We start from the raw sequence: 113,342 nt of genomic DNA on the forward strand, positions 1-113,342 counted from the left end.
CCAAGGAGCTGGCGCTCGCGCTCGACATGGCCTCCTTCGAGCCGGAGACGGCGTCGTTGGTCAACCGGCTCCGGCACACCCCGACGCCTCCCGCGTCCTAGGAATAGGAATAGGAATACGTACTAGGACCAGGACACGACAGAGCCCGGTGGGGGCGGCTCGGGCCGCCCCCACCGGGCTCTGTGCGAACGTGCGAGCTACACGCCGGGTCAGGCCGCGGCGGTCGCGGCGGCCTCGCCCTCGGTGCCGTCCGTGCCCGCGGTGTCGGCCGACTCCAGGAACTCCTGGACCAGCTCGGCCAGTTCGGCGGGCTTCTCGAAGACCGCGAAGTGACCCGCCTCCAGCTCGGCGTACCGGCTGCCCTTGATCGCCGCGTGCAGCGCGCGGGAGTGCTCGACCGGAATCATGTTGTCGTGCGTGGCACCGATCACCAGGGTCGGCGCGGTGATCCTGGGCAGGTACTCGGTGATGTCGAGCTCCAGGTTGAGCGCGATCTGCCGGCCGATGCCCGCGGGGACGCCACCCGACACCATCTCCTCGACGCCCGCGACGCCGAAGGAGTTCACCTGCTGCGTGGTCCAGCCGTTCAGCTGCAGGAACCGGCCGAAGGTCTCGTGGTCGAGCTGGTCGAGGCGGTGCCACAGGTCGAAGTAGAGCTGCTGGCGCGCGTCGTTCTTGATCCACCCCGTGAGCAGCACCAGACGCCGCACCTTCTCCGGGTGCACGGCGGCGTAGGCGGCGACGGCCAGCGCGCCCTGCGACCAGCCGAGCAGGTCCACCGGGCCCTCGGCGCTGCTGTCCTCGATCGCGGCGTCGATCTGGGCGATGAGCAGCTCCAGGGTCAGCGGGCCGCCCTCGTCCTCGGTGGCGCCGCTGCCCGAGTAGTTGGGGACGACGACGGTGCGGCGGTCACTGAAGGTGTCGCGCAGCTGGTCGTACGTTCCCGCGTCGCCGCCGGTGCCGTGCACCAGGACGAGGCCGGGGCCGGTGCCGGTCTCGAAGTACTCCACCTTGGAACCGTGCGTGGAAGCGAAAGGCATCGCTTTCTCCTTGCTGTCGTGTCGCTGTCGTGCGGGAGGGGAGGCCGCGCCGGTGACCCCGGCGCGGCACCGCGGCCCGGTGAGGGACCGCGGAAGTCAGGGGGGCGGTCAGCCCGCGGAGGGCTCGACGGACTGGGCGTGGCGCAGGATGCCGCGCGGGTCCCAGTCGGCCTTCACCCGTTGCAGGCGGGGGTAGTTGCCCTTGTAGTAGAGGGAGTGCCAGGGCGTCTTCGAGGTGTTGTGCGCCGGGTCGCCGAGGTCGACGTCGGCGTAGTTGACGAAGCAGCCGTCGTTCACCCGGCCCGGCACCGGAACTCCGCCGGAGGCTCCGTAGACGTCCCGGTAGAACTCGCGCACCCACGTCAGGTGGCGCTCGTCCTCCGCGGCGTCCTGCCAGAACGCGAGGTACTGCAGCTTCATCACCGAGTCCCGCTGGGCCACGGCGGTCGCGTCCGGCGCGACGGCGTTGACGCGGCCGCCGTACCCCGCGATCAGCAGCAGCGCCGCCGGGTTGCTGTAGTCGGTGCGGGTCAGGTGGTGGTACGCGGCCGAGAGCTGGTCGTCGGGGAAGCCCGCCCGCATGTACGCGGACTTGTCCTCGAAGCGCAGCGTGGGGTCACCGCCCGCGAACCCCGGCCACTTGGTGGCGTGCAGGAACGGCAGCCGCTGGGTGCTGACCCGCGGGGTGCCCGGCACCCCGGCGCCGACCGCGGCGACGAACGCGTCCAGGTCGGCCTCGGCCCCGGAGCGGGTGGCGTCGAGCTGCGTCACCATCGTGATCGCGCCCGCCGACCGGTGGGCCGCCTTGAGCTGGCTGAACAGGTCGAGGTGTGCGGCGTCGGGCCCGCCGTGGGCGACGAACCAGTCGCCGTAGTTCTTCACCAGACGCTTGAAGCCCGTCTGCGTCAGGCCGTCCCAGGACCAGGTGGCGGTGCTGGTCAGCAGCTCCGCCGGCGGGCGGGGGAGGAGCCCGGCCGGGTCGGAGCCGGTGGCGCCCGGCGTGCGCAGCAGGTACTTGGTGACGATGCCGAAGTTGCCGCCGCCGCCTCCGGTGTGCGCCCACCACAGGTCGCGCAGGCGGGCGTCGGCGGCGTCGCGGGTCGCGACGACCTTGCGCACGGTCCCGTCCTTGTCCACCGTCACGACCTCGACGCCGTACAAGTGGTCGACGGTGAGCCCGAACAGCCGGGACAGCGCGCCGTAGCCGCCGCCGACGATGTGGCCGCCGGCCGCCACCGACGGGCACGAGCCGCCGGGCAGGGTGACCCCCCAGCGCTTGAACAGGGTGCTGTAGACGTCGGAGAGCCAGGCGCCGGGCTCCACCACGAAGACCCGCCGGTCGGCGTCGTAGTCCACCGTCGTCAGCTGCGACAGGTCGATGAGGACCTTGATGTCGGAGCTGGTGGTGAAGTTCTCGTAGCAGTGACCGCCGCTGCGCACCGCCACGCGCTTGCCCGCGGCGACGGCCTCCTTGACGGCGTCGACCACCTGGTCGGCGGAGGAGACGAGACGTACGTACTCGGGCTTGCCGACCCAGCGCTGGTTGGTGCCGCGGATCAGCTCCGGGTAACGGGCGTCGTCGGGGCGCACGGTGACCGCCGAGGCCGCGGCGGACGCGGTGCGCGCGGCCGTGACCCGGACGGGCGCGGCCTGCGCGGGACCCGTGACGGGCAGTGTCGCGCCCAGGGCCGCGCCGCCTGCCACGGCGGACCGCCGCAGGACCTTGCGCCGGGTGAGCTCACTCATCAGTGCTACTCCAGAAGAAGTCGGGTGCCGCAGCTGGTTGCTGCAGCGGGGATGGCCGGGTCGGTCGGCCTCAGTCGGTCGAGGCGTCGGCCGCGGCGGGAACGCGGGAAGTCGGAACGGGGGCCGGGGCGGCCGGGGCGGGCGCGGCGGCACCGCGCGCGGCGCGCCGGTCCTTCCTGAGCTCGCCGACCGCGACGGCCGTCGCGAGCCAGGAAAGGAGGGCCGAGGCGGCGATGACCACGCGCAGCCCGAGGTCCAGGCCGAGGAGTTGGCCGCCGAACCAGGCGCCGAAGGCGATGCCGATGTTGAAGGCGCCGATGTTGATGGCGATGGCGAGCGTGGGCGCCCCGTCCCCGGCCCCGGTCAGGATGCGTGCCTGCAGCCCCGGCATGACGGCGAAGTAGGCGGCGCCGAAGACGACGAGCAGGACGAGCAGGAGCCAGGGCACACTGCCGCCGAGCGCCATCAGGGCGAGGTCGGCGCCGAGCACCGCGAGGACGCCGACGAGGGAGGGCATCAGCGCCCGGTCGGCCAGCTTGCCGCCGATGAGGTTGCCGACGAGGGAGCCGCAGCCGACGAGCAGCAGCAGCCAGCTGACGGTCGAGTCGGCGAACCCGCCCATCGAGGTGAGGATGGGGTTCACGAAGGTGTACGCGGTGAAGACGCCCGCCATCGCCAGCGCGGTGAGCAGGATGGCCGTCTGGACCGTGCGGCTGCGCAGCACCCGCAGTTCGGCACCGACGCCACCGGACCCGCCGGCGACCGGCACGGGCGCGGCGGGCGGCCGCCAGGCGACCAGGGCGAGGGCGAACAGGCTCAGCCCGGCGATGCTCCAGAACGCCGACCGCCAGCCGAAGTGCTCCTCGAGGAGGACGCCGAGCGGCACACCGAGCACGGTGGCGAGGTTGAGGCCGACGGCGACCCGCGACACGGCCGAGGCCTCCTTGCCCTTCTCCGCCAGCGATCCCGCGACGACGATGCAGACCGCGAACAGCGTGCAGTGGGTGATCGCCGAGAGGACGCGGGCGGTCATCAGGACCGCATAGGTGGAGGCCAGGGCGGCGAGCACGTTGCTCGCCGTGAACAGGCCCATCAGGCCGAGCAGCAGGGGAGTGCGGGGCACCCGGCTGGTGGCGAGGGTGACGAGCGGGCCGAGGACCACGACGCCGAGCGCGTACGCCGTCACGAGCAGGCCCGCGTCGGACAGGGAGACGTCCAGGTCACCGGCGATGGCGGGCAGCACACCGGCGACGACCAGCTCCGCGCTGCCGACGCTGAAGACGCAGAGCATCAAGGGGAAGAGGGCAAACGGCATGGCTGTTCCAAGTCACGGGGTCGGGGTCGGGATCAGGTCACGTCACGACAGGCGCCTGGCTCGGAGCCGGGGCCCTGGCACGGGCGCTCAGTCCCAGGGCGAGATCAGCAGCTTGCCGCGGGAGCCGCCCGCCGCCAGGCGCCGGTGCGCCTCGCCCACCTCCGCCAGCGGGAACGTCGCGGCCACCCGCAGGGTGAGCACGCCCTCGTCCACCAGGGCGGAGAGCTCTTCGAGGCGCCGGCCGTCCTGCTCCACGAACGACATGCGTACGTCGATGCCGCGTTCCGCGACGGGCGGGGCCGTCGGCACGATCGAGACGGCGCGGCCGCCGTCGCGCACCCCGGCGATGGAGGCGGGCAGTCCCGCGGTCTCCAGGAGGGCGTCGGCGGCGCCGGGCGGCACGGGGTGCTCGTCGGAGTACGTCTCGTGGGCGCCCAGCGCGCGCAGCCGGTCGGTGTCGTCGGGACGTCCGAAGGCGAGCACCTTCAGGCCGCGGGAGACGGCCAGTTGGACGGCGAAACCGCCGACGGCCCCGGTCGCGCCGGTGACGAGCACGGTGCCGCCCGCGGGCGGGGCGAGGGCTTCGAGCGCCTGGTGGGCGGTGAGCCCGGCGAGCGGCAGCGCGGCCGCGTGCGGGAGTTCGGCGGTGCTCGGGGCGGGCGCGGCGAGTGCGGCGTCGAGCGCGACGTACTGCGCGTGGGTGCCCACCCCGGTGGCCATTTGGGCCGACATGGCGACGACCCGGTCGCCCGCGGTGAAGCGGTCCACCTCGGGGCCGCACTCCTCCACGACGCCGGAGAGGTCCCAGCCGAGGATCATCGGGAAGCCGTGGCGGATGTTGTCGGCCGCTGCCCCCGAACGCACTTCGAGGTCGACCGGGTTCACCGCCGACGCCGCGACGCGGACCAGGATCTGTCCCGGCGCGGGCGTGGGGCGGGGCAGCTCGGCCACGGTCAGCAGTTCGGGGCCCCCGTAGCGGGGAAGGGAGCTGGCACGCACGTGTGTCCTCCTGCAGATATGTGATTACGGGAGAACGTAGCAGTCGTTCTGTTCTTCTCTCGCGCCCTGGCGGGCCATGCGTTGCTACTTCGCCAAGTCCAGGAAATGGCCGATCGGCCTTGCGAGTGATTGCTTGAGAATGCATAGATTAAGTCGCTCTCCAGCACCGAGAGCCTCTCTTCGCATCGCTTACCGCACCGCTTACCGAACCACTCTCCGAACCAGTTGAGGTGATCCGTGTCCGGCAACATTTCGGCGCTTCTGGGCCGACCCAGCGAGCGCGCCAACGCCACCGAGTACGGGGCGGCCGGCTCCGCCGGTGACGCAGTCGTCGCGGCGCAGCCCGGCGCGGGGCTGTACGCCTACAGCGAGCGCATCGACGCGTGGGTGGTCCGCACCGCCAAGCCGGTCAGCTACGAAGTGCGCGTCGCCGACGGCCTGTTCGACTTCGAGCGCACGGACCTGCTCGAACCGGCGGCCGCTCCCGGCAAGCGCCTGCGCCGGTTCGTGGTGCTCGACTCCGACGTCGACCTGCTGCACGGCAACCGTATCCGCGCCTACTTCGACTACCACGACGTAGAGCACGTCATCTGTGTCGTCCCCGCCGACGAGACCGTCAAGAGCTTCGAGACCGCGGCCCGCATCGTCGAGGAGCTCGACGCCTTCGGCGTGGACCGGCGCAGGGAGCCCCTCATCGTCATCGGCGGCGGCGTCCTCATGGACATCGTCGGCCTGGCGAGCAGCCTCTACCGCCGCGGCACCCCCTTCATCCGCGTCCCCACCACCCTGATCGGCCTGGTGGACGCGGGCGTGGGCGCCAAGACCGGGGTCAACTTCAACGGGCACAAGAACCGGCTCGGCACCTACTTCCCTGCCGACCTCACCCTCCTGGACCGCACCTTCCTCGCCACGCTCGACCGCCGCCACATCGGCAACGGCCTCGCCGAGATCCTCAAGATCGCCCTGATCAAGGACGCGCGGCTCTTCGACGTCCTGGAGCGCTACGGCCCGCTGCTGCTGAACGAGAAGTTCCAGGGCGAGAGCGAAGCGGGCGAGGACGCCGCGCGCGAGGTCGTGCGCCGCGCCATCCAGGGCATGCTCGAAGAGCTGCAGCCCAACCTGTGGGAAGCCAAGCTGGAGCGCTCGGTCGACTACGGGCACACCTTCAGCCCGACCGTCGAGATGCGCGCCCTGCCCGCGCTGCTGCACGGCGAGGCCGTCTGCGTCGACATGGCCCTCACCACGGCCCTCGCCCGGCGGCGCGGCCTGATCGACGACGTGGACGCACAGCGCGTCTACGACGTGATGCACGCACTCGAACTGCCCGCCTGGGACGACCTCCTCGACCAGCCGGAGCTCCTCACCGCCGCGCTGCGCGACACCGTCCGCCACCGCGACGGCCGGCAGCGCCTCCCGCTCCCGGTGGGCATCGGCGACGTCACCTTCGTCAACGACCTCACCGAACAGGAACTGCTGGACGGGGTTGCGGAACTGCGCACAGTGGGCCGCCGCGTGGGAGGTCCGCAGCATGTCTGAGACCGCCTACGCGCCGGCCCCGGTTCGGGGAGTGACCTCCGGTGCCGCGAGAGCGATCTCCGGTGCCGCAGTGATCGTCGGCGATGTCAGCGGCCCCGCCGAGATCCATGGCGTGCACGGCACCTCGGGGGTGACCCGCTGGAAGGCCCTCGCGTCCGGAGCGGATCTGCGCGGGGGCTGGGAAGCCGTCGAATGGGCGTGCGTCCCGCCGGGCGGGGTCAGCGGTGAGCACCTGCACACCCGGACCGAGGAGGTCTACTTCATCCTCTCCGGGACCGGCGAGATCTACCTCAACGGCACCGCCCACCCCATCGCCCCCGGCTCGCTGATCCTCACCGGCCTCGGCACCGTCCACGGCCTGCGCAACACGGGCGACAGCGATCTGGCCTGGCTGGTCATCGAGATGCGTTCGCCCCGCTTCAGCGCGGCACTCGGCGCCGACGGCCCGGACACGCCCGCCGCCCCCACCTCTGTCTCTGTCCCCGCCCCCGCCAAGGAGGAGCGCCCGGTGCGCACCGCACGCCTTCACGACCTGCGAGCCGAGCGCTCCGTCTCCCCGTCCGACGTCTTCACCGGCCCCATGCGGTCCGTCGCCCTGGAGACGGTCGACGCCTCGGGCACCGTCGAGCTGACCGCGGACGGGCGCGAGCACATGGTGTTCGTGGTCTCCGGCACGGGCTGGGTCGAGAACGGCAGCGGCACCGCCGAACTCCACCCGGGCACGGCTGTGACGCTCCCGCAGGGCACGCGGGCCCGCATCGGCGCGGACCGCGAGGGCGGCCTCGAGCTGTTCCACGCCGAGGTCGCCGTCGCGTCGTCGGAGGCCGCCCGGTGATCGTCAGCACACCCGCCCCACCCTCCTTCCGCCTGCGCCCGGCCGCCCCGGACTCCGGTGGCACGGGCGGCACCTGGCGCTGCCTCGCCCGCCGGGGCATGTTGCACAGCGAGTGCGAGGCCTTCGAACAGCTGTGGCTGGCCCCCGGCGCCACCTGGACGCACGAGCCGGCCCACGGCACCGAGGCCGCCCTCTACGCGGTCGCCGGATCGGCGTCGGTGCACACCGAGGCCGGGACCGGGCCCGAGGCCGACGGCGGTCGTGCGGGGGAGGAGCACACGCTCGACGCCGGTGGCGCGCTGCTCGTCGGAGCCCGTGCCGCGGTGCGGGTCACCGCGGGAGCCGAGGGGCTCGACCTCCTCGCCGTACGCGTGCTGCCGGCCGACGTCGTCTCGCGACTGCCGGCCAGGGTGCCGGAGTTGCCGGCGCGTGAGCAGACCCCGATTTTCCGCCCGCCGATCGACGGCGGGCACTGACCGAGGAGCGGATACGTTGGCTGAACACCACGAAAAGGTGCTGCCTCCCACGGACGACCTGCTGTGCGGGCGCTGGCCGCACGGTTCCATGAGCGCTGCCGCGATCATGGATGCCAACAAGGTCGGCCAGGTGGAGGTGGAGATACCGGGCCCCGAGCTCGGGTACGTCCTGGTGGCTCCCACGACGGTCGGCATCTGCGGCACCGACCTCGAACTCCTGCACGGCACGGCCAGTTATGTGCGGGACGGCCGGGCCACGATGCCCCACGTGTTCGGCCACGAGTGGGTCGGACGTGTGGTGGCGATCGCCGGGAACTGCCAGTACTCACGGCAGCTGGAGATCGGCGACCGGGTCGTCGGGCAGACCATGCTCTCCTGCGGGGGCTGCCGCGCCTGCCAGCGGGGCCACCGCAACGAGTGCTCGCAACTGAAGGAAGTCGGCCTCTACGGACAGCAGGGCGCGGCGGCGGAGTTCATCCGGCTCCCCGCCCAGTCCCTGACGAAGGTCCCGCCGGGCGTCGACGACTTCGCGGCGGCGCTCGCGGAGCCGGCGGTCACGGTGCTCGCGGCGCTGGACAAGGTCGGGGTCTTCCCCGGCGAGCGCGTCCTCGTCTTCGGCACCGGCACCATGGGCCTGCTCGCCGTCCAGATGGCCCGCCGCGTGGCCGGCACGGTGGACGTGGTCGGCATCGACGACGCGGGCATCGGCGCGGCGCTGCGGATGGGGGCGGAACACGCCTTCCTGCCCGGTGAGGCGCGCGACGGCGAGTACGACGTCGTCATCGAGGCGTCCGGCGCGGTGCCTGCCCTCCTGGAGGCGCTGCGGGTGGCGGACGTCGGAGGCCGCATCGCGGCGGTCGGCGTGCCCAACGACCCGCTGCCGGCCGTCGACGCCTCCGAGCTGGTGCTGCGCGGCGTCACCATGACCGGCGTGCGGCACGGCCTCGACTACTACGAGCGCGCGCTGCGGCTCTTCGCCGAGGGCGTCCTCTCGGCGAAGGGCATGATCGCCGACGTCTTCGAACTCGCCGACGTCGACAAGGCGTTCGAACTTCTGGAGAGGGGGCGTCGGGCCGCACCCAAGGTGGCCCTCTCGCTGACGCCCCGCCCCTGAAGGGGCATGGCCGGCGACCGCCCCTGACGCACCTCCCCCGGCGGCGTCAGGGGCTCCCCGGCCCACCCCCTCCACCTCACCCCACTTCACCCCACCCACCTCACCGGAAAGGGCACCCCATGAATCGCCCCATCGCCGTCGTCACCGGCGCCAGTTCGGGTATCGGCGCGGCCGTCGCCGAGGCGCTCGCCGCGGCCGGCTTCGACCTCGTCATCGGTTACGGGCGGCAGGCGGCCGCGGCCAAGGAGATCGCCGACGGGCTCGCCGTGCGGCACGGCGTACGGGCCGAGACCCTCGGGCTCGACCTCACCGACCCGGCAGCGGCGGGGGAGACCCTGCGGGCCTGCGTCGACGCGCTCGGCGGCATCGACGTACTGGTGAACAACGCGGGCCTGAACCGACGCGCGACCGTCGTCGAGGAGACCCTCGAGGACTGGCAGCGCATCCTCGACGTCAATCTGACCAGCCCGTTCCGGCTGAGTCAGGTGGCGGCCGCGCGCATGATCGAGCAGGGCCGCGGCGGGCGCATCATCAACATCACCAGCATCCACGAGCACATCCCGATCGGGGAGGGCAGCACCTACTGCGCCGCCAAGGGCGGCCTGGGCGCGCTGACCAAGGCGATGGCGCTGGACCTGGCCGAGCACGGCATCACCGTGAACGCCGTGGCGCCGGGCGAGACCGCCACCCCGATGAACAACGTCCCGGCCGGCATGGACGCCGCCGAGATCGCCCGTCCTGCCATCCCCGCGGGCCGCCCCGGCCGCCCGGACGAGGTCGCCGCCCTCGTCGCCTACCTGGCGTCGCCCGCGGCCGCCTACACCACGGGCACGTCGACCCTGATCGACGGCGGCATGGCGCTCTCCGCGGCGGTCGCCAACGCGGCCCACGCCGGCACCGTCTGACCCCCGCCGCCCCTCCCCGCGTGCACCCCGGGTGCACCACGCAACCCTGGAGCAGAGTCATGTCACCCACCGCCCCGACGGCGCCCACCATGGAGACCACGGACACCCCGGCCGCCACGTCCATCCCCACCGCCCGCAACGTCGACCACTACGCCTACACCGTCGCGGACCTGGACGCGGCCGTGGAGTTCTGCACCACGGTGCTCGGCGCCGACGTCCTCTACCGGCTCGGCCCGGTCGAGGAGCCGGACAGCGACTGGATGGCGCGCCAGCTCGGCGTCCACCCGCGCGCGAGCGCGCACATCGCGATGCTGCGCCTCGGACCGGACAGCAACCTGGAGCTGTTCGAGTACACCGCGCCCGGACAGCGGCGCTCGGCACCGGAGTTCACCGACGTGGGCGGGCACCACATCGGTATCCACGTGAGCGACCTGGACGAGGCGCTCGCCGCGGCCACGCGGTCCCCCCAGGTCCAGGCCGTCGGCGAGCCCTGGACGGACGAGAGCGGCCCGACGGCCGGCAACCGCCGCGTCCACCTGCTCACCGACTGGGGCATGCGCATCGAACTGCGCCAAACGGCGGCCGTGCTGCCGTACGAGCGGGAGACCGAGGCGCGTGTGTACCGGCCCGCGGGCGACTGGACGGGTGGGCTGCCCGGCGCCCTCGGCATCGGCCACGTCGGCTACTCGGTGGCCGACCTCGACGAGGCCGTCGCCTTCTTCACCGGCCCGATGGGCGGCGAACTCGTCCACCGCAGCGCCGAGTCGGTGGACGCCGACACGGCGCGGCGCCGGTACGCCGTGGCCGGGCCGTTCCGCAAGGACACCGCGGCGATCCGGCTCGGCCCGGTCACCACCGTCGAGCTCAGCGGCTTCGAGGCCGAGGGCCGCCGCACCGAGCGGCCACGCAACAGCGACGTGGGCGGCCACCACCTCGCGTTCTTCGTCGACGACGTCGAGCGCGCCGCCGCGTGGCTCGCCCGGACGGACGGCGCCGAGGTGCTCGGTGACCCCCAGCTGATCGAGGACGGCGGCCCGATCCACGGTGACCGCTGGGTCTACTTCCGCGGTGTGGGCGGATTCCAGCTGGAGGTGCTCAACATGCCGCCCGGCATGCCGTACGAGCGCCACACGCAGGCACGCAGGTTCGGCCCGAGCCCGCGGTGGAGCAACCGCTGAGCCGCACGGGCCGAGGACGAGGACCGGATCAGGAAGGGGTGGGCGAGTGCGCTGGGACGACATCTATGTGGAGGGCGCGGCCGCCGAGTTCGGGGAGCTGCAGACCGGCCGTGAGGCGGTGGCCGCCGGCCTGCTGCCCGCAGAGGAGATCGAGCGGAGCGCACAGCGTTCCGTGTCGGTGAGCGTCGGGCGGAGCGGGCCCGAGCTCGCCGTCGCCGCGGGCCGCGCGGCGCTCGCCCGCAGCGGCCGGGACGCGCAGGACGTGGGGCTGCTGATCCACGCGGACTGCTGGTACCAGGGCCTGGAGTTCTGGAACACGGCTGCGTACATCCAGGACCGGGTGCTCGGCCACGGCGACTGCGTGGCGTACGAGCTGCGCCAGATGTCCAACGGAGGAATGAGCGCGCTGGAGAACGCGGCGGCGCGCCTCACGGCGGTCCCCGCCACACGGGCGGCCCTGGTCACCACGGGCGACCGGTTCGCCGACCCGGCCTTCCCCCGCTGGAGCACCGACCGGGGCCTCGCGTTCGGTGACGCGGGGACGGGCGTCGTCCTCTCCCGCACGCCGGGGACGCTGCGCCTGGTCGCCACGTCGTCGTACTCACAGCCGATGCTGGAAGGGCTGCACCGCGGTGACGAGCCGTTCCTGCCGAGCGGAAGCCAGGCGGGGCCGCTCGACCTGGTCGCGCGCAAGAAGGGGTTCCTGCGCGGGCGTTCCCAGGAAGAGGTCACGACGCGCAACGAGACGGGCATGATGTCCGCCGTCAAGAACTGCCTCGCGGAGGCCGGCGCCGACATCCACGAGATGGCGGCCGTGGTCGTCCCCTTCTTCGGCGCCCGGCTCTCCCAGCTGCAGTGCCTGGCTCCGCTCGGCATACAGCCCGAGGTGACGCTCCAGGAATACGGCCTGACAGTGGGCCACTTGGGCGCCGGGGACCAGGCGGCCGGTCTGGCGAAGCTCCTGGCGGACGACGCGCTGGCCAGCGGCGACAGGGTGCTGCTCGTGGGAGTGGGCGCGGGCTTCAGCTGGACTTGCGCGGTCCTGGAAAAGAGCTGACGAAACGTCAAGGCCCGGCGGTTGCACGGGCATCGACGTGACCGGATTCGACGTGGGGAATACGAGGAGAGGGACGGGGCGATGAATCACGCCTGGAAGCGGTTGAGGGCCGAGGGTGTCGACGTATGGATCGACGTGTCGGCCACCACCGAGGGCGCGGCGCGCGAGGTCCGCCGCGCGCTCGCACAGGGTGACGTGGCGGGGGCCCGCATGGGCGCCCCACAAGCCGGTTCCGCGGCCGGGGCCGACCCCGCCGACGAGATCAGGAGGGCCTGCGACCACCTGCTGCCGCGGCACCGGGCGAGCGGCGGAGCCAGGGGCCTGGTCTCCGTCCCCCTGCCCGCACAGCCGGCGGCCGGAGCCTCGGCCTGGGTCGCGCGGGCCCGTGCCGTGCGCGACGAGATCGGCCGCCCCAATGTGGTCGTCCGCCTCCCCGCCGAGGCGGCCGACACGGCGACCCTGAGGGCGCTGTGCGCGCTGGGCATCGCCGTGGAGGTGTCAGGGGTGCGCTCGCCGCGCCAGTACGGGCGGGCGGCCGCCGCCCTGTTGGCCGCACTGGACGCGTCGACGCGCACGCCCTCCTTCATCTCCTTCGACGTGACCGGCGTCGACGCGGACATCGACGCCCGCCTGGACCTCATCGGCTCCGACGAGGCCAAGGCGCTCAGGGGCCGGGCGGGCCTGGCGTGCGCCCGCCTCGCGCACCGTACGCACGAGATGACGTTCTCCTCGGCGCGCTGGGGAGCGCTGGCAGCCGCCGGCACCCCCGAGCCGAAGCCGATGTGGGTGACCGGCACGGCTTCGCCGTCCCGCGCGGCCCACGCCGTGCAGGAACTGGTGACGAGGCGGACGGCCGCGGCGATGACCCCGGCCGCGGCGCACACCCTCGCGGAGTCCGGCACGGTGAGCGGCGACCGGGTGTGGCGGCACTACGCCGACGCCGAGCGGACGCTGGCGTACCTGAACTGGTTCGGCGTCTCGGTGGAGTCCTTGGCCACGAAGGCCCCTCAGGTCCCTGAGGCCTCTGAGGCCCCTGAGGCCACGAAGGCCACGAAGGCCACGGAAGTCCGGGCGGCCCGCGGCGTCGGCGCACTCCTCCCGACCGCCCCGGCCCACCGGGCGACACCCGCGGGTGCCACGACGTTCCGCTCCGAGGCACACCGGTCGCTGACACCGGCCTGACAGGAGGTGCGGGGCGACGGTCGATAGCCTGCTGGGGGAGGCCTGCCCCCGGGCGTCCAACTCCCGTCCCGACACCAAGAATCAGCGAGGCAAGAGGCCCTGTGTTCACGACCCGACCGACCCTCCAGGGCACCTTCGGCATGGTGTCGTCCACCCACTGGCTCGCCTCCCAGTCCGCGATGGCCGTACTGGAGGACGGCGGCAATGCCTTCGATGCCGCCGTCGCCGCGGGGTTCGTGCTGCACGTGGTCGAACCGCACCTGAACGGTCCCGCGGGCGAGGTCCCGATCATCCTCGCGCCCGCCGGGGGTGAGGTGCGGGTGCTCTGCGGGCAGGGCTGCGCGCCCGCGGGCGCCACCGTGGCCCACTACCGCTCCCTCGGGCTCGACCTGGTGCCCGGCACCGGACCCCTCGCCGCGGCCGTGCCCGGCGCCTTCGACGCGTGGATGCTGCTCCTGCGGGACCACGGCACGAAATCGCTCGCGGACGTCCTCAAGTACGCCATCGGGTACGCGGAGGACGGGCACGCGCCCGTGGAGCGGGTCGGCGAGACCGTGGCGACGGTACGGGAGCTCTTCGAGCGCGAGTGGCCCACGTCGGCCGAGGTCTACCTCCCTGGCGGCAAGCCCCCGCGCCCCGGCGAGCTGTTCCGTAACCCCGCGCTCGCCGCGACCTGGCGGCGGCTGCTGGCCGAGGCGGAGGCCTCGGCCGGTGCGGCCGGCGGATCGCGGGTGGCGCAGATCGAGGCCGCGCGTGAGGTGTGGCGCGGTGGGTTCATCGCCGAGGCGCTCGTGCGGCAGGCCGGGCGGCCCACCATGGACACGAGTGGTGAGCGGCACGTGGGGACGCTCTCGGCGGAGGACCTGCGGGGGTGGAGCGCCTCCTACGAGGAGCCCGTCACCTACGACTGGAACGGCTGGACCCTGTGCAAGGCCGGCGGCTGGAGCCAAGGGCCCGCGTTCCTGCAGCAGTTCGCGCTGCTGCCCCGGGCCGTCGACGAGCTTCCGGCGTACGGCTCCGCCGCGTACGTCCATCTCCTCGTCGAGGGCTGCAAACTGGCCATGGCGGACCGGGAGGCCTGGTACGGGGACGCGGGGGAAGAGAGCGTGCCGGTGGGGGAGTTGCTCTCCGCCGAGTACAACGCGGTGCGGCGGCGGCTCATCGAGGACAAGGCGTCGTACCGGTTGCGGCCCGGAGCGCCGGGCGGGCGCGAGCCGCGGCTCTCCGCGCACGCGTACGCGGTGGCATCGGGAGAGGCGGCGGACCTCGAGAGATGGGGCGGTACCGCGGCCGCCGGGGCGGGGGAGCCGACGGTGGCCGGCGACGGGGGTACGCGCGGCGACACCTGTCATGTCGACATCGTCGACCGCTGGGGGAACATGCTGTCCGCCACGCCCAGCGGAGGATGGCTCCAGTCCAACCCCGTCGTGCCCGAGCTGGGGTTTCCGCTGGGGACGCGATTGCAGATGGCGTGGCTGGAGGAGGGGCTGCCCAACTCCCTCACGCCCGGGAGGCGCCCTCGGACGACTCTCTCGCCGTCGCTGGCGCTGAAGGAGGGAGTGCCGGTCCTCGCCTTCGGCACGCCGGGCGGCGATCAGCAGGACCAGTGGCAGGTGCACTTCTTCCTGGGGGTCGTGCTGCGGGACGCCGTGCGGGGCGGACTCGACCTCCAGGGCGCGATCGACGCGCCCAACTGGCACACGGAGTCGTTCCCCGGGTCCTTCCATCCGCGGGGCATGCGGCCCGGCAGCCTCACGGTCGAATCACGCACGGCTCCGGAAGTGGTGGAGGAACTGCGGCGGAGGGGGCATGACGTGACGGTGGGCGGTCCGTGGTCGGAAGGGCGGCTGTGCGCGGTGGCGCGGGACGCGGGGAGCGGGGTGTTGTACGGGGCGGCCAACGCGCGGGGGATGCAGGGGTACGCGGTGGGGCGCTAGCCGGGGGTTCCAGGAGCGGTTCTAGGAGCGGGTGGCGGTCGCGCAGTCGTTGTCCGCGGGTGTCGATTCGATCGGCTTGCTGCGGTCGTACGGGTCGATCCGGCGGGACTCGTCGGCCGCTCGCCCGTCGGCCTTGTCGAAGGGCGGCTCGAAGTAGCCGGTCGGGGCGGAGCAGCCGCCGTTGGTCATGTCGAGCGTGTACGAGACGAGGGACATGGTGCCCGGTTCGGTGATCACCTCGGCCGGGTCGTCCCAGCTCATCACCACCTCGCGCCGCACGATCGTACGGATGACCTCGGGGCCCTCGCCCGCCGGCGTGACCGGGTACACGAAGGTGACGTCCGCCGTCACCTCGACCGCACCCCGCTTCCCTTCCCGGTACGTGAGCCCGCCACGTGTCTTCACCACGTCACCGACCAGGCGGGTCTCCTCGGGCCGGAAGCGGCTGAACAGGAGGAGAGGGTTGTTCTTGGACGTGGGGGCCTTCGCTGTCAGGGCGGTGCGGAGGTACTTCTGGACGTCCTTCTGGTGCGGGTTCAGGAGCGCGATCGCCTTCTTGGGCCGCTCGCCGCGGAGTACGCGGGGGTCGAGCCCCGCGTCGACCATGAAATCCCGGCTCCGCTGAAGCGCTCGATCCACCTCGGCGGCGTCCATCCAGCCGGTCGCCTTCGCCCGCGGCACCGTGATGCCGGCCGCTCCGTCGGCCCAGCGGGCGGCGGGTGAGCCCCGGAAGGGGGCGGTGCGGGTGGGCAGGTCCGCGTCGGCGGCCGACGTCGTCCTGTCGTGGCCGTCGGCGTCGCTGTCGCCGTCGAACCAGCCGAGGATCTGCCGGGGGAAGAGCGCCGCGACCAGCAGGGCCACGGCCACCAGGAGTCCCGTCACATACCGGCCCGTTCTACGCCGGGGCCGGGCCGGTGAGTAGGTGCGCCAGCCCTCCGGCCGCTCGGAGCGCAGCCGGCGCTCCACCTCACGGGCGCGTGCCGACGGCTCCACCGGAGCCCCGGCCCCGCCCGCCTCCGATTCCCGGAGGAACCGCTCCCACTCCTCGTCGGACACGGACGACCCGTCCTGCCCCCCGGCTCCGCTCACGCCGCACTCCCCATCTCGCGTGCCCCCTGGTCGGTCGAACGCATGATCCCATGGGCCGCCGGGGTGGGGCGCCAGGGGTTCACGCGGGGTTAAGGGCGCGTTTGCCGGAGGCGTACGGGATGTCAGTGGGGCGTGCTCTCATGGGGGCATGATCGAAGAGTTCTTGGCGCACGGGGTGCGCGACGTGGAAGAGGCGCTCCGCAAGGCCGCCGCAGCGGAGGTCACCCCTCGTTTCCGGCAGCTCGCCGCGGGTGATGTCGTGGAGAAGAGCGGCCCGCACGACATGGTGACGGTCGCCGACCGCCGCGCGGAGGAGCAGCTGACCGTCGACCTCGCCGCGCTTCTGCCGGGGTCGGTCGTCGTGGGCGAGGAAGCGGTGCACGCCGACCCGTCGACGTACGAGGCGATACGCGGAGACGCGCCCGTGTGGATCGTCGACCCGGTCGACGGGACGCGCCAGTTCGTCAACGGCGACCCGGGTTTCTGCATGCTCGTCGCCCTCGCGGTGCGCGGTGAGGTGTATGCCTCGTGGACGTACGCGCCCATGCTCGACCAGTTCGCCGTGGCGGTCCGCGGCCAAGGCGCCTGGCTGAACGGGCAGCGGCTGACGGCCGGCTCGCCGGAGGCGGGAGCGGACGTGCAGGTCGCCACATCCCACCCGGACTACACCACGGAGGAGCAGAAGCGGGCCCTGCTGGGGCTGGGGGTCGACGGCGTGCGGCCGCGGCCGTGCGGCTCGGCCGGGCTGGAGTATCTCGCCATAGCCAAGGGGGAGCTGGACGCCATCGCGTTCTCGTGGGAGCTGGACTGGGACCACGCCGCGGGGCTGCTGTTGGTGTCCGAGGCGGGCGGCACCGACCTGACGCTGACGGGGGAGCCGTTCCGTATCGGCGGGGGCAATGCCCTGCCCTTCACCGCGGCCCGTGACGCCGCCACGGCCCGCCGGGTCGCCGGCCTCCTCGCGGGCGCCGCCTGACCTGGCAGGGCCCCGGGAAGTGGGGCGGGTGCCCCGTCCTATCCTGGGCGGCACAGGCCATCGGCTGACGAAGGAGTCCGAAGGTGCCGTCGATGCTTGACGCCGTCATCGTGGGAGCGGGACCGAACGGGCTGACCGCTGCCGTCGAGCTGGCCCGCCGCGGCTTCTCCGTCGCCGTCTTCGAGGCGAAGAGCACGGTGGGAGGCGGTGCGCGGACGCAGGAGCTGACGCTGCCCGGCTTCCGCCACGACCCCTGTTCCGCCGCACATCCGCTGGGCGTCAACTCCCCGGCGTTCCGCGCCATGCCCCTCGACCGGTACGGCCTCGAGTGGCTCCAGCCCCCGCTGCCCATGGCGCACCCCTTCCCGGACGGCACGGCCGCCGTCCTGTCCCGTTCCGTCGCCGAGACCGCCGCCTCCTTCGGGCCGCGCGACGCGGGGGCGTACCGAAGGCTGGTGGAGCCCTTCCTGCCCCACTGGGACGTGCTGCTGCGGGACTTCATGTCCCTGCCGATGAGCTCGCTGCCGCGGGACCCGGTGACCCTCGCCCGGTTCGGCCTCGCCGGGCTGCCGCCGTCGACGTGGCTGATGCGCCGCTTCCGCGACGACCGGGCGCGCGCCCTGTTCGCGGGCCTCGTCGCGCACGTCATCGCGCCGCTCGACGGCATCGTCACCGGCGGCGTGGGCCTGGTCTTCGCGCTCGCCGCGCACGCCCGCGGCTGGCCCGTCGCCCGTGGCGGCTCGCAGTCCATCTCCGACGCCCTCACCGCGTATCTGAAGGACCTCGGCGGCTCCGTCCACACGGACTACGAGGTCAAGCGGCTCGACGACCTGCCGCCCGCCCGCGCCTACGTCTTCGACACCTCGCCGACCGCGCTCGCGAGGATCGCCGGGCTCGGCCGGGCCTATGAGGGATACCGGTACGGAGCGAGCGTCTTCAAGATCGACTACGCGCTCGACGGCCCCGTCCCCTGGACCGCCGAGGAGCCGCGGACCGCCGGAACGGTGCAGATCGGCCCGGGCAGCAAGGACATCAGCGCCGCCCTGCACGCCGCCTCGCGCACGCGGCGGGCGCCGGAGACCCCCTTCCTGATCACCGTGCAGCCCAGCGTCGTCGACCCCTCCCGGGCCCCGGAGGGCAAACACGTCTTCTGGACGTACGGCCACGTCCCGAACGGCTGGGACGGCGACCTCACCGACGCGATCGAGCGCCAGCTGGAGCGCTTCGCCCCCGGCTTCCGCGACCGCGTCCTCGCCCGCGCCACCGCAGGCCCACGCGAACTCGCCGCGCACAACCCCAATTACGTCGGCGGCGACATCGCCTGCGGCGCCGCGAGCGGACTGCAACTGCTGCTGCGGCCCAAGCTCTCCCTCTTCCCGTACACCACCCGCCACCCCGCCGTCTTCCTCTGCTCGTCCGCGACACCGCCGGGCCCCGGCGTGCACGGCATGTCCGGGCACAACGCCGCGAAGGCCGTGTGGAAGACGCTCAGGAGACAGCAGTGACCGTCCGGATCACCCTCGTCCAGGGGGACATCACCCAGCAGAGCGCCGACGCCATCGTGAACGCCGCCAACTCCTCGCTGCTCGGCGGCGGAGGCGTCGACGGCGCCATCCACCGGCGCGGCGGTCCCGACATCCTCGCCGACTGCCGACGCCTGCGCGCCGCCCACCTCGGCAAGGGACTGCCCACCGGCCACGCCGTCGCCACCACCGCGGGACGGCTCGACGCCGACCATGTCATCCACACCGTCGGCCCGGTCTGGTCCGCCACCGAGGACCGCTCCGAGCTGCTCGCCTCCTGCCACCGCGAGTCCCTGCGCGTCGCCGCCGAGCTCGGCGCGCGTACGGTCGCCTTCCCCGCCATCTCCACCGGCGTCTACCGCTGGCCGCTCGACGACGCGGCCCGCACCGCGGTCCGGACGGTCCGGGAGACCGCCGACCCCGCGCTCTTCGACGAGGTGCGGTTCGTGCTCTTCGACCGGGCCGCCCACGACGCGTTCGCAGCGGCGCTCGCGGAGGCGGAGCGGGGGTAGGCGGGGAGCGGAGACGCCCCTGGCAGTGCGACGTCGATGTCGGATTCTCGCCAGCCACACGGGCCGGGACCCGGGATCCTTGACGGCATGCACACCGACACAGAGCGCTGTGTACGCGCCGTTCAGTCGAAGGACGCCCGCTTCGACGGCTGGTTCTTCACGGCTGTCGTCACCACCCGGATCTACTGCCGCCCCAGCTGCCCCGTCGTACCGCCCAAGGCCGAGAACATGACGTTCTACCCGAGCGCCGCCGCCTGCCAGCAGGCCGGCTTCCGGGCCTGCAAGCGGTGCCGCCCGGACAGCAGCCCCGGCTCTCCTGAGTGGAACCAGCGGGCCGACCTCGTGGCCCGCGCCATGCGTCTCATCGGTGACGGAGTCGTCGACCGCGACGGCGTCCCCGGCCTCGCCGCCCGCCTCGGCTACAGCACCCGGCAGGTCGAACGGCAGCTGCTCGCCGAACTGGGCGCCGGACCGCTCGCGCTCGCCCGCGCCCAGCGCGCGCAGACCGCCCGGCTGCTCATCGAGACCACCGAACTGCCCATGGCGGAGATCGCCTTCGCCGCCGGCTTCTCCTCCATCCGCACCTTCAACGACACGGTCCGCGAGGTCTTCGCTCTCGCCCCCGGCGAGCTCCGCGCCCGCGCGCCCAAGCGGACCGGCGCCGCACCGGCCGGGACGCCGGGCGGGGTCCTCTCGCTGCGGCTGCCGTTCCGCGCGCCCCTCAACCCCGACAACCTCTTCGGGCACCTCGTCGCCACCGCCGTGCCCGGCGTCGAGGAGTGGCGGAACGGGGCCTACCGCAGGACCCTGAACCTCCCCTACGGACACGGCGTCGTCGCCCTCACCCCGCACCCCGAGCACATCGGCTGCCGGCTGAGCCTCACCGACCCGCGCGACCTGACCATCGCCATCAGCCGCTGCCGCCGCATGCTCGACCTGGACGCCGACCCGGCCGCCGTCGACGGCCGGCTGCGGACCGACCCGCTGCTCGCGCCGCTCGTCGACAAGGCGCCGGGGCGGCGCGTGCCGCGCACCGTCGACGAGGCCGAGTTCGCCGTGCGCGCCGTCCTCGGCCAGCAGGTCTCCACGGCCGCCGCCCGCACCCACGCCGCCCGCCTCGTCGCCGCGCACGGCCGTCCTGTCGAGGACCCCGAGGGCGGCCTCACCCACCTCTTCCCCACCCCGGACGACCTCGCCGCACTGGACCCCGACACCCTCGCCCTGCCCCGCAGCCGCCGCTCCACCCTGACGACGCTGGTACGCCACCTCGCCGACGGCAGCATCGGCCTCGGCGTGGCGAGCGACTGGGACGAGGCCCGCGCCCGGCTCACCGAGCTCCCCGGCTTCGGCCCCTGGACGGTCGAGGTCATCGCGATGCGGGCGCTCGGCGACCCCGACGCGTTCCTCCCCTCCGACCTCGGCATCCGCCGTGCGGCGAAGGAGCTCGGCCTGCCGCACACTCCTGCCGCGCTCACCGCACGCGCCGCCGCCTGGCGGCCCTGGCGGGCGTACGCGGTCCAGTACCTGTGGGCCACCGACGACCACCCGATCAACTCGATCCCCGCGTAAGGGACTTCACGCATGGAACGAAGGGAATGCACGGAGCGCATGGAACGTCTGCACACTCTCATCGACAGCCCCTACGGGCCGCTCACCCTCGTCGCCACCGACGGCGTGCTCAGCGGCCTCTACATGACCGAGCAGCGCCACCGCCCGCCCGAGGAGACCTTCGGCGACCGGGACCCGGCACCGTTCGGTGCGGCGATCAGCCAGCTGGAGGCCTACTTCGCCGGGGAACTGACGGAGTTCGACGTGCCGCTGCGGCTCGACGGCACGCCGTTCCAGCGCACGGTCTGGCGCGAGCTCCAGCGGATCCCCTACGGCGAGACCCGTACGTACGGCGAACTCGCCGAAGCCCTCGGCAAGCCCAACGCCTCACGCGCGGTCGGCCTCGCCAACGGGAAGAATCCGATCGGCGTCATCGTGCCCTGCCACCGCGTCATCGGCGCCAACGGCAGCCTGACGGGGTACGGCGGCGGGCTCGACCGCAAGCAGCGGCTGCTCGCCTTCGAGGGGGGATCGGCGAGGGTCTCCGAGGACGCGCTGTTCTGACGGTGCCGATGGCCCACCGCGCGCGCGTGCGTGGGTGCCGGGTCAGCGGCCGACCCGGTGCCCGTCCTCCAGCTCCGCCGGGCCCTCGCCCCGCGCGAGCACGTCGAGCGCGACGGCGACCCGGCGCCCGAGTTCGCCGGGCAGGTGCGCCGCGAGGTCCTCGGGGGCCACCAGCCGCCAGGAGAGCAGCTCCTCCTCCTGCAGGCGGATCGACTTCAGCTGCTCGGTGCCGAGCACGCCACCGTCGTACAGGTAGGCGATCAGCGGCGGCCGCGGCCGCAGGGGGCCCGGCGGCACCCAGTCGACCACGAGCAGCGGCCCCGGCTCCACATCGAGCCCTATCTCCTCGAGGGTCTCCCGGCGCGCCCCCTGCCGCGGCGTCTCCCCGTCGTCCGACTCGACGGTCCCGCCGGGCAGCGCCCAGCCCTCGCGGTAGTTGGGCTCGACGAGCAGGACCCGGCCCTCCGCGTCCCGGAAGAGCGCGGCGGCTCCCACGAGGACGCGGGGGAGTCCTGCGATGTACGTGGCGTAGTCCTGCGCGTCATGAATGGTCATCGGGAAAGGGTAGCCAGCGCGGGGCCTGGGCTGATCGATCATTTTCCTGCTTGTGGCGCGCTGCTATGGGAGGAAATCAGGTGATTTTTCGCCGTGGAGCGTCGTCTCGCGTCCCGGTCGGCCATGGGCAGCGGGCCCTGTCTGCGGTTATGGTCGCAGCGGCGCGACTGCCTTGACGCGAGCAAGGCCCGGAAAGCAAGGGGAATGCAAGGTGGCGGACGCTGCAGGAACGACGGGACACGGGCAGCGTGTCCTCATCGCCGCGGACAAGTTCAAGGGTTCGCTCACGGCCGTGCAGGTCGCCGAGCGGGTGACGGCCGGGCTCCGCCGCGTCGCCCCCGGCACGGAGGTCGAGGCCCTGCCCGTCGCCGACGGCGGCGACGGCACGGTCGCCGCGGCCGTCGCGGGCGGTTTCGAGCGCCGCGAGGTGCGCGTCACGGGACCGCTCGGCAACGCGGTGACGGCGGCGTACGCCCTCAAGGACGGCACCGCCGTGGTGGAGATGGCCGAGGCCTCGGGCCTCCAGCTGCTCCCCGACGGCGTCTTCGCGCCGCTCACGGCCACCACGTACGGCTCCGGGGAGCTGATCCGCGCCGCGCTCGACGCCGGGGCGCGCACCATCGTCTTCGGCGTCGGCGGCAGCGCCACGACCGATGGCGGCGCGGGCATGCTGGCCGCGCTCGGCGCGCGCTTCCTGGACGCGGAGGGTGCGCCCGTCGCGCCGGGCGGCGGTCCGCTGAAGGACCTGGCCACCGCGGATCTGACGGGCCTCGACCCGCGGCTCAAGGATGTCGAGATCGTGCTCGCCAGCGATGTGGACAACCCGCTGACCGGGCCGAAGGGCGCGCCCGCGGTGTACGGGCCGCAGAAGGGTGCCTGCCCGGAGGACGTCGCCGCGCTGGACGCCGCGCTCGCCCACTTCGCCACGGTTCTGGAGAAGTCCATCGGCCCCAAGGCCGCCGAGTGCGCCCAGTCGCCGGGCGCCGGCGCCGCGGGCGGCATCGGGTACGGCGCGCTGGTCGGGCTCGGGGCGGGCTTCCGGCCCGGCATCGAGGTCATGCTCGACGTGCTCGGCTTCGCGCCCGCGCTGGAGCGGGCCACGCTCGTCATCACCGGTGAGGGCTCCCTCGACGAGCAGACCCTGCACGGCAAGGCCCCCGCCGGGGTGGCCGCCGCCGCGCGGGCCGCCGGGGTCGAGGTCGTCGCGGTCTGCGGCCGCCTCGCGCTCGCCCCGGAGGTGCTCGGCAAGGCGGGGATCCGCCGTGCGTACGCCCTGACCGACGTCGAGCCGGACGTGGCGCGGTGCATTGCCGAAGCGGGGCCGATCCTGGAGACGCTCGCGGAGCGGCTGGGCCGGGACTACTTGGTGTAGGCCGCTGTGCCGGCACTACTTGGCGTAGGCCTGGGCGGGTTCCGGGGGCGTCTGCCTGGTTCGGGGTCTTTGCCGGGGTGCGGGTGGTGTGGGGTTGCTCGCGCAGTTCCCCGCGCCCCTTGAGGGGCGCTCGTCCTGCCTGGTTCGGGGGCTTTGCCGGGTGCGGGTTGTGGGGGTTGCTCGCGCAGTTCCCCGCGCCCCTGAGCCCGCCCCCGCGGCCTGCACCCCTAGGCCCGCCCCCGTGGCCTGCGCCCCTGACCCGCACCCCCTGGGCCTGCGCCCCTAGGCCCGGGCTCCTTGGCCTGCGCCCCTGACCCGCACCCCCTGACCCGCGCCGCTAGCCCCGCGTCCCCTGGGCCTGCGCCGCTAGGCCCGCGCCCCCCTGGACCGCGCCCCTAGGCCCGCACCCCCTGGGCCGCGCCCCTAGGCCCGCGCCCCTTGAGGGGGGCGCAGTTCCCCGCGCCCCACTCAAGGGGCGCCCGTCCCGCCCGGGGACAGGCGGTGGGCCTCTATTGCCAGTGCCACCTCCACCAGGTCGCGGGGGCGGGCCAGGGAGCGGGTGGTCAGTTGTTCCAGGCGGCGGAGGCGGTTGAACACCGTGTTGCGGTGGCAGTAGAGACGGCCGGCCGCCCGGCCGGCCGAACCCTCGCAGGCCAGCCACGCGTCCAGCGTCTCCAACAGCACCGCCCGGTCCGCCGGTTCGAGGGCGAGGACCTCGCCGAGCACGTCCTTCACCAGGCGCCCCGCCAGCTCGGGCTGGTTCACCACCAGGGCCGTCGGCATCCGCCGGTCCAGGCGCACGATGTCCGTCGCGCCGGGTGGGCAGGTGCGCAGCGCGAGCTCCGCGAGCCGCCGGGCGTGGCCCAGCTCCGCGAGCCCGCCGACCACGGGGCTGATCCCGCCGGGCCCCGGACAGCGTCCGTCGAGGAGCCGGGCGAGCCCGTCCAGACCGCTCTCCTCACCGTCACCGGCCGCCGCGCCGAGCGCCACCACGCCGACCTCGCAGTCCGTCCGCATCCGCCAGATGAAGCGGAACCCCGTCCGCTGGATCTGCCGGTGGAACGCCTCGCGGCCGTCGCGCCGGTCCACGCGGAGCACCACCACCGCGTACGGGCCGTGCTCGGGCAGGTCGAGCCCGGCCGCCGCGCGCGCCGCGAGCCCCGGCGCCGAACGGCCCTCCAGGAGCGCGTCGAGCAGCGCCTGCAACTGCTCGTCCGTGCGCCGCCGCAGCTCAAGCTCCGTCGCACGGTACGCGTCGGACGCAACCGCGGCCTGCGCGTCCACCGCCGACCACACCATCGTCGCCGAGCGCATCAGGACCGCCAGCTTCTCCGGGTCCTTGCCCGCCGTCCCCTCCAGGAGCGAGTCCCACACCAGATAGCCCGCGTTGCGGTACGAGTGCACCACCAGGTCGAGCGGCAGGCCCTGCTGGGCCCGGCGCCGCCCGGCCTCCTCCGCGTACTCCAGGTCGCGGCGCGGCGAGGCCCGCGGGGCGGAGATCGCCTCGATGCCTATCCGCATGGCCTCCTCGGCCTCCCGCCACTGCACGTCGTACGGCAGCACGCGCCCGTACACCGGCGAGTGCTCGCCGAGCTGCCGCAGATGTTCGTCGACCAGCTCGGGCAGGCGCGGCAGGAGAGCCGTGCACGCCTCCTTGAGGAGTTTCCAGTCGTGTCCGGTCCGAGGCCTGCGTCCGCTCTTTGTGGGTCCGGTCATCGTTCCCCCGTCGCCGCGCTCCAAGACGTCGTCGTCCGGAGGATGCCACTCGCCGGGCCACTCCGGCAGGCCCCTGACACGCGGTGTTGTGCGCGTGCACAACCGGGGGACGCCGCCACTGGTCCCCCGCAGCGTTTCGCCCGCTGCCCGTGGACGGGCCGCTCCCGCGGTGCTGGGGTGAGCGCCACGCGACGGCGGACGGCCGGGCGGGACGAGAGGGCGATACGTGGCTGGATCCGATGTGAAGGGCGCCGGGAAGGCCGGGCCCGGCGCCCGCGGCGGGGGGCTCGTCGTGCGGGACGTGTCGGTGGGGTACGGGCCCGTGCGGGCCCTGCGCCGCGTCTCGCTCGACCTGCCCGACGGCGCCGTCGTCGCCGTGCTCGGCGGCAACGGCGCGGGCAAGTCGACGCTGCTGCGCGCGATCTCGCGCACCCTCTCCTTCCAGGGCGGGACGCTGACCTCGGGCGACATCCACTTCGACGGGCGGCGCGTCGACGGCCTCGCGCCGGACCGGGTGGTGGCCGCCGGGATCTCCCACGTGCCCGAGGGACGCCAGGTGTTCGCCAGGATGTCCGTCACCGACAACCTGCGGGCCGGGGCGCTCGGCTCCACCGGTTCGCGCGCCGCCAAGGCGGCCGCCCTGCGGCGCGTCCACGACCTCTTCCCCGTCCTCGCCGAGCGCGGCGCCCAGCGCGCCGGTCTCCTCTCCGGCGGCGAGCAGCAGATGCTCGCCGTGGGCAGGGCGCTGATGGCGTCCCCGCGCCTGCTCCTCCTGGACGAACCGTCCCTCGGCCTCGCGCCGCTGATGGCCGCCCGCATCGCCGACACCGTCCAGGAGATCAACGCACAGGGCATCTCGGTGCTCCTCGTCGAGCAGAACGCCGCCCTCGCGCTGCGGCTCGCCTCCACGGCGTACGTCCTCGACGTCGGCGAGGTCGCCCTCGCGGGACCCGCGGACGAGCTCGCCGCCTCCGACGAGGTGCGCCGCCGCTATCTGGGCGTGGTCGACGAGGACGCGGCGGCCGACGCCACCCGCGGTCTCGGCGCGCTGCCGACGCTGCCGCGCTGGGAGGACGCACGGTGACCGGGACGACCGTACCGCCCCTGGAAGTTCGGGACCTGACGGTCCGCTTCGCCGGGCTCACCGCCCTCGACGCCGTCAGCTTCACCGTCCGCCCCGGCACCGTGCACGCCGTCATCGGACCGAACGGCGCGGGCAAGTCGACCTGCTTCAACGTCCTGTCCGGCGTCTACCGCGCGAGCGGCGGCAGTGTCCGCTTCGGAGAGCACGAGCTCACCGGCATGCGGCCGCACCAGATCGCCGGGCTCGGCGTCGCCCGGATCTTCCAGAACCTCGCCCTGCCGCCGCGCGCCACCGTCGCCGACAGCCTGCTCCTCGGCCGCCACCGCCTGACCCGCACCGGCTTCGTGGCCGCCGGGCTCCGGCTGCCGTCGGCCGCCCGCGAGGAACGCAGGCACCGGGAACGCGTCCGCGAGATCGCCGCGTTCGTCGGCCTGGAACATCAACTCGACCTGCCCGCGGGCGCCTTGCCCTACGGACAGCAGAAACTCGCCGAGCTGGCCCGCGCCCTGTGCATGGAGCCGCGCCTGCTGCTCCTCGACGAGCCCGTCGCCGGCATGACCGCCGACGAACGGCGCCGCACCGCGGCCGTCATCGCGGGCGTCCGCGACAGCCTCGGCATCTCGATCGTCCTGGTGGAACACGACATGGGGGTGGTGATGCGGCTCGCGGACGCGGTGACCGTACTCGACTTCGGGCGCCGGATCGCCGACGGCGCTCCCGGCGACGTACAGAACGATCCGGCGGTCGTACGCGCCTATCTGGGCGAGGGCGGCCGGACCGGTGAAGGGGAGGAGCGACCGTGACCACCTTCACCGAACTCCTCCTCAACGGGGTCTCGATGGGCTCCGTCTACGCCCTCATCGCCCTCGGCTTCGTCGTCATCTTCCGCGCCACCGAGGTGGTCAACTTCGCCCACGCCTCGCTGCTCCTCGCGGGCGGCTACGTCACCGCCTCGCTCCACGACGACCTCGGCTTCTGGGCGGCGCTGCTCGTCGGCATCGCGGGCGCCGCGGTCGTCGGGGCGGCCGTCGAGTTCCTCGTCATGCGCCGCTACCGCGGCTCCGACCACAGCGTCCTCGCCATCGTCACCATCGGCGTCGACATCCTGCTCACCACCGAACTGACCCGCCGCCTCGGCACCGACGTCCTGCCGCTCGGCGACCCGTGGGGCGACGACGTGCTGACCGTCGGCCAGATCTCCCTCGCGCACACCCGCATCGCGGCGTTCGTCGCGGCGGCGCTGCTCATCACCGTCTTCCTCCTCGCCTTCCGCTACACCTCGTGGGGCGTGGCGATGCGGGCCGCCGCCGAGAGCCCGGAGACCGCCGCGCTGATGGGCGTACGGCTCGGCAGGGTGTCGCTCGGGGCGTGGGCGGTGGCGGGCGCGCTCGCCGCCGTGGCCGCGCTGTTCCTCACCGTCTTCCCGACGCCCGGACTCGAACGCGCCACGTCCCTCGCGGCGCTGAAGGCGTTCCCCGCCGCGATCCTCGGCGGCCTCGACTCCACGACGGGCGCCCTGGTCGGCGGCCTCGTCGTGGGCGTCACGGAGTCCCTCGCCACCGGCTACCAGAGCGAGCTCAGCTTCCTCGGCCGCGGGCTCGGCGACCTGGCGCCCTACCTCGTCATGACCGTCATCCTGCTGCTGCGACCCGCCGGGCTGTTCGGCACGAAGGAGCTCTCCCGTGTCTGAGGTCTCCGAGGCCCCCGCCACCCGCCCGGCTCGCCCCGCCCCCACCGCGGCCCGTACGCGGCTCGGCCGCCCCCGCGCCTTTGTGTGGGCCGTCGCCGCGGTCCTCCTGCTCGCCGTGCCGTTCTACCTGGACCGCTTCTGGCTCCAGGCGGGCCTCTTCGCGATGGCCGCCGCGATCGGCGCGATCGGCCTGAACCTCCTCACCGGCGCGACGGGCCAGCTCTCCATGGGCCACGCCTTCTTCCTCGCCATCGGGGCGTACGGCTACTGCGTCCTCGCAGGCGACGGCGGCGAAGGCCTGACGGGGCTCGGCCTGCCCACCTGGCTCGCCGCGACCCTCGCGGTGGCCGTCGCCGGGCTCGCGGGCGGCCTCTTCAGCCCCATCGCGGGCCGCCTGAGCGGCGCCTACCTCGGCATCGCGACCCTCGCGCTGATCTTCATCGGGCAGCACGTGCTCTTCAACGCCCACGACCTGACGGGCGGCTCCAACGGACGTGACGTACCGCCCCTGAACCTCTTCGGCATCACGTTCGACGAGAGCGAGGTCGTGATCGCGGCCGTGCCGTTCGGCGCCGCCGAGAAGCTCTGGTACGTCGGACTCGTCCTGCTCCTCGGCTGCGGCCTCTTCGCCCGCGGCGTGCTGCGCGGCCGCCCGGGGCGCGCCATGAACGCGATCCGCGACCACCGGGTCGCCGCGGGCGTGATCGGCGTCCCGGTGGCCCGCTACCGCGCCGGCGTCTTCGTCCTGTCGTCGATGTACGCGGGCCTCGCCGGGGTCCTGCTCGCCCTGGTCTTCCAGCGCACCGTGCCGGACTACTTCGGCATGACGCTCTCCCTGGAGTACCTCGCGATGATCGTCATCGGCGGCCTCGGCTCGGTCGCCGGCGCGGTCGCGGGCGCCGCACTCGTCTCGCTGCTGCCGCAGTTGCTCACCCGGTACAGCGACGCGCTGCCCCTCGTCTCGGCGCCCGGCACCGGCGGGATCTCACCGGGTGAGGCGTCCCGGTATCTGTACGGCGCCGCCGTCGTGGCGGTGGTGCTCTTCCTGCCCGGCGGCCTGGCGAGGATCGCCGCCCGGCGCAGCAAGCCAAGACCAGGCACTCCAGGGGAGGAAGCATGAGAACACCGAGAATCGCGCTGACGAGGGCCACGGCGGCCGCCACAGCGGTCGCCGCGCTGCTCGCGCTCACCGCGTGCAGTTCCAAGGCGAAGGACGACGACAAGGGCGACGAGGGCGCGGGAGGGGTGAAGTCCGGCGACGGCGTGACGAGCGAGACCATCGAGCTCGGCGTGCTCACCGACATGACCGGTGTCTACGCCACCCTCGGCAAGAGCGTCACCCAGGCCCAGCAGCTCTACGTCGACCAGACCAACGCGGACGGCGGCATCTGCGGCCGCAAGCTGAAGCTGACCGTCCGCGACCACGGCTACGACCCGCAGAAGGCCGTCGCCGCCTACACCGAGCTGGAGCCGAAGGTCCTCGGCTTCGCGCAGTTCATCGGCTCCCCGTTCGTCGCCGCCGTGAAGCAGCGCATCGACGGCGACAAGGCCCTCGTCCTGCCGCAGGCCTGGTCGGCGAACCTGCTGGGCAGCCCGTACGTGCGCGTGATCGGCTCCACGTACGACCTGGAGACGATCAACGCGATCGACTTCCTGATGAAGGAGAAGGGCCTAAAGAAGGGCGACAAGCTCGGCCACGTCTACTTCGAGGGCGACTACGGAGAGAGCGCCCTCAAGGGCTCGAAGCACATGGCGGAGGAGGCGGGCCTCACCGTCGTCGAACAGAAGATCAAGCCCACGGACAACGACATGACCGCCCAGGTCTCCGCTCTGAAGAAGGCCGGCGTCAAGGCCGTCGTCGTCAGCGCGGGCCCCCGCCAGGCCGCGTCCCTGGTCGGTGTCGCGGCGGCGGGCCGCTTCGACGTCCCCGTCATCGGCAACAACTCGGCGTTCGCCCCGCAGCTCCTTGCCACGCAGTCCGGCCCGGCCCTCATGAAGAACTACTACGTGGCCTCGCCCACCCTGCCCATCGGCGCGGACACGACGGCGGCGAAGAAGCTCGTCGCCGACTACAAGAAGGCCCACCCCAAGGACTCCTTGGACAACGGCGTCGTGGCGGGCTGGACGGCCGCGTCGGTCTTCGGCCAGGCCCTGAAGAAGGCGTGCGAGGACAAGGACCTCACACGCGAGGGCGTGGACAAGGCCCTCCTCACGCTGGACGACTTCGACTCCGGCTTCGGCGTCACCCAGGACTTCACCGACCCGAAGGCACCCTCCTCCAAGGAGAGCGTGATCCTCCAGCCGGACAAGAAGGCGACGGGCGGCATGAAGGTGGTCCGCCAGCCGGCAGCGGCGGACGCGGCGCAGGATTTCAGCCCGTCCGGCGATTGAGGACGAGCCCGAAGGGCGATCAACGGCAAGCAAAGGGGGCCTGAACCATACGGTTCAGGCCCCCTTTGCTACGTACGAAAAGCTACGGCAACTGCGCCGCCCGCGCTTCCCTGCGGTTGCCCCGGAAGTTGTTCACCCTCCGAGCCGTGGCGAAGAGGGGAATCACCGCTCCGAGGACGAGCTGCAGAGCACACCCGGTCTGCAGGAGCAGCTGGCCGCCCGGCGCGTCGAACGCCCAGGCCGCGAGGAGCCCCATGGCCGCGACGATCCACGAGAGCATGGCCACCGCGAGGGGGCCCCGCGGCTTCGGGTACTCGACGCGGCTGACCATGAGCCAGGCCGTGCCGATGATCGCGAGGAGCGTCGCCACGAAGGGCAGCTCCAGGAGCACGATCGAGACGACCGTGAGCGCCCCGAAGGGGGACGGCATGCCCTGGAAGGTGCCGTCCTTCACGGTCACGCACGAGAACCGCGCAAGCCGCAGCACCACCGCCAACAACACGACGATCGCGCCGACCGCCGCCACCCGCTGGTGGGCGTCGTCGGCGACCATGCCGTAGACGAGGACGAAGTACGCCGGCGCCAGACCGAAGCTGATCAGGTCCGACAGGTTGTCCAGCTCCGCGCCCATCGGCGAGGACCGCAGCTTCCGGGCCACGAGCCCGTCGAACAGGTCGAAGACGGCCGCGCAGAGCATCAGGATCACGGCGGTCGCGGCGGAGTGCCGTGCCATGCCGCTCTCGGTGCTGCCCTGCACGTACGGGATGAGGATGCCCGTGGTGGTGAAGTACACCGCCATGAAGCCGCACGTGGCGTTGCCGAGGGTGAGGGTGTCCGCTATCGACAGGCGCAGTGAGAGAGGCATCTCCTCGTCGGCCTCGTCCTGCACCGCCTCGGGCACCCAGCCCGCTTGTGTCTCGGGATCAACCACGGTCAATGCGAGTCACCCCAGCCACGGTCTTCTGACCGACCTCGACGTCCACCTCGACACCCTCGGGGAGGTAGATGTCGACGCGCGAGCCGAAGCGGATCAGGCCGATCCGCTCGCCCTGCTCCACCTTCGACCCCTGCGGCACGTACGGCACGATGCGCCGGGCGACCGCGCCCGCGATCTGGATCATCTCGATGTCGCCGAGCTCGGTGTCGAAGTGCCAGACAACGCGCTCGTTGTTCTCGCTCTCCTTGTTGAACGCCGGGACGAACCCGCCGGGGATGTGCTCCACGGACGTCACCGTGCCCGCCAGGGGCGCGCGGTTGACGTGGACGTTCAGGGGGCTCATGAAGATGGCGACGCGGGTACGCCCGTCCTTCCACGGCATGATGCTCTGCACCACGCCGTCGGCGGGGGAGATGACCCGGCCCTGAGCGATCTCGCGCTCGGGGTCGCGGAAGAACCACAGCATGCCCGCCGCGAGAGCGGTGGCGGGTACGGCCACGGCCGCGGCGCTCTTGGAGCGGCGCGCGCGGGCGAGGCTGAGTGCGGCGGTGGCGACGGTCGGCAGGAGCCACGGCGATGCTCCGCGAGCAAGGCGTCCCTGAAGAATGCCGTCGCGTGGTGCAGAGGTTTGGCTGTGGGGCATGGATGACCTTCGTAGCGGATGATGCCGCGCAGTGAACGGGGGACGGCGGCTTTTTCCGGATGTTATCGGTTGCGAGCCACAACTGGGCAAGCCAGGAAGCCGAGTCAGCGGCCGAAGAGTGTTGACAGGGTGTGATCTTCTTCTCGGCGAAAGTGGCCCAAACCGGGCATCTAGCCCTGGAATCGATACTCTTCGAGTAGCCGTCGGCCAATGATCATTTTCTGGATCTCGGCGGTACCTTCACCGATCAGCAGCATGGGAGCCTCCCGGTAGAGACGCTCGATCTCGTACTCCTTCGAGAAGCCGTAGCCGCCGTGAATCCGGAACGCGTCCTCCACGACTTCCTTGCAGTACTCGGAGGCGAGGTACTTCGCCATCCCTGCTTCGAGGTCGTTTCGCTCCCCTGAGTCCTTTTTGCGTGCTGCATTCACCATCATCGCATGGGCGGCCTCGACCTTGGTAGCCATCTCGGCCAGCTTGAACTGAATCGCCTGGTGCTGGGCGATGGCCTTGCCGAAAGTGTGACGTTGCTGGGCATACGAGACGCCGAGCTCGAACGCACGCTGAGCGACGCCGCAGCCACGCGCCGCGACATTGACGCGGCCGACCTCGACACCGTCCATCATTTGGTAAAACCCTCGGCCGGTGACCCCACCGAGCACGCGATTGGCCGGAATTCGCAGGCCATCCATGATGAGTTCGGTGGTGTCGACACCCTTATAGCCCATTTTGTCGATCTTGCCCGGGATGGTGAGCCCGGGGCGGACCTCGCCGAAACCGGGCTCCTTCTCCACGAGGAACGTCGTCATGGACTTGTGGGGTGCCGTCCCCTCGGGGTGTCCTTCGTCACTCCGGCACAGCACGGCCACCAGAGTGGACGTGCCGCCGTTGGTCAGCCACATCTTCTGACCGTTGAGAACGTACTCGTCGCCCTCCTTCACGCCCTTCGACGTGATGGCCGACACATCGGAGCCGAGCCCCGGCTCCGACATGGAGAACGCGCCCCGCACCTCGCCGGCCGCCATGCGCGGCAGGAAGGTGTCCTTCTGCTCCTGCGTGCCGTGCTGCTTGAGCATGTAGGCGACGATGAAGTGGGTGTTGATGATGCCGGAGACCGACATCCAGCCGCGCGCGATCTCCTCGACGCACAGCGCGTACGTGAGCAGCGACTCGCCCAGGCCGCCGTACTCCTCCGGGATCATGAGGCCGAAGAGCCCCAACTCCTTGAGGCCGTCGACGATCTGCTGCGGGTACTCGTCGCGGTGCTCCAGTTCGGTCGCGACAGGAATGATCTCTTTGTCGACGAAGTCCCTGACGGTGGACAGGATCTCCCGCTGGATGTCGGTGAGACCGGCGGTCTGCGCGAGTCGGCTCATGGGTTCACTTCTCCTGGGACTTGAGCTCCGGGCGGCCGGGCTGCTCGCCGCCGCGCTCCTTGATGTACGTCTCGGTGGGCACCATCACCTTGCGGCGGAACACGCAGACGAGCGTGCCGTCCTGCTTGTAGCCCTTGGTCTCCACGTAGACGATCCCGCGGTCCGACTTGGACTTCGATGGCGTCTTGTCGAGGACGGTCGTCTCGCCGTAGATCGTGTCGCCGTGGAAGGTCGGCGCCACGTGCTTGAGCGACTCGACCTCCAGGTTGGCGATCGCCTTGCCGGAGACGTCCGGCACGGACATGCCGAGGAGCAGCGAGTAGATGTAGTTGCCCACGACGACGTTCTTCCCGAAGTCCGTCGTCTTCTCCGCATAGTTCGCGTCCATGTGGAGGGGGTGGTGGTTCATGGTGAGCAGACAGAAGAGGTGGTCGTCGTACTCGGTGACCGTCTTTCCGGGCCAGTGCTTGTACACGGCGCCGACTTCGAACTCTTCGTAGGTGCGGCCGAACTGCATGATGTCCTACGCCTCCGGGGCCTCGAACTTGGACGTGCGCCGCATCCCGGCCGCACGTCCCTTCCCGGAGATGACCAGCGCCATCTTCCGGCTGGCCTCGTCGATCATCTCGTCGCCGAGCATCGCCGAGCCCTTCTTGCCGCCCGCCTCGGACGTGTAGTACTCGTACGCGTCCAGGATCAGCTCGGCGTGGTCGAAGTCCTCCTGGGAGGGCGAGAAGACCTCGTTGGCGGCCTCCACCTGGCCGGGGTGCAGCACCCACTTGCCGTCGAAGCCGAGCGCGGCGGCGCGGTTCGCGACCTCGCGGTAGCCGTCCACGTTCTTGATCTGGAGGTAGGGGCCGTCGATCGCCTGGAGGTTGTTGGCGCGGGCGGCCATCAGGATCTTCATCAGGATGAAGTGGTAGGCGTCCGCCGGGTAGCCGGGCGGCTGCTCGCCGACGACCAGGGACTTCATGTTGATCGACGCCATGAAGTCGGCCGGGCCGAAGATGATCGTCTCGACGCGCGGGGAGGCCTCGGCGATCGCGTTGACGTTGTTCAGGCCGCGCGCGTTCTCGATCTGCGCCTCGATGCCGATCTTGCCGACCTCGAAGCCCATGGTCTTCTCGATCTGGGTGAGGAGCAGGTCGAGCGCGACGATCTGGTCGGCCGTCTGGACCTTCGGCAGCATGATGCAGTCGAGGTTCTGGCCCGCGCCCTCGACGACCGTGACGACGTCGCGGTACGTCCACTCGGTCGTCCAGTCGTTGACGCGCACGACCCGCGTCTTGCCCGTCCAGTCGCCCTCGTTGAGGAACTTCACGATGGTGTGTCGGGCCTCCGGCTTGGCGAGTGGCGCGCAGGCGTCCTCCAGGTCGAGGAAGACCTGGTCGGCGGGGAGGCCCTGGGCCTTCTCCAGGAAGCGCGGGTTCGAACCCGGTACCGCCAGACAGGAGCGGCGCGGGCGGAGCCGGTTCACGGGCTGGGTCATGCGGGGACCTCCAGAGGGTCGAGGTGGTTCGCTTTCCGGATCTCGTCGACGATACGGCCGATGATCTCGGTGATGCCGAAGTCCTTGGGGGTGAAGACGGCGGCCACACCCGCCGCCTTCAGGTCCTCGGCGTCGCTGTTGGGGATGATGCCGCCGGCGATGACGGGGATGTCGGTGGCGCCGGCCTCGCGGAGCCGGACGAGCACGTCCGGCACGAGCTCCGCGTGGGAGCCGGAGAGGATCGAGAGGCCGACCGCGTGCACGTCCTCGGCGAGCGCCGCGTCGACGATCTGCTCGGGCGTGAGGCGGATGCCCTGGTAGACCACTTCGAAGCCGGCGTCCCGCGCGCGCACCGCGATCTGCTCGGCGCCGTTGGAGTGCCCGTCGAGGCCGGGCTTGCCGACGAGGAAGCGGAGCCGGCCGCCACCGAGGTCCTCGGCCGTCCGTGCGACCTTCTCGCGGACGAGGGCGAGCGGCGTGCCCTCTTCCGCGGTGACCGCCACAGGAGCGCTGGAGACGCCCGTGGGGGCCCGGAACTCCCCGAAGACCTCCCGCAGGGCCCCCGCCCACTCCCCGGTCGTCACACCGGCGCGTGCGCACTCCAGGGTGGCCTCCATGAGGTTGCCCGTCCCGGCGGCCACCTCCTTGAGCCGCTGCAGGGCCTTGCAGGGGCGCGGGTGGTTGAACGGCGGCTGGTAGCGGGTGTCGCGCCAGTGCTTGAGCGCGCTGACGACACGCGCCTCGACCGCCGGGTCGACCGTCATGATCGCCGCGTCCAGGTCCGAGGTGAGGGGGCTCGGCTCCGTGGACTCGTACGAGTTCACGCCGACGATCTTCTCCTGGCCCGACTCGATGCGGGCCCTGCGCTCCGCGTGCGAGGAGACGAGCTGCGACTTCAGGTAGCCGGACTCGACGGCGGCCATCGCGCCGCCCATCTTCTCGATGCGGTCCATCTCGGCGAGGGACTCGTCGACGAGCGAGGCCACCTTCGCCTCGACGACGTGCGAGCCGTCGAAGATGTCCTCGTACTCCAGGAGGTCGCTCTCGTGCGCGAGGACCTGCTGGATGCGCAGCGACCACTGCTGGTCCCAGGGCCGGGGGAGCCCGAGCGCCTCGTTCCAGGCGGGCAGCTGCACGGCACGCGCGCGTGCGTCCTTCGAGAGCGTCACGGCCAGCATCTCGAGGACGATGCGCTGGACGTTGTTCTCCGGCTGGGCCTCGGTCAGGCCCAGGGAGTTGACCTGCACGCCGTAGCGGAACCGGCGGTGTTTCGGGTTCTCGATGCCGTACCGCTCGCGCGTGACCTGATCCCAGATCCGCCCGAACGCCCGCATCTTGCACATCTCCTCGATGAAGCGGACACCCGCGTTCACGAAGAAGGAGATGCGGGCCACGACGTCCCCGAACTTCTCCTCGGGGACCTGCCCCGAGTCGCGTACGGCATCGAGAACCGCGATGGCGGTGGACATCGCGTACGCGATCTCCTGGACCGGTGTGGCCCCCGCCTCCTGGAGGTGGTAGCTGCAGATGTTGATCGGGTTCCACTTGGGGATGTGCGCCACCGTGTACGTGATCATGTCGGTGGTCAGCCGCAGGGAGGGCCCCGGCGGGAAGACGTGCGTCCCGCGCGAGAGGTACTCCTTGACGATGTCGTTCTGCGTCGTCCCCTGGAGCTTGGTGATGTCGGCACCCTGCTCCTCGGCGACCACCTGGTAGAGCGCCAGGAGCCACATGGCGGTGGCGTTGATCGTCATCGAGGTGTTCATCTGCTCCAGGGGGATGTCCTGGAACAGCCGTCGCATGTCGCCGAGGTGCGAGACCGGCACGCCGACCCGGCCGACCTCGCCGCGGGCGAGGATGTGGTCGGGGTCGTAGCCGGTCTGCGTGGGCAGGTCGAAGGCGACCGAGAGACCCGTCTGCCCCTTGGCGAGGTTGCGGCGGTACAACTCGTTGGACGCCTCCGCCGTGGAGTGACCGGCGTAGGTCCGCATCAGCCACGGCCGGTCCTTCTGACGCTCTGTCATGTTCCGCTGCTCCTCAGTGCGTTCAGATCAGTGCGTTCAGACGTTGCGGAAACGGTTGATCGCGTCGATGTGCTGAGCCCGCTTCTCCGGGTCGCGCACGCCCAGGCCCTCCTCGGGCGCGAGGGCGAGGACGCCGACCTTGCCCTGGTGGAGGTTGCGGTGGACGTCGTAGGCGGCCTGGCCGGTGTCCTCCAGGCGGTACGTCTTGGAGAGCGTCGGGTGGATCTTGCCCTTGGCGATCAGGCGGTTGGCCTCCCACGCCTCGCGGTAGTTGGCGAAGTGCGAGCCGATGATGCGCTTCAGGGACATCCACAGGTAGCGGTTGTCGTACTCGTGCATGTAGCCCGAGGTCGAGGCGCAGGTGGTGATGGTGCCGCCCTTGCGCGTGACGTAGACCGAGGCGCCGAAGGTCTCGCGGCCGGGGTGCTCGAAGACGATGTCGATGTCCTCGCCGCCGGTGAGCTCGCGGATCCGCTTGCCGAAGCGCTTCCACTCCTTGGGGTCCTGGGTCTGCTCGTCCTTCCAGAACTTGTAGCCCTCGGCGTTGCGGTCGATGATCGCCTCGGCGCCCATCGCGCGGCAGATCTCCGCCTTCTGGGGGCTGGAGACGACACAGATGGGGTTGGCGCCGCCGGCGAGCGCGAACTGCGTGGCGTACGACCCGAGTCCGCCGCTCGCGCCCCAGATCAGGACGTTGTCGCCCTGCTTCATGCCGGCGCCGTTGCGGGACACCAGCTGGCGGTACGCGGTGGAGTTCACCAGGCCGGGCGAGGCGGCCTCCTCCCAGCTCAGGTGGTCCGGCTTGGGCATGAGCTGGTTGGACTTGACGAGCGCGATCTCGGCGAGGCCGCCGAAGTTGGTCTCGAAGCCCCAGATGCGCTGCTCGGGGTCGAGCATCGTGTCGTTGTGGCCGTCGGAGGACTCCAGCTCGACGCTGAGGCAGTGCGCGACGACCTCGTCGCCCGGGTTCCAGGCGTTCACGCCGGGTCCGGTGCGCAGCACGACGCCCGCCAGGTCGGAGCCGATGATGTGGTACGGCAGGTCGTGGCGCTTGCTCAGCTCGCTGAGCCGGCCGTACCGCTCCAGGAAGCTGAAGGTGGAGACGGGCTCGAAGATCGAGGTCCACACGGAGTTGTAGTTGACCGAGGAGGCCATGACGGCCACCAGGGCCTCACCGGGGCCGAGTTCGGGGATCGGCACGTCGTCCAGGTGGAGCGACTTGCGGGGGTCCTTGTCACGGGATTCGAGGCCCGCGAACATCTCCGTCTCGTCCTTGTGCACGGTGATCGCGCGGTACGAGTCGGGCAGGGGGAGAGCGGCGAAGTCGGCGGACGTGACCGCGGCGGTGCCGCTCGCGGTCGCGGTCTGGGCCTGAATCGCGTCCAGGATTTCCTTCACGGTTTTGCCTCCGGCGAAGAAGCGTCTGAGGGGAACGCTCTTGAGGGTTGCGTCGGGTGCTGAAGTTGCGGTGGAGGTGTGCCGTCGGTTCGGCGAAGGGTGCTGCTCGGCGACGCCCTGGTGGGGCGTGGGAGGTGCCTGTGACGCAGGCGTCCGGGCGCACAGACCGAGGCCTGAGGGGACAGCCGACGTACGGATGATCTCTGCACGCCGGCCGCCCGGACAACATCAACGTATGGCACCGCGTGCCAGTCGGCAAGACACTGGGTGCCAGAAGTTTTTGACCGATGATCGATCAGTGCAGGTCAGAGGGGGTGGCGGCATGACTGAGGGGGCGCTACCGACCGGTAGCGCCCCCTCAAAACCCAAGGACGAAATAGCTCAAACGGTGCCTATGAACGCTCGCGCAGCGCCTTCTCGATGGTGCGCATGACCTCGTCCAGCGGCGCGTCCGTGCGGGCCACCGTGACGAGGACCTCACCCTGTGCGGACACCGTCGCCGGGCCCGCGGCGGGCAGGGTGTCGCGGCCCGCGCCGATCCCCGTGCCGAAGGTGCGGCGGACGATCGCGAAGGCGTGGTCCAGCTGGGTCTCCACGTCGCCCTGACCGCCGGCCCGCAGCCAGCGCCGGAGGACGTGGTTGTGGGCGGTGACCACCGCGGAGGCGGCGACCTCGGCGAGCAGCGGGTCGTCGTTGCCGTCGTGGTGCGCGTGCTCGTCGAAGTGGCCGAGGAGATAGCGCGTGAACAGCCGTTCGTAACGGGCCACCGAGGCGATCTCGCGCTCCCGGAGCGTGGGGACCTCACGGGTGAGGCGGTAGCGCTCCACGGAGACCGCGGGCGACGCCGCGTACATCTTCATGACTTCCTTGATGCCCCGGCACACCGTGTCCAGCGGGTGCTCATGCGGCGGTGCCGCGTTGAGCACGGCCTCCGCGCGGATCAGGGTGTCGTCGTGGTCCGGGAAGATCGCCTCTTCCTTGGAGCGGAAGTGCCGGAAGAACGTCCGGCGGGCGACGCCCGCGGCGGCGGCGATCTCGTCGACCGTCGTCGCCTCGTACCCCTTGGACGCGAAGAGCTCCATGGCCGCGGCCGCCAGCTCCCTGCGCATCTTGAGCCGCTGGGCGGCGGCACGGTTGCCCGCGGCGCTCTCGGGGGCGTCGGGGCTGGTGTTGCGTGAGGACTTGGCGGCCTTGGACATGCCACGAACGTACTGCATATGCGCGCCGCGGTGCTCCTGAGGGACGGGGCTGTGCTTCTGGGGGAGAGGGCTGCCCGAGGGTTCGAGCAGCCCGCCCCAGTCCGTCCGTTCGCCCGGACGACCCTCCGCCGGCTCAGCGCCGGGCATGTTCGCGGAAGCCACGGCCCGTCTTGCGGCCGAGGCAGCCCGCGGCCACCAGGTGTTCGAGCAGCGGCGCCGGGGCCAGGCCCGGGTCGCGGAATTCACGGTGCAGGACCTTCTCGATGGCCAGCGAGACGTCCAGGCCGACGACGTCCAGGAGCTCGAAGGGGCCCATGGGGTAGCCGCCGCCGAGCTTCATCGCCGCGTCGATGTCGTCCAGCGAGGCGTAGTGCTGCTCGACCATCTTGATCGCGTTGTTGAGGTACGGGAACAGCAGCGCGTTCACGATGAAACCGGCGCGGTCGCCGCAGTCCACCGGGTGCTTGCGGATCTTCGTGCAGACCTCGCGGACCGTGGCGTGCACGTCGTCCGCGGTCACCACCGTGCGGACCACCTCGACCAGCTTCATCGCCGGCGCCGGGTTGAAGAAGTGCATGCCGATCACGTCGCGCGGCCGCGACGTGGCACGGGCGCAGGCGACGACCGGCAGCGACGACGTCGTGGTGGCCAGGATCGCGCCCGGCTTGCACACCTTGTCGAGCGTCGCGAAGAGCTGCCGCTTGATGTCCAGGTCCTCGGCGACGGCCTCCAGCGCCAGATCGACGTCGGCGAACGCCTCGTACGACCCGGCGGGCGTGATCCGCTCCAGCGCCTGCGCGGCGGCCTCGGCCGTCATCCTGCCCTTGTCGACGGAGCGCGAGAGGGACTTGCCGATCCGGGCCTTGGCGGTCTCGGCCTTCTCGTCCGTGCGCGCGGCGAGCACCACGTCGAAGCCGGCCTTGGCGAAGACCTCCGCGATACCGGACGCCATCGTCCCCGAGCCGGCGACACCGACCGAGCGGACCGTGCGTCCCCGCGCGATCTCCTCGCCCGCCGCCGGGGTCAGCGCGTCGTCCACCACCTCGTCGCTGCCGGGCTCGGCGTACGTGTAGAAGCCGCGGCCCGCCTTGCGCCCGGTCAGCCCCGCCTCGCTGAGCTGCTTCAGGATCGGCGCGGGGGCGTGCAGCCGGTCCTGCGACTCGGCGTACATGGCGTCGAGGACCGTGCGGGCGGTGTCCACGCCGATCAGGTCGAGCAGCGCGAGCGGACCCATCGGCAGGCCGCAGCCGAGCCGCATCGCGGCGTCGATGTCCTCGCGGGAGGCGTACTTCGCCTCGTACATCGCGGCGGCCTGGTTGAGGTAGCCGAAGAGCAGCCCGTCGGCGACGAACCCGGGCCGGTCGCCGACCGCGACGGGCTCCTTGCCGAGGGCGTGCGCAAGATCGGTGACCGCGGTGACGGCGGCGGGCGAGGTCAGCACGGACGAGACGACCTCGACCAGCTTCATCGCGGGCGCCGGGTTGAAGAAGTGCAGGCCCAACACCCGCTCGGGACGCGCCGATTCGGCGGCGAGACGGGTCACGGACAGCGCGTTCGTGCCGGTCGCGACGATCGTCTCGGGACGCACGACGGCGTCCAGCTCGCGGAAGACCTGCTGCTTGATCTCGTACGACTCCGGGACGACCTCGATGACCAGGTCGGCGTCGGCGGCGGCCCGCAGGTCGGTGAAGGTGCGGAAGCGGGTGAGGACGCCGCGACGCTCCTCCTCGGTGAGGCGTCCCCGGTGCACGGCGCGCGCGGTCGAGGCCTGCAGCGACTCGACGGCCCGGGTGGCCGCCGCCTGGCTGATGTCGATGCCGATGACCTCGCGGCCCGCCCGGGCCAGGACCTCGGTGATGCCGGTGCCCATCGTGCCGAGACCGATGACGGCGACGGTGTTCAAGGGAGCGTCCATGCGTGGACTCCAGGAAGAGAGTGACGACTGAGGGGCGCGCGGGTGCGGCGAGCGCACGGCGAGCGGGGAGTGGTGCGTGGCGTGTCCGGGCGGCGCGCGAAGGGCACGCCCGGTGAGAGAAGCCGACCGGCTCTGTCCCGGAGCCGCGTCGTACTGAGGTACGTGAAGTACCGAACCGACTTGCACTCGCCTTGGCTGCGTCACCAGGCCACGGCGAGGAAAGGAACTGCTACGAGGAGTGTGCCCCGCTCACATGAGACTAACCGGCGAGTAACGAGCGCGCCAGCCCGCGATGTTCTCCGATGTCTGTGATCTACATCGCGACCGCTGGGTAAGGCTTAGGCTCGCGACCATGGATGAGGAGTTGCGGACAGTGACGGAACGCTTACGGGCCGAGGCGGGTGGTTCGAAGGAGTACGAGAGGCTGGTCGCCACGGACGACCTCGACGAACTCGCCGAGGCACTCGTCGCCCCGGGGCAGCCCCTGTGGGCCAGGGAGTTGGTGGCGGTCAGGCTCGGCGTCGCCGGGGACCGCAGGGCCTTCGAGTCGCTCGTCCTCCTCCTCAACCACCGGGACCCGCCGCGGTGCGCCGCCGCGGCCCACGCCCTGGCCCGCCTCGGCGACCCGCGCACGGCACGCGCGGCGGCCGCCCTCGCGACCAACGAACTCCGCGTCGCGTACGCCCTGTACCCCGTACGCCTCCTCACGGAGCTGCGCGCCCCGGAGTCGGCGCCCGCGCTGATCACCACGCTGCAGCGCAGACTCGCGCCGCACGATCCGTACGGCAAGATCGCCCTCGCGTGCGTGGAAGGACTCGGGGCGCTCGGCGACGCGCGGGCCAGACCGGTCCTGATGGCCGCCCGCGCCCACCCCCGCCTCGCGGCGGCGGCCTCGGCGGCACTGGCGCGGCTGCCGGAGTGAGGACGCGGGTGGCCGGTGTGCGGCCTCGAAGACGGGCTCTCAGGGAAGAGGGCGGCTGTAGCGGATCTCCGGCACGGGCATGCCGTCCATCTCCTGGGGGTCGCGGGCGCCGTCGGGTGTGAACCCGGCGCGTTCGTAGAAACGGCGGGCGCGGGTGTTGGCCTCCAGGACCCAGAGGCGCATCCGGCCGTGACCGGCCGCGGTACAGCGAGCCAGGCACTCCAGGAGCAGCGCGCGGCCCACACCCGTGGAGTACTGCTCGGGGTGCGCGTACAGCGCGTACAACTCGCTCTCTCCCGGCGGGAGATCGTCGTCGCGGGCCGGACCGAAGCAGGCCCAGCCGACGATCCGCCCGGCGCGCACGGCGACCAGGTCCACCGAGCCCGAGCCCGCCTCGCCCCGCGCCAGCAGCCGCTCGCGGAGCTGCGCCGCACTCTCCTCGACGCTGAGCGCGTCCAGGTGCGGCTGGGGCATCAGTCCGGCGTACGCCTTCTGCCAGCCGCGGACGCGGAGTTCGGCGACGGCGGCGCAGTCGGCCTCGCCCATCTCCCGTATCCGCACGGCCACGTCTCGTATCCGCATGTCCACGTCTCGTATCGCCACGGCCGCCACCTACTCCGGCACCACCGCGAACGCCTCTATCTCCATCAGGAACTCGGGGCGGACCAGCGACACCACCTGCACCGCCGAGGACGCGGGGAGGCGCTCGGGGTCGAGGAACGCGTCCCGCGCGGAGCGCACGGCGGGCATGTGCGCCATGTCCGTCACGAAATACGTCAGCTTCACGACGTCGTCGAAGGTCGCGCCCGCGGCCGCGAGGCAACGCCGCAGGTTCTCGAAGACCTGCCGGGCCTGCGCCGCCGCGTCGCCCTCGCCGACCGGCTTGCCGTCCTCGTCCAGGGGCAACTGGCCGGATATCGCCACGAAGCGGCCGGATCCCATGACGACGTGGGTGTACGCGGTGGCGGGGGCGACGCCCTCGGGGGCGCTGATGTGGGTCAGTCGGCTCATGACCCCATCGTGGACCATGGGTGTGACAACGCCCTGCGCGCGGTGGTGCTCCGCGGCTTCGGCTCGGGCGGCGCCTCGCACTCCGCGTCGGCCTCGCCGCCGCCGGCCGGTACCTCCCCGGTCGTCAGGTAGGCGGCCAAGTGCCGGTCCAGGCAGGGGTTTCCGCGCAGGGTGACGCCGTGGTTGCCGCCGCCCCGCTCGACCACCAGGCGGGAACCGCGCAGCTTGCGGTGCAGGCTGACGGCGCCGTCGTACGGGGTGGCGGGGTCGTCGGTCGCCTGGAACAGCAGCACGGGCGGCAGCGCGGAGCCGGCGACGTCCGGCGGGGTCAGGTGAGGCGTCGGCCAGAACGCGCACGGCGCGTTGTACCAGGCGTTGTTCCAGGTGGAGAACGGTGCCTTCGCGTGCACCCGCGCGTTGTCGGCGCGCCACGTCCGCCAGTCGCGCGGCCACGGAGCGTCCCGGCACTGCACGGCCGCGTAGACGCTGTAGCTGTTGTCGCCCGCGGCGTCGACCGCGCCGATGCCCTCGTACGCCGCGACGAGCGGTGCGGCGTCCGCGTCGTTCACGTACGCCGCGAACGCCGTCGCGAGGCGGGGCCAGTAGCCGTTGAAGTAGCCGCCGGGGATGAAGGTGTCCTCCAGCTCGGCGGCGCCCACCTTCTTGCCCGCGGGCCGCACGGCGACCGCGTCCCGCATCGCGTGCCACGCGGTCTCGACCTTCTCGGGGTCCTTGCCGAGGCCGTACGTCGCGTCGTGCCGGGCGATCCAGGCCATGAGCGCCTTGTGGCGGGCGTCGAAGGCGAGGTCCTGGCGGAGGTTGTTGCCGTACCAGACGCCCGTCGGGTCGACGAGGGAGTCGAGCGCCATGCGGCGCACCCGGTGCGGATGGAGCTTTCCGTAGAGCGCGCCCAGATAGCTGCCGTACGAGTAACCGAAGAAGTTGATGTGCTCCGCGCCGAGGGCCGCGCGGATGGCGTCCATGTCCTGGACCGTGCTCACCGAGTCGATGAAGGGCAGGATGTCCGCGTACTTCGAAGCGCACGCCCGCGCGAACGCCTCCGCCCGCCGGAGATTGGCCCGCTCCAGTCCGGGCGTGGCCGGGACGGCGGCGGGCCGCACGGGGGAGAAGTGCCCGGGGCGGCAGTTCAGCGCGGGCCTGCTCCGGCCGACGCCGCGCGGGTCGAAGCCGATGACGTCGTACTGGGCGGCCACCTCGTCGGGCAGCGCCTCGGCGACGAACGCCGCCATGGTCAGTCCGCTGCCGCCAGGACCGCCGGGATTCACCAGGAGGGGCCCCTGGGAGGTCTTCGCGGTGTGCGGGACGCGGGACAGGGCGAGGGTGATCTGCCGGCCGTCCGGCCGCCGGTGGTCGAGCGGGACCTGCAACGACGCGCACTGGAGCGTCGGGTGCTCCTTGATGTCACACGGCTTCCACGAGAGAGGGGCGTGCTGGCGGACGTGCTGCCGGTGCTGGGCGGCGTACGGGGTGCCGGGGCCGGTCGGGGCGCCCGACGCGGGCGGGACCGCGATGACCATTCCGGCCACCGCCACTGAGGCGGCGACTGAACCGAGTACGACGGCACGCTTCTTCATCCGGCCTCCCGGGGCGGCGACTCAGGGCCCCGCAGGCCGTGACCCTCGGCGCATCTTCCCGGAAAGCCGTCGCGGCCGGAGCCGCCCTGCCGAGAAGCAACCCGAAAGGGGCACGGGGCTCACAGCAGGGTGAGCTGAGTGGGCCCCGCCGCGGGCTCGGGCTCGGGTCCCTCGGGGAGCCGGATGCGCCGCGGGGCGCCCGCGCGCGTGGGGCCGATGCCGAACTCCTCGGCCAGCTCGTGCACGTGACGGGTGATGCGGCGCTGGTACCACTTCGGGGCGTAGGCGCCCTCCGCGTACAACCGCTCGTACCGCCGCACCAGATGCGGGTGGTGCCGCCCGAGCCACGCCATGAACCATTCGCGCGCCCCCGGCCGCAGATGCAGCACCAGAGGCGTCACGGACGTCGCGCCCGACGCGGCGATGGCCCGCACGGTGGCACGCAGCTGGTCGGGGTGGTCCCCCAGGAAGGGGATGACGGGCGCCATCAGGACTCCGCAGCCGATGCCGTGCCCGGTCAGCGTGCGGACGACGTCGAGGCGCCGCTCCGGAGCGGGCGTGCCCGGCTCGACGGTGCGCCACAGCTCTTGGTCGGTGAAGCCCACGGACACGGAGATCCCGACCTCCGTCACCGCGGCGGCCTGCCGTAGCAGGTCGAGGTCGCGCAGGATCAGGGTGCCCTTCGTGAGGATCGAGAAGGGGTTGCCGCGGTCGCGCAGCGCCTCGATGATCCCCGGCATCAGGCGGTAGCGGCCCTCCGCGCGCTGGTAGCAGTCCACGTTCGTGCCCATGGCGATGTGGTCGCCGTGCCAGCGCGGCGAGGCGAGCTGGCGCCGCAGCAGCTCGGCGGCGTTGACCTTGACGACGATCTGGCTGTCGAACCCGAGGCCGGTGTCCAGGTCGAGGTAGCTGTGTGTCTTGCGCGCGAAACAGTAGACGCACGCGTGCGTGCACCCCCGATAAGGATTGACCGTCCATTCGAACGGCATGCGGGACGCACCCGGCACCCTGTTCACGATCGACCGGGCCCGGATCTCGTGGAAGGTGATTCCGGCGAATTCGGGGCTGTTGAAGGTTCGCGTGGTCACCGCGTCCGCGCCGAACAGCGCGGCATCCGCGGTGCCCCGGCGCGGCCCGTCGGAAAGGTTCTCCCAGCGCATGACGCCTCCTCGGTAGCACTGGCCACACAATAGAACACTTGTTCCCTTGATCGTGCGAGCAGAACATCTGCGAGCGAACATCGCGGTCTCTTCGGCCGGTCTCTGTTGCCGATCCCTCCGGAGGCGTGCTTGGTAGGGTCATGTCACGCGCGACACGTGCGACCGCAGTGGGACGAGGGAGGTTGATGAATATGGCCCGCCGGACGCCTCATCAGCATGCCCTTGTCCGAACGACCTGGAGTGTCGCGTGTCTTCTCTTCCTGTTCTCTCCCTCGCCGGTACCGACCTGATCACCGAGCGCCTCGTCCTGCGGGACTGGTCCGCCGACGAGATCGCCGCCGTCGTCCGCGACGAGCGGCTCGCCCACTGGGCGGCGGACTTCCCCGCCGACGGCGACCGCGTCATCGCGGGCTTCGTCGCCGAGCAGACCGGCCCGTCCGGCGCGCCTGGCGCGTACGGCCACCGGCTGATCGTCGAACGCACGAGCGGTGCCGTCGTCGGCTCCATCAGCCTGCTCTGGCCGCCCACCGAGGGCTCCGTCGAGCTCGGGTACGGCGTGGTGCCCTCCCGGCGCGGGCGCGGTTACGCCCCCGAGGCCGCCCGCGCCCTCGTGACGGCCGCCCTGGCCCTGCCGGAGGTCACCACGGTCCACGCCGACGTCGACCTGTCCAACCCGGCCTCCGTCCGCGTCCTGGAGAAGGCCGGGCTGCGCCGCTGGAGCGACGACGGGACGGTGGCCCGCTTCAGCGCCACCGCGCCCGAGCCAGCCGGCGGCAAGCGGTAGGAGCCCGACCCCGCCGGGGCGGCGACCGAAGAGGACCGCGTGCGATGCATGATCGAAGACATGCTCGTCGAGTCCCTGTCCGTCGCCGCCCTGGCCGTGGTCCTTGTCTGCGCCGTCGTCCGCCCCTTCCGCTGGCCCGAAGCCGCCTTCGCCGTGCCCGCCGCCGGCGTCGTCGTCGCGGCCGGGGCGATCCCGCTCGACGACGTGCGGGACGAGGCCGCACGGCTCGGCCCCGTGATCGGCTTCCTCGCGGGCGTCCTCGTGCTCGCCAAGCTCTGCGCCGACGAAGGGCTCTTCCACGCCTGCGGCACCTGGATGGCGCGCCGGGCCGCCGGCCGGCCCCGCACACTGCTCGCCGCCGTCTTCGGGCTCGCCTCCGTGATCACCGCGACCCTGAGCCTGGACGCCACCGTGGTCCTGCTGACCCCGGTCGTCTTCGCCACCGCGGCCCGCATGGGCGCCCGCCCCGCGCCGCACGTCTACGCCAGCGCCCACCTGTCCAACACGGCGTCCCTCCTGCTGCCCGTCTCGAACCTGACGAACCTCCTCGCCTTCACCGCGACGGGCCTGAGCTTCACGCGGTTCGCCCTGCTCATGACGTTGCCCTGGCTGGTCGCCATCGCGGTCGAGTACGCCGTCTTCCGGCGGTTCTTCGCCGCCGACCTCGACGCCCCCGTCGAAGGCACCGACGTCACGGAGCCGCCCCGGATGCCGCGGTTCGCCCTGGTGACCGTCGCGGCCACGCTCGCCGGGTTCGCCGTGGCCTCGGGCGCCGGCGTCGACCCCGCCTGGTCGGCGGCGGCCGGGGCGGCCGTCCTCGGCGTGCGGGCCCTCACACGCCGTCGTACGACACCGGTCGCGATCCTGCGCTCCGTCCAGCTGCCGTTCCTGGCCTTCGTCCTGGCCCTCGGCGTCGTCGTCAGAGCCGTCGTCGACAACGGACTCGGCGACGCCCTCGGACGGGTCGTCCCCGACGGCACCTCGCTGCCCGCGCTGCTCGGCACCGCCGCCGTCGCCGCGCTGCTCGCCAACCTGATCAACAACCTGCCGGCCGTCCTCGCCCTGGTCCCGCTCGCCGCGCCGGCCGGGCCCGGCGCCGTCCTCGCCGTGCTCATCGGCGTGAACGTCGGACCCAACCTCACCTACGCCGGATCCCTCGCCACCCTCCTCTGGCGCCGCATCGCCCACCAGCACGAACACGACGTCAGCCTCGGCCGGTTCACCCGCCTCGGGCTGCTCACCACCCCCGCCGCCCTGGCCCTTTCGACCCTCGCCCTGTGGCTCTCGCTGCGGCTCCTGCCGGGCTGAGCGCGCCCTCCACGGGGGCCCCGATTTGGGGGGCCGGTGGCCAGGGTGGTTGGCTTTCCGCGAAGTCCCCCGAGAAACAAGTGCTGGAGGAAGTGCAATGGCGCAGGTCGAGGCGGTCACGGAGCGGATCATCACGGCAAAGCCGGACGACGTCTTCGACGCGCTGGCCGACTACAGCGGCACGCGGCAGAAGCTCCTTTCGGAGCACTTCAGCGAGTACGAGGTGCGCGAGGGCGGCGACGGCGAGGGCACCCTCGTCCACTGGAAGCTGCAGGCCACCAGCAAGCGGATCCGCGACTGCCTCCTGGAGGTCAGCGAGCCGACCGACGGCGAACTGGTCGAGAAGGACCGCAACTCCTCGATGGTCACGACCTGGACGGTGACTCCGGCGGGCGAGGGCAAGTCCCGCGTGGTCGTCTCCACCGTGTGGAACGGTGCGGGCGGCATCGGCGGCTTCTTCGAGAAGACCTTCGCCCCCAAGGGCCTCGGCCGGATCTACGACGCCGTGCTCGCCAACCTCGCCACCGAGGTCGAGAAGTAGTCAACTCCCGTGTAGCCCATCAGGGTTGTCGTTACGCTCACCGTTTCGAGTGGTTTTCCGCTCGGCTCCGTTGTACGCCGTAGGGCTCCGACCGGCGCTTACGTCCGCCGGGCCCCACGCGAGGGCGACTCGTCGCGCTTGCTCGCAGTTGTCGCGTAATGCGAGAAATGCGTCGCAGGCGCGACGAGGGGAGCAGGACGTGGGCGGGACGACGCTGGTGAAGGTCCCGGAGCGGGACGAGCGGAACGGGCAGCACCGCGACGAAGGGGCCAACGGCCCCTCGACGCCCGGCGATCAGGACCCGGGGCAGGCACAGGCGCCACCCGCGGCCCCCGGCCCGGCCGCGCACGGGCTCAGCCCCGCCCGCGTCCGCATGGTCTTCGTCGGGCTCATGCTCGCGCTGCTGCTCGCCGCGCTGGAGCAGATGATCGTCGCCACCGCTCTCCCGAAGATCGTCGGCGAGCTGCACGGCCTCGACAGGATGTCCTGGGCGATCACCGCCTACCTGCTCACCTCCACGGTCGGCCTGCCGATCTACGGCAAGCTCGGTGACCTCTTCGGACGCAAGGGCGTCTTCCAGTTCGCGATCGTCATCTTCGTCATCGGCTCGGCGCTCGCCGGCTGGTCGCGGACGATGGACCAGCTCATCGCCTTCCGCGCGCTCCAGGGCGTCGGCGCGGGCGGCCTGATGATCGGCGTACAGGCGATCATCGCGGACATTGTGCCGCCCCGGCAGCGTGGCCGCTACATGGGCCTGATCGGCGCCGCGTTCGGCCTCGCCTCGGTCGCGGGCCCGCTGCTCGGCGGCTTCTTCACCGACCACGCCTCCTGGCGCTGGTGCTTCTACTTCAACGTGCCCTTCGGCCTCGTCACCCTCCTGGTCGTCTCGCTCGTCCTGAAGCTGCCCAAGCCCACCGGCAGGGCCCGGCTCGACGTGCTCGGCGCGCTCCTGCTCGCCGCCGCGTCCACCTGCCTGGTGCTGCTGACCAGTTGGGGCGGGACCGAGTACGCGTGGGGCGACCGGATGATCCTCGGGCTCGGCGCCGGAGCCGTCGTGGCGAGCGTGCTCTTCCTCGTCGCCGAGAAGTTCGCGGCAGAACCGATCATTCCGTTGCGCCTGTTCCGTGATCCGGTCTTCAACATCACCGGTCTTGTGGGCATGGTCGTCGGAATCGCCCTCTTCGGAGCGGCCAGTTACCTGCCGACCTTCCTACAGATGGTCGACGGCGCGAGCGCCACCGAGTCCGGCCTCCTGATGCTGCCGATGATGGGCGGCATCGTCGGCGCGTCGATCGTCTCCGGCCAGCTCATCAGCCACACCGGGCGCTACAAGGTGTACCCGATCGTCGGAGGCGTCCTCTCCGTAGTGGGCATGTGGCTGCTCTCGCGGCTCGAAGCGGACACCTCCAGGCTGGAGTACAGCGCCTGGATGGCCGTGCTCGGCGCGGGCATCGGCCTGGTCATGCCGGTGCTCGTCCTCGCCGTGCAGAACGCGGTCCGCCCCGCCGACCTGGGCACCGCCACCAGCGCCAACAACTACTTCCGGCAGATCGGCGGCAGCGTGGGAGCCGCCGTCTTCGGCACGCTCTTCGCCGACCGGCTCGCCGACGCGCTCCGGGACCGGCTCCCCGCCGGGGCGGACGAGGCCGTGCCCGAGCCAGAGTCCATCACCCCGCAGCTCGTCCACGCGCTGCCCGCGCCGCTCCGCGAGGGCTACATCCAGGCCTACGCCGACGCGATGCCGCGGATCTTCCTCTACCTGGTGCCGGTGCTCGTCCTCGGCATGCTGCTCGCCTTCTTCCTCAAGGAGACCCCCCTGTTGTCCAGCACCGCCTCCCACAACGCACCCGCCGCCGAGCCGATGGCCGTGCCCCGGGCCCGTACGACGACGTACGCCGCCGGAGTCCCGGTCTGCGGCACCGTGCAGCACCCCGACGGCACCGTCGTGCCCCGCGCCGCCCTCACCCTCATCGATGTCGCGGGACAGCAGATCGGTCGCGGCGCGAGCGGCGAGGACGGGCGGTACGCGCTCGCCACCCCGGGCTCGGGTTCGTTCGTGCTGATCGCGGCCGCCGGCGGGCACCAGCCGCAGGCCGTCACCGTCACCGTGGGGGAGCGGCCCGTCGAGCTCGACGTCGTCCTCGGCGGGGCGGGCCGGCTCGCCGGGGCCGTGGTGACCGCCGACGGAACACCCGTCAGGGACGCGGCCGTCACCCTCACCGACGTCCGCGGAGAGGTCGTCGCCACCACGCGCAGCGGCCGCGAGGGCGGCTATGTCATCACGGAGCTGGTGGCGGGCGAGTACACCCTCGCGGCCAGCGCGCCCGCGTTCCGCCCCGCAGCGCTGCCCGTCTCCGTGCAGGCCTCGCGCGAGACCCGGCAGGACGTGGAACTCGCGGGCGGGGCCGTGCTGCGGGGCACCGTGCGGGCCGGCGGCGGGCGGCCCGTCGAGGACGCGCGCGTGACGCTGCTCGACGCGGCGGGGAACGTCGTCGACACCCTGACCACGGGACCGGACGGCTCCTTCCGCTTCGTCGACCTGTCGTCGGGCGAGTACACCGTGATCGCGGCGGGTTACCCGCCGGTCGCCACGGTCCTCCAGGTCGCGGGCGGCGGCCGCACCGAGCGGGACCTGCAGCTCGGTCACGAGGACTGAGAGCGCGTGCCATGACCCCGGCCGGGCGGGCCGGACGGCGCCCGGCGAAGGGGGCGTGCGCCGGTGGCCAGGCCCGCCCGGCCAATTCCCGTATTGCCCCGCACGGCAACCTCCGTCGGCCGTACGGTGGTTGGTGGCGGCGCAGAATCTTGCGCTGCCGCGGGAAGGAGCATGAGCCATGGAACGAGGCACTCCGGGCGAGCCACCGGCGCAGAGTGCCGCGTCCGGCCGCATTCCGCTGGCCGTGGTCGTCGTCGACGGCGCCGGTCTCGTCTCGCACTGGAGCGTCGGCGCGCGCCGCCTCTTCGGGTACGGCAAGGAGGAGGCCGTCGGCCGTCCCGTGGGCGATCTGCTCCCGGTGCACGGCGCGATCCCGGAGGACCGCGGGTCCTACGGAGCCTTCGACGGACTCGGCCCCGACCTGGAGACCTCCCTCGACGGACGCATCTCCTACCCGGCCGCCGGGCGCGCCCGTCTCACCGGCTCGGCGAGCGGGGCGGGTGGCGCCCGCGCCCGGGTCGACGTGCTGTGGTGGGCGTACCCCCTGGTGGGCCCCGGCCCCGAGCGGCTCCTCGTGCTCGCCGCCGACGCCGCGCGGCTGACCGCGGCCGACGGGCCGGACGGTGAGCGGGGCGGACGGAGCGAGAGGGACGAGCGCGACGAGCGCGACGGGAGGGACGAGCAGGTCGAGCGGATCGCGCCCGGCTTCGCGCTGCACACCGACTTCCCCGGCGCGGACGAGCTCGCCGCCCGGCTCCCCGAGATCCTGCCCAGCATGAGCGTGGAGGAAAGCGCCCGCATCGTCGCCCAGGTCCTCGAACTGGGCTATCCCGTCCTGGAGTTCAGCAGGCACGACCGGGTGCCCGTCACCCCGGACTGGGGCGTCGCCCGCCGGATCGAGCGCAAGGAGCGCAGGGAGCGCGCCGCGCAGGCGGCCGCCCGCGGAGTGCCGGTGGCCCCGGAGGCGGTGGACGACGAGGGCGAGGACCTCGAGTACGCCGCGGTCCGCGAACGCCTCGAATTCCTCAACGAGGTCAGCGGGCGGATCGGCTCCTCCCTCGACCTGTCGCGGACGATCATCGAGGTGAGCAGGGCCGTCGTGCCGCGCTTCACGGACGTGGCGGGCACCTACCTCCGCGAGCAGGTCGTCGCGGGCGAGGGCTTCCCCGAAGGCGCGCCGGACGAGACCACGATGTGGCACCGGGTCGCGGTCGAGCACACCGACGAGCCGGGCCGCTGGGACGACGTGGTGCCGGTCGGCGAGTCCATGCCGTTCCCCGCGCACACGCCGTTCTTCCAGTGCATGACCTCCGGCGACCCGGTGCTCGTGCCCCGCATCACCGAGGAGATGGGCAACGCCATCGCCTCCCAGTTCGAGAAGCGCGACATCCGCCCGCTGATCAACCACCGCTCGATGCTGGTCGTACCGCTCAAGGCGCGCAATGTGGTGCTCGGCTTCATGATCCTGCTCCGCCACCAGGAGCGGCCCGTCTTCAACGACATGGACCGCGTCACCGGCGCCGAACTCGCCGCCCGCGCGGGCCTCGTGCTCGACAACGCCCGCATGTACACGTACCAGGAGAGTGTCGCCGACACCCTCCAGGACAGCATGCTGCCGCACATCCAGCCCCGGATGCCCGGCTGCGACATCGCCACCCGCTATCTGCCCGGCACCCTCCTCGGCCGGGTCGGCGGCGACTGGTTCGACTCCGTCAAGCTGCCCGGCTCCAGGACCGCGTTCGTCGTCGGCGACGTGATGGGCCACGGCCTCAACTCCGCCGCGATGATGGGCCAGTTGCGCACGGCCGTGCAGACCATGGCCGCCCTCGACCTGCCGCCCGAGCAGCTCCTGCGCAACCTCGACGACCTCGCGCAGCGCCTCGGCGAGCACTATCTCGCGACGTGCCTGTACGCGGTCTACGACCCGATCGCGGGCGAGCTGCACCTCGCCAACGCAGGCCACATCCCGCCCGTCCTGGTCCGCGCCGCGGACGGCCGCAGCGAACTCCTCGACCTGCCCACCGGAGCGCCCATCGGCGTCGGCGGTGTGCCCTTCGAATCGGTCCTGGTGCGCGTCGCGCCCGGCGACCGGCTGCTGATGTGCACCGACGGCCTCGTCGAGATCCGCGGCGAGGACATCGGCGTCGGACTCGCCACGCTCACCGAATCGGCCGCGCACCCCGCCGCCTCCATGGACGACGCCTGCGACACGATCATCCGCGCCCTCAACCCGCGCGGGGGCCGCAAGGACGACGTGGCGCTCCTGATGGCCCGGCTGAACGGCATCCCGATGGAGAACGTCGCGCACTGGCGGCTCGCCGTCGACCCCGCCGAGGTGGGCAGGGCCCGCGAGATGGTCCGCGCCCAGCTGCGGGCCTGGTCCCTCCAACCCCTGGCCGACACGGCCGAGTTGCTCGTCAGCGAGCTCGTCACCAATGTCGTGCGCCACTCCCGCAGCAGCAGGATCGACCTGCGGCTCGTCCGCTCGGGGGCGCTGGTGTGCGAGGTCGAGGACGACGACCAGACACTGCCGACGCTGCTCAGCGCGGGCCCCGGCGACGAGTTCGGGCGCGGCCTGCGCGTCGTCAGCTCACTGGCGGCGGAGTGGGGCACGAGCCGCACGCGCGCGGGCAAGACGGTCTGGTGCGAACTGCCGCTCCCGCGCCGCTAGTCGGCCGCCCGGTCACTCTCGTACGCGGGAAGCGCCGTGCCTCGCGGGCGTGCGCCCCGCGACAACGCACCGATTGAGCGGTGAAGGAGTGCGCGGGTGGTTGTCCGTGCGCCCCCAGGCGCGATAGACCGATCTCGTCGTCGGCTTCGGCGGCTCTCGTCGCACCCCGGGGAGTACGGACATGAGCGTCACGAGCCGGTACAGAGAGGCGTGGGAGGGGTTCTGGCGGGAGGCGCCCGGCGAACCGGGCGCGGTCTTCTGGGACGCCGAGCCCGCCCTCACCGCGGGCCTCCACCTCGCGCTCTTCGAACCGCACATGGCCGCCGCGGGCCTGCCCGTCGTCGACATCGGCTGCGGCAACGGCACCCAGACGCGCTTCCTCGCCGACCGCTTCCCGCGCGTCCTCGGCGTCGACCTGTCGGCGGCCGCCCTCGACCACGCCCGGCGCGCCGACGCGGCCGGGCAGGTCGACTTCCGGCAGCTCGACGCGGGCGAGAGGAGCGAGACGGAGCAGCTGCACGCCGAGGTCGGCGACATGAACGTGTACATGCGGGGCGTCCTGCACCAGTGCGAGCCCGCGGACCGGCAGCCGCTGCTCGACGGCATCGCCACCCTGCTCGGCGAGCGCGGGCGCGCCTTCGTCGTCGAGCTCTCGGAGGCGGCGCGCCCCGTGCTGATGGGGCTCGTGCGGAGCCCCGCGGGGCCGCCGCCGAAGCTGGCGCCGGTCTTCGCCCACGGGATCGCGCCCGCGGAGGTCGTCGACGCGGCGGTGGACGCGTACGTCGCGTCGGCCGGACTCGCGATCGTCGCCGCGGGCGAGCTGCCCCTGACGACGACGGAGTTCGCCGCGGACGGCACGCGCATCGAGCTGCCGTCACGGTGGCTGGTGCTCGCGGCCGCCTGACGCGACGGGCGGGTGACAGGTACGCGCGGTGGGTGACAGGTACGCGGCAGGGGTGCAGGGCGGACATTTGATGGGCAAGTCGTTCCTTGCCCATGGTCCGGGCATGGAAGAGGATGCTTTAAAGGCGCCGGCACGATGGCTCAGCCCCGACGCACCGGAGAGCACCCCGTGAGAATCAACCTGACCAGCGTATTCGTCGACGACCAGCTCAAGGCCCTGGCCTTCTACACCGACGTACTCGGCTTCGTGGAGAAGTCCAAGGTCGCGATCGGCGACGACTGGTGGCTGACCGTGGTCTCGCCGGAGGACCCCGAAGGGACGGAGCTGCTCCTCGAGCCCGACGGGCACCCGGCGGTGAAGCCGTACAAGGACGCGCTGGTCGCGGACGGCATCCCGGCGGCCGCCTTCGCCGTGGACGACGTCACGGCGGAGTTCGAACGGCTGCGCGGACTCGGTGTCCGCTTCACCCAGGAGCCGGTACGGATGGACAAGGTCACCGTCGCGGTCCTGGACGACACCTGCGGCAACCTGATCCAGATCATGCACACCGAGTAGGGCCGGGCAGGGAGCAGGGTCAGATCGTTTGGGGCAGTGTTCGCGGGCAACCCTGGAGGCTGAGCGCGACCATGAGAGGGCGAGCGCGACAACCCCCGAGACCCCGAAGCGCGAGGTAGTCATGAGCGACCAGAACATGGCGGACGACGCCTACCAGCCCACCGGCGACAACGAGGAGCAGGAGGACGCGGCGCCGCTGGACCTCCAGGACGCGGTGGACGAGCGTACGTACGACGACATGCTCGACGAGGGCTACTCGCCGCCGGAGAAGCCGCTGGGCGTCACCAAGACCGGCACCACGGCGGCGGAGCAGCACGAGGGCGAGACGCTCGACGAGCGGCTGCGGCAGGAGGTGCCCGACACCGAGGTGCCCGACCCGGAGCAGCCCGTCGGTGACACCATCGGTGACCTGCCGGACGGCGAGGGCGAGCCGATGGACCCGGAGGCCGGACGGGACCGCGCGGGCCGCTTGGTGGCCCCGGACGAGGGAGCCCACCCGGACACCACCAAACAGGTGGTCGCCAGGGACGAGGGCATCGACGGGGGCGCTGCGGGCGCGGAGGAGGCGGCGGTCCACATCGTCCCGGACGAGGACCTGCCACCCGCCTCCTAGGCCTTGGCCGGACGAGGAGCCGCCACCGGCTCCCGGGGCGTCACCAGTTCCCGGGGCGTCGCTGGCCCCGGGTCACGGTCGGGGATTGATCCGGCGCCACGGCGGCCGGGCGCCGGCCCCCGAGCGTCCCGCCACGGAGGCGCACCGGTGGCACAGCCGCTGCACGCGGTCCGCCGAGCCGCCGGACTCCGGGATGGCGTCCGTCCACGGCACGTGCGGGAAACGGGTGAGGCGGGAGCGGCTCAGGGAGAGCCCGCAGACGGTCTCGTTCCTGCCCGGCTGCCACGCGTGGGCCTCACCGGCGGGCAGCCGCTGCCGGCCGTCCTCCTCGTCGACCCACTGGCCCGAGGCCGCCACCGCGTACTTCTTCGACCGGACCATCGGGACCACCTCCGGCCTCCCCGCGTACGAGCGGCGCAGGGGCGGCGTACGAGCGCGCGATGCGCGCGAAGCGCGTGGCTGCCCGAAGCTGGACAGAGGGCGATGAGTGATCCGACGAGGGATCCGACGAGTGATCCGTTCGACGAACAGGAGGACCCATGACCGTCCCCACCGCCTCCGGCACCGGAGTGGCCGTCGTCACGGGCGCGGACTCCGGCATCGGCCGGGCCACGGCCGTCCGGCTCGCGGCGGCCGGAATGGATGTCGGGATCACCTGGCACTCCGACGAGGAGGGCGCCGAGCGGACGGCCGAGGAAGTGGGCCGGCACGGCCGGCGCGCGGCCGTCGCCCGGATGGACCTGACCCGGCTGCCCGATGCCGCGCAGGTCGTCGACGACCTCGCCGAGCGCCTCGGCCGCATCGACGTCCTCGTCAACAATGCCGGGACGGGCACCGCCACCCCCTTCCTCGACCTCGAACACGCCGACGTCAGGCGCGTCGTCGACGTCGACCTGATCGGCCCCTTCCTGTGCGGCCAGCATGCCGCGCGCCGCATGATCCGGCAGGGCGACGGCGGCCGCATCGTCAACGTGACGTCGGTGCACGAGCACCAGCCCCGGGTCGGCGCGGCCCCCTACTGCGCCGCCAAGGGCGGCCTCGGACTGCTGACCCAGGTCATGGCCCTGGAGCTCGCGGAGCACGGCATCACCGTCAACGCCGTCGCGCCCGGCGAGATCGCCACGCCCATGACAGGGCAGGAGGACACCGACGTGCACAGCGAGCACCGCCCCGGCATTCCGCTCGGCAGGCCCGGTGACGCCCGGGAGATCGCCGCCGTCATCGCCTTCCTCGCCGGGCCCGACGCCTCGTACGTGACGGGCGCGTCCTGGGTCGCCGACGGCGGCATGGTGCGCATGGGCCCGCAGGCGGGATCGCACCTCCGCAGCGACGAGTGGCGGCGCCCCTGAGGCGGACCCGCGGGCCCGCCGTGACCGCGGCGCCCCGCACCACATGCCCCCGGGCCCGTGTCGAACCCGGCGGCCCGGGTACCGGTGCTGCCTGGGAAAGGGATCGTCGGAGACGACGGGACCGCACGAACGGTGCGGAGGCCCGTCTCCGGAAACGGAGCAGAAGGTGACGTCGAACGCAGAAGACACCACGCCCGACGCGCGGCGCCGGGCCACCGCGCCGTGCCCGGCGGGACCACCGGCCGGGGGATCCACGCACGAGGCGCCCGCGGAGGAGCTGCCGCCCGACCTGCACCAGGCGATCCTGGAGGCGGCCAAGCAGGTCGCCGCCATCCTCAAGAGGCGCGACCACGACTTCGCCCTCGCCGGCAGCGTCGCCGTGTACGCGCACGGCGGGACCGGCAACCTCCAGCACGACGCCGACTTCTGCATCAGGCCGGAGGACGCCGAAGCGGTCGCGGCCTCACTGGAGGAGGCGGGCCTCACGGTGTACGCGCCGCCCGAGGACTGGCTGCTCAAGGCCAAGTGCCTGGGCCAGGACATCGACCTCATCTTCGAACTGGCCGCCCAGCCGGTCACCACGGAGCTCCTCGACCGCGCCGTGCAACTGCCGATGGACTCGGTGCACATGCCGGTCCTGTCGCCGACCGACCTGGTGCGGGCCCTGCTCGCCGCCTTCTCGGAGCACCACTGCGACTTCGGCGCCGTCCTGCCGATCGCACGGCAGCTGCGCGAGAAGGTCGACTGGGAGGCGCTCCGCGACGAGTACGGGGACGTGCCGATGCCGGCCGCCTTCCTCTTCCTGCTGGAACGCCTGGAAGTCATCGCACCGCGAGGAGCAGACCGATGAACGACCACGCCCACGTCGAGTACCGCATCGCCCACCTGAAGGAACGGCTCGCCGCGGAGGAGCTCGGCGAACTGGGCATCCGCGTCGAGTCCCGCGGCTCCTCCGTCGCGGTCGTCGGGACCGTGCCCACGACACACTGCCGCGAAGAGCTGCTGCGTACCGTCAACGAGGAACTGGCAGGCCAGACCGTCCACTTCGACGTCGTGGTGGCCGAGTCTGCAGCACCGGACCACCCGGAGGAAGTGTCATGATCCGCATCGCCGCCGTCGGGGACATCCACATGGGCCTGGACAGCCAGGGAGTGCTCAGGCCCGCCTTCGAGACGCTGCACAACTGCGCGGACCTGCTGCTCCTCGCCGGGGACCTCACCCGCCACGGCACTCCGGAGGAGGCGCGGATCGTCGCCCAGGAGGTCAGCGGACTGCCGGTGCCCGTCGTCGCCGTGCTCGGCAACCACGACCACCACGACGAGCAGCCGGAGAAGGTCACCGCCATCCTGCGCGACGCGGGCGTACGGGTGCTCGAAGGAGAGGGCACGGTCGTCGAGGTCGACGGGGCGCGGGTGGGCGTCGCAGGCACCAAGGGGTTCGGCGGCGGATTCGTCGGCCGCAGCGGCAGCGAGTTCGGCGAACCCCTGATGAAGGAGTTCATCCGGTACACCCGGCGCTGCGCCGACGGCCTGCGGACCTCGCTGGAGGAGCTGGCCGAGCAGGGCTGCGGCACACGGGTGGCGCTCACGCACTTCGCACCCGTGCCGGACACCCTCGCGGGCGAACCCCTGGAGATCTTCCCCTTCCTCGGCAGCTATCTGCTGGCGGAGGCGGTGGACGAGGCGGGTGCCGACCTGGCCGTCCACGGCCACGCGCACGCGGGCACCGAGCACGGCATGACCAACGGCGGCGTACCGGTGCGCAACGTCGCCCAGCCCGTCATCCGCAAGGCGTTCAACGTCTACCACCTGCAGGACCACCGCAGCGCGGAACCCGCGACGGCCGCCCCCAACGGCTAGGCGGCCGGGCGGCGCGGGGCAGGCGGGACTCTGCGGACACGGCCTAGGGCCGGGGCCCGTCCGGCAGCGCTCCGCCGGAGAGTTCCGCCCGCCACGGCCGCGGCCACTCTCCCGGCGGGGGCGGGTCTCCCGCGATCCCGAGGTCCCGCCGCGCGCTCTCGTAGAAGGAGTCACGCGCCGCGCTCGTCAGCCGATGGGCCCTGGCCCACATCCCGTCGTCGACCGGCCCCTCCCGCACGAGCAGTTCGACGGTCCAGACCATCTCGTGCCAGCGCCGCGCCGCCGCGATCGTCGCCGAGTCCCCGACGAGCAGCACGGACTCCCACTCCGTCGCGCGGTGGGACTCCGCCTCGGCGAGGAGAGGCAGCCCTTCGGTCGGCTGCAACGGGTCGGCGACGTCGGGAAATCCGACGGCGGCGCCGATGCGCTGGGCGATGCGGAGCTGCGACTTGAGGGCGTTGCCGTACCGGCCGTAGGTCTCGAAGCGTTTCTCGTCCCACCGCTCCTCCCGCTGCCGCGTCCACCGGCGACGCTCCGTCAGGCTCTGCACGGCGTACGAGCCGAGCGTGCCGATCACGACGCCCATGAGAGCGGGCAGTTGATCCACCAGCGCCACAGTGCCTCCCCGTTCGATTTCCGTTGCCGCACGGTACCCACTCGGGGGTAATCACGCTCCGTGCGGGACCGTTATGCGCGAAGGCACCTCCCGGCGGGTGGAGAGGAGTAGATTCCGACTACGGAACGTGGCCGTCTTCCAGAGCCGGTTCGCCTTCCTGCGTGGAAGGCTCATTGATGGGGCACCAGGTGTCTGTGCAGGAGCTGATTGCCGGTCTGGAGCAGGCCGCCGAAGCCGGGGAGCACCGCATGTGGGCGGTGCGGTGCGCGCATGCGCTGGGGTTGGAGGGGATCGCGGTCTCCTTGCGGTGGGGGGCGGAACTGGTGTGGTTCAGCGACGACACCAGCGCGCGGCTGTTGGACGCGCAGTTCACCCTCGGGCAGGGGCCGGGAATAACAGGGGACTTGAGTCAAGGGCCGTGCCAGGTCGCCGACTTGGGCGCGGACGCCGACGCGGCGGGGCGGTGGCCGCAGTTCGCCGCCGAGGCCCAGGCCCTGGGCGTGCGGGCCGTGTTCGTATGGCCCGTCAGGACAGGGGCGGCCTTGTTCGGCACGCTGACCGGATATCGCCGCACGCCGGGGCCGCTGACCGTGCGGGAGGCGGCGGACGGGCTGCGGGTGGCCGACGCGCTGACCGGCCGGCTGCTGGCCTGGCAGCCCGGTGCCGAGGCCCCCAGGAACGGGCCGGGGCGGGCGGGCGCCGTCGACCTGCACTGGGCGGAGGTGCACCAGGCCACCGGCGTGCTCAGCTACCGGCTCGGTGTGCCGCTGGAGGAGGCGCTGATCCGGCTGCGTGCCCGGGCCTACGCCTCCGGCCGGCCCCTGACCGAGGCGGCCCGCGAGATCCTGCGGGAGCTGCCGTCGTGAACCCGCCGTCCGGTGCGGGCCGCCGAAAGGCGCCCGTATACCGAGGAGCCAAGGCATGAGCCGAGAACGCAAGATCGCCGAAACCTTCGTCGAACTCGCCGACACCTTCGTCGCCGACTTCGACGTCATCGACTTTCTGCAGCAACTGACCGTCCGCTGCTGTGACATCTTCGCCGTCACCGACGTCGCGGTCCTGCTGGCCTACCCAGGGCCACAGTTGTACAGCCCCGCCCCGTGCGACCCCAGCCCCGCCCTGGCGGGGCTGCTGGAGCTGGCCATGCGCGAGGGCCCGGCCCTGGACGCCTACCGCACGTCGGACACCGTCGCTCCCGGGAGCCTGTCCAACGCCCCCGCCGCCTGGCACGACTTCACCGCGCTGGCCCGCGAGTCGGGCTACACGTACGCCAGCGCGGTCCCCCTGCGGCTGCGCCGGGACACCCTCGGCAGCCTGCTGCTCCTGCGCGCCACCGACAGCCCGCTGCCGGCCGACGACCTCGCCATGGCCCAGGCGTTCGCCGACGCGGCCACCATCGGTCTGCTCCACGCCCGCACCCTGCAGCAGGCCGACAACCTCAACGGACAGCTCCACACCGCTCTGCACAGCCGCATCATCATCGAGCAGGCCAAGGGCTACCTCGCCGCCCGTCTCGCCATCTCACCCGACGAGGCCTTCAACCCCATGCGCCGCCACGCCCGACACCACCGCCTCCTCCTCACCGCCGTCGCCCGGCACGTCGTCGACACGGGAGAGCTCCCCAGTCATGCGACCGACGGAGCGTCGAGCGGGTAGCGGGAGGGCCCGCTCACAGGTGGTGGGATGAATCGATTCACCTCGCGCCCGCCACGGCTCACGGACCGTCGACCGACGGGCGAGGGCGGGCGGACGGGGGTGTAGCGCACTGGGGCGCAGCGCACGGGGTGGGCACCCTGGGCGTGCCGCACCAAGCGGGCGTCGCGCCGCAGGCGCGTCCGGGCCGCGATGGCTCCCTCGGCCGCCTCCACACCGCGCCCGCGCGCCAGTTGCGGGCAGCCCGCAGCGGGATCATCCGGCTGTCCCTCCTGGACCCGCGCAAGCCGCCCTGCGCGGACCTGGTCGCGGCCGCCGAACGCGCGGCCCGTGCAGCGGGGCTCGGCGTGGCGCGCTGCGGCAGCGCGCAGTGCACGGGGGAGGAGGCCGCCCACCTGGGCCACTTCGCCGAACGGCAGCTGCGGTCCCACCTGATGAGGCCTGCGGAGCTGGAGGGTGCGGCGCCGCGTGCGTCCGGCGGCGCAGCATTCCGTACATCGCCGTCGACCGCGCGGTGAAGGACCGCGGCACCCGCCACTGCCGAGCACCGGGTATCGCGCTCGCGTCCTCGTCGCCGGTGCGGTGCACGTAACGAGGTGCAGGGGGGCTGGGGGGGGGGGGGCTGGATCGGCGCGCTCCGCGCGTTTTCGTGTGCTCTCCACGCTCCGGGCAGGACGCAGGAACTCGCCTGCTCGGCATCGGAGCCCCGGCCCGCCGCCGGCGTCTCCGTGCGGCGGCATCGCGCTGGTCGGGTGCGACGACCTCGGCGCGTCGCCCCGCGGGCCGGGTGCGCACCCCGTGGGGTCCGGCCCGGCGCGACGGGCCAACGCCCCGGCGAAGCGCTTCGACGAATTTCCTGTCCGAACCGTTGACGTACGAACGCCCTCTCCCTACGTTGGCCCGGAAAGCGCTTGCCTAAAACGATTCAACTCCCGTCTCGAGGGGCTAACTGTGCCTGTACATGGGGAACTTGACCGACGCGGCCTGCTCAAGTTCGCGGGCGGCTCACTGGCCGCCGTCGGCCTGACGGCGGCAGGCTGCGGTTCCGGTGACGGGTCCGGGAACGGCACGGTCACGCTCCGGTACGCGTGGTGGGGGTCGGACGACCGGGCCCGGCGGATCAACAAGACGATCGCGCTCTTCGAGAAGAAGCACCCGAAAATCAAGATCAAGACGGACTTCCAGCCCTACCTCGACTTCTGGAAGAAGTTCAACACCCAGGCGGCGGGCGGCAATCCGCCCGACGTCTTCCAGAACGCGATCGGTTTCCTGCGCAAGTACGACGAGCGCAATGTGCTGCTCGACCTGAACGCACAGGCCGAGGCGGGCAATCTGCGGCTCGACGGCTTCCGCGCCGGCCTGGAGAAGTTCGGCGAGGTCGACGGCAAGCTGCTCGGTGTGCCCGTCGGCAGCAACTCCATGGCCCTGGTGATCGACAAGCCGCTCTTCGCGAAGGCGGGCGTCACCCCAGAGATGGGCTGGACCTGGGACGACTTCCACGCCGCGATGAAGAAGATCCGCGACAGGGGCGGGCGGCCGGGCGACAGCGGGCTCTACGGCGTCATGTACCTCTACGACCTCTACCTCCGCCAGCACGGCAAGGCCTTCTTCACCGAGGACGGCCTGGGCTTCACCGAGGCCGACCTGAAGGAGTGGTGGGCGAAGGGGTACGAGGGCGTCAAGTCCGGTATCTACGCCGACCCGAAGAAGGTCGCCCAGGTCAAGCCCAAGTCGGCGGTCGCGGCCGAGCTCGCGGCCGCCGAGTTCACCTGGGACAACTTCACCGTCCGCTACTCCGCCGAGGGCAAGAGCAGCTACGGCCTCGCCCCCATCCCGACGACCGACGGCAAGAAGACCGGCCAGTACCTCGGTTCCCTGATGCTCAGCGGCGCAAGGCGCACCAGGCACCCCAAGGAGGTCGCGCGGTTCATCGACTTCATGGTGCACGACCCGGAGGTCGCCAGGATCATGGGGTACGACCGCGGGGTGCCGACGACGACGGCGCAGTACGAGGCGTACAAGCCGGCGCTGGAGAGCGACAGGACGATCGCGTCGGTGAACAAGGAGATCGCCGCGTACGAGGAGAGCCTCGTCGACGCCGGAGTCCTGGAGACCATCACCCCGCATCCGGCGGGCGCCGACGTCTGCGAGGCGGGCTTCCTGCGCATCGCCGAGGAACTCGCCCTCGGGAAGCGGTCGGTCGGCGAAGCGGTGGAGCAGTACTTCGCCGAGTGCAAGACGGCCCTCGGTTCCCGATGAGCGCCGCCATGACCCCTGTGGACGCCGCGGCGGCACCGCGGTCCGGGGCGAAGGGGGCGGCCTCCCAGGGCGGCTCCGGCTCCGGCGGCCGGCTCGGTGGGGCGCCCCGGCATGGCCGACGCGGACGACGCGGCGAGAATCTCGCGGGCTACCTCTTCATGTCGCCCTGGATCGCTGGATTCCTGCTGCTCACGGCGGGCCCGATGGTCGCCTCGCTCTACTTCGCGTTCACCGACTACAACCTCTTCGACGCGCCCACATGGGTCGGCCTGGACAACTTCACCGAGATGTTCGGCGACCCGCGCTGGCGCAGGTCGGTCGAGGTGACGCTCTGGTACGTGGTCATCGGCACCCCGCTGAAGCTGGCCGCCGCACTCGGTGTGGCGCTGCTCCTCAGCCAGAAGCGGCGCGGTCAGGGCTTCTACCGGGCCGCGTTCTACGCCCCCTCGCTGATCGGTGCCAGCGTGTCGGTCGCCGTCGTCTGGAAGGCGATCTTCTCGGACGACGCGATCGTCGACCGCACCCAGCGTGCCCTGTTCGGCGTGGACGTCGGCGGCTGGACCGGCGACCCCGACTGGATCATCTACAGCCTGGTGGCGCTCACCGTCTGGCAGTTCGGCGCACCGATGGTCATCTTCCTGGCCGGCCTCAAACAGGTGCCGCGCGAACTGTACGAGGCGGCGGCGATGGACGGCGCGGGCAGCTGGCGCCGGTTCTGGAACATCACCCTGCCGATGATTTCCCCGGTGCTCTTCTTCAACGTCCTCCTGGAGACCATCCACTCCTTCCAGATCTTCGCCTCCGCGTACATCGTCGGCGGTGGCGCGGGCGGCAACGCCTGTGGCCCGGCGGACGGTTCGCTCGTCTACACCTGCTACCTCTACGTCCAGGGCTTCGAGAACAGCCGGATGGGCTTCGCCTCGGCCATGGCCTGGATGCTGCTGCTCGCCGTCGGCCTGGTGACGGCGGTCCTGTTCTGGTCCCAGAAGCGCTGGGTGCACTATGAGGAGGGCGCCCGATGAGTACGTCACGTGTGACGGCCGGAGTCCGTGAGGGCCGTGCCGGTTCCCTCGCCTGGCACATCGGGGCGCTCGCCGTGCTCGCCGTGGTCCTCTACCCCGTGGTGTGGCTGATCGGCGGCTCCTTCAAGCCCAATGACAAGATCGTCGGCAGTCTGGACCTGCTCCCGACGGACCCGGTCGTCTCCAACTACACCGGTCTCGCCGACGGCCTCGCCGACATCTCCATCACCACCTTCTTCACCAACTCCCTTTTTCTGGCCGGGGGTTCGGTGGTGGGCGTGCTGGTCTCCTGCTCGCTCGCGGCCTACGCCTTCGCCCGGATCAGGTTCGCGGGCCGCAACCTGCTCTTCGCGCTGATGATCGGCACGCTGCTCCTGCCGTACCACGTGCTTCTCATCCCGCAGTACGTGCTGTTCCAGAAGCTCGGCCTGATCAACACCTACACGCCGCTGCTGCTCGGCAAGTACCTCGCCGTCGACGCCTTCTTCGTCTTCCTGATGGTGCAGTTCATGCGGAGTCTGCCGCGTGAGCTCGACGAGGCGGCGCGGCTCGACGGCTGCGGCCATCTGCGGATCTACTGGTCGATCGTGCTGCCGCTGTGCCGGCCCGCGCTGATCACCAGCGCGATCTTCACGTTCATCAACGCGTGGAACGACTTCATGGGCCCGCTGATCTACCTCAACGACCCCGCCAAGTACACGGTCTCACTCGGCCTGAAGATGTTCGTCGACCAGGAGGGCCTCGCCAACTACGGCGGCATGATCGCGATGTCGCTGGTGGCGCTGCTGCCGGTGCTCGCCTTCTTCCTGGCCTTCCAGCGGTATCTGATCGACGGCATGGCCACGTCGGGGCTGAAGTGACGGGCGCACGCGGCAGACGGTTCGGGGTCTTCGCCGAGTGCCTGCTCACCGGGGTGTGGATCGCGGTCGCCGCGCTGCCGCTGGTGACGGTGCCCGCCGCCCTGGCCGCGGGCGCCGCCCACCTGCGGCGGCACCTCGCCCACGAGGGGGGCGGGTGGCGGGAGTTCGTGGCCGACTGGCGGGCCGCAGCCCGGCGGGGGTGGCTGGTGGGCCTCGCCGGGTGGGCCGCGCTCGCCCTGCTCTGGGCGGACCTCGTGGTGGTGCGGTCAGGGGCGCTGCCCGGCGGGACGGCCGTCGGGGTGGTGGGCGTCCTGGCCATGGTGCTTCTGGTCGTCGCGGGGGTGCGGGGTGCCGTGGCCTGGCGGCCCGGGGCGTCCTGGCGGGAGCTGCTGGCCGGTGCGGTGCGCCGTACGGTCCGTGACCCCGCCGGGTCGCTGGCGCTGGTCTGCGGGCTCGCCGTGGTGGCGGTGTCCGGGTGGTTCGTGGCGCCGCTCGCCGCTCCTGCGGTGGGGGTTCTCGCGGCTGCGGGGGTGGCGGTGGAGCGGCGCGGCTGAGTTGTTCCTGGCTGCGGGCCGCGTGTGGCTGGTCGCGCCGCGCGGCGGAGCCGCACATGTCGGAGTCCCGCGCCCCTGGAGGCGCGCCCATGTCCTGTCAGCGCATTGGTACCGGCACGGAAGTCGAGGGATCGTATGCCGCCCGTAACCCGTAGATCTCTGCTCAAGGCCGCCACCACGGCCGGCGTGGCCGCGCAGTTCAGCTGGGCGCTCGGACGTGGTGAAGCCCGCGCCGACGCGCCCGGGGCGCCGGCGGCCGACGCCCCCGCCGACATCCGCTGGCTGGAGGACGGCGGGCTCGGTGCCGCCCCCGGATCCACCTTCGGGGTGCCCTGGCCCAAGGGTGTGCACGACGCCGGCACCACGTTCGCCCTCGTCGCGGGCGACGGCACCGGCGTACCGGTGCAGAGCTGGCCCACCGCGTACTGGCCCGACGGATCGCTGAAGTGGACGGCGCACGCGGTGGGCCCCGGGGGCGCCGACGCCGAACGGTTCACGCTCGCGGCCGGGACCCCGGCGACGTACGAGAAGAAGCTCACCGTCGCCCGGACCGGCCGCGAGGTCACCGTGGACACCGGCGTCATCACGGCGGTGATCGGCAAGGACGGCGAGCGGCTCGTGCGGTCGGTGACGCGCGGGGGCAGGAAGATCGCCACCGACGGGCGTCTCGTCCTGCTGCGGCAGGGCGATATCGACGACGGGGACTCCGGCAGCGCGAAGTGGGAGCGGTTCGACGGCGAGATCGCCGACGTGCGGGTCGAACAGGACGGGCCGGTGCGCGCGGTCGTCCGCGTCGACGGCAAGCACCGCAGGGGCAGGCGCAGTTGGCTGCCCTTCAGCGTCCGCCTCTACTTCTACGCGGGCGCCGAATCCTTCCGCATGGTGCACACCATCACCTACGACGGCGACCAGGAGAAGGACTTCATCCGCGGGCTCGGCGTGCGTTTCACCGTGCCGATGCGCGACGCGGCGTACGACCGGCACATCCGGATCGCGGGCGAGGGGAAGGGATTCCTCACCGAGGCCGTGAAGGGCATCACCGGGCTGCGCCGCGACCCGGGCGCCGCCGTGCGCGCCGCGCAGGTCAAGGGCGAGAAGCTGCCGGACCCGGCCACCTGGGACCAGCGGGTCACCAGCAGACTCCAGTACATACCGACCTGGGGCGACTACACGCTCGCCCAACTCTCAGCCGACGGCTTCACGCTCCGCAAGCGCACCGAAAAGGGCCGGGGCTGGATCACCGCGGGCGGCGGAGGGCGGGCAAGTGGCTTCGGGTACGTCGGCGGAGTGAGCGGCGGATTCTCCTTCGGGCTGCGGGACTTCTGGGAGAAGCACCCCGCTCAGCTCGACATCCGGGGAGCCGCGAGCGACGCCGCCGAAGTCACGCTCTGGCTCTGGTCCCCCGAAGCACCCCCGATGGACCTCCGCTTCTACCACGACGGCCTGGGCCAGGACACCTACCCGGAACAGCTCGAAGGCCTCAACATCACCTACGAGGATCACGAACCCGGCTTCGGTACGCCCTACGGCATCGCCCGCACCAGCGAACTGTTGTTCTGGGCCAACGCCGCGACCCCGACCGCCGCCGCGCTCGTCGCCCAGTCCGCCGCCGTCCGCACCCCGCCCCAGCTCGTCGCCGCCCCGGAGCACCTGAGCAGGGCCAAGGTCTTCGGCGGGCTCTTCGCGCCCGTCGACCGCTCCACGCCCGCGAAGGCCGAGATCGAGGACCACCTCGACTTCCTCTTCACGTACTACAAGGACCAGGCCGAGCAGCGCCGCTGGTACGGCTTCTGGGACTACGGCGACATCATGCACACCTACGACGAGGACCGGCACCAGTGGCGGTACGACGTCGGGGGATACGCCTGGGACAACTCCGAGCTCTCGCCCGACCTCTGGCTCTGGTACGCCTACCTGCGCTCGGGCCGCGCGGACATCTTCCGCTTCGCCGAGGCCATGACCCGGCACACCGGCGAGGTCGACGCCTACCACCTCGGCGAGTGGGCCGGGCTCGGCACCCGGCACGGCGTGCAGCACTTCGCGGACAGCGCCAAGCAGCAGCGCATCTCGACCGCCGTCTACCGCCGCCCCTACTGCTTCCTCACCGCCGACGAACGCGTCGGCGACCTGATGCACGCCCTCGTCGACTCCGACGAGACGTTCCTCGCCCTCGACCCGCTCCGCAAGATCCGCACCGAACCGTACGAGCCGGACCGGCACGCCCTGTCGATCGGCTTCGGCACCGACTGGAGCGGCCTCGCGGGCGCGTGGCTCACCGAGTGGGAGCGCCGGGGCCCGAAGGCGGAGAAGGCGGAGGCGCGGCTGCGCTCCACGATGCGGACCATCGCCGCGCAGCCCAACGGCTTCGTGCAGGGCAGCGGCCTCTACGACCTGGACACGGGCGAGTTCGCCGTCGCGGCCGAGCCCGCGGTGAACGTCTCGCACCTCTCCGCGATGTTCGGCCTCGTCGAGATGTGCGCCGAGCTGATCGACCTCGTCGACCTGCCCGGCTTCAAGGCGGCCTGGCTCGACTACTGCCGCTACTTCAACGCGACCAAGGCCGAACAGAAGGAACGGTACGGCAAGGACTTCGGCAGCCTGCTGCTGTTCCAGGGCCACTCCCGCCAGGACGCGTACGCGGCGGCGCAGCTGCGGGACGACGAGCTGGCCGCGCGCGCCTGGAAGAAGTTCCACGACAGCGACGGCTACACCCGCGCCATGAAGTGGGAGCGGACGAGGGTCGAGGGCCCCGCCGCACTGGAGCCGGGCCACGAACACCCGCGTGTCAGCACCAATGAGACAGCCCTGTTCGGCCTCGCCGCCATCCAGAACCTCGCCCTCATCGGCGACAAGCTGCCCGGCTAGCCGGCCGGCCGACCAGGCGGTTGCCGAGGCGGGGACTCATGTCACGGGCTTGCCTTGTCCCTGCATGAGCGGGCCTCGATGGAATCCATGCTGGGCTTGAGTCGGCTGGCCCAGTTCGGATCGGTCTTGGGGACCTCCGGCAGGGAGACCTGGATGTCCTGGATCCAGTCGTTGCTCTCGACGTACTTCTTGATGAAATCGCGCAGGCGGCGGCAGTCCGAACGGTGTCCCTTGGGCATGCCGACGCCGTAATACTGCGGGGCTCCCACGGTGAGGTCGGGAATCACCTTCAGACGGTCCTTGGCGTGCTGGTGCGCGAAGCCGTACAGGATCAGCTGGTCGGTGGAGAAGGCGTCGACTCCACCGCTGACGAGGGCCTTGAGGCAGGCCTTGGCGCTCGGCATCTCGACGACCTCGAATCCGAGGCCCTGAAGGGGGCCGATATTGGTGGTGCCGGACCAGGCGCAGACCCGCTTGCCGCGCAGGTCGTTCATCGAGCGGATGGCCGCCCCCTTCTTGCCCACCAGGAATCCCTGGTAGTTGGTCAGATAGGGGCCCGCGAAATCTATCTGCTTCATCCGCTCGGGGGTGATCGAGAACGCCGCGATGACCAGGTCGGCATTGTCGCTGGTGAGGGAAGTGACGCGGTCCTTGGTCGCGACATCCGCGGGGGCCACTTTGACGCCGAACTCGTTCTTGAACTTCTGCGCGAAGAGATGGTCGTAACCCGACCAGGTGTAGCCGTCCAGGAAGGAGACGCCCGGAAGGTCGTTGTGCATGGCGACCGTGAGCCTGGTCTTGCCCATGAAAGAGCGGGGCGCGTCATCGGAGGAACAGCTCACCGTCGCCAGACCCACCATCGCCGCGGCGGACACCACCAGCGCCTTCCACGCCTTCGACTCTCGCGGACTCATGATGTCCCCTCATTCATGGAGTACGGCCTCGGCCGCCGAAACGTTCATGCTGCATCCCTTGGGCGCGTGGACGGTGATGTTCAGCATGATGTCCGTGCGTGAACCGCCCAGCGGAATGTCCACGGGCTCCATGGACCGGACCTGTTCGAACCGGTGCGTGTCCCCGCCCACCAGCACGAGGGTGAACCGGGTCTCCGGGGTGCAGCTCTGATCACCGGGCCGGGCGTCCTCGGCCCTCAGGGTCAGGCGAAGGTTGCTTCGATGGGGTACGCCGGACAGGTTCAGCGTGCGCCGGGAGTTCTCGGCGGTCGGCCGGATCTCCACCTGCCCGGTGACGTCCACTTCGCCGTCGCGGCGCAGGAGATCGGCCCGCACCGCTCCGGCCACGGCGCAGACCAGGAAGACCGCGAAGACACAGGCGCGCAACGCCAGGGCGGTCGCGGGCGGCTTCTGTGCCCGGTCGCGCTTGGGCCAGCGGACATCGAGTCCGAGGAGGCGCATGAAGGAGGCGATGAACGACAGGCCCAAGAGGACGATGACCGGCACGAACTGGCCGATCGGGCCCTCCGGGGCGCGCAGCCACGCGGTGGCGGCGGCCGCCACGAAGAGGCAGAAGGGCAGGGAGTTCCAGAAGTTCTTCCACTGGCCCTCGCCGCCGATCACGAGATGGACGATCAGGTCGCCGACGACCTGGCCCACGGCCACGGCCCAGTTACGGCCCTCCGCCCGCGCGGTGTTCGACCGCCCGGGCACCGCGTCCTCCGCCGGCCGCGGTGCCGCCTTGCCCGGCCCGGGGCTCATGGGCCGTCGGGCGAGCCGTGGTTGATGGTCAGGTCGCCCTCGAGCTTGCCGATGCCCATGGCGTACCTCCCATGGCCCGTCCCCGAGTTGTGCTCACCGCCTCGTGCCGTCGCCGCCGCCGCGACGTGCCGGCGAAGGGAGCCCGCGCTCAGGTCCCCTGCGGAGAGCCAGGCGTCGATCGCGTCGGCGAGCTCTTCCAGGGCCGGCCGGGAGAGGCTCCGCAGCGCTGCGTCCTGCTCCAGATTCCCGGGCGGCACGTCACCTTCTTCGCGCTGCAACAGGGCGCGCACCAGCCTCTTCCCCCGGTCGAGCACGTTCTGTGCGAAGTCGGCCTGAGCGGCCGTGATCACGGCGACTCCGGCCGAGGCCACATAGGGCACGATCTGATCAGCGGCAGCAAGCAGCTCGGACATTGGGTCCCCCGTCCCATCCGCACGTTCCCCGTCGCGGGCGAGCGCTTCGCTGCGCGCCTGACACCCCTCGGGGGAGAGTCAGATACCCATTCGGCGGCGATGTATGCGCGGGGCGGCCGGCGGCGTCCGGTCCGCCGCAAGCCCCGGGGCCGGGGCCGGGGCCGGGGCTAAGCGGAGCCCCGTCGCACCAGCTCCGTCGGCAGGATCACCGCCGCCGGGTCCTCGCCCGCGATCCGGACGAGCAGGACGCGGACCATCTCCGTGCTGATCCGGTCCCAGGGCCGGGATGTCCGGGGCGCGGGCCAGGAGTTCGGTCGCTCCCCGTCTCGCCGCCGGCGCGGCTGTAGTCGCCGGGGACGATCAGCCGGTCGTCGGCCCCGATGCCCGCCTCCGCGAGGACCTCGCGGTGTCCGGCGAGGCGCTCGGTACGTACGCCACCTTGGAGGCCTGCCCGAGCGGCTTTCCGCAGGCCACGAGGGGGACACCCGCCTCGCGCAGCCGGGCGGCGGTCGGCGGCAGCGGCTGGGACCCCGCCGACCCGTCCTCCGGCAACGCCTGGGAGAACCAGGCGCTGTTCGGCTACGACCGTCAACTACTCCCGGCAGCACGCTGGTTCGGACACCGCTGACGCCGCCAGGAAGGTCGTCCGCGCTTCTTTTGTCAGAAGCGTTGACGAAGACCCGGCCCCCTCTTAGCTTCTACGCGTCGTACTTCGTACGTCATATATGAGACGTGATACGCGATACGTGAGATCTGAGGGTGCCCATGACGTCCGTGCCGACCCCGATCCCCTCGCGCACGCAGTTCGTGCTCGAAGCGATCAAACACCGCATCCTCACCGGCGAGTTGAGACCGGGCCAGCCCCTGGTCGAGACGGAGCTCGCCGGTGAGTTCGGGGTCTCCAAGACGCCCGTCCGCGAGGCCCTCAAGACGCTGGCGGGCACCGGGCTCGTCGCGATGAGCCAGTACAAGGGCGCCGCCGTACGCACCGTGGACGCGGCCATGGCGCGCGAGGTGTACGACGTACGGCTTCTCCTGGAACCCGAGGCGCTGCGCCGCACCGTCCGGCGCGGCGCGGCGCTCGACTCGGCCCGCGAGGCCCTGGCGCGGGCCGACGTCGCCGAGGACGCGGCCGAACGCTCCCTGGCCAACCGGGAGTTCCACCGCACGCTGTACTCCGCCTGCGGCAACCCGCTCCTCGGCCGCCTCCTCGACGAGGTGCGGGACCAGGCCGCCCTCGTCTCGGCCGTCGCCTGGGCGGCCGACCCCTCGTGGGCCCGCGAGGCCACCGAGCATCAAGAGATCCTGCGGCTCGCCCTCGCCGGGGACGCCGACGGCGCCGCCGAGGCGCTGCACCGCCACATCGCGTCGTTCGTGCAGCGCGCCTTTCCCTCGGAAGGGGACCTCCAGTGACCCACGTGACGCCGCGGACCTTCGCGGACCGGCGTGCCGCGCTCGCCGACGTCGTGGCGATCCCGGTGACGCCCTTCGCCGAGGACGGCACGATCGACCACGGCGCCCACCGCAAGCTGCTGCGCCGGCAGCTCGACGCCGGAGTGCGGACCCTCACGCCGAACGGCAACACGGGCGAGTTCTACGCCCTCGCTCCCGACGAGCGCCGCGCCGTCGTCGAGTCGACCGTCGAAGAGGCGGCGGGGCGGGCCGCGATCCTCGTCGGGGTCGGCCACGACGTGCCCACCGCGGTGGCCGCCGCCCGGCACGCCGAGGCGGCCGGCGCCCACATGGTGATGGTGCATCAGCCCGTGCACCCCTACGTCTCCGACGGCGGCTGGGTCGACTATCACCGGGCGATCGCCGAAGCAGTGCCAGGGCTCGGCGTCGTCCCCTATCTGCGCGACGCCGCCCTGCCCGGCGCCCGCCTCGCGGAACTCGCCGACGCCTGCCCCAACGTGATCGGCGTCAAGTACGCCGTGCCGGACGCGGTCCGGTTCGCCGGGTTCGCGCGCGACGCCGGGCTCGAACGGTTCGTGTGGGTCGCCGGACTCGCGGAGCCGTACGCCCCCTCGTACTTCTCGGCGGGCGCCACCGGCTTCACCTCCGGGCTCGTGAACGTCGCCCCGAGCCTTTCGCTGCACATGATCGAAGCGCTTCGATCCGGGGACCATCCGGCCGCCATGGCGGTGTGGGAGCGGATCCGCCGCTTCGAGGAGCTGCGCGCCGCCCACGGCTCCGCGAACAACGTCACCGTCGTCAAGGAGGCCCTCGCCGCGCTGGGCCTCTGCCGCCGGGACGTGCGCGCCCCGAGCAGCCTCCTGCCGGCGGCGGAGCGGGCCGAGGTCGCCGCCATCGTCGCGGGGTGGTCCATATGACCGGCGCGGGCGGGCAGCCGCCCCGGGAGCTGCGCAGCAGTCAGTGGTACGGCGACAGTGTCTCCGCCGGGCTGCGGTCCTTCAGCCACCGGGCGCGCACCCGGCAGCTCGGATATCTCCCCGAGGAACACCTGGGCAAGCCCGTCATCGCGGTGCTCAACACCTGGTCCGACATCAACCCCTGCCACTCCCACCTGCGCGACCGCGCCCAGGCCGTCAAGCGGGGCGTGTGGCAGGCGGGCGGCTTCCCCCTGGAGTTCCCGGTCGCCACGCTCAGCGAGACCTTCCAGAAGCCGACCCCCATGCTCTACCGGAACCTCCTCGCCATGGAGACCGAGGAGCTGCTCCGCTCCTATCCGGTCGACGGCGCCGTGCTGCTCGGCGGCTGCGACAAGACGACGCCCGCGCTGCTCATGGGCGCCGCCAGCGCCGACCTGCCGACCGTCTTCGTGCCCGCGGGGCCCATGCTGCCGGGGCACTGGCGGGGCGAGACCCTCGGCTCCGGCACGGACATGTGGAAGTACTGGGACGACCACCGCGCCGGACTCGTCGGCGACTGCGAGCTGACCGAACTGGAGAGCGGCCTCGCCCGTTCCCCGGGGCACTGCATGACGATGGGCACCGCATCGACGCTCACCGCCGCGGCCGAGGCGCTCGGGGTGACCGTGCCCGGCGCCTCCTCCATCCCCGCCGTCGACTCCGGGCACGACAGGATGGCGGCCGCCTCGGGGCTGCGGATCGTCGAACTCGTCCGCCGCGACCTGCGGCTGTCGCACGTCCTGACCCCGGACGCCTTCGCGGACGCCGTCACCACCGTCCTCGGGCTCGGCGGCTCCACCAACGCCGTCATCCACCTCATCGCGCTGGCCGGCCGCGCCGGGGTGCGGCTCACCCTCGACGACTTCGACCGGATCGCCCGTACCGTGCCCGTCCTCGCCAACGTCAGGCCGGGCGGCGAGAAGTACCTGATGGAGGACTTCCACTTCGCGGGCGGGCTGCCCGGTTTCCTCTCCCGGATCACGGACCTGCTGCACCTGGACCGCCCCACCGTCGCGCACGACACCCTGCGCGAGCAGCTCGTGGGCGCCCGCGTCCACAACGACGACGTGATCCGCCCGCGCGACAACCCCGTCGCCCGGGAGGGCGGCGTCGCCGTCCTGCGCGGCAACCTCTGCCCGGACGGCGCCGTCATCAAGCACATCGCCGCCGACCCGCGGCTGCTGCGGCACACCGGCCCGGCCGTCGTGTTCGACGACTACCGCACGATGCAGCGCACCATCCACGACCCGGCGCTCGGCATCACCCCCGAGCATGTGCTCGTGCTGCGCGGCGCCGGCCCCAAGGGCGGCCCCGGCATGCCCGAGTACGGCATGCTGCCCATCCCGGACCACCTGCTGAAGCAGGGCGTACGCGACATGGTGCGGATCTCCGACGCGCGGATGAGCGGCACCTCGTACGGCACGTGCGTCCTGCACATCGCGCCCGAGTCGCACGTCGGCGGACCGCTCGCCCTGGTGCGCACAGGCGACCTCATCACCCTTGATGTCGAGGCGCGCAGTCTGCAACTAGAGGTGAGCGAAGAGGAACTGGCGCAGCGGCGGGCCGAGTGGACCGCGCCGCCCGAGCGCTACGAGCGCGGCTACGGCGCGCTCTACAACGAGCAGATCACCCAGGCCGACACGGGATGCGACTTCGCGTTCCTGGCCAGGCCGGGCGCGGTGCCGGACCCGTACGCGGGTTGACCGTCCCCCTTTTTTCTGTTCGGCATCTCGAACAGCGTACGCGAAGCGCTTCACCCGTACCTCCACGATCGGAGAAGTGTCATGGCCCACGCCGCAGCCGTGGCGAAGCCACCGCCCAGCACCGCAGGGGCGCCACCACCCCCGCACAACAAGCGGCGCAGGACCGGGACGACCCCGCGCCGCCTGCCCTACCTGCTGATCGCCCCCGCCGCCCTGCTGATGCTCGGCTTCATCGCCTATCCGGTGATCAGCGTCTTCTACTACAGCCTGCGCCACCACAACCCCACCAAGCCGTGGCGCAACGGCTACGCGGGCTTCGAGAACTTCGTGACGGCGTTCACCGACGACCCGGACTTCTGGCGCACCCTCGGCTTCAGCTTCCAGTGGGTGGCCGTCGAGGTCGTCCTGCAACTGCTTCTCGGGCTCGCGCTCGCCCTGCTCGTCAACCAGACCTTCGTCGGCCGTGCCATGGCCCGCGCCCTCGTCTTCTCACCGTGGGCTGTCTCCGGCGTGCTCACCTCCACGATCTGGCTGCTGATCTTCAACTCCCAGACCGGGATCACCCGTTACCTCGCGGACGCCGGCATCGGCTCCTACGGCACCTCCTGGCTCTCCGACACCGGCACCGTCTTCCCCGCCGTCGTTGTCGCCGAACTCTGGCGCGGCGTCCCCTTCTTCGCGATCCTCATCCTCGCCGACCTCCAGTCCGTCTCGAAGGACCTGTACGAGGCGGCCGAGGTGGACGGCGCGAGCCGCGTCCGGCAGTTCTTCCACATCACGCTGCCGCACCTGAAGGACGCGATCATCCTGTCCACGCTCCTCCGCGCGGTCTGGGAGTTCAACAACGTCGACCTGCTCTACACCCTCACCGGCGGCGGCCCCGCGGGCGAGACCACGACCCTCCCGCTGCGCATCGCGTCCATCGCCGTGGACTCCCACGACTTCGGCTACGCCTCCGCGCTGACCGCCATCGCCTTCGTGATTCTTCTCTTCTGCTCGCTGCTCTATCTGCGGCTCAGCAAGTTCGGGGGGCAGGACAAGTGACCGCAGCCATCACCGCCACCACCACCGCGGCCGAGGACACCCGGCGGGGCAGGAAGCGCGCCTGGGACGAGGCGCCCCGCTGGCAGATCTACCTCCCCCTCGGCCTCTACCTCCTCTTCACCCTCATCCCCTTCTACTGGATCCTCCTCTTCGCCCTGCGGCCCAGCGGCTCCACCTCCCTCCTGCCGTGGCCCGTCACCTTCGAGCACTTCGACAAGGTGTGGACCGAGCGCAGCTTCGCCACCTTCTTCCAGAACAGCCTGCTCGTCGGCGTGGCCTCCATGGTGATGACCACGCTCGTCGCCCTCGCCGGCGGCTACGCCCTGGCCCGCTTCGACTTCCGGATCAAGCGTGGCTTCATGCTGGCGCTGCTGTGCTCGCAGTTCATCCCCGGCGCCCTGATGCTCGTGCCGCTCTTCCAGATCTTCGCCGAGCTCCAGATGATCAACTCGCTCGGCAGCGTGATCATCGCGGAGACCGTCTTCCAGCTCCCGCTCTCCATGATCCTGATCAGCGGCTTCATCAAGAACGTGCCGTACTCCCTGGAAGAGGCCGCCTGGGTCGACGGCTGCGGGCGCTTCCGAGCCTTCTGCGCCATCGTTCTGCCGATGCTGCGGCCCGGCCTCATCGCCGTCGGGTCCTTCGCCTTCGTGCACAGCTGGAACCACTTCCTGTTCGCCCTGATGTTCCTCAGCGACCAGGGCAAGCAGACGATCCCGGTCGGCCTGGCCACCCTCATGGGCGCCGACAGCGTCGACCTGGGCGCGCTCGCCGCGGGCGGCGTCGTCGCCGCCGTGCCCGTGGTCATCGTCTTCGCCTTCATCCAGAAGTGGCTGGTCACCGGGTTCAGCGCCGGGGCGGTGAAGGGATGAGGGACCTTCGGCTTCCGCTGCCCGTCGTCCTGGCCGGCGCCCGCGGCCACGGCGCCTGGCACCTGGAGAACATCCGCCGCCTCCAGCACGCCGGTCTCGTACGCCTCGTCGGCGTCTGCGAGCTGCGGCCGCTCGACGGGACGGAACTCGCCGGGTTCGGCGCGGTGGAGCAGTCCGAGGACTTCGCCGGGCTGCTCGACTCCACCGGCGCCGCCGTCGCCGTCGTCTGCACCCCCATCCCCACCCACACCACCCTGGCTCTCGCCGCCGCGGCCCGCGGCGTCCACCTGCTCCTGGAGAAGCCGCCCGCCCCCTCCTACGAGGAGTTCCGGCGGATGGCCGACGGCGCGGCCGCTGCGGACACCACGGTTCAGATCGGCTTCCAGTCGCTCGGTTCGCACGCGATCCCCGCGATCCGCCGGCTGATCGCCGAAGGGGCGGTCGGTGAGGTCATCGGGGTCGGCGGGGCGGGGGCCTGGGTGCGGGACGAGGCGTACTTCCGCCGCGCGCCGTGGGCGGGGCGCCGCCGCCTCGACGGGGTGGACGTCGTCGACGGCGTCCTGACGAACCCCCTCGCGCACGCCGTCGCCACCGCCCTCGCCCTGGCGGACGCCGGCGCCGCGGAGGACGTCACCTCGGTGGAGACCGAACTGTTCCGGGCCCACGCCATCGAGTCCGACGACACCTCGTGCGTACGCGTCCACACCGCCGACGGCGGCCGGATCACCGTGGCGGCGACGCTGTGCGCGGAGACAAGCGAGGAACCGTACGTCGTCGTGCACGGCACCCGGGGACGCATCACCTTCTGGTACCGGCAGGACCGCGTGGAGGTGCGCCGTGAGGACGCGGGGCCGGGCCCGACGCACGCCACCCTGTACGACAGGACCGACCTTCTGGAGAACCTGGTCGAACACCTCACCGGCCGGGCCCGGCTCCTCGTCCCGCCCGCCGCGACGGGCGCCTTCATGCGCGTCGTCGAGGCCGTCAGGACCGCCCCCGACCCGGTCGAACTGCCCGCGTCGGCCTGGAGCACGGCCCCGGGCGAGCGCGCGGACCGCCGCATCGTCCACGGCATCGACGGCCTCGTCACGGTCGCCGCCGACACCCTCTGCCTCTACTCCGAGCTCGGCACCGACTGGGCCCGGCCCGCTCCGACGACATTCACAACGAGGTGAGTACGTCATGAACCACGCCCTCGTCCTGCGCTGCGCGGGACGGCCCGTCGGCCGCTACTCCTACCGGCCCGAGCTGGACCCGCACCTGTCCCCGCGCCCCTACCTGCACCCCGTCACCACCCTCGCGGGCACCCCGGTCAGCGAACTGCGCCCCGCCGACCACCCGCACCACCTCGGCGTCGGCGTGGCCGTCCCCGACGTGGCGGGCCGCAACTTCTGGGGCGGCCGCACCTTCGTACGGGACCGGGGCCCCGTCGACCTCGACAACCACGGGATGCAGCGCCACCAGGGATTCAAGCTCCACGACCCCGACGGCTTCGTGGAGGACCTCACCTGGACGGCCGGGGGAGAGGCGCTGCTGAGCGAGCGCCGCACCGTCGCCGCCGTCGAACTGACCGCCACCGCCTGGGCGCTGGACTTCACCTTCTCCCTCACCAACGCCACCGGCGAGGAGCTGTCCCTCGGCAGCCCCGCCACCAACGGCCGCCCCGGCGCCGGATACGGCGGCTTCTTCTGGCGCGCCCCGAAGGAGCCCGCGCCCCCGCGCGTGTTCACCGCGGACACCGACGGCGAGGCGTCGGGCCACGCCGCCCGCACGGACTGGCTCGCCCTCTCCGGCGACGGCTGGACCCTGGTGTTCGCCGGAGCCACCGCGACGACCCGCCACGACCCGTGGTTCGTGCGCGCCGCCGAGTACCCCGGCGTCGGCTCCTCCCTCGCCGCCGACGCCCGGCTCCCGGTCGCGCCGGGCGACACCGTCGTACGCCGCGTGGTGACCGTCGTCGCCGACGGCACCCTGGAGCGCGACGAGGCGGCGGCGCTGGTGCGCAAGGCGGTGACGGCGTGAGCGCGCCAGGACCCGGCCGGGTCACCGGTGACCTCGGCGACGGCACCTACCGCAACCCCGTGCTCGCCGCGGACTGGTCCGACCCCGACGTGCTGCGGGTCGGCGACGACTTCTACCTCACCGCGTCCAGCTTCGGCCGGGTCCCCGGACTGCCGCTGCTGCACTCGCGCGACCTGGTCAACTGGACGCTGATCGGGCACGCCGTCGAGCGCCTGGAACCCGCGGAGGCCTTCGCCGTGCCCCGGCACGACTGCGGGATCTGGGCGCCGGCCCTGCGGCACCACGGCGGGCGGTTCTGGATCTTCTGGGGCGACCCCGACCACGGCGTCTTCCAGGTCAGCGCCCCCGAGATCCGCGGTCCTTGGACTCGCCCGCACCTCCTCAAACCCGGCAAGGGCCTCATCGACGCCTGCCCCCTGTGGGACGAGGAGACCGGCGCCGCCTACCTCGTGCACGCCTGGGCCAAGTCGCGGTCCGGCGTGAAGAACCGCGTCACGGGTCACCTCATGAGCGCCGACGGACGCGAACTCCTCGACGAGGGGCGGGTGCTGATCGACGGCGACCGGATCCCCGGCTGGTTCACCCTCGAAGGGCCCAAGGTCTACCGGCACGACGGGTGGTTCTGGATCCTCGCCCCGGCCGGCGGAGTCGAGACCGGCTGGCAGGGCGCCTTCCGCGCCCGCCGCTTCCACGGCCCCTACGAGGAACGGACCGTCCTCCAGCAGGGCGGCACCGACGTCAACGGGCCCCACCAGGGCGGCTGGGTGCGCACCGCGCGCGGCGAGGACTGGTTCCTGCACTTCCAGCAGCGCGGCGCGTACGGCCGCGTCGTCCACCTCCAGCCGATGCGCTGGGACGCCGAAGGCTGGCCGGTGCTCGGCGCCGACGGCGTCCCCGTCGACGTACACAGAAAGCCCCGGCTCCCGGAGCAGCCCCGGTCCGCGCCCGCCACCGACGACGACTTCCCCGGCGGGCGGCACGGGCGGCAGTGGCAGTGGACCGCCAACCCCCGTGACGGGTGGGCGACTTCGCACTCCGGGGACGGGCTGCAGCTGGCGTGTGTGCGCACCCCGCAAGTGGACGACCCGCGCACCCTGCCGCACGTGCTCACGCAGCGCCTCCCGCTCGCGCCGTGCGTCGCGGAGACCCGGCTGCGCCTCGCCGCATGGGCGCCGGGCGCGCGGGCCGGCTTCGCGGTGCTCGGCGACGCGTACTCCTGGATCGGCCTGGAGCGGGACACCGACGGCACGGTCCGGCTCGTGCACCGGTTCGCCGAGCGGGACGGCCCGGAGCGCGACGCCGAGCGCCCGCGAGCGGCCCCGGACGGCACGGCCCGGCTCCGCGTCGAGGTCACCGAGGGCGCCCGCTGCCGCTTCCACGCCGACACCGGCGACGGATTCCGCCCCTCGGGGCCCGTCTTCGCCGCCACCCCCTGGAACTGGGTCGGAGCCCTGCTCGGCCTGTTCGCGGCGGCGCCCGACGGCACGGGGCCCGCCGGCACGGCCCTGTTCACGCACTTCCGGATCACCCACTGAAGAAGAGAGCCGAAGATGAACACGAGAACGAGCACGACCGCCCTCGCCCTGACCGCCGTCCTCGCCCTGACCGCCACCGCCTGCGGCGACGACGGGAGCGGTGCGGCGGGGGACAGCGGCGGTGAGGGGTCCGGCAAGGGCGAGATCACCTTCTGGGACAACAACACGGCCGTCCGGCACGACATCTGGAAGGAGATCATCAGGGACTTCGAGAAGGCGAACCCCGACATCGACGTCAAGTACGTCGGGGTGCCCGCGGAGAGCGTCCAGTCCAAGTACGACACCGCGATCCAGGGCGGCGGCCTGCCCGACGTCGGCGGCGTCGGCGCCGCCATGCTCGCAGGGATCGCCGCACAGGACGCCCTGGAGCCGCTGGACAAGCGCCTCGACGGCAGCGCGCTGAACGGCAAACTCAACACGGGCATGGTGGACAGCGTGCGCGCGGCCGGCGGCGGCAGCCGGCTGTACACGGTGCCGACCTCCGCCAGCAACGGCGTCCTCTACTACCGCACCGACCTGTTCGAGGCGGCCGGCCTCGACGCGCCCACCACCTGGTCCAAGTTCTACGAGGCGGCGGAGAAACTCACCGACCAGAAGGCCAACCGCTTCGGCTACACCATCCGCGGCGGCGAGGGCTCCATCGCGCAAGCGCTCGACGCGATGTACGGCCAGTCGGGCATCGGCTCCTTCTGGGACGGCGACGAGACCACCGTCAACCACCCCAAGAACGTCGCCGCGTTGAAGAAGTACGCCGCCCTGTACAAGAAGGCCACGCCCTCCGCCGACCTCAACAACGACTTCACCAAGATGAACGCGCAGTGGGACAACGGGCAGATCGGCATGCTCAGCCACAACCTCGGCTCCTACGCCGACCACGTGAAGGCGCTCGGCAAGGACAAGTTCCGCGGCCTGCCCAACCCGACGACCGACGCGGGCGTCCGCGTCCAGGTCTCCAACCCGGTCGACGGCCTCGGCCTCTTCAAGTCGAGCAAGAACAAGAAGGCCGCCTGGAAGTTCATCGAGTTCGCCGCCTCGCACGCCTCCAACAGCAAGTGGAACGAGTCGGCCGGCGCCATTCCCGCCAACACCGAGGCCGCCAAGGACAGTTGGGTCAAGAAGGCGGAGCCCACCAAGCTAGCGGCCGCAGCGCTGAACGACGGCTCCACGAAGATCGTGCAGCTGCCGTACCACCTGCCCGACTGGAACACCATCAGCAAGGCGGAGAACGAGCCCGACTTCCAGAAGGTGCTGCTCGGCAAGATGTCCGCGAAGGACTTCCTCGACAGCCTCGCCGAGCAGCTCAACAAGGCGCAGGCCGAGTGGCAGGAGCAGGACCGGTGACGGCGGCGGGTCCTGGCGTGCGCACCCTGTACGTGGCAGGGGACTCCACCGCCGCCCAGAAGTACGCGTCCGCCGCCCCCGAGACCGGGTGGGGCATGGCCCTGCGCTTCTTCCTGCGCGACTGGCTGCCGGTCGCCAACCACGCGATGAACGGCCGCAGTTCGAAGAGCTTCGTCGACGAGGGCCGCCTCGACGCGATCCTCGACGTGATCACCCCCGGCGACATCCTCCTCGTCCAGTTCGGGCACAACGACCAGAAGAAGGACGACCCGGCCCGCCACACCGAGCCCTGGACGAGCTACCGGGACCACCTGCGGCGGTACGTCGACGGAGCGCGGGCGCGCGGGGCCCGGCCGGTGCTCCTCACCCCGGTGGAGCGTCGGAGATTCGACTCGGCGGGCAACGCCCTGCCCACCCACGGCGACTACCCGGCGGCGATGCGCGCCCTCGCCGGGGAGGCGGACGTCGCGCTCCTCGACATCCAGGAGCTGTCGCGGGCGCTGTGGCGGAAGCTCGGCGCCGAGGAGACGAAGAAGTACTTCAACTGGACGGCGACCGAGCAGGACAACACCCACTTCAACCCGCCCGGCGCGATCGCCGTGGCCCGCCTCGTCGCAGCCGAGCTGCTGCATTGCAGGGTGCTCGCCCCCGGCGACGTGCGCCGCCTCGACGACGAGATCCCCGAGTCCTGGATCACCTGGCCACAAGGAGCCTGACCATGCGTATGTCCTACGCGGTCCTCGCGGGCTGCACAGCGCTCGTCCTCGGCGCCACAGCCACCGCCACAGCCACAGCTACGACTAAGGCCAAGGTCACCGCCGCCACGGCTCAGGCCGCACCGGGGCAGGCGCGCCACGTCCTGCCCCCGCACGACGGCTGGGCGTCCACCGGCGGCGGCACCACCGGCGGCGCGGGAGCCGACGCCGCGCACACCTTCACGGTCACCACCTGGGAGGAGTTCCGCGCGGCGCTGGCCGCGGGCGGCGACGCCCCCCGAGTCATCAGGGTCAAGGGCGTCCTGCGCGCCGACGCCGCGGGCTGCGGGGCGTTCGAGGCCGAGGGGTACGACTTCGCGAAGTACCTCGCCGCCTACGACCCCGCCGTGTGGGGCAGGGACCGGCCGGTCAGCGGCGAACAGGAGGACCTGCGCGCCGCGTCGGCCACCCGGCAGGCCGCGGCCGTCAAGGCGTACATCCCCTCCGACACGACGATCGTCGGCGTCGGCCGGAACGCGGGGATCACCGGCGGCAGCCTCCAGATCAAGGACGCCGACAACGTCGTCGTCCGCAACCTCACCCTGGAGAGCCCGCTGGACTGCTTCCCGCAGTGGGACCCCACGGACGGCGCCACCGGGGCGTGGAACTCCGAGTACGACAGCGCGGTCGTGCACGGCTCGACGCACGTGTGGCTTGACCACAACACGTTCACCGACGGCGCCCACCCCGACAGCACGCTGCCGTCCTACTACGGAGAGCTGTACCAGCGGCACGACGGCGAACTCGACATCGTGCGCGGCGCCGACCTCGTGACCGTCTCCTGGAACGTCTTCGCCGACCACGACAAGACCCTCATGATCGGCAACAGTGACAGCGCGGGCGCCACCGACCGCGGCAGGCTCCGCGTCACCCTGCACCACAACCTCTTCCGGCACGTCATCGAGCGGGCCCCGCGCGTCCGCTTCGGCAAGGTCGACGCCTACAACAACCACTTCGTGGCCCCGGCGAGCGGCTACCAGTACAGCTTCGGCATCGGAGCGGAGCCCCAACTCGTGGCCGAGGCCAACGCGTTCACGCTGCCCGCCGGGGTCGGCGCCGGACGCGTCCTCAAGAAGTGGAAGGAGGCCCCGGTCACCGCGGCCGGCAACCGCGTCAACGGCAGGGCCGTAGACCTGATCGCCGCCCACAACGCGCAGTACCCGACAGAACCCCTGCGGTCCGGCGCGGGCTGGACCCCGACCCTGCGGACCGGCGTGGACGACGCGCGGCACGTGCCGCACGTCGTCGGCCGGCACGCGGGCGCGGGCCGGATCCGCTGACGCCCGGCCCCCGTCAGAGGGGCTGGATCCGGGCGTGCAGCAGGCAGAACTCGTTGCCCTCCGGGTCGGTCAGGACGTGCCAGCTCTCGGCACCGGTCTGACCGACGTCGGCGGGCTTCGCGCCGAGCGCGAGCAGCCGCTCCAGCTCGGCGTCCTGGTCCCGGTCGGTGGCGCTGACGTCGATGTGCAGCGGCAGCTTCCCGGCCCGCGGGGCACTGCTGGGGCTGAGGACGAGGGTGGGCTGCGGTCCGCCGAAGCCGGTGCCGGGCGGTCCGATCTCGATGCTTCCGTCGTCCTCCCGGCCGAGTTCGACGTATCCGAGGACCTCGCTCCAGAACACGGCGAGACGCTCGGGGTCGGCGGCGTCGAGGACGAGTTCACTGATGCGGCATGCCATGCGCGTCAGTGTACGGAGATCACCCGCAACTCCGCACGCAGGCCGAGGCGTTGTACGTGACCGCACAGCGGGCGTCAGCGCTCCGGGACTGGCGCGGGTCTCTCAACCGGTGTGCAGGACGCGGAAGCGCTCCGGTCGGGCCGGGTCGCGGTCGACGACCTGGACCGGCGGACGGTCCCACTGCCAGACGTGGCTGCCCGGCGTGCGGGTGAACCGGATCGTCCCGCGGGTTCCCTCGACCGCGACTCGGGGCCAGGCAGCGGCGGTGCGGGCGCGGTCCACGCCGTGGGAGCGCAGCACGTCCGCGAGGACGGCGACCGTGTCGTAGCCCTCGAAGGCGACGAAGGAGGGCGCTTCGGCCAGCCGCTCACGGAGGGCCGCCGCGACACGCGCGCCGAGCGGTGTGAGGTGCTCGGGCAGGTAGCGCAGGAAGGGGACGGCGGCACCGTCGGTGCCCAGCGCAGTCGCCCATTCGGCGAACTCCGGCTGCCCGGCCGGAGCGCCGATCGTGAGGTCGGTGAGGCGCGGATCACGGCGGACGGCGCGGACGACCGACATCGCCGGTTCCGGGTGGCCGAGGAGAAGGAGGAGGGCGGTCGCCCGCTCGGCGACGAGTGCGTCGCACACGTCGGCGGGGGTGAGCGCGGTCAGGTCCAGTTCGCCGACGGAGCCGCCGCGTGGCGCGAGGCGGTCGCGCAGGACGCGGGTCCCGGCCGCCCAGTAGACGCTCGGCTGGGCCGCCACGGCGATACGGCGGTGGCCCGCGCCGAGGAGGAAGTCCGCGTAGACCTGCCAGCCGCGGGACTGCGGCGGGGGGAGGCGCGCGACCCACTCCGTCGGCCGGTCGGTGAGCGCGTCGAGCACCGCGGACGAGCAGAGGTACGGCAGGCCGATGGCGTCGGCGGCGGTGGCGGCGGCGCGGGCGACGACGCTGTGGTACTCCCCGGCCAGTGCGGCGACGCCCAGACCGGCCAGTTCCGCCACGGCCGCCTCGGCCCGCCGCGGATCGGCCGCGGTGTCCCTGACCACCAGTTCGAGCGGCCTGCCGGTGATCCCGCCGGTGTCGTTGACGTCGCGGACGGCCAGTTCGAGCCCGGCCAGCAGATGCCGGCCCGCCGCGGTCCAGCCGGGCCGGGTCAGCGGCACGAGAGCGCCGATCCGGACGGCCGACGCGTCGGTCCGCCCCCCTCCGGGCGGCGGTGGCGGCGGCGTAGTCATGTGGGGTGTCTCCCGGGTGCCGACGCGATCGCGGTGCGGCCCCGGATCGCGGAGTGAACGTCAGAGGCGCCGAGAGTAACCGAGTCGCACTCGGCCGGACTCGGCGCCCCGTCGTCCACGTCATCCGCGTGCCACCCGCTCCCGCGCCATCTATCGCGAGCGTCGCGCCGCCGTGTCGCCGTAGATCACGCCGCGCCCGTTCGTCGCCACGTAGACCCGGCCGAAGACCTTGGGGTCGCCGGTGATCGCCGCGCCGGTCCAACCCCACTGGTGGCGGTCGTCGTTGACCCGCACCCAGGTCGCGCCCGTGTCCGTGGAGCGGAAGATGCCGCGTACCCCGCCGATCTTCGCGCTGGTGTAGAGGGCCTGGTACGAGGCGCCGGGTGCCGCCTTGCCGAAGCCGATGGTGTCGGCCTCCTGGACCCCCTCGACCTTCTTGAACGTGGCGCCGCCGTCGGTGGAGCGCCACAGGCCGTACGCCGCCCCGGCCTTGCCGCCCGCGAGCCAGATGTCGCCTTTCTTGCCGGGCACGGCCTGGAACTTCACGGGCCCCTCGGCGGGCAGGCCGGCCGAAGCCTTCGCGGTGAAGGTCGCCCCGCCGTCCGAACTCACATAGGAGGTGCCCGACTTGAAGCCGTAGAACGTCTTCGGGTCGGAGCGGTCCGCCTCGACGACGGCTCCCTGCGGGATGCCCTTCGACGCCGTCCACGACGAGCCGAACCCGGCTGTCGTGTGCACGCCCGCCCCGTCCGGGCTCCACACGAAGCGGCTGCCGTCGGCCGCCGCGGCGACCGTGCCGCCGCCCGTGACACCGGCGGGCTCCTGCCCGGCGAACCAGTTGGCGCCGTTGTCCGTGGAGAAGCCGATGCGCGGTGCCGCGTCCGCGTTGCCGACCCGCACCACCGTGTTCGGGTTCGACGCGGCGTAGTCGAGGCTGGTCGTGGTGGAGAGGTTCGGCTGGGTGTACATCAGGGACGGCACCTTGGTCACGTCCGTGTGGCGGAAGCCGCCGATGTCGCCGAGCGCGCTGAACAGCGGCGCGCCGGACGGGGGAGCGGCGAGGTCGTTGACCGCGGTCTCCTCCAGGCCCTTCACCATCGGCCTGATGGTGAACTTGCCGCCGCCGTCGTCCCATTCGGTGAGGTCGTCCGTGCCGTAGACGGTGGCCCCGGTGCCGTACATCATCCGGTCCGAGTCGAACGGGTCGATCTCCAGGGCCTCCGTCATCCAGCCGAGCTTGGGCGTCTGTTCGGGCGGCGTGGGGTGCGCGCCCCAGGAGAGCCACGGCACGGACGAGACGTCCATCGTGTAGCGGTTCTCGCGGTTCGGATACGACGAATAGCTCCACGCCGACGTCCAGTTGGCGCCGCTGTCCGTGGTGCGGAAGATCTGTGTGTCCGGCCACCAGGAGCTGTAGCCGGTGACCATGACCGTGCCCGGGCGCTGCCGGTCGACGGTCAGTCCGCTGTAGCCGTAGGACGTGTCGGCCTCGGCCACCGGGCTGATGTTCTTCCACTCACCGCTCTTCGTCGCGTACCGCCACACCTGGCCCTTCCCTCCGTCGTAAGGGCCGCCCTTGTCGCTGTACGCGAGATAGAGGTATCCGTTCTCGGCGTCGAGGACTCCCTTGTGCGGCAGGTAGCCGGTCGGCTGCCCGCCTACCCGCGTCCAACTGCCGCCGCCGTCCATCGACTTGTATACGGCGTTCTGCTTGTCGGCGACCCCGACGTAGATGGTCTGCGTCCTGCCGCCGCCCTTCCCCGTCGACTCGTCGAAGGTCACCCAGACGACGCCCTGGTTGTCGGAGGCGTAGCCGCTGGTGTCGGCCGGGTTCTCCGCGTAGTTGCCCGGGTTGGGGAAGCTCGTGACCTGCCGCCAGGTGGCGCCCGAGTCCGTGGAGCGCCACAGGCCCTTGCCGCTCGGCGCGCCCAGGTACAGCACCCTGTTGTCGTGCGGGTCGACGGCGAGGCGCTCGCCCATGCCGCGTCCCGGCATGTTGCCGCCCAGCTTGAAGGGCAGGCCGGCCTTGCGCCAGGTCTCGCCCCGGTCCGCGGAGCGCAGCACGGCGCCGTTGCCGGGGTCCCAGTCGTTCGTGTACGTGCCGACGGCCGCGTACACCTTGTCGGGGTCGACGGAGTCGGAGGCGAGGCTCGCGACGCCGGTGTGCCCCCAGTCGTCCCAGCCGACCGAGTCGAGCAGCGGCTTCCAGGACCGGGTGGACTCCTGCCAGCGGTAGGCGCCGCCGATGTCGGTGCGGGCGTAGGCGAGGCCGGGCTCGGAGCGGTTGAAGACGATGCCGGGGACGAAGCCGCCCCCGTCGACGCGCACGTTCTTCCAGTCGTACGGCACGGCGGCGGGGGCGGACGCCGTGGCGGCGGAGGCGTCCGCGTCCGCGGACGTCACGGGCCCGCCGGCGAGGAAGCCGACCAGCAGGCCGAAGAGGGCGGGGAGCGTGCGTGCCCGCCGGGCACGGACACCTGGGGACACGCGGGGGCCGGGGGACATGGGGGGTTCCCTTCACGAGGAGGACGGGGAGGGGCCGGCCGGCGCCCCCGGCGGGGGATTCCGGCCGGCCCGTACACGGAGCGGCAGGGCTAGACGAGGAGCTCCGCGTACGCCCCGAGCGCAAGCGCGATGTCCGCCTGCGCCCAGAACCGGTGGTACGTGAAGGTGGGCACCGCGCCACCCGCCAGATACGCCTCGACCTTCGGCCAGTCGGGGTCCTTCTTGTAGAAGGAGCGGATGGAGAGGAACGTCGACGACGCGTTGATCGGGTCGCCGTTCGGCATCGTGCCGCTCCAGCCGCCCGGCACGTACACGGCGTCCTTGAAGCGGCTGAAGTCGGCCCGCTGCTCCGGCACCGCGATGCCCCGCGCGTCCTGGTGGTGCGCCCACATGCCGTCGAGCAGCGCCTTGGCGGTCCTCTTCGCCGCCGCGTGCCCGGACTTGGCGGCGTAGTAGACGAGCGTGCGCGCATAGGCCCCGGCCACGCCGACGTCATTGGTGCGGTCCACGACCGACACGTGAAGCCCGCTGTTGCGGCCGGGATTTGCGGGGTTCCAGGTGTCGGGCGCGCCGCTCCACCGCAGGGTGGAGGGGAACGAGTACGTGCCGTCGGCGGCGACCCGCGTCTCGGACAGCGCCCAGGTCACCCACTTGTCGAGGACGGCCTTGGCGTCGGCCGCGCCCGTCTGGTGGTAGTACTCGGCGACCCGCTCCATCGACCAGGCCTGGAAGCCGAACCACTGGTTGGACGGCGGGTCGTGGTAGACGGGCTTCTCGTCGTAGTACATGCCGTAGAAGGTGGGCGTGCCCGCGGGCGGCTGCGCGTACCTGCCCTGCCAGCTGTTGGTCGCGCCGCCCGCGATGGCGCCCTCGGCGGACTGCAGCCAGCGGTAGAACTCCAGCTGCCGGGTGAGGCTCTGGCGCCAGTCCGCCCTGCCGGTCGCCGACCTGGGCGCGAGCGCCGCGTACGAGCTCAGGGCGTAGGCGGCCAGGGGGTTCTGGTAGCCGCCGTGGCTGTGGCTGCAGCCGATGCGCCAGGCCCAGCCCGCCGAGGTGTCGAGCGCGCCGCCCCACGCGTAGTACCAGGACAGCAGGTAGTGCGAGCTGTTCTTGCCGCTGCCCGGGGCGCAGCCGGACGGGCTCGTGCAGTCGCCGACCTTCTTGAAGTACTTGTCGAACAGGGCGTACCGGAGGTAGTCGCCCATCTTGGCGGCCTTGGCGACGGTCGCCGCCACCTGGCCGGCCTTGCCCTGCGCGGAGGCCCACTTGTGCGCCCAGTAGGCGGCCTGGACGGCGCGCGCGTCGGCGTCGGGGGCGTTGGTGAACTTCCACTGCTTCGCGTACGAGGAGTCACCGGTGAAGAGGTCCAGGTAGCCGTTCCTGCCGCCGTAGGTGAAGGCGTCGCGGCAGGGCTGCGTGACCGTCTCCCACACGGACTCCTGCGAGCCGCGCTGGAAGGTGTTGATGTACGTCGGCGCGGTGCCGGAGCCGCCCAGGCCGTACGTGTTGTCGACGTCCTGGAGCCAGTGCATGCCGTAGACGTCGTCGGTGCCGTACGCGCTCCTCAGCTCGGCCGCGAGCGGGTCGGTGCCGACGGCGACCGAGGGATCGAGGCGGGCCGGATACTGGGAGGGCTGGTCCCATTCGGGAGCATAGGTGGCCGGTTTCGAGGGATTGTAGAAACTGTTCGTCGGCTGGTCCGCGCGGGTCGGGATCATGAATTTCTCCATGGTTTCCCACGCCGCGTTGAAACGGCTCCAATCGCCCGTGACCTTGCCGTACATGGCCTGCAGCCAGATCAGATAGCTGTATGCCTCGGACGTCGTCTCGTGGCCGTGGTCGGGGGCCTCGACGATGAGTGTCTCGACGGAGTGGTAGGGAATGCCCTCCGGCGAGAAATAGCCGTTCGCCGGGTTGGTGATCTTCGCGTAGAGGTCGAGGAAGCGCTGCTCGTACTCGTTCGCGGCGGCCCGCGCCTCGCCCGCGTGGGCCGTCTGACCTGCGGACGTCAGGGAGGCCGTGGCGGGGACGGTGACGGCGGCGGCGCCGATCGCGAGCAGGCGGCGTCGGCTGAGCGGGGGTCTGGACTCGTCGGGTTCCGGTGATCCGGGGAAGGCGCGCATGCGCTGGTCCCTCCTGTCGGTGCGTCGGGGGGTGAGTTCCAAGAGGTGGGAGCGGGGAACCAGTGGGAGCGCTCCCAAAGTCAACGTGTTACAAGAACATGTCAAGGGAGTGGGCGAGCATTGGGCCGTCGAATTCATTCGACGCCCGGCCTGTCGAATGAATTCGACAAGTAAATCTCCGGAGAATGCGCGAACCCATCTGGCCCCCGCGGCAACTCACTGATAGCTTCCGCGTTCAACAGTGGGAGCGATTCCGTTCAGTTGACCTCGAAATCGGCTGTGCCGACGTCGAGTTGACCTCGAAGGAGTCGCTCATGCGACATCCCTCACGCCTGTCACACCCGTTCCGTCTCTCCGGTCCGTCACGCCTGCTCGTCGCACTGGCCGGCGCCCTGCTCGCCGCCGGGGGCCTCACCGCGCCGTCCGCCCTGTCCACGGCGAGCGCGGCCGAACCCGCCGCGGCCGTACCTGCTGCGACCGAACCCGCCGCGGCCGTACCTGCTGCGACCGCGCCTCCGCCCGTCCTGCGCGCCGAGGGCAACAAGCTCGTCGACGCGCAGGGCGCCACCCGCCGCCTCCTCGGCGTCAACCGCTCCGGTGGCGAGTTCGCCTGCGTCCAGGGCTGGGGCGTCTTCGACGGCCCCGTCGACGACGCCTCCGTCCGGGCCATCGCGGACTGGAAGGCCAACACCGTCCGCATCCCCCTCAACGAAGAGTGCTGGCTCGGCACCGGCAACATCGATCCGCGGTACGGCGGCGCCAACTACCGGGCCGCGGTCGACCAGCTGGTCCAGCGCGTCCAGCGGCACGGCATGACACCGGTCGTCGAACTGCACTGGTCCCACGGCCAGTACACCGGCAACTCGGCCGGCTGCCACGACGTCCACGCCAGCTGTCAGAAGCCGATGCCGAACGCCCGGTACACCCCGGCGTTCTGGACCTCGGTCGCCCGCGCGTACAAGAACGACCCGGAAGTCGTCTTCGACCTCTTCAACGAGCCCTATCCCGACCGCGCGACCCCCACCACCGCCGAGGCCTGGACCTGCTGGCGCGACGGCGGCCACTGCCCCGGCATCGGCTACGAAGTCGCGGGAATGCAGGACCTGTTGGACGCCGTCCGAGCCACGGGCGCCAGGAACCTCGTCCTCACGGCCGGCATCGCGTACGCCAACGACCTGAGCGGCTGGCTGCGGCACGCGCCCCACGACCCGGCCGGCAATCTCGCCGCGGCCTGGCACGTCTACAACTTCAACACCTGTGCCGACGAGGGCTGCTGGGACCGCACCCTCGCCCCTGTCGCCGCGCGCGTCCCGCTCGTCGCGGGCGAGGTCGGCGAGAACACCTGCTCCCACGGGTTCATCGACCGCGTCATGAAGTGGTTCGACGACCGCGGGCTCTCGTACCTCGGCTGGACCTGGAACGCCTGGGACTGCTCATCGGGTCCGGCCCTGATCAGCTCCTACGACGGCACTCCCACCCCGTTCGGCATCGGGCTGCGCGACCATCTGCGCGCCCTCGCCCCCTGACCCGACACCCGATGGGGCACCGCCCCCGACACCCGAGAGGCACCGAACTCATCATGAGCCGCACACACCGCACGTACCGCAGATCACGCACCCTCCTCCTCGCACTCGCCACAACGCTCGCCGTGAGCGGCGGCACCGCCGTCGCGCTCACCGGCGGCACCACCGCCGAGGCCGCCGCAGCCGCACGCGTCGACAACCCGTACGCGGGCGTCAAGGGCTATGTGAACCCCGAGTGGAAGGCGAAGGCCGACGCCGAGCCGGGCGGCAGCCGGATCTCGAACCAGCCCACCGGCGTCTGGCTCGACCGGATCGCCGCGATCGAGGGCGCGGGCGGCAAGATGGGCCTGCGCGCCCACCTCGACACGGCCCTCCGGCAGGGCGCCGGCGTCATCCAGCTGGTCATCTACAACCTGCCGGGCCGGGACTGCTCCGCACTCGCCTCCAACGGCGAGCTCGGCCCCACCGAGATCGACAAGTACAAGACGGCCTACATCGACCCGATCGCGCGGATCCTCGCCGACCCGAAGTACGCGAACCTCCGCATCGTCACGACCGTCGAGATCGACTCCCTGCCCAACCTCGTCACCAACACCGGCGGCCGCCCCACCGCGACCCCCCAGTGCGACGTGATGAAGGCCAACGGCAACTACGTGAAGGGCGTCGGCTACGCCCTGAACAAGCTCGGCGCCGTCCCGAACGTCTACAACTACGTGGACGCGGGCCACCACGGCTGGATCGGCTGGGACGACAACTTCGCCCCCTCCGCGCAGATCTTCCGCGAGGCGGCCACCGCCGAGGGCAGCACGGTCGACAAGGTGCACGGCTTCATCACCAACACCGCCAACTACAGCGCGCTGAAGGAGGAGAACTTCAGGATCGGCGACTCGGTCAACGGCAGGTCGGTCCGCGAGTCCAAGTGGGTCGACTGGAACCGCTACACCGACGAGCTCTCCTTCGCCCAGGCCTTCCGCAACCAGCTGGTGTCCACCGGCTTCCGGTCCGACATCGGCATGCTGATCGACACCTCCCGCAACGGCTGGGGCGGGGCGGCACGGCCCACCCAGCCGGGCCCGACCACCGACGTGGACTCCTACGTCAACGGCGGCCGGTACGACCGCCGCATCCACATCGGCAACTGGTGCAACCAGTCGGGCGCGGGCCTCGGCGAGCGCCCGAGGACCGCACCCGCGGCCGGCATCGACGCCTACGTGTGGATGAAGCCGCCGGGCGAGTCCGACGGATCCAGCAAGGAGATCCCGAACGACGAGGGCAAGGGCTTCGACCGGATGTGCGACCCCACGTACGACGGGAACGCACGCAACGGCTACAACAAGTCCGGTGCGCTGCCCGACGCGCCGGTCTCCGGGCACTGGTTCTCGGCACAGTTCCAGGAGCTCATGAGGAACGCCCACCCGAAGCTGTAGGGAGCGGCCGGCACAGGTGAACCACCGAGGGGTGGGTCGGACTCCCTCCGGCCCACCCTGTCGAAGCGCTTCGACAGGCCTCTGGACAGGTCATGCCCGCCCCCATAGGGTCGGTGGGCGATCCGCATCGAAGCGGTTCACCGCCCAGGCCGCTCAAGCAGCTCAGGCAGCTCAGTGGGAGGAGCGCTCCATGGTCACCCTAGCCGAGGTAGCCAAGCACGCCGGGGTCTCGGCCAGCACGGTCAGCTATGTGCTCAGCGGCAAGCGTTCGATCTCCCGGGGCACCCGCGAGCGCGTGGAGCGCAGCATCGAGCAGCTCGGCTACCACCCGAACGCGGGCGCCCGCGCCCTGGCCAGCGCCAAGTCGAACGTCATCGCGCTGATGATGCCGCTGCGCACCGACATGTACGTGCCGGTGATGATGGAGATCGCCCTCGCGGTCACCACGACGGCCCGGACCTACGGCTACGACGTCCTGCTCCTCACCGGCGCGGAGGGCCCGGCCGCCGTCCGCCGCGTCACCGGCAGCGGCATCGCCGACGCCATGATCCTCATGGACGTCGAACTCGACGACGAGCGCCTGCCGTTGCTGCGCGCCAGCGACCGGCCCGCCGTCCTCATCGGCCTGCCCGCCGACCCCGAGGGGCTGACCTGTGTGGACCTCGACTTCGCGGCGACGGGCGCGCTCTGCGTCGAGCACCTGGCCGGGCTCGGCCACCGCGACATCGCCGTCATCGGCGAGGCGCCCGCTGTGTACGAACGCCACACCGGCTTCGCCGAGCGCACCCTCGACGGACTCCGCGCCCGCGCCCGCGAGCTGGACGTGCGGCTCCTGCACCGCCCCAGCGACGGCGGCTACGACGCGATGGCGACGACGCTCTCCCGCGTCTTCGACGAACGCCCCGGCACCACGGGCTTCGTCGTCCAGAACGAATCGGCCGTGGAACCCCTGCTCGCCCTGCTGCGCCAGCAGGGCCGCGCGGTCCCCGAGGACGTCTCGGTGGTGGCGATCTGCCCCGACCAGGTCGCGGTCGGGGCATCCGTCCGGCTCACCTCGGTCTCCATCCCCGCCCAGGAGATGGGCCGCAGAGCGGTGGACCGGACCATCGCCAAACTGGAGGCCCGCGGCACGGACGGCGTGGAACTCCTCGCCCCCGCACTCACGGTACGGGCGAGCACGGGCCCCGTCGCTCACTTCGTGCCGAGGTAGTAACTCACCTGCGGCGGCTGGTTGTATCCGGTGTTCTGCCAGGCGATGCCGAGGCGGTACACCGGGTCGTGCATCAGGGTCGGGAGGCGGTGGTCGGTGGGGTGGGGGGTGGTGTAGAGGCGTAGCTTCGTCGAGTCCGCGGTGCGCCAGATCATTTCCTCGCGCCAGTCGCCGAGCAGGTCGGCGGCCAGGACCGGGTTGCCCTTGGTCCAGTTGTTGGAGCGGGCCTCTGTGTCGGACCAGATGCGGGTGAGTTCGCTGTCGCCGTCGTATTTGAGAATCTGGCCGTAGCCGGTTCCGGCGGTGCCCGACCAGCGGTGGTCGAGGAGTTCACGGTGGGCGTCGCCGTCCCACCAGATCGCCGCGTTGTACGAGGCTGCGCCGCCGAAGGACGGCACGGTGTCGCTGATCTTCGTGCCGTTGGCGGCGTACAGGCCGCCGCCGCTCGACCAGCACTCCGCGCCCGCGTGCGCGCGTGTGAGGTCGGCGCAGAGGCCGCGGCCCACGTCGGTGCCGGTCCTGGCGCCCCACAGGATGCGGCCGGTCCGCGCGTCGTGCATCTCGTAGCCGTAGGCCGCGTCCTTGTGTTCGTGCACGTTGAAAGATTCGAGGCCGGGACGGGCCGGGTCGAGGTCGCCGACGTGCAGGGCGTCGCCGTGGCCGAGCTTCGTGGTCCACAGTCCGCTGCCGTTGTCGTCCACGGCCATCGCGCCGTAGATGATCTCGTCCTTTCCGTCGCCGTCCACGTCGGCGACCGCGAGGTTGTGGTTGCCCTGCTTGTCGTAGCCCTTGCCGAGGTTGGTGGAGCTGTTGCTGTCGAACTTCCAGCGGCGGGTCAGCTCGGTGCCGTTCCAGTCGTACGCGGCGAGCGCGACGCGTTCGTAGATGCCCCGGCTGAAGATCATGCTGGGCCGGGAGCCGCTGACGTACGCGGTCGCGGAGAGCAGTCTGCCCTCCCGGTTGCCCCAGGTGTCGCCCCAGTCGGAGACCCTGCCGCGGGCCGGCTCGAAGGGCACGGAGTCCAGCACCCTGCCGGTCCGCCCGTCGAAGACGGACAGGAACTCCGGGCCGGACAGCACGCCGCAGTTGTCGGCCAGGTGCGAGGCGTTCGCGTCGCCGATGACCGTGCCCGCGGAGTCCTTCGAGCCGTCGGAGGTCCGCACGGCCATCTCGGCCCTGCCGTCGCCGTCGTAGTCGTACACCTGGAAGGAGTCGTAGTGCGAACCGCTGCGCACGTTCGTGCCGAGGTTCACGCGCCACAGCCGCCTGCCGGTCAGCTCGTACGCGTCGTAGACCGTCGGGCCCGTGCACGTACCGGAGTTGGCGGAGTCCGTGGCGTTCGACGGCGCCCACTTGAGGACCAGTTCGTACTGTCCGTCGCCGTCCAGGTCGGCGGCCGACGCGTCGTTGGCGGAGTAGGTGTAGGCGACGCCGTCGCGGGTGGTGCCGCCCGGGGGCTTGTCGAGCGGGATGTCGTGGCGGCCCGCGGCCCACACCGACGCCTTCTCGCCGGGCCGCTCGGTACCGTCGACGACGGCTCGGATCTCGTACGTGGACGAGGCGCCGCCGCCGCTGTCCAGGAAGTTGGTCTTCGTCGTCTCCTCGATCAGGGTGCCGCCCCGGTAGAGCCGGAAGGAGATGCCCGCGGGGTCGTCGCCGGTCAGCCGCCAGGTGACCAGGATTCCGCCGCTCGCGGGCACGGCCACCAGGCCGCGGTCGAGCCGCTCGGCCACACGGCTCGCGGCACGCGCGTCGGCTTCACCACTGGACGGGGTGGCGGGTGGGGTGGTGGCCGCACCGCCCGTCAGGAGCGCGGCCAGCGCCGCCGCAATGATTAGCCTGGGCATGACAATCAGCTGCCCGAGACGGTCAGCGAGTTCGTCCGGAAGTCCAGGCCGCCGGCCGAACCGCTGATCTCGTAGCCGAACTGCACGTCACCGATGGTCTCGTTGCCCATCCAGCCCTTGGTGTCCTTGATCCACCTGAGGATCGGGAGGATGTCGACGGTGCCGGCCGACGAGTCGGAGGTGCGCAGGAACGAGAAGACCTCGTTGTGGCCGTTGCTGCCCTTGTAGACGTTCCAGGTGTGGCCGCCGCGCGCGACGGTGCCCTGCGGGGTGCCGAGCGGCCCGACGTCGCCGTGGTGGTTGACCCACAGCATTATCTCGTAGTCGTAGTCGGTGTCCCAGATGTCGTACGAGGAGTTGTAGTGGCCCGCCGACGGGACCGTGACGTTGTAGGAGCTCTTCAGCGACGACAGCGAGTCGACCGGCTTGCCGATCACCTTCTTGGAGTTGGGGTAGGACTTGATGCCGCTGGTGTTCGGGTGGTCGGCGCGCACGCTCCACTTGGTGCCGGAGTCGGCGGAGAGGCACTGGCTGCCCGCGCCCGAGCCCCAGATGTTGTTGTAGAGGGTGTAGCCGTTCAGGGTGGTGTTGCCCCACTGCTCGCAGCTGCTCCACACGGCTGCCTGAGCGGGCGCGGAGGTGAGCCCGACGGCCACGCCCGCGGCCAGGGCGGGCGCGAGGAGCAGACGGAGCACGGTGGTGCGGCGGGTCTGTCGTCCCATGGTGTTCTCTCCAGGGTGGGGGGATGGCTCCGCGGGCTCAGGACGAGCCCGCGGGTCGTGCGTCCTCGCGCAGTACGGCCACGCCGTGGCGGCCGAGAGTGACCGTGCCGTCGACCGGCTCGCCGGTCAGCAGGTCGCGGTGGCGGCCCGGCACGGTCACGGTCACCTCGGTGCGGCCGTGGTGCAGGAGGAAGAGCAGGTCACCGCGGCGTACGGCCTCGACTCCGTGGGGGAGGCCGGGGAGCGGAGGCCGTACGCCCGCTTCGGTGGCGGCGCGGACCAGCAGGCCGCGCAGCGCATCGGGGGCGGGGAGCGTGGACACGTACCAGGCGCGGCCGTGGCGCAGCACCGCGGGCAGTCCGTCGAGCTCGCCGCCCCGGTGGGCGGCGACGGTCTCGGCCGCGTCGTCGGCCGTCAGCTCCTCGGACCACAGGGTGCCGGTGAACTCCCCGCAGTCCACGCTCTCGCCGGCGTCCAGCGGCCACCACTCGTGGAGGGTGCGGACGCCCAGCAGGGCGCGCAGCCGCGCGTCCATTCCGCCGGGCCGCACCCGGTCGTCCGCGTCGGCCACGCCCGTGAAGAAGCCGCAGACGAGCGTGCCTCCCTCGCGGACGTAGGTGACGAGGCCGTCGAGCGCGGTGTCGGTGAGGAGGTAGAGGTGCGGCACGACGACCAGGCGGTACGCCGACAGGTCGTGTTCCGGGTGGGCGAAGTCGGCCGGGAGGTTCGCCTCCCACAGGGCGCGGTGCCAGGCGCGGAGGAGTTCCGCGTGGTCGAGCAGGGTGGAGGGGCGGCCGTCCTGCTGGCCGGCCCACCACGCGTCCCAGTCGTGCAGGACCGCCACCTCGGCGGTCGTCCGGGTGCCCGCCACCTCCGGTCCGAGCGCGCGCAGTTCGGCGCCGATCCGGCAGACCTCCCGGAAGGTGCGGCCCTCCTCGCCCGCGTGGCTCAGCATGCCCGAGTGGAACTTCTCCGCGCCCTGCCGGGACTGCCGCCACTGGAAGTAGCAGACGGCGTCGGCGCCGCGCGCCACGGCCTGCCAGGTCCAGAGCCGGTTGAGCCCGGCGGGCTTGGGATGGTTCACGCCGCGCCAGTTGACGGGGCCCGCGGCCTGCTCCATCAGCATCCAGGGCCCGCCGCCCGCCTGCGAGCGCGTCAGGTCCTGGACCAGCGCCCCGTACTGGCCGCCGAGCGGGTCCCTCGGGTCGGGGTAGAGGTCCACGGACACCACGTCCTCCTCCGCCGCCCACTTCCAGCCGTCCTGGCCCTGCCACAGCGGCATGAAGTTGGTGGTGACCGGCAGGTGCGGGGTGTGCGCGCGGACGATGTCGCGCTCGGCGGCGTAGCACTCCAGCAGGGCGTCGGAGGTGAAGCGCTTGAAGTCGAGGACCTGTGTCGGGTTCTTCATGTAGTGGGCGCGGCGGGGCGGCAGGATCTCCTCCCAGGCGTCGTAGCTCTGCCCCCAGAACGCCGACCCCCAGGCGGTGTTGAGCGCAGTCAGCGTGCCGTACCGCTCCCGGAGCCAGCGGCGGAAGGCGGTCGCGGTCTCGTCGCCCCAGTCGTAGGTGCAGTATTCGTTGTTGATGTGCCACATGGTGAGCGCGGGGTGGTGCGCGTACCGGGCGGCGAGGTCCTCGGTGATGGCGGCCGCATAGCGTCGGTAGGCGGCGCTGGAGTGCGCGAAGTGCTGGCGTGAACCCCACCACTCGACGTTGCCGTCCTCGTCGCGCGGCAGCGTCTCGGGGTGCAGCCGGCCGAGCCAGGGCGGGGGAGCGGAGGTCGGCGTGGCGAGGACGACACCGATGCCGTGCTCGTGCATGAGGTCCATCAGCCGGTCGAGCCAGCCGAACTCCCGGGCACCGGGGCGCGGTTCGAGCTTCGCCCAGGAGAAGACGCCGAGGGTGACGGTGGTGACTCCGGCCTCCTTCATCAGCCGGACGTCGTCGTGCCAGACCTCCTCGGGCCACTGCTCGGGGTTGTAGTCGCCGCCGAAGAGGATCCGGCCGCGGGTGACGTCCTGGAGGGAAGGCATCGGTGTGGTCAGCCCTTCACTGCGCCGGTGAGCATGCCCTGCTTGAAATGCCGCTGCACGAACGGCGAGAGAACGGCCACGGGGATCAGCGCGAGCACCATCACGGCCATCTGGATGGCGAGCGGCGACAGGTGGCCCGTGTTGATGGCCTGGCTCAGACCGGTCGGCTTCTGCTGCTTGAGGACCAGCTGCTGCATGACGTTCTGCAGCGGCATCATGTCCGGGTCGCTGAGGTAGATCGACGCGTTGAACCACGCGCTCCAGTAGCCCACCGCGTAGAAGAGGGTGATCACCGCGAGCACCGCGCGCGAGAGGGGCATGACGATCCGCCACAGGATGCGCAGGTCCCCGGCCCCGTCGATGCGGGCGCTCTCGACCAGCTCCTGCGCCGTGCCCATGAAGAACGCCCGCAGCACGAGGATGTTGAACACGTTCACCGCGCTCGGCAGGATCAAGGAGAGATACGTGTCGGTGAGGCCGAGCCCCTGCACCACCAGATAGGTGGGGATCAGCCCGGCGCCGAAGAACATCGTCGCGACGATCACGAGCAGGATCGGGCGGTGCAGCACGGACCCGGGCCGCGACAGGCCGTACGCGCAGAGGACCGACACGGCCATGCTGAACAGCGTCCCGACGACCGTGACGCCCACGCTGACCAGCGCGGCCCGTGACACCTGACCGCCGCTGAGCAGCTCCTGGTAATGGATGAACGTGACGCCCCGGGGGATCACCACGAGGCCGCCCGTCTCGGTGATCGTCCGCACCGAGGAGAGGCTGGTGACGACCACCACCCACACCGGGAAGAGCACGGCCAGGCAGACCAGTGCCAGGGTCACGCCCTTGGTGGCGAGCCCGGCCCGCGTCGGCGGCTCCTCCCACACCGGGCGCAGACCGGACCGGCTGCCCGGCTTGACGCCGAAGTTCAGTAGGTTGAGGGAACTCACCGCTTGTACACCCCCTGCTCGCCCATGAGGTGGGCGGCCTTGTTGGCGCCGAGCACGAGCAGCAGGCCGAAGACGCCCTTCACGATGCCGATCGCGGCGCCGTAGCCGAAGTTGCCGTTGTCCAGGCCGGTGTTCCACACGTACGTGTCCAGGACCTCGGAGGCCGCGGCGCCGACCGCCGCGCGCTGCAGGAGGATCTGCTCGAAGCCGACCGTGAGCGCGTTGCCGACCTGGAGGACCAGGAGCAGGGCGACGACCGGGCGCAGCGCCGGGAGCTGGATGTGCCACATGCGGCGCCAGCGGTTCGCGCCGTCCATCGCCGCGGCCTCGTACAGATCGGGGCTGACGGCGGCGAGCGCGGCAAGGAAGACGATGACGCCCCAGCCCGCGTCCTTCCAGATCATCTCGAAGGTCAGCAGGAACTTGAACAGGCCCGGGTCGGTCATCAGGTCGAAGCCGTCGTGGCCGTGGTCCCGAAGCACCTGCGCGACGAGGCCCGCCCCGCCGAACATCTGCTGGAAGACCGTGATGACGAGGACCCACGAGAAGAAGTGCGGCAGGTACAGGATCGCCTGCGCCACCGCCCGCACGCGCGGCCGCACGAAGCTGTTGATGAACAGCGCGAGCGCGATCGGCACCGGGAAGAACAGCGCCAGCTGGATCGCGAAGATGGCGAGGGTGTTCCTGACGGCCTGCCAGAACAGCCGGTCGTCCACCATGTGCCGGAAGTGCTCGAAGCCGATCCACGGACTCTGCGACATCGCCTGGAACGCGTTGTCCGCGATGTACGGGTCGTAGTCCTGGAACGCGACGACGTTGCCGATCAGCGGGACGTAGTTGAAGACGAGGAGCAGCAGCAGCGCGGGCAGCACCATCAGGAGCAGGACGCGGTCGCGGCGCAGCCGGTGCCGGAGCGGGACGCGCGCCGGGGGCGCCTTCGCCGGCCGGGCCTTGGAGGTCTCGGGTGGCGGCGCGGCCTCTCCGGGGACGGGGGCGGGGGTGGCGGCGCGCGCGTCGGTCGTACCGTGCGCCATGTCAGGACGCCGATCCGCCGGACTCGTCGAGCAGCTTCTTGTACCAGTCGCGCAGCTTGTCGCCGCCGCCCGACTTCCAGTCCGATGCCGCCCGCTGCATGTCGGAGACCTTCTTGCGGCCGCGCACGATGTCCTTCTCCAGGTCCTCGAACTCGGCGTTCAGCTCGGTGTACCGGGTCGGCTCAATGATCATCATGCCGTGGAAGAGCGGCTTCTTCGCGTGCGCGCCCTGGCGCTGCTGCCAGCCGACCATGCCCTCGGTGACGTCCGGCAGGTCGGGATAGGCGACGAAGGGCGCGGGCGACGCCAGATACTCGTACGTCGAGAAGACCTCGTTGTTGCCCTTGCCGTTCTTGGTCAGGACACCGTCGTCGAACGTGTGGTGGACGCCCTCGACGCCGTACATGCGCAGCCGCTGCTCCTTGGTTCCGTAGGGCGCGGCGGTGAAGTTGGCGAGGGCGAGGATGTCGCGGACGGTCTTCTCGTCGGCCTTCTCGCTGATGAACGTCCAGATGTCGGCGGGCGGGCGCTGGTAGAGGGTGGGTGCTCCGCCGTCGGGGGCGAAGTAGTCGAACGCCTCCATCCGGAACTTCTTGTTGTCGACGCGCTGCACGGCGGCCTTGCCGTACCAGTCGGAGAGGTCCTGGCAGTACATCCAGACCTTGCCGGCGGCGCACAGGTCGCCGACGTTGCCGGTCTCGGCCTTCGCGTCGGGGTGCACGAAGCCCGCCGAGTAGAGCTTGCGCGACCACTCCAGTGCTTCGAGGTACTCGTCGGTCTCGTAGCGGTTGACCAGCTTCCCGTCGACGAGCTTCCAGTAGTACGGCTTCTCGGGCAGTACGCCGAAGATGTGCCAGGCCGCCCATGTCATGTCGCCGCACGCCCACACCCTGCTCCGCGGGGAGTTGAGCTGCTTGCACAGGTCGTAGAACTCCTGGGCGCTGGTCGGCGCCTTGATCCCCTCCTTCGCGAAGAGGTCGGTGCGGTAGAACGGGGCGATGTTCGGGGTGGTCGCCGAGGGCATCGGCAGGCCGCGGAGCTTGCCGCCGAAGACCGAGCGCTGCCAGGCACCGGTCGGGATCGCCGCGAGGTTCGGGTACCGCTCGACCTTGTCGCCGCTCAGATAGGGGCCGAGGTCGGCGAACTTGTTGGCGATGGCGCTCGGTATCTTGCCGGTCAGCTCCCAGCCGGGCACGACCACGGCGTCCGGCACGCGGCTGGAGGCGAGGACCGCGCCCAGCTTCTGGCCGTACGTGTCGCCCTGCTGGTTCTGCCAGGTGACGCGGACGCCCGCGGCCTTGTCCATCGCCGTCCAGTACGGGTTGCCCTGCTTGGGGACGTTGCCCCAGATGGGGGCCATGACGGTGAACCGGCCGCCCTTGCCGAGGCGCTCCGGCACCGACACCTTCAGCCCGGCCGCGGGCAGGGCCTTGGTGAAACCCGCGGCCGAGCCGTTCTTGGCCGGGATGTCCGGCGTGGCGACGTCCGACGCGACGTACGCGGGCAGCAGGTCCTTGAGCTTCTTCCCCGTCGTGGTGCCCTCGTTCTTCGAACCGCTGCCGCCGCACGCCGCAAGCAGCGGGGCACCGCCCGTCAGGGCGAGCGCGGCGAGCCCGGAGGAGGCGAGGAAGCTCCTGCGGGAGGGGGAGTTCGGCGTCATTGCGTCAACCCTTCGTGGCGCGCACTCGAAACCCATGTCGAAGCGCTTCGATTTCGGAGCGAGATTAGGTGACGGGGAGGGGAGGGACAAGGCTTCGGTACCGAATTCGTCGCTCGTGCAGGCCAGTTGACGGCCGCAGTTTCTACTGGGATGCCGGGCCCTTCGAGCCGGGCGCCCCGGTCGTTCCCTTGACATGGACGCCACCCAGCACAGAGCATCGAAGCGCTTCGAAGGAGCCCGTCGCCCGCCCGGAGGACCCTGACGTGACCGAGAACCCGCCGCCGTTCCGCGACCCCGGCCTGCCGCCGGACAAGCGGGTGGACGACCTCCTCGCGCGGCTCACGACCGACGAACGCGTCGCGCTCCTGCACCAGTTCACGCCCCCGGTCGAGCGGCTCGGCATCGCCGCGTTCCGCACCGGGCAGGAAGCCCTGCACGGCGTCGCCTGGATGGGTCCCGCGACCGTCTTCCCGCAGGCCGTCGGGCTCGGCGCGACCTGGCACGACGACCTGCTGCGGCGCGTCGGCGAGGCCGTCGGCACCGAGGCGCGGGCCATGCGCGCGCGGGACGACCGCGTCGGTCTCAACCTCTGGGCGCCCACCGTCAACCTCCTCCGCCACCCGCTGTGGGGCAGGAACGAGGAGGGGTACGCCGAGGACCCCCACCTCACCTCGGCACTCGCCGTCGCCTACACGCACGGCCTGCGCGGCGACCACCCCACGCGCTGGCGCACCGCCCCCGTCCTCAAGCACTGGCTCGCCCACAACAACGAGACGCACCGGGACACGTCGAACTCCTCCGTGCGCCCGCGCGTCCTGCACGAGTACGACCTGCGCGCCTTCCGCGCCGCCGTCGAGGCGGGCGCGGTCGCGGGCGTGATGCCCGCCTACAACCTGGTCAACGGCCGCCCCAACCACGTATCGCCGTACCTGAGTGAGCAGTTGCGCCGCTGGACCGACGAGGAGCTGCTCGTCTGCTCCGACGCGGGCGCGCCCAGCAACCTCGTCGACTCCGAGAAGTACTTCGACTCCCACGAAGAGGCCGTCGCCGCCGCCCTCGTCGCGGGTGTGGACAGCTTCACCGACCACGGCACCGACCCGACGGTCATCGTCGGGCGTATCCAACGGGCCTTGCGAGCAGGGCTGTTGACGGAGGCCGACATCGACGCCGCCGTGCGCAGGCAGCTGTCCGTGCGGCTGCGGCTCGGCGAGTTCGACCCGGACGGCGGCCCGTACGCGGCCGTCTCCCCGGACGACATCGACACGCCCGCCCACCGCGAACTCGCCCTGGAGGCAGCCGAACAGGCCGTCGTCCTGCTCAAGAACGACGACGCCCTGCTCCCGCTCGCCGAAGACACCCGGATCGCGGTCGTCGGACTGCTCGCCGACGAGTGCAAGACCGACTGGTACAGCGGCACCCTGATCCACCGCAGCACCCCGCTCGACGGACTCCGCGACCGCTTCGGCGCCGACCGCGTCGTCTTCGCCGAGGGCGCGGACCGCGTGCGGCTGAAGTGCGCGGCGGGGTGGCTGCGGGTGCCCGCTCCTTCGGGCCCGGCCGACCGGGCGCCGGCCGCCACCGGTGCCCTCGACCCCGCGCTGCTCGCGGGCCGCACCGACCTGCCGCCGCTGACCGTCTGCGAAGACCCGGCCGACGCCACCGAGTTCGCCCTCGTCGACTGGGGCGAAGGGGCGTGGACCCTGCGGGCGGCGGACGGGCGCTTCCTCTCGGTCGCCGACGACGGCTTCGTGCGCGCCTCGGCGGACCGACCGGGCGGCTGGGTCGTGCAGGAGACGTTCGGTCTTGTCGAGCACGGGAAGGGCTGCCTCATCAAGCACGCGGGGACGGGTGGATACGTCTCTGTCGCCGCCGGTGCCGTGAAGGTTGCCGCGGAGAAGGAACTCTTCACCGTCGAGGTCCTCGAGCGCGGCGAGGACGCCGTGGCCCGGGCCGCCGCCGACGCGGACGCCGTGGTCGTCGTCGCGGGGAACGAGCCGCACATCAACGGCCGCGAGACCGAGGACCGCACGACCCTCGCCCTGCCGCCCCACCAGGAGCGGCTGTGGCGCGCGGCCCGCGCCGCCAACCCGCGCACCGCGCTGGTGCTCACCTCCTCCTACCCCTACGCGGTCGCCGACGCCCACGCGGAGCTGCCCGCGCTGCTGTGGACCGCGCACGGCGGACAGGCCGCAGGCACCGCGCTCGCCCGCGTCCTCGCCGGCGACGTCTCCCCGGCCGGACGCCTCCCGCAGACCTGGTACGCCGCCGACGCCGACCTGCCGGACCTGCTCGACTACGACATCATCGGCTCGCGCCAGACGTACCTGTACGCGGACCCGCACGCGGCGGACCGCCGCCCGCTGTACCCCTTCGGGCACGGGCTGAGCTACTCCTCCTTCGCGTACGAAGACCTCACGGCCGCACGCGAGGGCGATGTGCTGCGGGCCGCGTTCACCGTCACCAACACCGGGTCCTCCGCCGCGGACGAGGTGGCGCAGCTCTACGTACGCCCACCCCGGAACGCCGCGGCGGGCCTCACCCTGCCGGACAGGCAACTGGTCGCCCACCGGCGCGTGCACCTCGCCACCGGGGCATCGTGTCGCCTGGAGTTCGAACTGCCGCTGAGCAAAATGGAGGTCTGGGACGTGCGGCACGACCGCTGGGCCCTGGCGCCCGGCACGTACGACCTGCTCGCCGGGGCCTCCAGCCACGACATCCGCCTCACCGCGCCCGTCGGTCTCGGCGGCACCCCGGTCGCCGCCAGGCCGACGCGGAGGGACGGCCTGGCGGCGACCGGCTACGACACGCAGTCCGGCACCGAGATCGTCGACCGCACGAAGACGACGGGTGACGCGGTGCGCGCCGTGCACGACGGCACCGGTGAACTGCTCTTCTGCGAATGCGACTTCGAGGCCGGCGTGACCGGCGTCTCCGTCGAGGCCGCGGGCGAGGGCGCCGTCGACCTCATCGCGGGCAGCACCGCGACCACCGTCACGGTCCCGCCGACGGGCGGGAGGTACGACTACGTCCGCCACGGCGCGGTCTTCGCCGCCTCCGGGGTGCGCGACCTGCGCGTCCGCCTGCGAGGGGCCGTCCGGCTCGCGCAAATCACCTTCACGGCCGGCGAAGAGGGCGAGGGCACGGCATGAGGTTCACCGACGGCTTCTGGCTGATGCGGGACGGGGTGCACGCCTCGTACGCGACCGACGTCCGCGAAGTGCGGGAGAACAGCGGCGGCTTCACCGCGTACGCCGCCGTCAAACCGGTGCGCGAGCGGGGCGACACGCTCAACTCGCCGCTGCTCACGGTCGAGTGCTTCTCACCCGCCGAGGGCGTGATCGGCGTCCGAACGACCCACCACGCCGGGAAGGCCCACCACGGCCCCGACTTCACCCTCTTCGCCAGCGAGGGAGCGGCCGCCTCTGAGGAGGTGCCCCGCGTCCGCCGGGGCGGCACCGTCACCGAACTCACCAGCGGCCCCCTCACCCTCCGCCTGGACAGCGCGGCGCCCTGGGGCCTGGAGTTCCTGGACGGCGAAGGGCAGCCCCTCACCGCCGTCGAGCGGCGCGGCACCGCCTTCGCCACCACCCCCGACGGCACCCACCACATGATCGCCCAACTCGCCCTGGGCGTGGGCGAGTACGTCTACGGACTCGGCGAGCGCTTCACGCCGTTCGTCAAGAACGGCCAGAGCGTCGACATCTGGCAGGCCGACGGCGGCACCAGCAGCGAGCAGGCCTACAAGAACATCCCCTTCCACCTCTCCTCACGCGGCTACGGCGTCTTCGTCAACCACCCCGGCAAGGTCTCGTACGAGATCGGCTCCGAGTCCGTCGGCCAGCTCCAGTTCAGCGTCGAGGACCAGTCACTGGAGTACTACGTCATCGCGGGCCCCACCCCCAAGGACGTCCTGCGCCGCTACACCGCGCTCACCGGCCGGCCCGCCCTGCCGCCCGCCTGGTCCTTCGGCCTCTGGCTCACCACCTCCTTCTGCACGCCCTACGACGAGGAGACCGTCGCCGGGTTCGTCGACGGCATGGCGGAGCGCGACATCCCGCTCAGCGTCTTCCACTTCGACTGCTTCTGGATGCGCGAGCACCAGTGGACCGACTTCCAGTGGGACCCGGACGTCTTCCCCGACCCGGAGGGCATGCTGCGCAGACTCCGCGAACGCGGACTCAAGGTCAGCATCTGGATCAACCCCTACATCGCCCAGAAGTCTTCGCTGTTCGCCGAGGCCGCGGCCGAGGGCTTCCTCGTGCGGCGGCCGAACGGCGACATCTGGCAGTGGGACCTGTGGCAGCCCGGCATGGCGCTCGTCGACTTCACCCACCCCGGCGCCCGCGCCTGGTACGCGGCCAAGCTGCGCACCCTGCTCGACCAGGGCGTCGACTGCTTCAAGACCGACTTCGGCGAGCGCGTGCCCACGGACGTGGTCTGGCACGACGGCTCGGACCCGCACCGCATGCACAACTACTACGCGCAGCTGTACAACAGCACCGTCTTCGAACTCCTGGAGAAGGAGCGCGGCACGGGCGAAGCGGTCCTCTTCGCTCGCTCCGCGACCGCGGGCGGCCAGCAGTTCCCCGTGCACTGGGGCGGCGACTGCTTCGCGTCGCTCGGCGCCATGGCCGAGTCGCTGCGCGGTGGCCTGTCCCTCTCGCTGAGCGGCTTCGGGTTCTGGAGCCACGACATCGGCGGCTTCGAGGGCACCCCGGACCCGGCGGTCTTCAAACGCTGGCTCGCCTTCGGCCTGCTCTCCTCGCACAGCCGCCTGCACGGCAACGTCTCCTACCGTGTGCCGTGGGCGTTCGGCCAGGAAGCCGTCGACGTGGCACGGAAGTTCACCCGCCTCAAGCACCGTCTGATGCCCTACCTGTACGGCGCGGCCGCCGAGGCCCATCACGACGGCGTGCCGGTGATGCGCCCGATGCTCCTGGAGTTCCCCGACGACCCGGCCTGCCGCACGCTCGACCGGCAGTACATGCTCGGCCCCGACCTGCTGGTCGCCCCCGTCTTCAGCGCGGCGGGCGACGTCGAGTTCTACATCCCGGAAGGCACCTGGACGCACCTCCTGACCGGCGAGACCGTGCAAGGCCCTGGCTGGCGGCGCGAGACCCACGGATTCGACAGCCTGCCGCTGTACGTGCGGCCCGGCGCCCTGCTGCCGCTCGGCGCCGACGACCGGCGGCCCGACGGCGACTGGCTCGACGGCCTGACCCTGCTGGTCGCCCCCGGAGCGGCGCCCCGGACCGAGATCACCGTCCCCGACCACGAAGGGCGGCCCGCGGCCATCTTCCGCGCGACGCGGCACGGCACCGGGGTCCGCGTCCTCGCGTCCGGCACCCGGCGGCCCTTCCGGGTGCGGACGGCCGACGGACGCGCGACGGCGGAGGGAGTGGGGGAGGTGGTCCTGCCCGATGCCCGCACGGACGGAGAGACCGGCTAGAGTTCCCGCCTCCACCGCGACGACGGAAGATCGCGCGGCGCAGGCGGAAGAGAGGCCACCCATGACGCCGGCCGCGGACGACGCGGCCGCCGAGTTCCACGCCTTCTTCGAGCGGCACTACGCCGAACTCGCGCGCCTCGCCCACCTGCTGACGGGCGAGGCCGACGGCGCGGACGACCTGGCGGCCGACGCACTCCTCGCCCTCTGGCACCGCTGGGACCGGGTGCGGGCCGCGGACCACCCGGCCGCGTACGCCAGGGGCGTCGTCGCCAACATGGCGCGCAGCCGCATCCGCAGCGCCGTGCGCGAGCGGCGCCGCATCACGCTCTTCTGGTCGGGCCGCGACGAGGACGTCGCGGACCCCGACATACCGGCCGTCGTCGACGTGCGGGACGCGCTGCGCGCGCTGCCCTTCCGCAAGCGGGCCTGCGTGGTTCTGCGGCACGCCTTCGACCTCTCGGAGAAGGACACCGCACTGGCCCTCGGGGTCTCGGTGGGTACGGTGAAGAGCCAGACGTCGAAGGGAATGGCTGAGCTGCAACGACGCCTCGGCCCGCACCCCGCCCTCGCACGGGTGCGCGCGGTCACGGCGGACACGGGGGGAAGCCCATGAGGGACGACGGACACGACGACGGCGTCCGCAGGAAGCTGCGCGGCGCGGCGCAGGCACACCGGCCCGACCGGGAGCGGATGCGGGCCCGCATCGAGCGCGGCATGGCCGAGGGAAAGCGGCCGGAGCGCCGCTCCAAGGCCACTCGCCGGGCGGTCGGCGCCTCCTGGCTGCGCGTGGTGAGCGCGACCGCCGCCGTGGCGGGCGTCTGCGCGGTCGTCGGATACGGAGTGGCCGCCGCCCTGCGGGACGACGAACCGGCCCCGCAGTCCGTGGCGACGAGCACCACGCCCCCGACGCCGACGCCGACGCCGACGCCGACACCGGGCCCGGACCGCACCCCCGATGCCCCGACCCGCCGCCCCAGCGGCACACCGGAGACGCCCCCGAAGTCGCCGAAAGCACCGAAGCCACCCAAGTCCTCCAAGGCACCGGACGTGCCGAAGGACGTGCCCGCGGACCGCCTCCTGTGGGCCGACGGCTCGATCGACCCCGGCTCCAGCACGTACTGGTCGCAGAGCGACATCACCATCAAGGCGGAGAAGCCGCTGACCGCGCTCACCGTCGAGGTGCGCGTCGCCGGAAGCGGCGAGGTCGCCGACACCGGCAACTGGCGCTCCCTGCCGGAGGACGACTTCGCCGTCTCGGTCGCGGAGCGGGACGGCTTCCTCGTCTACCGCTGGACGCTCAGGCCCGGGAAGACCGTGCCCGTCGGCGAACACGTCTTCGCCGGGCAGTTCAACCACCCGGCGGGCAAGCGGGACGCGGGCGGCGACACATATGCGGTCCATGCGGGCACAGCGGACGAACGGACCGTCTGGCGCGGCGACTTCGCCTGAGCCCGGAGCCTGAAGTCGAAAAAATTTCCGGCACGGCGGCAACCCATTCCCGGTCGGCGGAGACCACACAGCGAAGAAGCTCTCCCCCCACGCACGAGGAATGGGACACATGACACCACGAGCTGAACTGCGCAAGGGCCGCAAGCGGCGCCTGACCAAGCGCCGGGCCATCGGCGCGGCCACCGCCGCACTCGCCCTCACCGGGGCCGGGGTCGCGACGAACAGCATGCTGTCGCCCGCGGGCGCGGCCACCACGGCCGCGGCCTGGCCGGAGGCCAGGGGCCAGGCCCCCACGGCCAAGACCATCGAGGTCTCCGGCACCCGCGACGGCGGCCTCAAGCGCTACTACGGCACCGGCGACCTGGGCGGCGACGGCCAGAACGAGGGCCAGGACCCGATCTTCAAGCTGAAGGACGGCGCGGTCCTCAAGAACGTCATCATCGGCTCGCCCGCCGCGGACGGCATCCACTGCCAGGGCAGCTGCACCCTGCAGAACGTGTGGTGGGAGGACGTCGGCGAGGACGCCGCCACCTTCAAGGGGACCTCGGCGAGCTCGACCTACACCGTCCACGGCGGTGGCGCGCGGAAGGCCGACGACAAGGTCCTCCAGTTCAACGGCGCCGGCAAACTCGTCGTGACCAAGTTCCAGGTCTCCGACTTCGGCAAGCTGGTGCGCTCCTGCGGCAACTGCTCCAAGCAGTACAAGCGGTCGATCATCATCAACGACGTGGACGTCACCGCGCCCGGCAAGTCCATCGTCGGCATCAACACCAACTACGGCGACACGGCCGCCCTGCGCAACGTCCGCATCCATGGAGACAGCAACAAGAAGATCTCCACGTGCGACCGGTTCACCGGCAACAACACCGGTGACGAGCCCACCAAGACCGGGTCGGGCCCCGACGGCACGTACTGCAAGTTCACGGCCGCGGACATCAGCTACCAGTAGGCGCCAGTAGGTACGACGAGAGCGCCTCCCCGCGAAGGGAGGCGCTCTCCCGCGTGCCCTCCGCTACTGCCCGGCGAGGCCGGTGTGCGCCACACCCGCCACGATCTGCCGCTGGAAGAAGACGAACACGACGATCAGCGGCAGACCGGCCATCAGGCCGCCCGCCATCAGCTGCGCCCACTGGATGCCGTAGGAGTTCATGACGGTCGCGATGCCGTTCGGCATGGTCATCAGCTCGGGGTTGTTGGTCACCATGTACGGCCACAGGAAGTTGTTCCAAGAGCCGATGAAGGTGAAGATGCCGACCGCCGAGAGCGAGGGGCGGGCCAGCGGGAGCACGATGGTGAAGAAGATCCGCCACCGCCCCGCGCCGTCGCAGAACGCAGCCTCCTCCAGCTCCTTCGGGATGCCCTGGAAGAACTTGTAGAGGATGTAGACCATCGCGGCGGGCGCGCACTGCGGCAGGATCATGCCCCAGTACGTGTCGACCATCCCCAGGGACTGGACCGTGGTGAACAGCGGGACGCCGAGGACCGCGGGGGAGATCATCAGGCCCGCCATGACGAGACCCATCAGAGCGCCCTTGCCGCGGAACTCGGTGCGCGCGAAGCCGTAACCCGCGAGGGCGCCCGTCAGCACGACGACGAAGGTGACGCAGACCGACACGACGACCGAGTTCACGAACCAGTTCGTGATGTTGCCGGTCTCGAAGATGCTCCGCCAGGCCTGGGTGGTCCACTCCTCGGGCAGCCACCTCACCGGTACGGCGACGGCCTCGGCCTCCGACTTGAACGAGGTGAACAGCGTCCAGAAGAGCGGCGCGGTCATCACCGCGGAGACCAGCAGGCCGAGGGCGGTCAGGACGAGCTGGCTCGGCCGCCACCGGCGGCGCGGGCTCGTGACGGCTTTCGTGGCGGTGCTCACTGGACGCCCTCCTCACGCTTGCGCAGCAGCCACATGCGGCCCAGCGCGATGACCGCGATCATCAGGAAGAACAGGATCGAGATCGCGGAGGCATAACCCACGCGGTAGCTGGTGAAGCCCTGTTCGAGGGTGTACTGGACCATGGTCCGGGTCGATTCCTCCGGTCCGGGGCCGAACTCGTACATCACCACGACCTGGTCGAAGACCTGGAGCGAGGCGAGGATCTGCAGCGCCACGACCAGGCCCGTGATGGAGCGCAGCATGGGCAGGGTGATGTGCACGGTCTTGTGCCAGGCGTTCGCGCCGTCCAGCGCGGCGGCCTCGTACAGATGCCGCGGGATGTTCTGCAGCGCGGCGAGGTAGAGCAGGAAGCTGAAGCCGACGGTCCACCAGAGGGTGGCGACGACGACGGCCGTCATCGCCGTGTCCTTCTGGGTGAGCCAGGCCGACTCCATGCCGAAGACATGGTCGAGCAGGCCGGTGTCCGGGTTGAACATCCAGCGCCACATGTTGCCGACGACGGTCGAGGGCAGCAGGAAGGGCGCGAAGAAACAGAGCCGCCACAGCCACTTGGCGTGCTCGATGTGGTGCGCGAGCAGCGCGAGCAGCAGGGCGACGAGCACGATGCAGGGCACCACGAGCAGCGTGAAGTACGCGCTGTGGCCCAGCGAGTCCCACACCAGGGGGTCCTGGAGCGCCTCGGAGTAGTTGTCGAGGCCCACGAAGCGGGCGCCGTCGCCGGAGATGTTGGCGTCGGTGAGGCTCAGCCACACGCCGCGCAGCACGGGCACGATCACGAAGAGCAGGAAGAGCAGCAGGAACGGCGCCACGAACCAGCCGCCGTGCTGGAAGCCGCCGCCGGCGCGGGCCCGCCCGCCGCGTTCGGCGACGGGGCGGACGGCCGGTGGCCCGGTGGTGGCCGGGGCGGTGGCCTCGGCGCTGGTGGTGGTCATGCCGAGCCTCCTTCGGCCGCGGTTCTGCCTTCCATGGGGTTCTTCATCTCCAGGAGCTTCTCCAGGACGCCGCGCATCCGGCGCGCCGCCGCCGCGGGCCGGGCCGAGCCGAGGTTGGAGGAGACGACGACCGGGCCGACGCGTTGCGCGAGCGTTCCGGTGGAGCCCGCGAACCAGGCCTCCGGTTCGAGGGCCAGCTGGTCCATCACCGAGACGTACTCGGACTGCGGGCGCAGTTTCCGGTACGCGGCGGTCTTCAGGGTCGGCAGGTGGGCGGGGATGTGGCCGCCGCGCGCCCAGTCCGCGCCGTGCCGCACGATGTACGCGGCCAGGCGGTGCGCGGCGTCGTTGGCGGGGCCGCCGCGGTCGGCCTGGCGGGGCAGCACGAAGCAGTGCGACTCGGCCTGGGTGGCGGGCCTGCCGAAGAGCGCCGGCATCGGGGTGGCCCCGTACTTCAGTTTGGCCCCCGAGTAGACCGGCACGGACCAGCCGCCCTCCCAGACGAAGGCGCCGCCGTTGATGAAGTGCTCGGCGTCGGGGGCGCCCGTGGTGGCGTAGCCGTCGACGATGTGGCGGCGCAGGAACTCCAGGACCTCCACGGCCTTGTCCTCGTCGAACGTGACGTCGGTGAGTCCCGGGGCGTAGTAGGTGCCGCCGGCCTGTGCGTAGAACGACATGAAGAACCACCAGGTGTGGTTCTGGTTGGAGGCGTGCAGGCCGAGGGTCTGCACGCCCGGTCGCATCGCCTTCCTGGCGGCCTTGAGTCCGTCGAACCATTCGTCGGCGGAGGTGAACGGGACGAGGTTCCCGTCGTCCCCGATGAGCCCGGCCTTCTCGCAGACGTCCTTG

Annotated in this window: 98 protein-coding genes and 3 pseudogenes (2 of these 101 only partly in view); 62 read left to right on the top strand and 39 right to left on the bottom strand. The window is 71.8% G+C overall.

Features of this window, described 5'->3' with window-relative positions:
• A protein-coding gene (locus tag ACZ7LU_RS03570) for a MarR family winged helix-turn-helix transcriptional regulator (RefSeq protein ID WP_471915554.1) crosses the window boundary here: on the top strand, positions 1 to 101 show its final stretch. Its footprint begins 349 nt before the window's first position; the window shows 101 of its 450 coding nt (coding positions 350-450); the start codon falls outside the window, past its left edge; the stop codon is at positions 99 to 101.
• A gap of 108 nt (positions 102 to 209) precedes the next feature.
• Here the strand turns inward: ACZ7LU_RS03570 and ACZ7LU_RS03575 are convergent, their stop codons facing one another.
• From ACZ7LU_RS03575 to ACZ7LU_RS03590, 4 genes are all read right to left on the bottom strand, one after another.
• On the bottom strand, positions 210 to 1,040 hold the full coding sequence (locus ACZ7LU_RS03575) for an alpha/beta fold hydrolase (protein ID WP_471915555.1): 831 nt from the start codon (positions 1,038 to 1,040) through the stop codon (positions 210 to 212).
• Between the two features lie 108 nt (positions 1,041 to 1,148).
• The gene (locus ACZ7LU_RS03580) at positions 1,149 to 2,786 is read right to left on the bottom strand and encodes an FAD-binding oxidoreductase (RefSeq protein WP_471111844.1); all 1,638 of its coding nucleotides are present in this window, start codon (positions 2,784 to 2,786) and stop codon (positions 1,149 to 1,151) included.
• A gap of 70 nt (positions 2,787 to 2,856) precedes the next feature.
• Complete coding sequence (locus ACZ7LU_RS03585; RefSeq protein ID WP_471915556.1) at positions 2,857 to 4,101, bottom strand: MFS transporter; 1,245 nt, start codon at positions 4,099 to 4,101, stop codon at positions 2,857 to 2,859.
• Positions 4,102 to 4,188: 87 nt separating this feature from the next.
• Positions 4,189 to 5,100 (bottom strand): NADP-dependent oxidoreductase, encoded by a 912-nt coding sequence (locus ACZ7LU_RS03590; RefSeq protein WP_471915557.1) that lies wholly within the window; start codon positions 5,098 to 5,100, stop codon positions 4,189 to 4,191.
• Between the two features lie 237 nt (positions 5,101 to 5,337).
• Between ACZ7LU_RS03590 and ACZ7LU_RS03595 the strand changes: the two genes are divergently transcribed.
• From ACZ7LU_RS03595 to ACZ7LU_RS03635, 9 genes are all read left to right on the top strand, one after another.
• Positions 5,338 to 6,636 carry a sedoheptulose 7-phosphate cyclase gene (locus tag ACZ7LU_RS03595; protein WP_398299914.1) on the top strand — a complete coding sequence of 433 codons (1,299 nt, stop codon included), beginning with the start codon at positions 5,338 to 5,340 and terminating at the stop codon, positions 6,634 to 6,636.
• Positions 6,629 to 7,471, top strand: coding sequence for a cupin domain-containing protein (locus tag ACZ7LU_RS03600; protein ID WP_471915558.1), 843 nt, complete (start codon positions 6,629 to 6,631; stop codon positions 7,469 to 7,471). Before ACZ7LU_RS03595 ends, ACZ7LU_RS03600 begins: the two co-directional genes overlap by 8 nt.
• The gene (locus tag ACZ7LU_RS03605) at positions 7,468 to 7,947 is read left to right on the top strand and encodes a pirin family protein (protein ID WP_471915559.1); all 480 of its coding nucleotides are present in this window, start codon (positions 7,468 to 7,470) and stop codon (positions 7,945 to 7,947) included. The genes ACZ7LU_RS03600 and ACZ7LU_RS03605 overlap by 4 nt, the downstream gene beginning before the upstream one ends.
• 16 nt (positions 7,948 to 7,963) lie before the next feature.
• Positions 7,964 to 9,061 carry a zinc-binding dehydrogenase gene (locus ACZ7LU_RS03610; RefSeq protein WP_398299908.1) on the top strand — a complete coding sequence of 366 codons (1,098 nt, stop codon included), beginning with the start codon at positions 7,964 to 7,966 and terminating at the stop codon, positions 9,059 to 9,061.
• Positions 9,062 to 9,180: 119 nt separating this feature from the next.
• Positions 9,181 to 9,966, top strand: coding sequence for an SDR family oxidoreductase (locus tag ACZ7LU_RS03615; protein ID WP_471150422.1), 786 nt, complete (start codon positions 9,181 to 9,183; stop codon positions 9,964 to 9,966).
• A 59-nt stretch (positions 9,967 to 10,025) separates the two neighbouring features.
• Entirely contained in the window at positions 10,026 to 11,144 is a 1,119-nt protein-coding gene (locus ACZ7LU_RS03620) for a VOC family protein (protein WP_471915560.1), read from the top strand.
• 46 nt (positions 11,145 to 11,190) lie between these two features.
• A complete protein-coding gene (locus tag ACZ7LU_RS03625; RefSeq protein WP_398299904.1) occupies positions 11,191 to 12,201 on the top strand; it encodes a ketoacyl-ACP synthase III family protein in 1,011 nt (336 codons plus the stop codon).
• A gap of 81 nt (positions 12,202 to 12,282) precedes the next feature.
• Complete coding sequence (locus tag ACZ7LU_RS03630) at positions 12,283 to 13,383, top strand: transaldolase family protein (RefSeq protein ID WP_471915561.1); 1,101 nt, start codon at positions 12,283 to 12,285, stop codon at positions 13,381 to 13,383.
• A 101-nt stretch (positions 13,384 to 13,484) separates the two neighbouring features.
• Positions 13,485 to 15,320, top strand: a complete 1,836-nt coding sequence (locus ACZ7LU_RS03635) for a gamma-glutamyltransferase family protein (protein ID WP_471915562.1) — start codon at positions 13,485 to 13,487, stop codon at positions 15,318 to 15,320.
• A 21-nt stretch (positions 15,321 to 15,341) separates the two neighbouring features.
• Here the strand turns inward: ACZ7LU_RS03635 and ACZ7LU_RS03640 are convergent, their stop codons facing one another.
• Complete coding sequence (locus ACZ7LU_RS03640) at positions 15,342 to 16,409, bottom strand: hypothetical protein (protein WP_471915563.1); 1,068 nt, start codon at positions 16,407 to 16,409, stop codon at positions 15,342 to 15,344.
• Between the two features lie 148 nt (positions 16,410 to 16,557).
• Here ACZ7LU_RS03640 and ACZ7LU_RS03645 point away from each other — a divergent pair, with 148 nt between their 5' ends.
• The 5 genes from ACZ7LU_RS03645 (at position 16,558) to ACZ7LU_RS03665 (ending at position 21,532) form a co-directional block, all read left to right on the top strand.
• Entirely contained in the window at positions 16,558 to 17,385 is an 828-nt protein-coding gene (locus tag ACZ7LU_RS03645) for an inositol monophosphatase family protein (RefSeq protein WP_471915564.1), read from the top strand.
• A 92-nt stretch (positions 17,386 to 17,477) separates the two neighbouring features.
• Positions 17,478 to 18,890, top strand: coding sequence for a phytoene desaturase family protein (locus tag ACZ7LU_RS03650; protein WP_471112067.1), 1,413 nt, complete (start codon positions 17,478 to 17,480; stop codon positions 18,888 to 18,890).
• The gene (locus ACZ7LU_RS03655; protein WP_471915565.1) at positions 18,887 to 19,420 is read left to right on the top strand and encodes an O-acetyl-ADP-ribose deacetylase; all 534 of its coding nucleotides are present in this window, start codon (positions 18,887 to 18,889) and stop codon (positions 19,418 to 19,420) included. Before ACZ7LU_RS03650 ends, ACZ7LU_RS03655 begins: the two co-directional genes overlap by 4 nt.
• Before the next feature lie 87 nt (positions 19,421 to 19,507).
• Positions 19,508 to 20,989 carry an AlkA N-terminal domain-containing protein gene (locus ACZ7LU_RS03660; RefSeq protein WP_468557410.1) on the top strand — a complete coding sequence of 494 codons (1,482 nt, stop codon included), beginning with the start codon at positions 19,508 to 19,510 and terminating at the stop codon, positions 20,987 to 20,989.
• A gap of 39 nt (positions 20,990 to 21,028) precedes the next feature.
• On the top strand, positions 21,029 to 21,532 hold the full coding sequence (locus ACZ7LU_RS03665) for a methylated-DNA--[protein]-cysteine S-methyltransferase (RefSeq protein WP_468712782.1): 504 nt from the start codon (positions 21,029 to 21,031) through the stop codon (positions 21,530 to 21,532).
• Positions 21,533 to 21,574: 42 nt separating this feature from the next.
• On the opposite strand, the gene ACZ7LU_RS03670 is transcribed toward ACZ7LU_RS03665, so the two are convergent.
• Complete coding sequence (locus ACZ7LU_RS03670) at positions 21,575 to 22,087, bottom strand: NUDIX domain-containing protein (RefSeq protein ID WP_471915566.1); 513 nt, start codon at positions 22,085 to 22,087, stop codon at positions 21,575 to 21,577.
• A gap of 211 nt (positions 22,088 to 22,298) precedes the next feature.
• Between ACZ7LU_RS03670 and ACZ7LU_RS03675 the strand changes: the two genes are divergently transcribed.
• Complete coding sequence (locus tag ACZ7LU_RS03675) at positions 22,299 to 23,459, top strand: glycerate kinase (protein WP_471915567.1); 1,161 nt, start codon at positions 22,299 to 22,301, stop codon at positions 23,457 to 23,459.
• Positions 23,460 to 23,927: 468 nt separating this feature from the next.
• On the opposite strand, the gene ACZ7LU_RS03680 is transcribed toward ACZ7LU_RS03675, so the two are convergent.
• Positions 23,928 to 25,175: a PucR family transcriptional regulator gene (locus ACZ7LU_RS03680; protein WP_471915568.1), complete on the bottom strand. Its 1,248-nt coding sequence runs from the start codon at positions 25,173 to 25,175 to the stop codon at positions 23,928 to 23,930.
• Positions 25,176 to 25,416: 241 nt separating this feature from the next.
• Between ACZ7LU_RS03680 and ACZ7LU_RS03685 the strand changes: the two genes are divergently transcribed.
• The 6 genes and pseudogenes from ACZ7LU_RS03685 to ACZ7LU_RS03710 all read left to right on the top strand — a co-directional run bounded on the left by ACZ7LU_RS03685 (position 25,417) and on the right by ACZ7LU_RS03710 (position 30,340).
• Positions 25,417 to 26,259 (top strand): ABC transporter ATP-binding protein, encoded by an 843-nt coding sequence (locus ACZ7LU_RS03685; RefSeq protein ID WP_471916471.1) that lies wholly within the window; start codon positions 25,417 to 25,419, stop codon positions 26,257 to 26,259.
• Positions 26,260 to 26,285: 26 nt separating this feature from the next.
• Positions 26,286 to 26,798 (top strand): annotated as a pseudogene (locus ACZ7LU_RS03690) (ABC transporter ATP-binding protein); the annotation flags it as partial.
• 117 nt (positions 26,799 to 26,915) lie between these two features.
• Positions 26,916 to 27,062 (top strand): ABC transporter ATP-binding protein C-terminal domain-containing protein, encoded by a 147-nt coding sequence (locus ACZ7LU_RS03695; protein ID WP_468303305.1) that lies wholly within the window; start codon positions 26,916 to 26,918, stop codon positions 27,060 to 27,062.
• Positions 27,059 to 27,949 carry a branched-chain amino acid ABC transporter permease gene (locus ACZ7LU_RS03700; protein ID WP_468086533.1) on the top strand — a complete coding sequence of 297 codons (891 nt, stop codon included), beginning with the start codon at positions 27,059 to 27,061 and terminating at the stop codon, positions 27,947 to 27,949. The genes ACZ7LU_RS03695 and ACZ7LU_RS03700 overlap by 4 nt, the downstream gene beginning before the upstream one ends.
• Positions 27,942 to 29,069 carry a branched-chain amino acid ABC transporter permease gene (locus tag ACZ7LU_RS03705; RefSeq protein WP_471915569.1) on the top strand — a complete coding sequence of 376 codons (1,128 nt, stop codon included), beginning with the start codon at positions 27,942 to 27,944 and terminating at the stop codon, positions 29,067 to 29,069. Before ACZ7LU_RS03700 ends, ACZ7LU_RS03705 begins: the two co-directional genes overlap by 8 nt.
• The gene (locus tag ACZ7LU_RS03710) at positions 29,066 to 30,340 is read left to right on the top strand and encodes an ABC transporter substrate-binding protein (RefSeq protein ID WP_471915570.1); all 1,275 of its coding nucleotides are present in this window, start codon (positions 29,066 to 29,068) and stop codon (positions 30,338 to 30,340) included. The genes ACZ7LU_RS03705 and ACZ7LU_RS03710 overlap by 4 nt, the downstream gene beginning before the upstream one ends.
• Before the next feature lie 82 nt (positions 30,341 to 30,422).
• Here ACZ7LU_RS03710 and pssA read toward each other — a convergent pair whose 3' ends face one another.
• The 9 genes from pssA to ACZ7LU_RS03755 form a co-directional block, all read right to left on the bottom strand.
• Positions 30,423 to 31,277 (bottom strand): CDP-diacylglycerol--serine O-phosphatidyltransferase, encoded by an 855-nt coding sequence (pssA, locus tag ACZ7LU_RS03715; RefSeq protein ID WP_362997565.1) that lies wholly within the window; start codon positions 31,275 to 31,277, stop codon positions 30,423 to 30,425.
• Positions 31,264 to 31,920, bottom strand: coding sequence for a phosphatidylserine decarboxylase (locus tag ACZ7LU_RS03720; RefSeq protein ID WP_362997563.1), 657 nt, complete (start codon positions 31,918 to 31,920; stop codon positions 31,264 to 31,266). Before ACZ7LU_RS03720 ends, pssA begins: the two co-directional genes overlap by 14 nt.
• 170 nt (positions 31,921 to 32,090) lie before the next feature.
• Positions 32,091 to 33,296 (bottom strand): acyl-CoA dehydrogenase family protein, encoded by a 1,206-nt coding sequence (locus tag ACZ7LU_RS03725; RefSeq protein WP_468557422.1) that lies wholly within the window; start codon positions 33,294 to 33,296, stop codon positions 32,091 to 32,093.
• Between the two features lie 4 nt (positions 33,297 to 33,300).
• Complete coding sequence (locus ACZ7LU_RS03730; RefSeq protein ID WP_468086526.1) at positions 33,301 to 33,813, bottom strand: MaoC family dehydratase; 513 nt, start codon at positions 33,811 to 33,813, stop codon at positions 33,301 to 33,303.
• Between the two features lie 6 nt (positions 33,814 to 33,819).
• Positions 33,820 to 34,785, bottom strand: a complete 966-nt coding sequence (locus tag ACZ7LU_RS03735) for an HpcH/HpaI aldolase/citrate lyase family protein (protein WP_468086524.1) — start codon at positions 34,783 to 34,785, stop codon at positions 33,820 to 33,822.
• On the bottom strand, positions 34,782 to 36,809 hold the full coding sequence (locus ACZ7LU_RS03740; RefSeq protein ID WP_470982825.1) for a methylmalonyl-CoA mutase family protein: 2,028 nt from the start codon (positions 36,807 to 36,809) through the stop codon (positions 34,782 to 34,784). The genes ACZ7LU_RS03735 and ACZ7LU_RS03740 overlap by 4 nt, the downstream gene beginning before the upstream one ends.
• Before the next feature lie 36 nt (positions 36,810 to 36,845).
• Entirely contained in the window at positions 36,846 to 38,207 is a 1,362-nt protein-coding gene (ccrA, locus tag ACZ7LU_RS03745; protein WP_471915571.1) for a crotonyl-CoA carboxylase/reductase, read from the bottom strand.
• A gap of 392 nt (positions 38,208 to 38,599) precedes the next feature.
• Entirely contained in the window at positions 38,600 to 39,424 is an 825-nt protein-coding gene (locus ACZ7LU_RS03750; RefSeq protein WP_398299865.1) for a TetR family transcriptional regulator, read from the bottom strand.
• Between the two features lie 115 nt (positions 39,425 to 39,539).
• Entirely contained in the window at positions 39,540 to 41,321 is a 1,782-nt protein-coding gene (locus ACZ7LU_RS03755; RefSeq protein WP_471915572.1) for a 3-hydroxyacyl-CoA dehydrogenase family protein, read from the bottom strand.
• Between the two features lie 352 nt (positions 41,322 to 41,673).
• Here ACZ7LU_RS03755 and ACZ7LU_RS03760 point away from each other — a divergent pair, with 352 nt between their 5' ends.
• The gene (locus ACZ7LU_RS03760) at positions 41,674 to 42,243 is read left to right on the top strand and encodes an adenylosuccinate lyase (protein WP_398299862.1); all 570 of its coding nucleotides are present in this window, start codon (positions 41,674 to 41,676) and stop codon (positions 42,241 to 42,243) included.
• Between the two features lie 39 nt (positions 42,244 to 42,282).
• Here the strand turns inward: ACZ7LU_RS03760 and ACZ7LU_RS03765 are convergent, their stop codons facing one another.
• The 4 genes from ACZ7LU_RS03765 to ACZ7LU_RS03780 form a co-directional block, all read right to left on the bottom strand.
• A complete protein-coding gene (locus ACZ7LU_RS03765; RefSeq protein WP_471915573.1) occupies positions 42,283 to 42,846 on the bottom strand; it encodes a GNAT family N-acetyltransferase in 564 nt (187 codons plus the stop codon).
• Between the two features lie 9 nt (positions 42,847 to 42,855).
• Positions 42,856 to 43,254, bottom strand: coding sequence for a RidA family protein (locus ACZ7LU_RS03770; RefSeq protein ID WP_468086514.1), 399 nt, complete (start codon positions 43,252 to 43,254; stop codon positions 42,856 to 42,858).
• A complete protein-coding gene (locus ACZ7LU_RS03775) occupies positions 43,251 to 44,849 on the bottom strand; it encodes an alpha/beta hydrolase (protein WP_471915574.1) in 1,599 nt (532 codons plus the stop codon). Before ACZ7LU_RS03775 ends, ACZ7LU_RS03770 begins: the two co-directional genes overlap by 4 nt.
• Before the next feature lie 119 nt (positions 44,850 to 44,968).
• Positions 44,969 to 46,009 carry an Rv2578c family radical SAM protein gene (locus ACZ7LU_RS03780; RefSeq protein WP_471915575.1) on the bottom strand — a complete coding sequence of 347 codons (1,041 nt, stop codon included), beginning with the start codon at positions 46,007 to 46,009 and terminating at the stop codon, positions 44,969 to 44,971.
• A 247-nt stretch (positions 46,010 to 46,256) separates the two neighbouring features.
• On the opposite strand from ACZ7LU_RS03780, the gene ACZ7LU_RS03785 reads away from it, so the two are divergent.
• The 8 genes from ACZ7LU_RS03785 (at position 46,257) to ACZ7LU_RS03820 (ending at position 56,041) form a co-directional block, all read left to right on the top strand.
• Entirely contained in the window at positions 46,257 to 46,793 is a 537-nt protein-coding gene (locus ACZ7LU_RS03785; protein ID WP_471915576.1) for a GNAT family N-acetyltransferase, read from the top strand.
• Between the two features lie 48 nt (positions 46,794 to 46,841).
• Positions 46,842 to 48,101 carry an SLC13 family permease gene (locus ACZ7LU_RS03790; protein WP_471915577.1) on the top strand — a complete coding sequence of 420 codons (1,260 nt, stop codon included), beginning with the start codon at positions 46,842 to 46,844 and terminating at the stop codon, positions 48,099 to 48,101.
• A 97-nt stretch (positions 48,102 to 48,198) separates the two neighbouring features.
• Positions 48,199 to 48,642, top strand: a complete 444-nt coding sequence (locus tag ACZ7LU_RS03795; RefSeq protein ID WP_398299850.1) for an SRPBCC family protein — start codon at positions 48,199 to 48,201, stop codon at positions 48,640 to 48,642.
• 199 nt (positions 48,643 to 48,841) lie between these two features.
• Positions 48,842 to 51,298: an MFS transporter gene (locus tag ACZ7LU_RS03800; protein ID WP_471915578.1), complete on the top strand. Its 2,457-nt coding sequence runs from the start codon at positions 48,842 to 48,844 to the stop codon at positions 51,296 to 51,298.
• Between the two features lie 178 nt (positions 51,299 to 51,476).
• Positions 51,477 to 53,969 (top strand): SpoIIE family protein phosphatase, encoded by a 2,493-nt coding sequence (locus tag ACZ7LU_RS03805; RefSeq protein ID WP_471915579.1) that lies wholly within the window; start codon positions 51,477 to 51,479, stop codon positions 53,967 to 53,969.
• Between the two features lie 181 nt (positions 53,970 to 54,150).
• On the top strand, positions 54,151 to 54,873 hold the full coding sequence (locus ACZ7LU_RS03810; RefSeq protein WP_468086502.1) for a class I SAM-dependent methyltransferase: 723 nt from the start codon (positions 54,151 to 54,153) through the stop codon (positions 54,871 to 54,873).
• Between the two features lie 168 nt (positions 54,874 to 55,041).
• Complete coding sequence (locus tag ACZ7LU_RS03815; protein ID WP_398299842.1) at positions 55,042 to 55,428, top strand: VOC family protein; 387 nt, start codon at positions 55,042 to 55,044, stop codon at positions 55,426 to 55,428.
• A 121-nt stretch (positions 55,429 to 55,549) separates the two neighbouring features.
• Positions 55,550 to 56,041, top strand: a complete 492-nt coding sequence (locus ACZ7LU_RS03820) for a DUF5709 domain-containing protein (RefSeq protein ID WP_398299841.1) — start codon at positions 55,550 to 55,552, stop codon at positions 56,039 to 56,041.
• A 72-nt stretch (positions 56,042 to 56,113) separates the two neighbouring features.
• Here the strand turns inward: ACZ7LU_RS03820 and ACZ7LU_RS03825 are convergent, their stop codons facing one another.
• Positions 56,114 to 56,422 (bottom strand): hypothetical protein, encoded by a 309-nt coding sequence (locus ACZ7LU_RS03825; protein WP_398299839.1) that lies wholly within the window; start codon positions 56,420 to 56,422, stop codon positions 56,114 to 56,116.
• 158 nt (positions 56,423 to 56,580) lie between these two features.
• Here ACZ7LU_RS03825 and ACZ7LU_RS03830 point away from each other — a divergent pair, with 158 nt between their 5' ends.
• The 4 genes from ACZ7LU_RS03830 to ACZ7LU_RS03845 all read left to right on the top strand — a co-directional run bounded on the left by ACZ7LU_RS03830 (position 56,581) and on the right by ACZ7LU_RS03845 (position 59,249).
• Entirely contained in the window at positions 56,581 to 57,390 is an 810-nt protein-coding gene (locus tag ACZ7LU_RS03830; protein WP_398299837.1) for an SDR family oxidoreductase, read from the top strand.
• Positions 57,391 to 57,556: 166 nt separating this feature from the next.
• Complete coding sequence (locus ACZ7LU_RS03835) at positions 57,557 to 58,240, top strand: nucleotidyltransferase family protein (RefSeq protein ID WP_398299835.1); 684 nt, start codon at positions 57,557 to 57,559, stop codon at positions 58,238 to 58,240.
• Positions 58,237 to 58,491, top strand: coding sequence for a hypothetical protein (locus ACZ7LU_RS03840; RefSeq protein ID WP_398299834.1), 255 nt, complete (start codon positions 58,237 to 58,239; stop codon positions 58,489 to 58,491). Before ACZ7LU_RS03835 ends, ACZ7LU_RS03840 begins: the two co-directional genes overlap by 4 nt.
• Positions 58,488 to 59,249: a metallophosphoesterase family protein gene (locus tag ACZ7LU_RS03845; RefSeq protein ID WP_471915580.1), complete on the top strand. Its 762-nt coding sequence runs from the start codon at positions 58,488 to 58,490 to the stop codon at positions 59,247 to 59,249. Before ACZ7LU_RS03840 ends, ACZ7LU_RS03845 begins: the two co-directional genes overlap by 4 nt.
• A gap of 43 nt (positions 59,250 to 59,292) precedes the next feature.
• On the opposite strand, the gene ACZ7LU_RS03850 is transcribed toward ACZ7LU_RS03845, so the two are convergent.
• A complete protein-coding gene (locus ACZ7LU_RS03850) occupies positions 59,293 to 59,865 on the bottom strand; it encodes a hypothetical protein (RefSeq protein WP_471915581.1) in 573 nt (190 codons plus the stop codon).
• A gap of 194 nt (positions 59,866 to 60,059) precedes the next feature.
• Between ACZ7LU_RS03850 and ACZ7LU_RS03855 the strand changes: the two genes are divergently transcribed.
• From ACZ7LU_RS03855 to ACZ7LU_RS03890, 8 genes are all read left to right on the top strand, one after another.
• Positions 60,060 to 60,731 carry an ANTAR domain-containing protein gene (locus tag ACZ7LU_RS03855; RefSeq protein WP_468557445.1) on the top strand — a complete coding sequence of 224 codons (672 nt, stop codon included), beginning with the start codon at positions 60,060 to 60,062 and terminating at the stop codon, positions 60,729 to 60,731.
• A 55-nt stretch (positions 60,732 to 60,786) separates the two neighbouring features.
• A complete protein-coding gene (locus ACZ7LU_RS03860; protein WP_468712748.1) occupies positions 60,787 to 61,521 on the top strand; it encodes an ANTAR domain-containing protein in 735 nt (244 codons plus the stop codon).
• Positions 61,522 to 61,664: 143 nt separating this feature from the next.
• Positions 61,665 to 62,036: a hypothetical protein gene (locus ACZ7LU_RS03865; RefSeq protein ID WP_468712747.1), complete on the top strand. Its 372-nt coding sequence runs from the start codon at positions 61,665 to 61,667 to the stop codon at positions 62,034 to 62,036.
• A gap of 433 nt (positions 62,037 to 62,469) precedes the next feature.
• Positions 62,470 to 63,777 (top strand): ABC transporter substrate-binding protein, encoded by a 1,308-nt coding sequence (locus ACZ7LU_RS03870; protein WP_470982790.1) that lies wholly within the window; start codon positions 62,470 to 62,472, stop codon positions 63,775 to 63,777.
• An 8-nt stretch (positions 63,778 to 63,785) separates the two neighbouring features.
• Positions 63,786 to 64,799: a carbohydrate ABC transporter permease gene (locus ACZ7LU_RS03875; RefSeq protein WP_471915582.1), complete on the top strand. Its 1,014-nt coding sequence runs from the start codon at positions 63,786 to 63,788 to the stop codon at positions 64,797 to 64,799.
• Positions 64,796 to 65,659: a carbohydrate ABC transporter permease gene (locus ACZ7LU_RS03880; RefSeq protein WP_471915583.1), complete on the top strand. Its 864-nt coding sequence runs from the start codon at positions 64,796 to 64,798 to the stop codon at positions 65,657 to 65,659. The genes ACZ7LU_RS03875 and ACZ7LU_RS03880 overlap by 4 nt, the downstream gene beginning before the upstream one ends.
• Positions 65,656 to 66,213 (top strand): hypothetical protein, encoded by a 558-nt coding sequence (locus ACZ7LU_RS03885; protein ID WP_471915584.1) that lies wholly within the window; start codon positions 65,656 to 65,658, stop codon positions 66,211 to 66,213. Before ACZ7LU_RS03880 ends, ACZ7LU_RS03885 begins: the two co-directional genes overlap by 4 nt.
• A 135-nt stretch (positions 66,214 to 66,348) precedes the next feature.
• Positions 66,349 to 69,078, top strand: a complete 2,730-nt coding sequence (locus tag ACZ7LU_RS03890) for an exo-rhamnogalacturonan lyase family protein (protein WP_471915585.1) — start codon at positions 66,349 to 66,351, stop codon at positions 69,076 to 69,078.
• A gap of 41 nt (positions 69,079 to 69,119) precedes the next feature.
• Here the strand turns inward: ACZ7LU_RS03890 and ACZ7LU_RS03895 are convergent, their stop codons facing one another.
• The 4 genes and pseudogenes from ACZ7LU_RS03895 to ACZ7LU_RS03910 all read right to left on the bottom strand — a co-directional run.
• Positions 69,120 to 69,992, bottom strand: a complete 873-nt coding sequence (locus ACZ7LU_RS03895) for a transporter substrate-binding domain-containing protein (RefSeq protein ID WP_398299814.1) — start codon at positions 69,990 to 69,992, stop codon at positions 69,120 to 69,122.
• A 9-nt stretch (positions 69,993 to 70,001) separates the two neighbouring features.
• Positions 70,002 to 70,793: a hypothetical protein gene (locus ACZ7LU_RS03900; RefSeq protein ID WP_471915586.1), complete on the bottom strand. Its 792-nt coding sequence runs from the start codon at positions 70,791 to 70,793 to the stop codon at positions 70,002 to 70,004.
• Positions 70,790 to 71,206 carry a hypothetical protein gene (locus ACZ7LU_RS03905; RefSeq protein WP_471915587.1) on the bottom strand — a complete coding sequence of 139 codons (417 nt, stop codon included), beginning with the start codon at positions 71,204 to 71,206 and terminating at the stop codon, positions 70,790 to 70,792. The genes ACZ7LU_RS03900 and ACZ7LU_RS03905 overlap by 4 nt, the downstream gene beginning before the upstream one ends.
• A gap of 167 nt (positions 71,207 to 71,373) precedes the next feature.
• A pseudogene (locus ACZ7LU_RS03910) lies at positions 71,374 to 71,719 on the bottom strand (LacI family transcriptional regulator); the annotation flags it as partial.
• A gap of 252 nt (positions 71,720 to 71,971) precedes the next feature.
• Here ACZ7LU_RS03910 and ACZ7LU_RS03915 point away from each other — a divergent pair.
• From ACZ7LU_RS03915 to ACZ7LU_RS03965, 11 genes are all read left to right on the top strand, one after another.
• A complete protein-coding gene (locus tag ACZ7LU_RS03915) occupies positions 71,972 to 72,619 on the top strand; it encodes a GntR family transcriptional regulator (protein ID WP_398299809.1) in 648 nt (215 codons plus the stop codon).
• 5 nt (positions 72,620 to 72,624) lie between these two features.
• A complete protein-coding gene (locus ACZ7LU_RS03920) occupies positions 72,625 to 73,536 on the top strand; it encodes a dihydrodipicolinate synthase family protein (RefSeq protein WP_471916472.1) in 912 nt (303 codons plus the stop codon).
• Positions 73,533 to 75,278 carry an L-arabinonate dehydratase gene (araD, locus tag ACZ7LU_RS03925; protein WP_471916473.1) on the top strand — a complete coding sequence of 582 codons (1,746 nt, stop codon included), beginning with the start codon at positions 73,533 to 73,535 and terminating at the stop codon, positions 75,276 to 75,278. The genes ACZ7LU_RS03920 and araD overlap by 4 nt, the downstream gene beginning before the upstream one ends.
• An 81-nt stretch (positions 75,279 to 75,359) precedes the next feature.
• Complete coding sequence (locus ACZ7LU_RS03930) at positions 75,360 to 76,322, top strand: carbohydrate ABC transporter permease (protein WP_468086473.1); 963 nt, start codon at positions 75,360 to 75,362, stop codon at positions 76,320 to 76,322.
• Positions 76,319 to 77,194: a carbohydrate ABC transporter permease gene (locus ACZ7LU_RS03935; protein WP_471915588.1), complete on the top strand. Its 876-nt coding sequence runs from the start codon at positions 76,319 to 76,321 to the stop codon at positions 77,192 to 77,194. Before ACZ7LU_RS03930 ends, ACZ7LU_RS03935 begins: the two co-directional genes overlap by 4 nt.
• The gene (locus tag ACZ7LU_RS03940; protein WP_471915589.1) at positions 77,191 to 78,369 is read left to right on the top strand and encodes a Gfo/Idh/MocA family protein; all 1,179 of its coding nucleotides are present in this window, start codon (positions 77,191 to 77,193) and stop codon (positions 78,367 to 78,369) included. The genes ACZ7LU_RS03935 and ACZ7LU_RS03940 overlap by 4 nt, the downstream gene beginning before the upstream one ends.
• A gap of 7 nt (positions 78,370 to 78,376) precedes the next feature.
• Positions 78,377 to 79,216: a DUF6807 domain-containing protein gene (locus tag ACZ7LU_RS03945; protein WP_471915590.1), complete on the top strand. Its 840-nt coding sequence runs from the start codon at positions 78,377 to 78,379 to the stop codon at positions 79,214 to 79,216.
• Positions 79,213 to 80,751, top strand: coding sequence for a glycoside hydrolase family 43 protein (locus ACZ7LU_RS03950; protein WP_471915591.1), 1,539 nt, complete (start codon positions 79,213 to 79,215; stop codon positions 80,749 to 80,751). Before ACZ7LU_RS03945 ends, ACZ7LU_RS03950 begins: the two co-directional genes overlap by 4 nt.
• 15 nt (positions 80,752 to 80,766) lie before the next feature.
• Positions 80,767 to 82,092, top strand: a complete 1,326-nt coding sequence (locus ACZ7LU_RS03955; RefSeq protein ID WP_471915592.1) for an ABC transporter substrate-binding protein — start codon at positions 80,767 to 80,769, stop codon at positions 82,090 to 82,092.
• Positions 82,071 to 82,808: a rhamnogalacturonan acetylesterase gene (locus tag ACZ7LU_RS03960; protein WP_471915593.1), complete on the top strand. Its 738-nt coding sequence runs from the start codon at positions 82,071 to 82,073 to the stop codon at positions 82,806 to 82,808. Before ACZ7LU_RS03955 ends, ACZ7LU_RS03960 begins: the two co-directional genes overlap by 22 nt.
• Positions 82,809 to 82,810: 2 nt before the next feature.
• Entirely contained in the window at positions 82,811 to 84,127 is a 1,317-nt protein-coding gene (locus ACZ7LU_RS03965; RefSeq protein WP_471915594.1) for a pectate lyase family protein, read from the top strand.
• Between the two features lie 13 nt (positions 84,128 to 84,140).
• Here ACZ7LU_RS03965 and ACZ7LU_RS03970 read toward each other — a convergent pair whose 3' ends face one another.
• From ACZ7LU_RS03970 to ACZ7LU_RS03985, 4 genes and pseudogenes are all read right to left on the bottom strand, one after another.
• On the bottom strand, positions 84,141 to 84,524 hold the full coding sequence (locus tag ACZ7LU_RS03970; protein ID WP_468086459.1) for a VOC family protein: 384 nt from the start codon (positions 84,522 to 84,524) through the stop codon (positions 84,141 to 84,143).
• 102 nt (positions 84,525 to 84,626) lie between these two features.
• Positions 84,627 to 85,742, bottom strand: a complete 1,116-nt coding sequence (locus ACZ7LU_RS03975) for an ABC transporter substrate-binding protein (RefSeq protein ID WP_471915595.1) — start codon at positions 85,740 to 85,742, stop codon at positions 84,627 to 84,629.
• A gap of 150 nt (positions 85,743 to 85,892) precedes the next feature.
• Positions 85,893 to 88,247, bottom strand: coding sequence for a WD40/YVTN/BNR-like repeat-containing protein (locus ACZ7LU_RS03980; RefSeq protein WP_471915596.1), 2,355 nt, complete (start codon positions 88,245 to 88,247; stop codon positions 85,893 to 85,895).
• A gap of 89 nt (positions 88,248 to 88,336) precedes the next feature.
• Positions 88,337 to 90,292, bottom strand: a pseudogene (locus ACZ7LU_RS03985) (glycoside hydrolase family 48 protein); the annotation flags it as partial.
• A 392-nt stretch (positions 90,293 to 90,684) separates the two neighbouring features.
• Between ACZ7LU_RS03985 and ACZ7LU_RS03990 the strand changes: the two are divergent.
• From ACZ7LU_RS03990 to ACZ7LU_RS04000, 3 genes are all read left to right on the top strand, one after another.
• A complete protein-coding gene (locus tag ACZ7LU_RS03990; RefSeq protein ID WP_471915597.1) occupies positions 90,685 to 91,896 on the top strand; it encodes a glycoside hydrolase family 5 protein in 1,212 nt (403 codons plus the stop codon).
• Between the two features lie 53 nt (positions 91,897 to 91,949).
• Positions 91,950 to 93,320, top strand: a complete 1,371-nt coding sequence (locus tag ACZ7LU_RS03995; protein ID WP_471915598.1) for a glycoside hydrolase family 6 protein — start codon at positions 91,950 to 91,952, stop codon at positions 93,318 to 93,320.
• Between the two features lie 190 nt (positions 93,321 to 93,510).
• The gene (locus ACZ7LU_RS04000; RefSeq protein ID WP_398299778.1) at positions 93,511 to 94,530 is read left to right on the top strand and encodes a LacI family DNA-binding transcriptional regulator; all 1,020 of its coding nucleotides are present in this window, start codon (positions 93,511 to 93,513) and stop codon (positions 94,528 to 94,530) included.
• On the opposite strand, the gene ACZ7LU_RS04005 is transcribed toward ACZ7LU_RS04000, so the two are convergent.
• From ACZ7LU_RS04005 to ACZ7LU_RS04030, 6 genes are read right to left on the bottom strand one after another with little or no spacing between them, the layout of a single operon-like run.
• Positions 94,512 to 96,377, bottom strand: a complete 1,866-nt coding sequence (locus ACZ7LU_RS04005) for a rhamnogalacturonan lyase (protein ID WP_471915599.1) — start codon at positions 96,375 to 96,377, stop codon at positions 94,512 to 94,514. The genes ACZ7LU_RS04000 and ACZ7LU_RS04005 overlap by 19 nt on opposite strands.
• A gap of 5 nt (positions 96,378 to 96,382) precedes the next feature.
• Complete coding sequence (locus tag ACZ7LU_RS04010; RefSeq protein WP_471915600.1) at positions 96,383 to 97,099, bottom strand: glycoside hydrolase family 12 protein; 717 nt, start codon at positions 97,097 to 97,099, stop codon at positions 96,383 to 96,385.
• 37 nt (positions 97,100 to 97,136) lie between these two features.
• Positions 97,137 to 99,131, bottom strand: coding sequence for a beta-galactosidase (locus ACZ7LU_RS04015; protein ID WP_471915601.1), 1,995 nt, complete (start codon positions 99,129 to 99,131; stop codon positions 97,137 to 97,139).
• 8 nt (positions 99,132 to 99,139) lie between these two features.
• Positions 99,140 to 100,075 carry a carbohydrate ABC transporter permease gene (locus ACZ7LU_RS04020; protein WP_468302377.1) on the bottom strand — a complete coding sequence of 312 codons (936 nt, stop codon included), beginning with the start codon at positions 100,073 to 100,075 and terminating at the stop codon, positions 99,140 to 99,142.
• Positions 100,072 to 101,109, bottom strand: a complete 1,038-nt coding sequence (locus tag ACZ7LU_RS04025; RefSeq protein ID WP_470982738.1) for an ABC transporter permease — start codon at positions 101,107 to 101,109, stop codon at positions 100,072 to 100,074. Before ACZ7LU_RS04025 ends, ACZ7LU_RS04020 begins: the two co-directional genes overlap by 4 nt.
• Before the next feature lies 1 nt (position 101,110).
• Entirely contained in the window at positions 101,111 to 102,769 is a 1,659-nt protein-coding gene (locus ACZ7LU_RS04030; RefSeq protein WP_471915602.1) for an extracellular solute-binding protein, read from the bottom strand.
• 263 nt (positions 102,770 to 103,032) lie between these two features.
• Here ACZ7LU_RS04030 and ACZ7LU_RS04035 point away from each other — a divergent pair, with 263 nt between their 5' ends.
• From ACZ7LU_RS04035 to ACZ7LU_RS04055, 5 genes are all read left to right on the top strand, one after another.
• The gene (locus tag ACZ7LU_RS04035; protein WP_471915603.1) at positions 103,033 to 105,918 is read left to right on the top strand and encodes a beta-glucosidase; all 2,886 of its coding nucleotides are present in this window, start codon (positions 103,033 to 103,035) and stop codon (positions 105,916 to 105,918) included.
• Positions 105,915 to 108,218, top strand: coding sequence for an alpha-xylosidase (gene yicI / locus ACZ7LU_RS04040; protein WP_471915604.1), 2,304 nt, complete (start codon positions 105,915 to 105,917; stop codon positions 108,216 to 108,218). Before ACZ7LU_RS04035 ends, yicI begins: the two co-directional genes overlap by 4 nt.
• A gap of 61 nt (positions 108,219 to 108,279) precedes the next feature.
• Positions 108,280 to 108,831 (top strand): SigE family RNA polymerase sigma factor, encoded by a 552-nt coding sequence (locus ACZ7LU_RS04045; protein ID WP_398299761.1) that lies wholly within the window; start codon positions 108,280 to 108,282, stop codon positions 108,829 to 108,831.
• Entirely contained in the window at positions 108,828 to 109,667 is an 840-nt protein-coding gene (locus ACZ7LU_RS04050) for a hypothetical protein (protein WP_471915605.1), read from the top strand. The genes ACZ7LU_RS04045 and ACZ7LU_RS04050 overlap by 4 nt, the downstream gene beginning before the upstream one ends.
• A gap of 109 nt (positions 109,668 to 109,776) precedes the next feature.
• A complete protein-coding gene (locus tag ACZ7LU_RS04055; RefSeq protein WP_471915606.1) occupies positions 109,777 to 110,616 on the top strand; it encodes a pectate lyase in 840 nt (279 codons plus the stop codon).
• Positions 110,617 to 110,679: 63 nt separating this feature from the next.
• Here the strand turns inward: ACZ7LU_RS04055 and ACZ7LU_RS04060 are convergent, their stop codons facing one another.
• The 3 genes in view from ACZ7LU_RS04060 to ACZ7LU_RS04070 are tightly spaced (each overlapping or abutting the next) and all read right to left on the bottom strand, a layout consistent with a single transcriptional unit that may run on beyond the window.
• The gene (locus ACZ7LU_RS04060; protein WP_398299756.1) at positions 110,680 to 111,540 is read right to left on the bottom strand and encodes a carbohydrate ABC transporter permease; all 861 of its coding nucleotides are present in this window, start codon (positions 111,538 to 111,540) and stop codon (positions 110,680 to 110,682) included.
• Positions 111,537 to 112,493 carry a carbohydrate ABC transporter permease gene (locus ACZ7LU_RS04065; protein ID WP_471150471.1) on the bottom strand — a complete coding sequence of 319 codons (957 nt, stop codon included), beginning with the start codon at positions 112,491 to 112,493 and terminating at the stop codon, positions 111,537 to 111,539. The genes ACZ7LU_RS04060 and ACZ7LU_RS04065 overlap by 4 nt, the downstream gene beginning before the upstream one ends.
• Positions 112,490 to 113,342, bottom strand: partial view of an extracellular solute-binding protein gene (locus ACZ7LU_RS04070; protein WP_471915607.1) — the 3' portion only. The gene runs 494 nt beyond the window's last position; the window shows 853 of its 1,347 coding nt (coding positions 495-1,347); the start codon falls outside the window, past its right edge; it ends in the stop codon at positions 112,490 to 112,492. Before ACZ7LU_RS04070 ends, ACZ7LU_RS04065 begins: the two co-directional genes overlap by 4 nt.

The organism is Streptomyces sp. NPDC039462 (assembly GCF_055639375.1).

What these genes read in the sequence shown, in the direction of transcription:
- ACZ7LU_RS03575 (WP_471915555.1), bottom strand. Translation starts at nt 1,040, where the DNA reads ATGCCTTTCGCTTCCACGCACGGTTCCAAGGTGGAGTACTTCGAGACC.
- ACZ7LU_RS03580 (WP_471111844.1), bottom strand. Translation starts at nt 2,786, where the DNA reads ATGAGTGAGCTCACCCGGCGCAAGGTCCTGCGGCGGTCCGCCGTGGCA.
- ACZ7LU_RS03585 (WP_471915556.1), bottom strand. Translation starts at nt 4,101, where the DNA reads ATGCCGTTTGCCCTCTTCCCCTTGATGCTCTGCGTCTTCAGCGTCGGC.
- ACZ7LU_RS03600 (WP_471915558.1), top strand. Translation starts at nt 6,629, where the DNA reads ATGTCTGAGACCGCCTACGCGCCGGCCCCGGTTCGGGGAGTGACCTCC.
- ACZ7LU_RS03615 (WP_471150422.1), top strand. Translation starts at nt 9,181, where the DNA reads ATGAATCGCCCCATCGCCGTCGTCACCGGCGCCAGTTCGGGTATCGGC.
- ACZ7LU_RS03620 (WP_471915560.1), top strand. Translation starts at nt 10,026, where the DNA reads ATGTCACCCACCGCCCCGACGGCGCCCACCATGGAGACCACGGACACC.
- ACZ7LU_RS03630 (WP_471915561.1), top strand. Translation starts at nt 12,283, where the DNA reads ATGAATCACGCCTGGAAGCGGTTGAGGGCCGAGGGTGTCGACGTATGG.
- ACZ7LU_RS03645 (WP_471915564.1), top strand. Translation starts at nt 16,558, where the DNA reads ATGATCGAAGAGTTCTTGGCGCACGGGGTGCGCGACGTGGAAGAGGCG.
- ACZ7LU_RS03650 (WP_471112067.1), top strand. Translation starts at nt 17,478, where the DNA reads ATGCTTGACGCCGTCATCGTGGGAGCGGGACCGAACGGGCTGACCGCT.
- ACZ7LU_RS03660 (WP_468557410.1), top strand. Translation starts at nt 19,508, where the DNA reads ATGCACACCGACACAGAGCGCTGTGTACGCGCCGTTCAGTCGAAGGAC.
- ACZ7LU_RS03665 (WP_468712782.1), top strand. Translation starts at nt 21,029, where the DNA reads ATGGAACGTCTGCACACTCTCATCGACAGCCCCTACGGGCCGCTCACC.
- ACZ7LU_RS03670 (WP_471915566.1), bottom strand. Translation starts at nt 22,087, where the DNA reads ATGACCATTCATGACGCGCAGGACTACGCCACGTACATCGCAGGACTC.
- ACZ7LU_RS03680 (WP_471915568.1), bottom strand. Translation starts at nt 25,175, where the DNA reads ATGACCGGACCCACAAAGAGCGGACGCAGGCCTCGGACCGGACACGAC.
- ACZ7LU_RS03695 (WP_468303305.1), top strand. Translation starts at nt 26,916, where the DNA reads ATGCGGCTCGCGGACGCGGTGACCGTACTCGACTTCGGGCGCCGGATC.
- ACZ7LU_RS03710 (WP_471915570.1), top strand. Translation starts at nt 29,066, where the DNA reads ATGAGAACACCGAGAATCGCGCTGACGAGGGCCACGGCGGCCGCCACA.
- ACZ7LU_RS03720 (WP_362997563.1), bottom strand. Translation starts at nt 31,920, where the DNA reads ATGCCCCACAGCCAAACCTCTGCACCACGCGACGGCATTCTTCAGGGA.
- ACZ7LU_RS03725 (WP_468557422.1), bottom strand. Translation starts at nt 33,296, where the DNA reads ATGAGCCGACTCGCGCAGACCGCCGGTCTCACCGACATCCAGCGGGAG.
- ACZ7LU_RS03730 (WP_468086526.1), bottom strand. Translation starts at nt 33,813, where the DNA reads ATGCAGTTCGGCCGCACCTACGAAGAGTTCGAAGTCGGCGCCGTGTAC.
- ACZ7LU_RS03735 (WP_468086524.1), bottom strand. Translation starts at nt 34,785, where the DNA reads ATGACCCAGCCCGTGAACCGGCTCCGCCCGCGCCGCTCCTGTCTGGCG.
- ACZ7LU_RS03740 (WP_470982825.1), bottom strand. Translation starts at nt 36,809, where the DNA reads ATGACAGAGCGTCAGAAGGACCGGCCGTGGCTGATGCGGACCTACGCC.
- ACZ7LU_RS03750 (WP_398299865.1), bottom strand. Translation starts at nt 39,424, where the DNA reads ATGCAGTACGTTCGTGGCATGTCCAAGGCCGCCAAGTCCTCACGCAAC.
- ACZ7LU_RS03755 (WP_471915572.1), bottom strand. Translation starts at nt 41,321, where the DNA reads ATGGACGCTCCCTTGAACACCGTCGCCGTCATCGGTCTCGGCACGATG.
- ACZ7LU_RS03760 (WP_398299862.1), top strand. Translation starts at nt 41,674, where the DNA reads ATGGATGAGGAGTTGCGGACAGTGACGGAACGCTTACGGGCCGAGGCG.
- ACZ7LU_RS03770 (WP_468086514.1), bottom strand. Translation starts at nt 43,254, where the DNA reads ATGAGCCGACTGACCCACATCAGCGCCCCCGAGGGCGTCGCCCCCGCC.
- ACZ7LU_RS03775 (WP_471915574.1), bottom strand. Translation starts at nt 44,849, where the DNA reads ATGAAGAAGCGTGCCGTCGTACTCGGTTCAGTCGCCGCCTCAGTGGCG.
- ACZ7LU_RS03780 (WP_471915575.1), bottom strand. Translation starts at nt 46,009, where the DNA reads ATGCGCTGGGAGAACCTTTCCGACGGGCCGCGCCGGGGCACCGCGGAT.
- ACZ7LU_RS03790 (WP_471915577.1), top strand. Translation starts at nt 46,842, where the DNA reads ATGATCGAAGACATGCTCGTCGAGTCCCTGTCCGTCGCCGCCCTGGCC.
- ACZ7LU_RS03795 (WP_398299850.1), top strand. Translation starts at nt 48,199, where the DNA reads ATGGCGCAGGTCGAGGCGGTCACGGAGCGGATCATCACGGCAAAGCCG.
- ACZ7LU_RS03805 (WP_471915579.1), top strand. Translation starts at nt 51,477, where the DNA reads ATGGAACGAGGCACTCCGGGCGAGCCACCGGCGCAGAGTGCCGCGTCC.
- ACZ7LU_RS03810 (WP_468086502.1), top strand. Translation starts at nt 54,151, where the DNA reads ATGAGCGTCACGAGCCGGTACAGAGAGGCGTGGGAGGGGTTCTGGCGG.
- ACZ7LU_RS03820 (WP_398299841.1), top strand. Translation starts at nt 55,550, where the DNA reads ATGAGCGACCAGAACATGGCGGACGACGCCTACCAGCCCACCGGCGAC.
- ACZ7LU_RS03825 (WP_398299839.1), bottom strand. Translation starts at nt 56,422, where the DNA reads ATGGTCCGGTCGAAGAAGTACGCGGTGGCGGCCTCGGGCCAGTGGGTC.
- ACZ7LU_RS03830 (WP_398299837.1), top strand. Translation starts at nt 56,581, where the DNA reads ATGACCGTCCCCACCGCCTCCGGCACCGGAGTGGCCGTCGTCACGGGC.
- ACZ7LU_RS03840 (WP_398299834.1), top strand. Translation starts at nt 58,237, where the DNA reads ATGAACGACCACGCCCACGTCGAGTACCGCATCGCCCACCTGAAGGAA.
- ACZ7LU_RS03845 (WP_471915580.1), top strand. Translation starts at nt 58,488, where the DNA reads ATGATCCGCATCGCCGCCGTCGGGGACATCCACATGGGCCTGGACAGC.
- ACZ7LU_RS03860 (WP_468712748.1), top strand. Translation starts at nt 60,787, where the DNA reads ATGAGCCGAGAACGCAAGATCGCCGAAACCTTCGTCGAACTCGCCGAC.
- ACZ7LU_RS03875 (WP_471915582.1), top strand. Translation starts at nt 63,786, where the DNA reads ATGACCCCTGTGGACGCCGCGGCGGCACCGCGGTCCGGGGCGAAGGGG.
- ACZ7LU_RS03880 (WP_471915583.1), top strand. Translation starts at nt 64,796, where the DNA reads ATGAGTACGTCACGTGTGACGGCCGGAGTCCGTGAGGGCCGTGCCGGT.
- ACZ7LU_RS03890 (WP_471915585.1), top strand. Translation starts at nt 66,349, where the DNA reads ATGCCGCCCGTAACCCGTAGATCTCTGCTCAAGGCCGCCACCACGGCC.
- ACZ7LU_RS03895 (WP_398299814.1), bottom strand. Translation starts at nt 69,992, where the DNA reads ATGAGTCCGCGAGAGTCGAAGGCGTGGAAGGCGCTGGTGGTGTCCGCC.
- ACZ7LU_RS03900 (WP_471915586.1), bottom strand. Translation starts at nt 70,793, where the DNA reads ATGAGCCCCGGGCCGGGCAAGGCGGCACCGCGGCCGGCGGAGGACGCG.
- ACZ7LU_RS03905 (WP_471915587.1), bottom strand. Translation starts at nt 71,206, where the DNA reads ATGTCCGAGCTGCTTGCTGCCGCTGATCAGATCGTGCCCTATGTGGCC.
- ACZ7LU_RS03915 (WP_398299809.1), top strand. Translation starts at nt 71,972, where the DNA reads ATGACGTCCGTGCCGACCCCGATCCCCTCGCGCACGCAGTTCGTGCTC.
- araD (WP_471916473.1), top strand. Translation starts at nt 73,533, where the DNA reads ATGACCGGCGCGGGCGGGCAGCCGCCCCGGGAGCTGCGCAGCAGTCAG.
- ACZ7LU_RS03930 (WP_468086473.1), top strand. Translation starts at nt 75,360, where the DNA reads ATGGCCCACGCCGCAGCCGTGGCGAAGCCACCGCCCAGCACCGCAGGG.
- ACZ7LU_RS03940 (WP_471915589.1), top strand. Translation starts at nt 77,191, where the DNA reads ATGAGGGACCTTCGGCTTCCGCTGCCCGTCGTCCTGGCCGGCGCCCGC.
- ACZ7LU_RS03945 (WP_471915590.1), top strand. Translation starts at nt 78,377, where the DNA reads ATGAACCACGCCCTCGTCCTGCGCTGCGCGGGACGGCCCGTCGGCCGC.
- ACZ7LU_RS03955 (WP_471915592.1), top strand. Translation starts at nt 80,767, where the DNA reads ATGAACACGAGAACGAGCACGACCGCCCTCGCCCTGACCGCCGTCCTC.
- ACZ7LU_RS03965 (WP_471915594.1), top strand. Translation starts at nt 82,811, where the DNA reads ATGCGTATGTCCTACGCGGTCCTCGCGGGCTGCACAGCGCTCGTCCTC.
- ACZ7LU_RS03970 (WP_468086459.1), bottom strand. Translation starts at nt 84,524, where the DNA reads ATGGCATGCCGCATCAGTGAACTCGTCCTCGACGCCGCCGACCCCGAG.
- ACZ7LU_RS03975 (WP_471915595.1), bottom strand. Translation starts at nt 85,742, where the DNA reads ATGACTACGCCGCCGCCACCGCCGCCCGGAGGGGGGCGGACCGACGCG.
- ACZ7LU_RS03980 (WP_471915596.1), bottom strand. Translation starts at nt 88,247, where the DNA reads ATGTCCCCCGGCCCCCGCGTGTCCCCAGGTGTCCGTGCCCGGCGGGCA.
- ACZ7LU_RS03990 (WP_471915597.1), top strand. Translation starts at nt 90,685, where the DNA reads ATGCGACATCCCTCACGCCTGTCACACCCGTTCCGTCTCTCCGGTCCG.
- ACZ7LU_RS03995 (WP_471915598.1), top strand. Translation starts at nt 91,950, where the DNA reads ATGAGCCGCACACACCGCACGTACCGCAGATCACGCACCCTCCTCCTC.
- ACZ7LU_RS04000 (WP_398299778.1), top strand. Translation starts at nt 93,511, where the DNA reads ATGGTCACCCTAGCCGAGGTAGCCAAGCACGCCGGGGTCTCGGCCAGC.
- ACZ7LU_RS04005 (WP_471915599.1), bottom strand. Translation starts at nt 96,377, where the DNA reads ATGCCCAGGCTAATCATTGCGGCGGCGCTGGCCGCGCTCCTGACGGGC.
- ACZ7LU_RS04010 (WP_471915600.1), bottom strand. Translation starts at nt 97,099, where the DNA reads ATGGGACGACAGACCCGCCGCACCACCGTGCTCCGTCTGCTCCTCGCG.
- ACZ7LU_RS04015 (WP_471915601.1), bottom strand. Translation starts at nt 99,131, where the DNA reads ATGCCTTCCCTCCAGGACGTCACCCGCGGCCGGATCCTCTTCGGCGGC.
- ACZ7LU_RS04025 (WP_470982738.1), bottom strand. Translation starts at nt 101,109, where the DNA reads ATGGCGCACGGTACGACCGACGCGCGCGCCGCCACCCCCGCCCCCGTC.
- ACZ7LU_RS04030 (WP_471915602.1), bottom strand. Translation starts at nt 102,769, where the DNA reads ATGACGCCGAACTCCCCCTCCCGCAGGAGCTTCCTCGCCTCCTCCGGG.
- yicI (WP_471915604.1), top strand. Translation starts at nt 105,915, where the DNA reads ATGAGGTTCACCGACGGCTTCTGGCTGATGCGGGACGGGGTGCACGCC.
- ACZ7LU_RS04045 (WP_398299761.1), top strand. Translation starts at nt 108,280, where the DNA reads ATGACGCCGGCCGCGGACGACGCGGCCGCCGAGTTCCACGCCTTCTTC.
- ACZ7LU_RS04050 (WP_471915605.1), top strand. Translation starts at nt 108,828, where the DNA reads ATGAGGGACGACGGACACGACGACGGCGTCCGCAGGAAGCTGCGCGGC.
- ACZ7LU_RS04055 (WP_471915606.1), top strand. Translation starts at nt 109,777, where the DNA reads ATGACACCACGAGCTGAACTGCGCAAGGGCCGCAAGCGGCGCCTGACC.
- ACZ7LU_RS04065 (WP_471150471.1), bottom strand. Translation starts at nt 112,493, where the DNA reads ATGACCACCACCAGCGCCGAGGCCACCGCCCCGGCCACCACCGGGCCA.